Source organism: Aequorivita aquimaris, from assembly GCF_001573155.1.
GTDB lineage: Bacteria > Bacteroidota > Bacteroidia > Flavobacteriales > Flavobacteriaceae > Aequorivita > Aequorivita aquimaris.
On sequence record NZ_JRWG01000005.1, the window covers coordinates 1 to 115,343 of the forward strand.

Here is a 115,343-nt window from a genome sequence, read left to right on the forward strand (position 1 = left end):
GGGGGGGGGGGATAGATTATTTCTTGCACAAGAAAGTTTAATTTGTTGTACAAGGAAGTTCCATTGGCTGTACAAGAAACGGATGGTGCTTGTACAAGAAAAAATTATATTCAATTTAAGTAGCTTCTTATGTTTACGGAAATATTTCACTCAAAAGGACTAATTACGAGTATATTATACACCGGCTAAATGTTGATAACTCATGATTAACAATTGAAGATTACTTCGTATTTTTATCACGCAGTCAAGGTGATTGCCACCGCAAGGTGTGTTTACGTTCTTTGAGGTGATTGTTTAATTTAAATTTTTGGTATTATGCAAAAATTTAAGCCTGTACAAAGGCACAATCCGTTGGACCCCCAGGCGCCCAATAAGTTCTACGCTAACCCGGTTTATCTGGGCACGATGAACTTAAAGGAACTTTCTGATGAAGTTGCAGCAAAAAGCTCGCTTACACGAGGTGACTGTTACAATGTAATCCAGAATTTCCTTAGTTCCATGCAAACTGCGCTGAACAAAGGCTATATAGTCAAGTTGGACGATCTGGGTTCGTTTCGCACTACCCTGAGCAGCTCAGGGGTGGAGACGGCAGAAGAACTGTCATCGGCAAACATCAAAAAAGCGCGTATCCGCTTTTCGCCCGGTGATGAACTCAAAGGTATGCTTGTAAACATGAAGTTTGCAAAAAAAATAGGATAAGCAGGCACTTACCCTATTCTGAATACCTTGTGAGTATTTTAGCAGACCCTCACGACCCATTTTGGGGTAGTGGGGGTTTTTTGTTTTGTACTTCAAATGTAAAACTTTTATAAGTATATGCCTATATTTTTGTGTTAAATGTGGAAGGGATATATAGAACTGCTTTAAGTTGGCGGACACAGTAGTATCTAAAAACTAGATTAAAAGGCGAAATTATTTTATGAGCGGTCATTTGGCGAATAATAAAAAACGTAGTATCTAATTTTGGTTTTTCATTTTATTGATGTCTTAAATTAATATGATGGGCTATACCCCACCGATTGGAAAAACATAATATTTAATATTAATCAGAGATAGGTGGATCGGTATTTTTCAGGTTATTTAACCTACTTTCTTCTATTTCAGGAATAATTCGGTTGAGCAGTGAAAGCTCTTTGCTAAGATAAACCATTCTTTTAAAATCAAATTTAAGACTGGCCTTGAGCTTTTCTCTTTTCCTTCTATTACGTAATGAAATAAGCTCATCAAGGTTTTCTAGATTTATATTGGCGTAGGTAACTTTAAGATTTCGCTCTAATTGGTCAAAGTATGCTGTAGAAGCATACGCAATCCGTTGCTTTTTTCTTTCTTCCCTATCATGTAGTAAAAAGGCGGTAGGAACTACTCCTATTTTATACCCGTGATATCGAACTCGTTGACAGTAATTATCATCTTCACCATAATGAAAAAATAGGGGGTCGAAGCCACCTACTGTTTTTAATATTTCTTTGGACAAAAGCCAGCCGGCGGCATTTACGAAAGGAACTGCATACACTTGTCTTTTGTGTTTATTTAAGACAAAATCTGAATAAAAATCTTCATTTGCATTATAGTTGACGTAGTTGGAAAAATTCTGATCCAACTTATTGCCTTGACCATTGAGATGGATAGGACTTAAGATTCCATAGTCTGGATTATCTTTACGTACTGATATAAGCCTTTCTATGCAATCTTCCTGTAAATAGGCATCCTGATTAAGCAAAAAAACATATTCTGCACCCTGATTTAAAGCATAGCTTATTCCTAGATTGTTGGCCTGACCGAAGCCGAGGTTTGTAGTCTGCTGTAACAGTGTAGCGTCAGGATAATGGGATTCTATAAAAGAAACGGTTTCGTCAGAAGAATGATTATCAACCACCACGACAGGATAGTTTTTACTACTAGCTAAGCATTTTTCGAGCCAAGTCATGCCGTTGTAGGTAACGATAATGATATGCGTGTTAGTCATTTATGATGGATTCAAGATTAGATTGCACCATTTGTTTTTGATTCTCTAATTTTTCTTGATTAAAATTTGTTTTGAAATTATGTAATAACCTCTGAACCTCGGAAACATATACATCGTCAAAATCCAAGCTCTCAAAGGACTCGCTTATCCAAGTTTTCATATAAGACTCTAATTTTGGCACTTCTTTGTTTAAGCCAATTGCTGGGGTTAAAAAACTCATTGCCGTTATCGCTCCGTGTAAACTTGTTCCAAGGTAGAGATTTGAATTTGCTATTAAATACATTATTTCAAAAATGTTTTTAGGCATAACAAAATCAAAGTGAGGTTTTAATTTTTTTAGCCTTTGAAGTATCTTGTGATCTTCATGTCCTGGAGCTAAACCAATTGGACATAAGACAACTTTATTTTGTAATTCTTTCGACAACTGCTCTATACGATCTGCAAATTTGATTAAGTTTTTAGGCCCTTTATTTATTCCTAATTGAAGAAAAATATACGCATCAAACTCTAAATCATCTCCAACATATTGCTGTAAATTTTTCTTAGGATAAAAATCCGAAATTAAAATTGCACTGTCGGGTATTACACGGGCCTTTAATTCAGGGCAATTTGAAAAATAACTTAAGGATCGATTATCTCTCACAGAAATTGATTGCGCCGATAACATTCGGCTATATGCCTCATTCTGCATTTTATTGTTTTTGGTTAAAAGATAACCTCCCCCTACACTACTGTAATACACACGCAATGCTGGCAAATTAAAGTCTGACGCTTTAAATGAAAAAGGAAAATAAACTTGATTTAACGATAACCATCGATTGGCGAACCCAATTTTATTCTCTAGCTTTCTAAGCTTCTTAAACTGCATTAAATAGTTGAATACTGGATTAATAAAAGCATATAGTGTCGTCCAATTGGCAAACAATACTTCTCCGCCCCCCACTATTACTTTATCCCCTGCTTCAATTTCAGCTTCCAACGCTCTAAATGACTTGGTTTTGAAAGCACCAAAATGAGCATAATTACTTTTTATAATCCCGTAGTTTTCAAACACATAATCGCTATCAATACGCTTCAAAACCTCCTGAAACACCAGAGGGAATAAAAAATCGCCATAATTAATTCTATCCGAAGCCGATAAAAATCTTATTTTTTTTAGTTCCATTCAAATTCACAGTAAAATCCTTTATTCCAAGAAGGCACTATACCCGTTTCATAATAATCGCCTTTTTCCGACTTTATCCAAATTCCTTGGACAATATGATCCATGAGTTCACTATTGCGTCGCAAATAAAAATTAAAATAGTAATGTCCATTGGTCAATGGCCATTTCGGAATGCTCAGTTGTGCAATAATCTTACTCTTAGTAGAAATATAAGGTTGATCAAGTACTTCGGTAGAACAATGAAATTGTTGTTCGTCATCTTGAGAATATACACCTGCTCCAACATGTATAGGAGCGGTATTATTTAAGTTTGCAATACTAAATTCAATCAGAATATTTTCTCCTGATAATGCAGTATCAATTATTTCATTCATGCTGTTACACACTCGAATATTTTCGATGAAAATATCGTTGCTTAACTTTTTTCTATTTTCAGAATTAAATTGAAATCTAATGTTTTGATTTCTAATGTAGAAATTGATGGCTTCATCCGTATCACCCTCAAAAACTGTTTTCCCGTGTTCCAACACAATGGCCCGCGTACAAAGATTTTTCACCGCCGCCATATTATGACTCACAAACAACACCGTTCTCCCATCACCTTGGCTAATATCCTGCATTTTGCCCACGGCTTTTTTTTGGAATTCGGCATCGCCCACGGCGAGCACTTCATCCACCACCAAAATATCCGGCTCCAAATGTGCAGCCACAGCAAAAGCCAAGCGAACAGTCATTCCGCTACTGTAACGCTTAACCGGAGTATCAATATACATTTCACAGCCGGAGAATTGAATTATTTCATCCAGCTTTGCGGTTATTTCGGCGCGTGTCATTCCCAGAATGGCTCCGTTTAAATAAATATTTTCACGTCCCGTAAGCTCGGGATGAAAACCCGTCCCCACTTCCAACAAACTGGCAATCCTTCCCTTTGTTTTAATGATCCCGGTGGTGGGGCTAGTAACGCGCGAAAGTATTTTGAGCAAAGTAGATTTCCCCGCCCCGTTTTTACCGATAATCCCGAGTACTTCCCCTTCCCGCACTTCAAAATTAATATCGCGCAGTGCCCAAACATATTCTTCAGTGGCCTTACTGCTGCGGTCATTCACTGCCCCCACTTTTAAATAAGGATCTTCCTTACCACGTATCTTGTGCCAAAAACGATTAAGGTCATGGGAAAGCGTTCCCGTGCCCACGTTGCCGAGGCGGTACTGTTTACTTATATTTTCGGCTTTTAGTATTATCATTTAATTAATGGTTAATCGCAAATGGCATTCAACAAAATGGCTTCCTAAGTACTATAAAATTCTCAAACGGTATCAATAAAACTTTTTTCGGTTCTATTAAATATGGCCAATCCAATCAGAAAAGTCACGATGCTTATTATAAAAGTATAAATAAATCCGCTCCAACTGAAAGTGCCTGTATTTAGAACCATATATCTAAATCCTTCAATTATCTGGGAAAGGGGGTTATAACTTACAAAATCGGCGACAGTCGCTGGCAGCTTTTTTCTCGCCTCGGAAAGCGGATAAGGCACGGCAGAAACGTACATTAATAAAGAAACCGCAAAACCCACCAAGACATTTAAATCTCGATACTTGGTGGTCATGGAACTGATGGTCATACCAAGGCCCAGCCCCATCAAAGCCATCATTACAATATATACCGGAAAAAGAAGTAAATGCAAGTTTGGACTTAACTGAAACCCCTGTAATAAATAATAACAATAAAAAATAATAAATATCAATAACTGGATTCCAAATTTCATCAGGTTGCTAATGGTAACCGACATGGGCATAATGACCCTTGGAAAATACACCTTTCCAAAAATTCCTGCATTGCTCCTAAATGTATTGGAAGTTCCCGTGAAACAGGCCGTAAAGTAATTCCAGGCGGTAATCCCGGCAAGGTTAAAAAGAAATGGAGGTACACTACCCGTACTAATACTTCCCAAATTGTTGAACACCAAGGTAAAGATAACCGAAGTAAAAAGAGGCTGGATAAAATACCACAAAGGTCCAAGTATAGTCTGCTTATAGACTGTTGTTATATCCCGTTTTACAAAAAGTATAAGCAGGTCGCGGTAGCGCCACACTTCCTTTAGGTTAAGATCAAAAGCTTTCTTTTCAGACGAAATCTCGTAAAGCCAGGTATCGTTTTCTCGGGGAGTCAATTGTTAGGGTTTTGTTTGGGGGGCTAATATAGGGATTTTGGGGGAGTTGGGATTTGTTAATTTGTTAATTTGTTTATTCGGGATTTGTTGATTGGGGATTCGGGATTCGTTGATTTGGGATTCGTTGATTCGGGATTTGGGGTTTGTTAATTTGTTAATTCGGGATTCGGGATTCGTTGATTCGGGATTTGGGGTTTGGGATTTGGGGTTTCTTGTTTTTTGTTTCTGGTTTCAGGTTTCAGGTTCCAAGTTTCAGGTTTCAGGTTCCAGGTTTCAGATTTCAGGTTTCAGGTTTCAAGTTTCAGGTTTCAGGTTCCAAGTTTCAGGTTTCAGATTTTAGGTTCCAAGTTTCAGGTTCCAAGTTTCAGGTTTCAGGTTCCAAGTTTCAGGTTTCAGGTTTCAGGTTTCAGGTTTCAGGTTTCAGGTGGTTGGTGGTGGGTGATAGATTCGAGGCTTGAGGTATGAGGTATGAGGTGTAAGGTTTTCGTATTTCTACTTTCGTATTTTAAGTTTGGTTTAGTGGTTTATAGTTTATTGTTTCGGGTTTTCTTGAATCTTGAATCTTGAATCTATCCCCCTTTAGGGGGCAGGGGGACTGCTTTTGGGGTTAGGGGTTACAAGTTTCAAGTTTCAGGTTACAGGTTTTTAAACTATATCCTGGGAATCTTAAAACTAAGTATATTCCCCCTTTAGGGGGCGGGGGGACTGCTCAAGTTCGTTGATATTTAAATTTTTTATGAAATTGGGGATTTGGGTTTATCTGCGATTTCGTTTTCGAAATTGTTTGGGGATTTGGATTTCGAAAGCACACGGGATATGATTTCGAGTTCAAAAATTAGCTCCCTTCCGTGGGAAATTCCCAATTGTTTCCAGAATTTAGCAGGATATTTGTTTTATAATCCTTATCGGCCCATTTATGTGGCGCGGTAGGTTTGTGGAATAATATATGAAATGCACTGGGATAGTGCTTCCATTTATTGAACATATACTCTCAAAGTAAATAGGTATCTGTAGAATAAACATCAGAAAAATGAAAAAACTAAAATACATATTTGGAATAATACTTCTTATATTGGTAATATCGCTTGGTTTTGGCTTTGTATGGCAAGATTCCAAAGAAAAAAAATTCACCAACGGGAACTATACTGTTGAAGCCGAGTGGAAATTGCCCGAAGAGCTCAATGAAATAAGTGGCATTGCCTGGCTTTCGGAAAATGAGATAGCTGCGGTCCAGGATGAGGAGGGTGTAATCTTTATCTATGACTTAACACAGAAAAAAATTATAAATAAAATAGACTTCGCCGGAGCCGGGGATTACGAAGGGATAGCTTTGCGAGACAAGGATGCCTATGTATTGCGCAGCGATGGTCTTATTTATGAAGTGCTAAACTTCCGGGAAGCGACACCTACAATAAATACTTTCCAGACAGATTTTTCGGAGGATAACAATATAGAAACGCTAGCATTTGATAAGAAAAATAATTCCTTGATCGTAGTGCCGAAGGATAGGGACAAAGCTGATGCGTATAAGGGGTTATATTCTATTTCCCTAGATTCAAAAGTCATGCAGCCTGAGCCTGATATTACAATTAAAATGAATGATGGGGCATTTAAAGACCTTCAGAAGAAAAAAGTCTATAAAACCTTTAATCCATCAGATCTTGCCATACATCCGAAAACTGGCGAGTATTTTGTACTGGAAGGAAAAAATCCAAGCTTATTGATTCTGGATAAGGCCGGTACCATTAAAAAATTATACGAACTGGACGAAGCGAAATTCGCCCAACCCGAAGGTATTACTTTTAGCCCTGATGGAATACTCTATATATCCAATGAGGCAGGTGATGCTGAAGCCAACATTTTACGGGTGCGGTTTCACTAATGCATATGCGTAGCTACATTACCTGCATCCGTGTCCATCCTGAACGAATTGGAAAATAGCCCAGCGTTTTGCTTGTGAAAGTAACACCTATATTTTTTGTTTATTCCTTTTCTTCTGAAAGATCAGCTGTAAAAGGTGCGGCATTTTTTCTTTTGATGTTGCTTCTTATCACGGGCTTAACATCTTTCGTTTCCAACTGGATAGCCTCAACTTTTAAAGGCCCTGGACCTTCTGGTAAGCGGAGACCCACATGTTTTGAAATGATATTTCCATTAGCATCTTTGGAATCGGCTCTATTAGCCACGATTTGCCAGGAAAAGGAAACATTACTTGTTCCTCCCTGTAACTCTTTTACTGTAAAACCATCACTGGATTTATCGGTAACATACACACCCTTACAATCACCCTCTAGAGTGACATAAACTTTTAGTGGATGTTGATCATCGATATGCAACGAATGTCTTAATATAGGATCTATACGAATTCTTGCTACTCCATTTGTAAGCTTGCCAACACCATAATCCTGAAAAACAATTTCCGGTGATTCTGGGGCAAACATGATTCTTGGGTTATTATTATGATCGTTAATTAATGTAGAAACAGTACCAGGCCCAATAATTTTATAATCCGTACCAGTAGTTCCGTTGGATCCTGTATTGTATCTCAAACCCACGTATGAATAACTGGGTGGGGTGCCAGAGGCATTTTCATTCCCCCCACTGAAATAACCGCCAAAATAACTATCTGCGACGGGTAGATTGGGCACTCCTCCAGGTCCAGAGGCAGCTATATCATCAAAACCGGCTAAAATTGCAGTTGCCCTATTGCCATTTGTAGCCGAATTGGTAGTAGGATCATTATCTGAATCCAAAATAAACTCCCCGCCATGGTTCCCTCTATTTCCATTTGCAATGCTCCCTAATCCAGCATATCCGAAAATTCCTAAAACACTTCCCGAGCCTGCCAAGCCGGAGCCGTTAGGAGAAACCGCAATAGAAGCATTGTTATTTCCCGAAGCAATCACTCCTGTTCCTGTAGCCGTTAAGGATCGTCCGTACATCCCTGTATTTCCCGAACCTGCCACACCAGATCCACCACCTAAATAATTTCCAAGAGCATTATTTCCAGATGCAAGTAGGCCAGTACCCGAGCTATTGCTATTGTGTGCTCTCATCCCCATACCTGTACTATTATCTACTATACCATAACTTCCGTAAAGTACTCCATCACCATAGGTTCCGAAAGAACCAGATCCATAGACTCCATATCTTGCGGCTATTGCCACCATGCCATCATATCCTATACTTTCAGCAAAGACTCCCACCCCATTAGCGCCAGAAGCATAAGCATTAATTGCATATTCATTATCAGCTCCATGTACGGTAAATCTATCGAACGCATATAATGGATTACCATTGAATGATGCTTGCGATGCGGAAAAACCAAGCGTGTTTGCCGATATACGATACATTCCTAAGTCTGTATCTGTCTGCCACGAATAAGTGGGCCGGGCCGCTGAACCGTTTTCAAAAGCGCGTAATCTACCTCTATTGGCAGCATTACCACTTGAAATTTCAAATTTATCTGAATTATAGGTTCTAAATCTCAACGCCATATCGTCAGTAGTGCCTAAAAAATTAGTGTTCGCGACTGTCCCAGCATTTCCAGCTCTAGACCAGTCATCACTTGGAGCATCCGCAGCAAGGCGTACCCATTGCGAGCCGTTGTTATAGTAATAGCCGGGGGTGACATCGCCAGCGGTGTTTTTGTTATACACAACCATCCCTTGTACATGGGCCGTCATTGGCGCAAAACTGGATGTATTTACAAGGTTTACCCTCGGCAGTAACAAACCTTTTGTGGTTGTAGTGGCATCTCCAATTTCAAGAAGTGCATCGTTATTTGGATTAGTATTTCCAATACCAACTTGGGCAAAAGAATTAAATGAAAGAAATAAAAATAGGCAGCAAATACTAAATGCACATGCTTGGGGAAATGACCAATTTTTCATAAAAAAATCTTTTTAGATTAAAACGAAATTATTATGATAAGGGGCGTAACAATAATATTGAAGGCTTTGTAAAAATGCAAATTTTGTGCGCTATACTTAAGGTATGGGGCATTTGGCGGAAAAATTGGCAGAATATCCGTTAAGATGTTTTCAAATTTCGATAAACGCTTTTTTTGTGTAGGAAACTATTGACACCGAAAGCCTTATCGCATAGAGCTGTTAAAACTTTAACATTTCAAAATTGCCAATTTGAAGCGAAATTCTTCTGGAATTTGAAAAAAGGGGTGTCCTTTAACGATATATTTTTCTACTTATCCATTTTAGATATGAACCAATAAAAGCAATGAAGTTTCGTAAAACTTCCATCTCTATTGATTGGATTCTGGAGAAATAATTCCGGGGTTGAAATGCGGTTCTAAAACTGTTCCCAGGTAAGCTGGAGGCCCTGCTTTACGGAAAACAATGGGTTATATTCCAAAAGTTTTCTCGCCTTGTCTATATTCGCCAAAGAATCGCGCACATCGCCCTTGCGGGGCGGACCATAGGTAGCCGTAATATCGATTCCTGAGATGGATTTAAGGTTTTCCCAAAGCGTATTTAAACTTATCCTTTCGCCATAGGCCACATTAAAGACCTCATTAACCGCCTCCTCTTTTGCGAAAAAAGCACGCACATTTGCCTGCACTGCGTTTTGCACGAAGGTAAAATCGCGTGTCTGTTCGCCATCACCATTTATAGTGGGCGACTTCTTATCTTTTAGCGCCTGCATAAACAGGGGAATGACCGCCGCATAAGCCCCCGTAGGACTCTGGTTGGGGCCAAACACGTTGAAATAACGCAATCCGATGGTTTCGGTACCATAGGTCTTATGGAACACATCGGCATAAAGTTCGTTTACCAGTTTGGTAACCGCATAAGGCGAAAGGGGTTTACCTATGGTATCTTCTACTTTTGGAAGGTTTTTGCTATCGCCGTAGGTAGAACTGGAGGCGGCGTACACCATACGTTTTACGGTGTCGCTTTTTTTTTGTGCCACGAGCATATTTAAAAAACCCGTAACGTTCACTTCATTTGAAGTAAGGGGATCATTAATGGAGCGTGGCACAGAACCCAAGGCGGCTTGATGCGACACATAATCCATACCCTCCATCGCATTTTTGCAGGTTTCCAAATCGCGAATATCGCCTTCCAGAAATTCAAAGCTCGGATTATTTTGAAATGCTTCAAGATTCTTCATAAAACCTGTAGCTAGATTATCCAGCACACGAACTTTTTTGGCATTGTTTTCCAATAAATAAGCCACAAGATTTGAGCCTATAAAGCCTGCGCCGCCAGTTATTAGGAAAGTATGTTTTGAGAGGTCTGTGGTATGGTATTTTGGAGTTTGCAAAGCGTTAATTGTTAATTATGGATTTATCTTTTAACCACAGAGGACACTGAGTTTTTCACAAATGTCACAAATATTTTCGTAGTGTCCCTTTGTGCCTTCTTTGTGTTCTTTGTGGTTTACTTTTTATGGAATTCGTAAAATTTTATTTATTAATACAAAAGTCGTCAACAAGCGCATAATTAGACAGCAGAAAACTGACAACCGAGAACCGAAAACTACAAACATCCATCGACCAATTTTTTTGGAAAAAACGATTTTACGTCGAACACTACCGACGGGGAGGCCCTGTGTTTTTCTACATTAAAATCTGAAAACTCCCTATGGCCTACTGCCAAAATAATAGCTTCATAATTTTTCTTTAGCTGTCCTTCCTCGCTTAATAAACGCAGTCCAAACTCATTGGATACTTCGGTTGCTTTTGCCCACGGATCATAAACATCTATATTGAGGTTGTATTTACGCAACTCTTCTATAACATCTATCACTTTACTGTTACGTATATCGGGGCAGTTTTCCTTAAAGGTAATACCCATAACGAGTACATGGCCGCCTTTAACCTTACATTCCCTTTGGATCATTAATTTAACCACCTCTTGGGCCACATAATTGCCCATCCCGTCGTTCATACGTCTTCCTGCCAAAATAATCTCGGGATTGTAACCTTCCTCCTGTGCTTTCTGTGCCAAGTAATATGGGTCTACGCCTATACAATGGCCACCTACCAGTCCAGGTGTAAACTTTAAAAAGTTCCATTTGGTGCCCGCAGCCTCCAAAACATCCTGGGTATCTATATCCAACAATCGGAATATTTTTGAAAGTTCATTTACAAAGGCAATGTTGATATCGCGCTGTGAATTTTCAATTACCTTAGCGGCCTCAGCCACTTTTATGGACGGTGCCAAATGGGTTCCAGCTGTTATTATTGAAGCATACAATTCATCAATATATTTGGCAGCTTCGAGAGTAGAACCCGATGTAACTTTTAAAATTTTGGTAACCGTATGCTGCTTATCGCCCGGGTTGATTCTTTCTGGGGAATATCCTGCGTAGAAATCTTTATTAAATTTAAGATTTGAGTATTCTTCTAGAATAGGAACACAAATATCCTCGGTAACTCCGGGATAAACTGTGGATTCATAAATAACCACATCGCCTTTTTTCAAAAGTTTCCCAACAGTTTCACTGGCTTTTTGAAGCGGTGTCAATACTGGTTGGTTGTACTTATTGGTTGGTGTAGGCACTGTAACGATAAAAACCTTAGCCTCAACCATTTTAGAAGCATCGTCCGTAACAATAAGACCAGTAGCTTCGGATTGTATTAAGGCTTTATTTAAATCTTCGGAAGAAAGTTCCAAAGTAGTGTCAACTCCTTGCTGTAATTGCTCGATACGTTCAGAATTGATATCGAAACCGATCACTTTATATTTTTCAGCGAAAGCGGCGGCAAGCGGCAAGCCAACATAGCCTAAGCCGATTATTGCGATTGTGGGGTTTTGTTTCATGCTGTAAATGCTATGATGCTAATTTTAAAAGATTTTTTTCGACTATCGGCATCTTTGGTCGGCAAAATTAAGGGTTTTAGCGGAAAGTACAACTGTAAATGTAGAAAACATCCCTCCCCCGCCTCCCTTCGAAGGGAGGGGCTAGATTTGGAAATAACTTATGTTTTGTTATACGCATCAAAAGTCCCCCTTACAAGAAAGAGAGTTCCTCACTAAAGAACATCCCTCCCAACCTCCCTTCAAAGGGAGGGGCCGTTTTCGGAAATGAATTATGTTTTGTTATAAATATGAAAAGTTCCCCATACAAGAAAAAGAGTTCCTCTCTAAAGAACATCCCTCCCAACCTCCCTTCAAAGGGAGGGGCCGTTTTCGGAAATGAATTATGTTTTGTTATAAATATGAAAAGTTCCCCATACAAGAAAAAGAGTTCCTCTCTAAAGAACATCCCTCCCAACCTCCCTTCAAAGGGAGGGGCCGTTTTCGGAAATGAATTATGTTTTGTTATACGCATCAAAAGTCCCCCTTTGAAGGGGGATTTAGGGGGATGTCAATCAGAATTTTAATTAAAAAGAAGGTTCTACTCAAAAAAACATCCCTCCCCCGCCTCCCTTCGAAGGGAGGGGCTAGATTTGGAAATAACTTATGTTTTATTTAAGCATCAAAAGTCCCCCTTCGAAGGGGGATTTAGGGGGATGTCAATCAGAATTTTAATTAAAAAGAAGGTTCTACTCGAAAAAACATCCCTCCCCCGCCTCCCTTCGAAGGGAGGGGCTAGTTTCGGAATGACCTACGTTTTGTTATAAATATCAAAAGTCCCCCTTTGAAGGGGGATTTAGGGGGATGTTTTTAACTGTTTTCTCTTATATAACTCTTTATGATCTTAATTACACTTTCAGTATTGTTTAGAATCTCATTATTCGTAAATCTTAAAAAGTGAAGTCCCTGCGCCTCCATTTTACCTTGTCGTTCTGCATCCTCAAGAAAATTATGTTCGTGGATATTCCCATCGACTTCTATAACCAGACCAATTTCATGGCAATAAAAATCTACAATAAAATTTAAAATTGGAACCTGTCTATGGAATTCTAGACCTAAGGATTTTTTTCTAATACCCTCCCATAACAATTTTTCAGCAGGAGTCATATTTTTACGAAGTTCCCTAGCCATCGCTTTCAGATGTTTATTATATGGAAGTATTTTGTTAGCCATGTAATAAATATAGTAAAAACATCCCTCCCCGCCTCCCTTCGAAGGGAGGGGGTAGATTTGGACTTAATTTAGGTATTATCGTCAAAAAAAAGCCCCCCTATTGGGAAGAGGGGGGTTGGGGGAAATGTTATTTTCGTCTAAAAATCCTTTTTGCTCTATCCCAAACTGTAGGTGGTTTTATGTGTTCGTGATATCCGTTGCCGTAATTGCCATAGGTACCGTAGCCGTAACCATAGCCGTACCCATAGCCGTAACCATAACCGTAGCCTTTTCCTGCTTTTTCAACATAGCCATTCAAGACAATGCTAATATGTTTAACTTCGCCGGTCTTGTATTTTTCGTTAACAAAAGTGAACATATTTTTATGTGTATAATTGAAACGGGCCATATAAAGCGTGGCGTCAACGTGTTTCATAAGTTCCAACGAATCGGAAACAAGACCCAATGGCGGGGAGTCCAGAATAATATAATCATAGCGCTCCTTGAGAGCATCAATCAAATTATCCAATTTTTCACTGATCAATAATTCGGAGGGGTTTGGGGGTATTGGTCCAGAAGGGATTACATCCAAATGCGCTATTTCGGTTTTTTGAATTACGGTGTCAATATCTGCTTCATCTATGAGAAAATTCACTACTCCCACATCATTGTTGATATTGAAATCTCCAAAAATCTTAGGCTTTCTAAGGTCAAGCCCCACCAAAACCGTATTTTTTTCACTTAGTGCAAATACCGAAGCAAGGTTTATCGAGCAAAACGTTTTTCCCTCCCCACTGACGGAACTAGTTACCAAAACTGTTTTGGCTCCTTTTATGCCCTGCTTTTTATATATGAACTGCAAGCTTGACCGCAGTGCCCTAAACGCTTCGGCCATAGCCGATTTTGGCTTGGTAAGAACTACCAAGTTGCTGTCAATTGGACTTTTCCCTATAATGCCCAAAAGCGGAATGGAAGTAATCCGTTCCAGATCCTTTACGTTGCTTATTTTGGTATCAAAGAATACGCGTAAGAATACAAAGACCAAGGGAAAGAATAATCCAAGTAGGCCGGCCATCATATAGTTTAACTGGGTATTAGGGCCAATTTGTCCGCCACCTGTATCCTTTGCGGAATCTATCACCATCACATCACTTACATTGGCAGCCTTTACTAGGCCTGCTTCACTGCGTTTGGCCAAAAACAGGTTGTAGGTGCCTTGGCTCAGATTATAGCGGCGCTCAATGTTCAATAGATCCTGTTGCTCCTTTGGAAGTTTTCGTATCTCTCCTTCATATCTCCCAATATCGCGGTTGATGGAAGTAAGTTCCTGGTTTTTTAAGCTTTTTGAGGAACGAATATTTTCCAGCAATACAGTTTTGACTGCATCAATCTGACGGTCAATATCATTAAAAATTGGGGCGCCTTCCTTAAAGGAATACTGAAGCTTGTTACGCTCTTCCGCAAGGGCAACGATCTTTCCTACCCCTGATACTACACTAGCTTCTGAAATACCTGCTACTGAGGGCGCGGGTACATCTCTATAATCGGAACGGTTTATAAGATAATCCTGAAGTGTGTTATAATAATTAAGTTCACGGTTTACGGATTCTTTTCGCAAATCCAATTCATTCAATTTAGCATTTATCTCAGAGCCTTCGCTCTCCAGATTAAAGATGGCATTTTTGTTTTTGAATTGGTTAAGCTCATCTTCCACAGTAGAAAGTTCGGCTGATTTTATGGCAAGGCTGCTATCAATAAATTTAATGGTTTTTGTGGCGAACAAGTTTTTGCGCTCCAGCATGTCTTCGCTTAACACTTCAACCGAAGTATTTAAGTAATCGACCAACTGTGCCTTGTTATTGCCCGTAAGCCTCATTCTAAGCACGGAGGAACCTTTACTTTCTGGATCTACGCGTACCCCGAGATACCTCTTTACAATACCATCGTAATTTCGGAATACAATGTAATATGGGGTTCCCGGTTTCGAAATCACCTCGGGGTTGGGCATTAAAACCCCGTTAAAAAAAGGAAGGCGTATGGGTTCGCCAATTTTGAAATTCTGTGAAAACTCGCCAGCATCCACAAACCTCGAGCTTCTTTCTTTAGTGCTGTAATTTTGAAGATTGATGTTTCCTGCTTCCTCAAAGGCTACACTTAGGTTAAAATTTACCGAATCCTTAAAAACAATCTTGATTTGTTTATTCAGCATTTGTGATTTGGTAGTATCTACTTCCACAAAGAAGGGAGTCTGCTTATAGGCATTTACCTGCTGATATTTTCCATCGCGCAGATAATCCATATAATATTGCAAACGCTCCACCACCTTTTCGTTATGGGATCGGGATTGCAGGGTGATAACGGCTGTATTCACCTTATCCGTAGTACCTCCCCAATTAAAGGTTAGACTGGTATTGGAAGTAAAAAAGGGGTTTTGGTCGTCCTTAATGGAAACCATATTTTCCATTTGGTAAATAGGTAGTTTACGGACGTTGATATAATAAGCTATGGAAAAAGCAATAATCAGAGAAACCAAAAACAGTGGCCAATGGTGCACAAGCCTAAATAGAAAACCTTTAAAATCAAAGGTGGTATGGGTTTCGTTTATTTCGAATTCCTCGCTCATATTTTTTATAATCGGGTAAACAACAAAATGGTCGTAACCAAAGCCGTTGTAATGGAAATGATAGTTGTGAATGATTGCAGTCCAGTGGTACCCGTACCCAACGATTTTTGCGGCAGTGGGTTAATCAAAATTAGGTCGTTCGGTTTTACGTAATAATACGGCGAATTCATTGCATCAAGTTTTGTAAGGTCTATGTGGTGTACCTTCTGCCCTGCCGGATATTGGCGGATAATTACTACATCGGTCCTATCGCCCGTAAGGGTGATATCGCCACTGTTGGCGATGGCTTCCATAATGCTTACTTGGTCGCGATAGATAATTTTTGACCCAGGGCTGCCTATTTCACCATTGATAGTGTAACGAATACCCGCCAATTTTACAGTAACAAAAACATTTGCCTCGGCCTTAAAATAATCCCTTAACAGAATTTCCTCCAAGCGTTCGCGGACCTCATCAACAGTATATCCCAAAACGTTCATCTCGCCTAAACTCGGAATGCGGATATTACCGTGGTCGTCCACCACAAAACCGTCGTAATACAGTCTTTCCTCACCTGTAGCGTTGGGATTGGCATCGCTTATCGGATTAAAGATACCAACTGTTTCCTGGTCCAAAGCCTTTACCCGGATACTCAAGAGATCATTTATTTGAAGTCTATAGGGTTCCTGTCTTTTTCGCAAAAGTGCCAAAGTATCGGTACTACTGGTGTTTTCCTGCAAATAGGTAAGCTGTTTTGTTGTTACACAGGAAGTAGCGCACAGAGCGAAAATTAAAAATAGCAATACATACGTAAGCTTCATAAAAGATAGGGTTGTTAACGGACAAATATAAAGTAACGCATTTAATAATGAAACATTTTTTCAGAAAGGAACATTTTCAGAAAATTGTTGTTGAAATTAAATGTCCAACAGCATTAAATCAAACTATAACCCCTGTAAGCTATTAAACGCGGAGTTCTATTTCTTAGAAATAAAAAACTTATTTTTGAAGAGTTTACTATAATAATCATACCGATGAAATATTCCGTATCAATTACCATAGACAAACCCGTGGATGAGGTTATTGCTCTTTTTGACAATGTTGACAATATGAAAAAGTGGATGGAAGGCCTTGAAAGTATTGAACATATAAGCGGAACGCCCGGGGAAGTAGGCGCAAAATCGCGAATGGAATTCAAGATGGGAAAGCGGGAAATTGAAATGATAGAAACCATAACCGCCAAAAATCTACCCGAAGAATTTACAACAACCTATGAGGCCAAAGGGGTTTTCAATATTGTAAAAAACAGTTTTGAACCATTGCCAGACAATAAAACCAAGTATAGCACCGAACAGGAATTTCAGTTTAAGGGCTTTATGAAATTGATTGGTCTGTTGATGCCCGGCGCTTTTAAAAAGCAATCGATGAAATATTTAAAGGATTTTAAAACCTTTGTGGAAAGCCAATAATTAGTGAGTATGGGCAAAGAAAAGTTGATTAAAAGATTGCGTTGGTACTACCCTTTGGAGAAGTTCCACGCTTTTTTCACATTTCCATTGTTAGCCATCTATTTTTTAACACTACATCCCTTTTTAAAAAGTATCTGGTTTCTGTATGGCATACTGGTGTGTATTTTTATTCTTTATCAAGGCCAAAAGTATTGGCAGCTCAAGTTATGGCAGATGGAAGGGAAGCCGTTTTCACAAGTGAAAAATTTAAAATTCTTTAAAAAGGCAAAACGCATTAATTTCCTTTTGATAATGGGCATGCCTGTTATTTTAGTTGTCCAGTTATTAATTGTGAACTGGAATGAGTCTGATATGGATATTGTATTGTGGTCTTTTGCGGCAAACCTTTTCGCCGTTTTGGAGTACATAAATTACTATCACAAGCAATTAATGGTTGATAACACTTCAGATTTAGCATATATTCTTCGGAATAAAAGGTTGAAAACCGCCAGTTTGGCGAAGGATTTAAAGGAGAATCGTTTTTAAAAATTGTTATCCAACAAATTCTTCATTCCCTGTCAATCATTAAACATTTGCAGTACTTTTGCCGAAAATATAAACCGTGAACTACCTTTCAGTAGAAAATATCTCAAAGTCCTTCGGGATGCGGGTTTTGTTTGAAAATATTTCCTTTGGAATAAACGAAGGGCAAAAAATAGGTTTCGTAGCCAAAAACGGCACCGGAAAAACTTCGCTGTTGAATATCATTGCCGGAAACGACAAGGCCGATACCGGAAATGTCGTATTCCGAAAAGGCTTAAAAATTGCGTATCTACCTCAAGAACCGGATTTGGATCCGAAATTAACGGTAGAACAAACCATTTTTTCTTCAGACAATCCCATTCTAAAAATAATCGAGAATTACGAGCACGCAATCGAAAACCCTGACGATTCCGAAGCATACCAAAAAGCCTTTGACGCTATGGATGCGCATCACGCTTGGGATTTTGAGACTCGCTATAAACAGATTCTTTTTAAACTGAAACTTGAAGACTTGCACGCCAAAGTGGGCAACCTCAGTGGCGGGCAGAAAAAACGTCTCGCCTTGGCCAATGCGTTGCTCACAACCCCAGATTTGCTGATCATGGACGAGCCCACCAACCACTTAGACTTGGAAATGATAGAATGGCTGGAAAATCTATTTGCCAAGGAAAATTTCACGCTGTTTATGGTTACGCACGACCGTTATTTTTTGGAGCGGGTTTGTAATGAAATTGTGGAATTGGACGAAGGTACGCTTTACAGCTATAAGGGCAATTACAGCTATTACCTCGAAAAGCGTGAGGCTAGAATAGAAAACGAAGCCACCGAAACGGGAAAGGCGAAGCAACTTTTCAAAAAAGAATTGGAGTGGATGCGCCGCCAACCTAAGGCACGGACCACAAAAAGCAAAAGCCGGATTGACGATTTCCACGAAATAAAAGCACGCGCCAGCAAACGTCGCAACGACCACCAAGTGCAACTGGAACTGAATATGGAGCGCATGGGCACCAAGGTGGTGGAGCTTCACAACGTTTCAAAATCGTTTGGCGATAAAAAAATGCTGGAGAAGTTTGAATACAATTTCAACCGTGGTGAACGTGTAGGGATTATCGGGAAAAACGGAACCGGGAAATCTACTTTTTTAAATATTCTCACAGGAGCATTAAAACCCGATTCGGGGAAAGTAGTTGTGGGCGAAACTGTGCAATTTGGTTACTATACCCAAGCCGGGATCAACATAAAGGAAGGCCAAAAAGTAATTGATGTGATCCGCGAATACGGCGATTATATTCCGTTGAAAAAGGGAAGGCAGATTTCTGCCTCACAGCTTTTGGAACGTTTTCTTTTCGACCCAAAAAAACAATATGATTTTGTGGAAAAACTGAGCGGGGGTGAACGTAAACGCCTTTATTTATGCACGGTTTTAATCAAAAATCCCAACTTTTTGATACTCGATGAGCCTACCAACGATCTGGATATTATAACCTTAAATGTTTTGGAAAGTTTTCTTTTGGATTTTCCAGGCTGCCTTTTGGTAGTTAGCCACGACCGGTATTTTATGGATAAAATTGTGGACCATCTTTTTGTTTTCAGAGGAAATGCCGAGGTTGAGGATTTCCCCGGAAATTATACAGATTTTAGAGTTTACGAAGACAGTAATATACAGGAAAAACGCGAGGCCAGCGAAGCAGCACCAAAGGTTAAAAAAGACTGGAAGCAGGATAGTACTCCTGCAAAACTGAGCTATAACGAGCAGAAGGAATATCAAAAACTGGAAAAGGAAATAGCCAATCTGGAAAAGGAGCGCGAAGAACTTCAAAATAAATTTGCCACGGAAAACTGGGACGGCGAAGAGATTGATAAGCAATCCATAAAACTACAGGAGATTATAGATACCATTGAAGCAAAGGAAGAACGTTGGTTTGAGCTTTCGGCGAAAATGGAGGGATAATTTATTGTTTATTGTTATTATTTATTGAAAGCTCTGCGTTCTCTGAGCCTCTGCGGTGCTATTTCACCGCAAAAGCGCAAAGAGAAGAAAAGAATTATATTTGAATTATGCTTCTACACTTAACACTTAACACTTAACGCTTACCACTTAACGCTTAACGCCTAACCATTAAATTCCCCCTGTGATCCACCAATCAAAAAGCTACATAAAATTCATCCGCCTTTCCAAAAACCGGCACGGCGTGCATTCGCCATTTGTATATGATTTGGTGACGAAGTGTTTTAATGACAAAAAAATATACCCCGAATACGAAATTCTGAAATCGCACCGAAAAGCCTTGCGAAGTGATTCTTCAATGGTAGAAATGAAAGATTTTGGCCAAGGCTCAAGGGTGTTTAAAGGCAATGCCCGCAAGGTTTCCGCAGTGGTAAAAAATGCCGGGATGAAAAAGAAACGGCAAAAACTGCTCTTCCGTTTGTCGAAATATTTTAAAAGTGAAACTGTTTTGGAATTGGGCACCTCTCTGGGTTTGGGAACGGTGGCCCTATCGCTTTCCAATGAGTTTTCCGCAATCCAGACAGTGGAAGGTTGCCCAAATACCTTGCAAAAAGCGCAGGAATATTTTGAGAAATTCAACCTGCACAATATTCAGATACACCAAGAGCTTTTTAGTGAATTTTTAGAAAATACTTCAACACAATTTAATTTGATTTTTATTGACGGCGATCATAATGGCGAGCGAACATTGGGTTATTTCAATTCACTTTTAAATAAGGTACACAACGATTCCCTAATTATTTTTGACGATATTTATTGGAGCAAGGATATGACCGTTGCTTGGCAAAAAATAATTGCAAACGAAAAAGTAACGGTAAGCATCGATACTTTTCAATGGGGATTGGTTTTTTTCAGAAAAGAGCAACCGAAACAGCATTTTGTGATAAGGATTTGATGAATGGATACTATGGTTACTGTGGTTACTGTAGATTCTATTGTTTATTGAATATTTTGTAACACTACGTTTATCTTTGCGTCTTACAAGCGATGATTAATTTAAAAAAAGTCCTCCTTTGGAGGATTTAGGGGGCTTATGAGTTTAGTAATTAAAATCCGAAATATCACGAGAGACTTTCCACTTGGGAATGAAGTGGTTAAAGTTTTAAAGGGAATAGATCTGGACATTGAGCGCGGCGAATACGTAGCGCTGATGGGGCCTTCCGGCTCGGGAAAATCTACATTGATGAATCTTTTGGGATGTTTGGATACGCCCACTTCCGGTAGTTATGAGCTAAACGGAAAGGACGTGAGCAATATGAGCGATGACGAATTGGCGGAAATAAGAAATAAGGAAATAGGGTTTGTATTTCAAACCTTTAACCTGTTGCCACGTACTACTGCGCTTGAAAATGTGGCGCTACCGATGGTTTATGCAGGTGCCTCAAAAAGCGAACGCACCGAACGCGCCAAAGAAGTTTTAACAAATGTGGGACTAGCTGACCGAATGGACCATAAACCCAACCAACTTTCCGGTGGGCAGCGCCAACGGGTAGCAGTAGGAAGAGCTTTGGTAAATAAGCCTTCCATCATTTTGGCAGATGAGCCTACGGGGAATTTGGATTCAAAGACCTCGAAAGAAATAATGAATCTTTTTAATGAAATACACAAGGCTGGCAATACAGTGATTCTCGTTACCCACGAAGAGGATATTGCTGAAAATGCCCACAGAATTATTCGATTGCGGGATGGAATTGTGGAAAGTGATACTAAAAAAGTCGCGGTTGACAGTCGCAGTTGACAGTCGCAGTTTTCAGTAAAAATGTTTTAAAAGTGAATTCGTTAATTCGTATCATTATATTTCAATCGTAAATCGTAAATCTGCAATCGTAAATTTCTTGAATATGGAACTTTCGAACCCCATTGTTTTAATAATTGGCGGAATCCTGCTGCTAGCAATTCTCTATTTTTGGAACAAACGCAATGCTTCAAGCCAAAAGGCGCGTCGTAATAGAAATTTCCGCAGTAGCTATTACGAGCGGAAAAAGGAACGGGAGAAGGACAATAATCAGTAAATCAGTACGCAGTAATTAGCATGCTCGTGATTTATTGTGTGCCCAGATTTTGAATTTTTCGTTTGTCAATTCTTATATTTTTTTCTTTGGGACTTTGCGGCTTTACGAGCATTTTAAAACAGTTATTCGTAAATTTGCAAAAACCTCATACCTCACCCCCTAAAACCTCAAACCTAAATGAAAATATATACTAAAACCGGCGATACAGGCACCACTGCCCTTTTCGGCGGTACACGTGTTCCCAAGCACAACATCCGGATTGAAAGTTATGGCACCGTTGATGAACTAAACTCCTATTTGGGCTTGGTGCGCACCCAGGAAATTGACCCGCGCAGCAAAGAAATTTTGACACACATACAAGATAGATTATTTACACTAGGAGCCATTTTAGCGACAGACCCCGCAAAGGCCACGCTGAAAAGTGGAAAGGAACGGCTGAATATTCCAAAAATAACCGAGGAGAATATAACCCTCTTGGAAAATGAAATGGACCGAATGAACGATGCCCTGCCACCCATGACACATTTCATTTTGCCCGGCGGAAATACTACGGTGTCATATTGTCACATTGCCCGGACGGTCTGCCGCCGAGCCGAACGCCGCGCCACACTACTAAATGAAAATGAACCCATTGACGAAATGGTCCTTAAGTATTTAAACCGACTATCTGACTACCTATTTGTGCTGGCACGGAAGTTGTCTAAAGACACCAACGCTGAAGAGACACAATGGATACCTAAGAAGTTGTGAGTTGTCCTTTGTGAAAAATGACAAAACATATTGATTTTTAATATTTTCGCTAAATAACTTAGCTACAAACTAATTTTCAAATAACTCACAATCAATTAGTTAAAAACGTTCTTTAAAATAGTGCAGAAATAATTTGGATTTTTCTTGACTTTTTAATCTAAAAAATTACTTTTGCAGAAAATTAAAACCTAAAGTGCTATGTACTGGACATTAGAATTGGCATCCTATTTAAGCGATGCGCCCTGGCCCGCAACCAAAGACGAATTGATTGATTACGCGATCAGGACCGGTGCTCCACTGGAAGTAGTGGAAAACCTTCAGGCTATTGAAGACGAGGGAGACTCCTACGACTCTATTGAAGAGATTTGGGCAGACTACCCGACCGACGATGATTATCTTTGGAACGAAGATGAATATTAATCCCAAGATTTTGGGAAACAATTAAAAAATAATATAAAAAGTCTCTTTTAAGGGGCTTTTTTTTATTTAAAAAGTATTGAAAAAGAAAACCACCAATACACGAATTGTATAAATAATTATTCGTGTACCTGCCTGCCGGCAGGCAGGTTCGTGGTAAGAAAACATAAATAGTTCTTCGAGTTCCTATTGCTGAAAGGAAGCTTACGTTTCCAATGCTGCTCGAACGGACAAAAATTATAAATTGACAAAATAGTGCTGCCCGGCAACACTTCAAAATAAATTTACATCATGGGAATATTAGATAACGTATTAAAAGTTTTTGTAGGCGATAAATCAAAAAAAGACATCAGCCAAATACAGCCACTTGTAAATGAAATAAAAAAACACGAAGCAGCCATAGAAAAACTCTCCCACGATGAACTGCGGGCAAAGTCAGATTTTTTCAGAAAAGAAATAAAAGCAGCACAAAAAGATGTTCAGGACCAAATTGACAGCCTTGAAAAACAATCTGAGGAAGAGCAGGACATCAACAAAAAAGAAGAATACTACAACCAGATAGACAAACTAAAGGATGATCGCTACGAAATTGAAAAAGCGACCCTTACTAAAATACTTCCCGAAGCTTTTGCCGTGATGAAAGAAACCGCAAAACGCTTTAAAGACAACGAAACCATTACCGTTACGGCGAGTCCTTTTGACCGGGAAATTTCTGCAGACAAAGACTATGTAACCCTTGAAGATGACAAAGCCATTTGGAAAAACTCTTGGGATGCCGCCGGAAAACCCATTACTTGGGATATGGTGCACTACGATGTTCAGTTAATTGGTGGTGTGGCACTTCACCAAGGGAAAGTAGCCGAAATGCAAACGGGTGAAGGTAAAACCTTGGTTGCTACACTACCCATGTACTTAAACGCCCTTGCCGGAAACGGCGTTCACCTTGTAACCGTGAATGATTATCTTGCAAAGCGTGACAGCGCGTGGATGGCTCCCTTGTTTGAATTCCACGGAATGACAGTAGATTGTATTGACAACCACCGCCCCAATTCCGCAGCACGAAGAAAAGCCTATCTCTCTGATATAACTTATGGAACCAATAACGAATTTGGTTTTGATTATCTGCGTGATAATATGGCGCATTCGCCAGACGATCTTGTACAGCGTCCGCACCACTATGCCATTGTAGATGAGGTGGATTCGGTATTGATTGACGATGCCCGTACCCCGCTTATCATTTCTGGGCCCGTGCCCGAAGGCGACCGTCACGAATTCAACGAGCTAAAGCCAAAAATCAGCAATATTGTTGACGTTCAGAAAAAATACTTGACCGGCGTTTTGGCCGAAGCCAAAAGGCTTATAAAGGAAGGTGATGAAAAAGAAGGTGGCTTCCAATTGCTACGCGTTTATCGCGGGTTGCCAAAGAATAAGGCACTTATAAAATTTCTTTCGGAAGAAGGAGTAAAACAAATTCTCCAAAAAACCGAAAACCACTACATGAGCGACAACAACCGCGAAATGCCAAAGGTTGATGCCGAGCTCTACTTTGTTATAGATGAAAAGAACAATCAGATAGAACTTACCGATAAAGGTGTGGATTATCTTTCGGGCGAAGGCGATCCCGATTTCTTCGTAATGCCAGAAATTGGAACCGAAATAGCCAAGATTGAAAGCAAAGGACTTTCAAAAGAAGAAGAAGTTGCCGAAAAAGAAGAGCTTTTCCGTGATTTTTCGGTAAAAAGTGAACGTATTCACACGATGAACCAACTCTTGAAAGCCTATACGCTTTTTGAAAAGGACGACCAATATGTGGTGATGGACAACAAGGTTTTGATCGTGGATGAGCAAACGGGCCGTATTATGGACGGTCGCCGTTACAGCGACGGACTTCACCAAGCTATTGAGGCTAAGGAGGATGTGAAGATTGAGGCCATGACCCAAACCTTCGCGACCATTACGCTTCAGAATTACTTCAGAATGTACCGCAAACTCTCAGGGATGACGGGTACAGCGGTTACAGAGGCTGGCGAACTTTGGGAAATCTACAAACTTGATGTGGTAGAAATTCCTACCAACCGCCCCATTGCCCGCCATGACCGTGAGGATAAAATTTACAAAACCAAACGTGAAAAATACAATGCCGTTGCGGAAGAGGTTACGGCGCTTTCAAAAGCTGGAAGACCTGTTTTGATCGGTACTACTTCGGTGGAAATTTCAGAATTGTTGAGCCGTATGTTGAGTATTCGCAATATTCCGCACAACGTTTTGAATGCAAAACTCCATAAGCGAGAGGCCGACATAGTTGCCGAAGCAGGAAAGAGTGGTATAGTTACCATTGCTACCAACATGGCCGGTCGTGGTACGGATATTAAACTGAGTAAAGAAGTAAAAGAAGCTGGCGGACTTGCGATTGTAGGTACCGAAAGGCACGATAGCCGTCGTGTGGACAGACAGTTGCGCGGACGTAGTGGTCGTCAAGGAGATCCAGGAAGCTCGCAGTTTTATGTTTCCTTGGAAGACAACCTGATGCGTCTTTTCGGAAGTGAGCGAATTGCTAAGATGATGGACCGTATGGGCTTGAAGGAAGGCGAGGTTATTCAGCACAGTATGATTTCAAAATCCATTGAACGCGCGCAGAAAAAGGTGGAAGAAAACAACTTTGGAATCCGTAAACGTTTGCTGGAATATGATGATGTAATGAACGCCCAACGGGAGGTGGTTTACAAACGTAGATACCACGCATTGTTTGGCGATAGACTTCGTGTGGATATTGCAAATATGATTTACGACACTGCCGAAGTAATTGCCGAGAGCAACAAAATGGCGCAGGATTATAAGAATTTTGAATTTGAATTAATTCGTTTCTTCTCCATGAGCTCCCCTATTTCCGAAAAGGAATTTGAGAAAATGGATGCCCGCGAAATTGCCGGAAAAATATACAAAGCGGCCTATGTTCACTATCAGGATAAAATGGCCCGTAACGCCGAAATGGCTTTCCCGGTTATCAAAAATGTTTATGAAACCCAAAAGGATAAATACAAACGAATCTTGGTTCCATTTACAGATGGTGTAAAAACGCTGAACGTGGCTACCGATCTTGAAAGAGCATACGAAACCGAAGGAAAGCAATTGGTGAATGATTTTGAGAAAAATATCACCCTTGCAATTATTGACGATTCGTGGAAAACGCATCTTCGTAAAATGGACGAGTTGAAACAATCCGTACAGCTGGCGGTCCATGAGCAGAAAGATCCTTTGCTTATCTATAAATTTGAGGCTTTTGAACTCTTTAAAGCGATGATTGAAAAGGTAAACAAAGATGTTATTTCGTTCCTTTTTAAAGGAGAGCTTCCACAGGAAAACCAGCAACAAATACAGGAAGCACGCGAGGTAAAAAGAAAAGAAAACCTTAGTGAGCAAAAAGACGAAATTCCAAATATGGACGAGCGAGCTGCACAGTCACGCGCCGCTGGAAACACACAACCCCAGCGCCAACAAGTAACAGAAACCATTACTCGTGAGCGCCCTAAAATAAACCGCAACGATAAAGTTACTATTAAGCACGTGATGAGCGGTGAAAACAAAACCTTGAAATTCAAGCAGGCCATTCCCTTGCTTGATAAGGGTGATTGGGTTTTGGTTGATGAGTAAGATGAAAGTTTAGATTTTAAACATTTTTAAAATATTGAAATAAATCCCGAAGCAAATACTTCGGGATTTTTTATTGATTAAAAAGATAAAGATCATTTAATTTGCTATTTCCATTATTTTGTTTCATTTTAGCAAAACCATAACTCCCCAATTAGAAGTATAATTTAAACTTTTAATGTTATGAAACAAAGTACCCCCCCCCACCGAAGAATAGTGTTTTTACTATTTTTTATGATTACCTGCGCTGCCACGGCACAAACTTTTATGGATAACGTACGTGCCGAGATCCAAACCAAAATCCAACATTTAAATCAAAACGATGTTCCTACACGCATACTTTATGACAGGACGCTACCCCATTCAAATCTTTTAGGTTATGGCACCCCTTCCGGTTTCGCACCTTTAGTGCCTAGTGTGCCAAACAGTAGTGCCGGACATTATTTTTTGGCAATGGAGGATCTTTATAGGATTGGTTTTCAAGCGGTAGCACTTTGGTCTTCCATTATATGAACAAAAATTTTGATTCGGTCATTGATTTCCGGTTCACAGTAACTAATGAGTGCGGCAACCCACAATATACCCCGGTACGGTTCATTATTGTGGAGGACGGGGGACGGCCACAACCTTTTGAGAATTTTGTGATCTATCCCGTTCCTGCAAAGGATATGATTACCATTACCAATACTCAAAGTGAATCTCCCGTAAATGGTGCTGTACTATATGATATGTTTGGACAGGAAAAAACAGCAAGCCAAACCGTGAGCAACAATTCTATAATTTTGGACGTTGGTAATATAACTGAAGGTATTTATATCTTAAAGATTACAGGGAATAATGGAATCGAGGTTACAAAACACATAAGTATAAAAAGATAATTTTAAAAATATAAAAAAATGAAGAAAATGATAATATTAAAAGTGTTTGTAATATTCGCTTTGATGACAACGGGTTGCAATAAAGACGATGATAACAAGGAGGAGCAGGGCTGTGTAAAAGAAGAGAATGTTTTTGAGGCACAGTTTGATGATGAGACTATTGAACCGCATTATGCCCAAGGCGGAGGATTTGGTTTGTATACATTAAATTTTCAGCGATGTCCCTCCAATGATAACAATTGGAATTTATCAGTTAACACTGATGCTAACAGAAGTTTATTTATCTATCTAATAGGTGTAAATTCTACAGGAAATTATATTCTTACTTCTGGTGATCCAAACCATGTTGCAATACAATGTTTTGAATCTAACTCAATATATATTTTGGATGAAACGACATATACCTATTCGTTTATTAGTTCCTCCAATGGAACCATTGAAATTACGGAGTACGACAGTGGGTATGGAATACTCGTGGGCACTTTTAGCGCTGAAATGGTAAGTACTGCCGATCCTACTGTAAAGAAAACTATAACCGGAGCGTTCAATCTTAATAAATCTACCTTGGATAATACGCAAAGACCTTGTTGGCTTTAATAGGTAGTAAAAATTAAAAATCCCGAAGCAAATGTTTCGGGATTTTTTTAGGATGAATGTCTTAAACCTTTGCAGGTACCCAAATCTCTTTTTGTTTAAATATCAGTTATTTATAAAGATAAAATTAAGAAAATCAGGAAGTTTTTCATAATTTTAGATTTCAAAATCAACATTATGAAAAAAGCACTATTTACATTAGTATGTTTATCGCTAGTATTTATTTCCTGTAACGATAACACAAAAGAAAAAATGGTAACGGAAGACACTACCGTAGTGGCAGACACAACTGCTACTGAAGAACCCGAAATGATAGAAGAACCTATGGATTCTATCGCGATGCAAAAAGCTTGGGAGGCCTATATGACCCCTGGCGAGCCACATAAAATGATGACCGAAGAAGTAGGCAAATGGAACAACGAAATGACTTTCTGGATGGGGCCAGAGGAAGAAAAAGCCACCTCAACTGCCGATATAAAAATGATCATGGGCGGTCGCTATCAAGTGGGTAACTATTCAGGTAAAATGATGGGAATGGACTTTGAGGGCCAATCTACACTTGCCTATGACAATGCCAGCGACGAATATATATCTACCTGGATAGACAATATGGGTACCGGATTGGGCGTACTACGCGGAACGTACGACGAAGCAACAAAAGCCACTACACTAAACGGCACTATGGTTGATCCCATGACCGGCAAAGACAAGCAGGTACGCGAGGTATATACTATAGTGGATGAGAACACCCGCCGAATGGAAATGTACGAAATCGGGGCTGATGGCAAGGAAGTAAAAACCATGGAAATCTTGATGAAAAGAGCGTAATTTTTAATTCCAAACAATTATTTTCAAATCCCGAGCTAAGTTTCTCGGGATTTTTTATTGGGAAAATGGAGTATCTTTAAACTCAAAAATAAGACTACTATGAAAAAGATTTTCATCGAGTTTAAATGGGCAGTCATTTTCACCATCACCATGCTTTCGTGGATGTTACTTGAAAAAACGCTTGGTTGGCACGAAGAGCAGATTGCGGACCATCAGTGGCTCACCATGCTTTTTGCACCCTTTGCCATTCTAATGTACTTGTTGGAAATGCGCGAAAAAAGAAGAAGGGTTTACGGCGGAAAAATGACTTGGCTACAAGGCTTTATTTCTGGAATTATTCTCAGCGTTTTTGTTGCATTGCTTTCGCCATTGGCACAATACATTACCCACAATTATATTACACCCCAGTACTTCAATAATGTGATAGAATATTCCGTGACCAATGACTTGATGACGCGTGAAAAAGCCAATGAATATTTCAACATAAACAGCTATATGTGGCAATCTGCTATTGGGGCTTTTGGTTTTGGGGTAATTACAGCTGCAGTGGTTGCAATCTTTGTGAGAAAAAAGTAATTTAAATAGTGGAAATTTGATTTTTAAAAACTATTTAAAATAATTGCTATACCAGTATTTAACAAAACTTTTGTTGTCAATATGATTCGAAAAATGAATGGCGTTTTTCGATAAAGGTATGCCAAAATATAATTATTGATGACTTAAAAATTGTAAAGCAATAAGCAGATTCCTTTTTTTACTGTAGCTGCAAGCCCTTTTCATTTGGAAAGTAATTTCAAATCATACACGACTATTGAAGTGAAACATTACTGTACGTAGAATTTATAGTGATGGTTTTGTTAGAACCATTATTTTGATTAAACCCTTTCACTACTACCCTATCAGCACTTTTGGATTCTTTAAGCTGAAGTGATTTAGGATACTTCAAGGTAGATTTTTTACCCGTAAAGTAAAACGAAAATGAACCTGTAGGCACTTTCACTTTTGCATCGGTATTCTCTAAACGTATATCAAGCGTTTCAAAGCCGTCAGAGACTTTATCAATTTTTAAGTTCCCAAAAGATCCCGACAGGAATGCCTGATTGGATACGTTACCAATACGTACGTCGCTGGAATTCGCTTGAAGGTTTATGTTCTGAACATTATCAATTTTACAATTATCTACATATTTTACATTCAAGCCGCCTTGTTTCCATACATTCACTATAACCGGGGCATAAGATGCATTGATGAGGGTTTGCCCCCCATCAATGCTATTTGCCGTAAATGGCGTGTAATTTAAGTTGGCTTTTATATTATTGGCGTCTGCCATTTTCAGGTCGCCGTGGCGTACATTAACCTCCGTTTTGCTATTCTTGGGAAGACGGATTATAATGGTTTTCTTAACATTGGTATTATTCCCAGTACTGCTGCGATTTCCCTGAATAACGATAGCGGTGCCATTGGGGCTTTTGGTAACTGTTTTGGTGTAATTGCCTCCTTCATTTTCATATTTCTTTTCAATTTCGTTTGCCCAAGCTTCCATTCTTTTACCGTATTCTTCACCCCAGACTTCCATTCGTTTTCCAAAATCTTCGCCCCAGGCTTCCATTCTTTTTCCATAGGCTTCGCCTATGCTGTCTGCTCGTTTTTCATCCCAGGCTTCCTCAAAACGTTTGCCCCATTCCTCCATTCGTTTTTCAAAATCCTTTCCAAACTTTTTGTCCATTTGAGCTTCAAACTTTTTCATATAACCCTCTTCGTCTTTTTGAAACTCTTCATAGTCAAACTGAATGTCGCCTATATTTTCCAATAAATCTTCAGGTAGTGGCGGCACATTTATATTTTGCATCATAGGCATAACCATATTTTCCATTAACGGACCAATAAAGTCAAGATTAGGCATATCGTTTATTGCAAAGGGTTGGCTTCCGGAATTGGAGGTTACATTTATTTTCTTACTGTTTCCAGTTACTTCCAAATCCCAATTTTTCATCAGTTGTTCCTTCTGACTGTCAGAAAGGTTATCTCCTTCAATAAAAGCCTCAACTTCTACCTTGTTTTTGTTCCAGGTTTCAAATACCACATTTGTAAAAGATGTATTTACGGAGACCTCTACATTGTCGGACACATTGAAACTCTCCACATATTTTTTTTGTGAATAGCCAAAGGTGGTAACCAGTGTTAGTACAATAAGGGTACTAAGTTTGTATAGTTTTAAATTCTTCATTGTTTTGATTTTTAAGTTCTTTTAATTTGTTTTTAAGTTTGAACAGCAAATCCAAACGAAGTTTCAAATTGTCAATCAATGCGGTTACGGTGGCTTCGGTGGGGCCTACCCTGCCCAGTTCGGCATTCAGCGCGGTGTATTCCCTATCCAGTTCGGCAAGCCGCTGCATATAGCCGTCTACCAAGTCTTTATTTTCATCGGTTATCTTAAGTGAAGCCAATTGTACATTTATCCCCGCCATATAATATTCCTCCACTTTTTTTAGGTCTGGCGAAATATCCGCAAGTGTGAGTTTGGGGGCATCAGTGTTATCTCCAGTTTCAGAAGTGTTATCCACAACAGTGTTATTTGAATCGATGATGGCATTGTTTTTTGACAATTGCTGATATCCAAAAAAGCTTATTGCCAAAAGCACCACTACCATTGCAGCTATCTTAAGCCAGGGGATGGAAGTGTTTTTCTCTTCAGAAATATTCTCTGAAAAAGCCTTGTCCAGCTTGGCTTCAAAGCGAGACTGATGCCCTTCCCTAAGTTTAGGAGTTTTGGGGTCATCATAATTTTCAAACATTTTTTTAATATCCTGTGCCATAGCGCGAGTGTTTAAGTGTTTCTTTCAATTTTGTTTTTCCCCGGTGCAGATAGGTTCTCGAGGCGTTTTCAGAAATCTGCAGTATCTCTGAAATTTCCTGATGGTCATATCCCTCAATCAAAAACAACTTTACGGTTGCCCTATAATTTTCCGGTAGCTCCTCAATGGCTGAAAGCACTTCGGAAATAGATATTTCATCAGAAATAGACCAATCCGATTCGTCTTCCACCATTGTAAAGACTTCTTCGTTTAAAGATTGCAATTCCAACTTTCTGGACTTTAAGGTGTCCAAACAGGTATTTATCACAATCCGTTTTAGCCAAGCCCCAAAAGTGACGTCTCCTTTAAACTGGCTTAACTTTTTGAAAGCTTTAATAAAAGCTTCCTGCATCGCGTCTTCCGCGGCCGCGGTGTCCTTTAAATACCTATGGGCTATTACAAACATGCCTTCGCAATATTTGTCATAAAGCGCCATTTGCGCCTTTCTATTGCATTGTTTGCATTGCTCGATAAGTAGTGAATCGGACAAACTTGATGGTTTTTTTTGGTTGCTGTTCCCTTAAAGGACGACAAAAGATAAACGATGTTGCAGATTTTGACTTTTTTTTCTTGAAATTTTTCTCCAAAACAGTGTCAAACCAGGCTGTTAAACTTACGGAGCCACAGCAAAACAATTTGCGGGAACCATTTAAATTTTTGTATCTTATTCGCAAATACACTTTGTAATTTTACCGAAATTTTACTCCCCGATAATTTTTGGCATACATTATGTCTAAATATTTGAGAATTAGCTTATAAATTACTGTTAACTATTCATAAAAAAGTGTTTAGATTTTAGAAAGCAGTTATTTTTTATGCTAAATTTGATAAAATCATCAACCTATGAAAAAGAAATACGCAGATTTTGACAAATTGAACCGCTTGCTCGTGGCCTGTTTTGAGGCCGAGAAGCTGTACTACAATGCCGCGCAGGATGCCCAAACTACAGATTTGAAGCGGTTTTTAAACTATATGGCAGTGGAGCGAAACCGAATGAGCCACGATATTTCAAACGAGCTTCACTCACGCGACATAGAACCTCTAAAGCAGGATTCTGAAAAAGGAAACCTGGACCGTACCTGGCAGGAAATCAAGGACGCCTTGGAATATTTTGATGCCGATGCCATTGTGAAGTCCTGCATAAGCCGGGACCGTAATAATATTAAAAGATATGACGAGCTTTTGGAGCGCAGGGAACTGCCGGATACTATTTTGGAATTACTCGAAAAGCAAAAGTATCAATTGGAATGGTATATAAAACAAGCGGCACAGCAGACCAAGAAAAGCCCCTTTGTGGAAACCCCAAAAGAAGAAAAAAAAGAAGAGCCCAGTAAGGAAAATGACGGGGGAAAAGTGATAAATTTAAAGGCAATGTAAAAAAGTAAAGCCCCGAAATTTCGGGGCTTTTTTTTTATAGTTTAATGACTATTCGTCAAGCAGGAGATTAAGGGTTACGGTAATATTATCCCGCGTAGCTCGGGAATAAGGGCAAACCTCGTGAGCCTTATTTACAAGGTCTTCACCTGTCTTAACATCTACCCCCGGCAGATAGCAGTCCAAGGTAGCGCGCAGTTGCAGATCGCCGTCCTTGGTCTTTCCTATTTCAATATTTGCGGTTACGCTCATATCGTCGCCCAATTTTATTTTTTTGCTTTCGGCAACCATTTGTACCGCGCCCCCAAAACAGGCGGCATAAGCGCTGCCAAAAAGTTGCTCTGGGTTGGTTCCCTTTCCGCCGTCACCGCCTAGACCCTTTGGTACAGAAAGTTCCATATCAATTTTACCGTCATCGGTAGTTACGTGACCTTTTCTTCCACCCACAGCGGTTGACGAAGCTTCATATAAGATTTTCATTTTTTTCTGAGTTTTAAAATTATTAAATTTCAAGATACTACCTAAAACCCGTTTCTAAAAGAACATATTCATAAAATTGTCCTAAATTCACACTGTGGCAGAAAACAAAAAAAATAAAAGCGCATTGGCTGAACGGGAAGGTGTCCCTCAACCCACAACCCTAAACCTAAAAGTGGTAGAAGGCCTGAAAAAATTCAGGAAAAAAACTCCTTCCGTGGAAAGCCTACTCAAAGGCATTCTAAATCAAGACCAGGGCGCATTGAGCCAAGCCATAACCCTTATTGAAAGTACGGCATTAAAACACCAACAGCAGGCCAAACAAATTATTGAGGGTTGTCTTCCCCACGCCAATAAATCTATTCGCGTAGGTATAACAGGCGTTCCCGGCGTAGGGAAAAGCACATTTATTGAAAGCTTCGGAAAGCTACTGATTTCCAAAGGAAAAAAAGTGGCCGTACTCACCGTAGATCCCAGCAGTAGCATTAGTGGTGGCAGTATTCTTGGCGACAAAACCCGAATGGAGGAATTGGTAAAAGAGCCCAATGCCTTTATCCGCCCCTCCGCCAGCGGCGATACCTTGGGCGGCGTTGCCCGAAAAACCCGAGAAACCATCATCCTCTGCGAAGCCGCAGGTTTTGATGTAATCCTGATTGAAACCGTGGGCGTGGGCCAAAGTGAGACCGCAGTCCATTCTATGACAGATTTCTTCCTGTTGCTAAAACTTGCCGGTGCCGGCGATGAACTGCAGGGCATAAAACGCGGCATTATGGAAATGGCAGATTCCATTGTTATCAACAAGGCCGATGGCGACAATTTGAAGGCTGCAAAGATGGCGAAAAACGAATTTAACCGCGCCTTGCACCTTTATCCGGCAAAGGAAAGTGGATGGGCACCAAAAACACTTTTGTGCAGCGCCCTTAAAAATGAAGGTATTGCTGAAATCTGGGAAGTGGTTTCAAATTATTTTGAAACTGTAAAAGGCAACGGCTATTTTCAGTATAAGAGAAAAGAGCAAAATAAATTCTGGCTGATGCAGACCATTGAAAGCCGATTAAAAAGTGAGTTTTACGCAAATCCTTCTGTAAAAGTAGAATTGGAAAAACAGCTGAAAGCAATAGATGAAAATAAAACCACACCTTTTGCGGCGGCGGAAATACTCTTAAACCTGAAATAGTTTAGTTAAAAATTATTTTTAAACCATTCGGTCTGTGCTTCCAATCCCGCTTTTAAAGTAGTCTGTGGGTTATAGTTCAATAATTTTCTGGCCTTGTCTATGTTCGCCTTGGTTCGCGATTGATCGCCGGCGCGGGGCGGTTTCCTTTCGGTTGCAATTTTTGTTTTGAGTATTTCTTCAACCGTTGCAATGCCTTGTGCCGTGGTGCTTTCGGTTTCGGTGCCGAGGTTGAAAATTTCTCCGTTGCAAATTTTTTCCTTTCCAAAAACACTTACAATACCGTCCACTATATCTTGCACATACGTGAAACTGCGCAAATGCTTTTCGCTGCCCTCAAAAAGTGGGAAGACTTTGTTGTTCAAACCGCAATCTATCAGTCGGGTATAAAGTTTGTCAGGCCTTTCGCGCGGGCCATACACGGAAAAGAGCCGAAAGGACGTGCCCTGCAATTTCTTTTCGCGGGTTTTTGCAAGTACCAATTGCTCTGCGGCGAGCTTGGTAACGCCGTACCACGAAGCAGGTTTTGGTGGAACGCTTTCAGGGAAAGTCGCCTCCAAACCGTAAATTGAAGAAGTGGCAATGTTTACAAAAAATGGTCGCTTCTGAAGCTTTTCAGCAAACTCAAGCAAACGCTGCGTGGCCAAAATATTATTGCTGAAATAATCCTCAAAAGTAGATTTATCCGAGATTCCGGGATGGGCGGCAAAGTGGAAAATATAGTCGAAGCCGTTTGTAAGTTTTGCGGCCAAATTATCCGTTCGCAAATCCAAATTATATACTTCAATGTTTTTTTCGGACAGCGCCTTTGCGTTCAGCTTCTTCAGCCCAAGATCGTAATAGGGCGAAAAATTATCGATGCCGATTACCTCGTAACCCAGTTTCTTCAATCTTTCCGCAGTGTGGGAGCCGATGAAACCAGCCGCGCCCGTAACAAGTACTTTCATAAAATCTGTTTCAGTTGCAAAAATAGCATCTTTTTTAAGCAATCACTTTTATTATTATGAATTATCCGAAATACACACATAAACTTTTAAACCTGTAAACTTCTAAACTAAAAAAATTACTTTTGCAGAAACCTTTTCAAAAACCTCAATGTACGAATTCACCATAATTGTACCCGTTTACAACGAAGAAGAAAACCTGCAACGGGTGGAAAAGGAACTATTAGCCTACACACAAATTGCTACCAAAAAAACTTCTATCCTTTTTGTAAACGATGGTTCAAAGGACAACAGCCAAGCGTTGATTGAAGACATCTGCAACCGAAACCAAGCTTTTCATTTCATTTCTTTTAAGGAAAATCGTGGCCTCAGCGCTGCCATAAAAGCGGGTTTTGATTATGCTGAAAGTCCGTTGGTGGGTTATATTGACAGCGATTTGCAAACCGACCCGAAAGATTTCAACCTGTTGCTGGAACACATTGGCGAATACGATTTGGTAACGGGCGTCCGCGCCGACAGAAAGGACAAGTTTGTGAAAAATATGTCGTCCAAAATTGCAAACGGCATTCGTCGCGCCTTTACCCACGACGGCATGGACGATACGGGCTGCCCGTTGAAAGTGATAAAGACCGATTACGCCAAACGCATCCCAATGTTTAAAGGGCTTCACCGGTTTCTGCCTGCGATGATTCTTTTGCAAAACGGCAAAATAGTGCAGATTCCCGTAAAACATTTTCCACGTATGGCTGGTACGGCCAAGTTTGGGCTTTGGAACCGATTGATAGGTCCCTTGATGGACTGTTTCGCCTATCTTTGGATGAAGAAAAAATACATCAACTACGAGATTAAAAGCAAGGGATGAGCAACTGGATTGTGTACAGCATCGGCTTTTTGGCACAAATCCTTTTCAGCGGAAGGTTGATCGTGCAATGGATCCTTTCCGAAAAAAGCAAACGCATCATCACGCCTTCCACATTTTGGAAACTGAGTCTGCTCGCTTCATTTCTGCTTTTTGTGTATGGGCATTTACGCGACGATTTCGCTATTATGCTCGGGCAGGCACTTACGTATTATATATACATTCGAAATCTTCAATTGCAGGGCGAATGGCAGAAATCGCCAAAATGGCTGCGCGTTTTCCTGTTTATTTTTCCAATTTTGATAGTTGTTTACGCTTACAACAATGGCGAATACGATATAGACAAACTTTTCAGAAACGACGCCATCCCGCTGTGGCTCTTGCTTTTGGGCATAATTTCACAAATACTTTTTACATTGCGGTTTGTCTATCAATGGATCGTTTCCGAAAAAACGAAAACCTCGCAATTGCCCGTGGGCTTTTGGCGGATGAGCGTTTTGGGAGCTTCGCTGATTTTAACCTATGCCATTTTCAGAAAAGACCCCGTGCTTTTTGTGGGCCATATAGCAGGTTTGATTATTTATGTGAGAAATATTTTTATTTGGAAAAAACAGGCACGTTATGAAATTTGAAAGAAACTATCTGCTACTTCTTTTGCTCACCTGCGCCGCTATTTTCTTCGTGAATTTAAACTCGCTGCCGGTAAACATTATGGAAGCGCGAAATTTTATCACTGCCCGCGAAATGCTGAACGATGGCCATTGGCTGCTCACAACCATCAACGGCGAACCGCGTTACCAAAAACCCCCGCTTCCCACTTGGCTTACTGCTTTTTCGGCAGCAATCTTTGGAATAAAAAGCATTTGGGCACTGCGGCTGCCAGCGGCGATTATGACGCTTTTTCTCGTGCTGTTTTCCTATAAACTCGCCAAAAAACTTACTTCGGAAAAGTTATATGCTTTTATAAGTTCGCTGATAATGGCGACCTCCTTTTACATCGTTGCCTCCGCCCGCGATGGGCAGTGGGATATCTACACCCACGGGTTTATGGCAATCTGTATCTATCTGCTTTACTTATTTTTCACAAAAGAAACCCACAAATACCGAAACGCAATTCTCGCAGGACTTTTCTTTGGCTGTTCGTTTTTAAGCAAAGGGCCCGTTTCGCTCTACGCCCTGCTCCTTCCCTTTTTGATTTCCTTTGGGATTGTTTACAAATACAGGAATTTCAGAAAGCGATGGGTTCCGTTGCTAGTTTTTTTGGTGGTTTCCACGGTGGTTTCGGGGTGGTGGCATTGGTACACGATGACCTTTGATCCGGCGGCGGCGGAAATTACCAAAAAAGAAACCACCAACTGGATAAGCTACGAAATAAAACCGTTTTATTATTACTGGAGCTTTTTCACCCAAAGCGGGGTTTGGACCATTCCCGCATTTATAGCCCTGCTCTACCCCTATTTAAAAAATCGTGTTTTCAATAAAAAGGCATATCTGTTTACCTTTCTTTGGACGATGCTTTCGGTGATTTTACTTTCCCTGATTCCCGAGAAAAAGTCGCGCTATCTCTTGCCAGTTTTGATTCCGATGGCCCTAAATACGGGTTTTTATATCGAATATCTCTTCCGAAGATTTAAAGAGTTGAAAGATAAACGCGAAACGATTCCGGTGTATTTCAACTTCGGTTTAATAGGTTTTATAGGAATTGCCTTTCCCATTGGCGGCTATATTTTTCTGAAAGATGGACTTGCAGGAAATTGGGTTTGGTTCGTGCTGCTTTCCCTCGCTTTGTTTTCCATCGGAATTTTTATGTTCCGAAATCTTTTCCGAAGAAAAATTGCAACCGTTTTTTATTTAACCATTGCTTTTATTGTTGCCGTAATTTGGTTCGGCCTACCGCTGAGCAAGGCCATAACCATAAACCCAGATTACAAACCGTTTTCTGAATTGCATAATTTTGAAGAAAAAGAGAACATAAAAATCTACGAATTTTCAGGAATGACGCCCGAACTTATTTGGGATTACGGCGAAAAGATGGAAATGCTAAATAAAGACGGCGAATTTATTACCCCTGTCGAAGACCGTTTTGGCGTATTGGTTTCGGAGGAAAGTTTAGAGCATTTTAAGGAAGTTTACCCCAACTTCAAAAGAGAGCATATTGCGCGTTACGATATGAATCCGAAGGGACCGGACAGCCGCACGCATAAAACGAGACTATATCGGGAATTGTTTATTGTTTCTAAGAAGTGATGCTCTCAAACCTAACAGGTTTTGAAAACCTGTTAGGTTTTTTGTGTTTTAAACTTCCGCTGCCCCCACTTCTGTATAAGATAAAACAACCAACCCGTCAACCCACCAAAGGCCATTCCCGAAATTACATCCAATGGATAGTGAACGCCAAGATAAATTCGGCTATAGCCCGTAATCACTGCCCAAAGCAATAAAAGAAAAGGCAGATATTTATACCATTTCTGAAGGCTCAACCCAAGAAAAACGGCTGCGGCCATGGAGCTTGCAGCGTGGGCGGAAAAATAACCAAACCTACCGCAACCATCCGCAACGTAACGCATTAAGGGTTGCAGTTCTTCCACTTTGCACGGTCTTGGGCGCTTTATTCCGTATTTAAAAAGGCTGGCAATTTGGTCGGTGGCCGTAATCATTAATGCAACGCAAACTATGATTACCAAAGTGCCTTTCCAGCCGTAATGTTTAAAGACCAAATACAGAAGAAATGCGTACAACGGAATTGACGACCATTTTTCAGTAACAAACCGCCAAAAGCCGTCCCAAGAAGTGTTTCCGAGATTGTTTAGAAAAAGGAAGAGTTCGGTGTCGTATTTTAGGAGTTCGTCGAGCATTATTCTGTAGTTCTAAAAGTCAATAAAATTCTCACCACGAATACACGAATTATTATGTTAAAACATTCGTGTATTCGTGGTTATTTAAATTTAATCCTCATCATACCGCGCAATCTCCCGATCGTAAAAATCGTTTGCACCCTGTATTAAATTTTCGGCCTCCGTCTCCAGTTCCTTTTGGTCCTGCGCATCAAAATCTTCCAGCCATTCCACCTCATCGTTTTCCAAATTAATTATGAAACGCGGAAATTCAGTATGTATTACGAAAATCGCAGTGGGATAATCGCTGTTGTCGCCGAGAAGGTATTTTGGGAAATCCATTTTTTTGATTTATTGTTTATTGTTTATTGTTTATTGTTTATTGTTAGTGGATGTTGAAAACTGAAAATCAAATCCTTCAAAAAGCACCCGTCATCCAGCATCCCTCATCCAGCACCAAGCCGTATCAATTTCTTCGAAAGATAATTAAATCTGATGAATAACATAATGCCGCTTGCCGAAAGCCCTGCCAGCAACCCGATCCAAATGCCCATACTTTCCAAGGAAGTTTCCATACTTAGGTAATACGAAATTGGAAACCCAATAATCCAATAGGCAACAAAGGTGATGACCGTTGGAATCTTTACATCCTGCATTCCCCGAAGGGCTCCAAGTGCCACCACTTGTAAGGCATCAGTAAACTGAAAGATGGCTGCAATAATCAACAACTGGGCGGCAATGGCAACCACTTCGTGATTGTCGGCAAAGTCGGTCACGCTGTTATAATCGAGGAATATTTTCGGCAATTCGCCATTAAATAGAATAAAGAAAATTGCAAATACCAATGCCAATATGGATGTCAGCAATACAATTGAAATTGCAACACGACGCAATTCCCGAAAGTTTTTCAAGCCTTTTTGGTTGCCCACGCGTATCATCGCCGCCACGCTAAAGCCCATCGCCACCATAAAGGTCATCGAGGCAAGATTGAGCGCAATTTGGTTTGCCGCTTGCGGGTTCTTTCCCAAGATTCCCGAAAGCCACACCGCCGAAGTAAAAATACCCACTTCAAAAAACATCTGCATGGCCGAGGGAAAGCCGAGGTTCAGCAGTTTTTTCAACATTGCTTTGCTGAGGGTAAAGATTTTTATATTCGTAACAAAATAGCGCGATTTTTCTTTTCGGCTTAAGAGATACCACAGATAGCCCACCATTACCACGCGGGATACCAACGTACCGATGGCAGCACCGACCACCCCCAGTTCGGGCGCGCCAAACTTTCCGAAGATGAACATATAGTTGAGCAGCACATTCACCAAATTCGCCACAATAGTTGCATACATAGGGAAACGCGTCATGGACATACCATCACTAAACTGCTTAAACCCCTGAAAAATAATCAAGGGTACCAAGGATGCGGCGACCAAGGTAAGATAAGGCATTGCCAAATCGACCACTTCTGGCGGTTGTTTCATCACATACATCAACGGTTTGGCGAGCATTACCGACGCAAAAAGCGCCAACCCCAGGACGATACATAAAAACAGCCCGTGCTTAAAGGAAGATTTTCCCCTTTCGCGATTTCCTTCGCCATCGGCCTCCGCTACCAATGGTGTGATTGCCGTGGAAAAACCAACGCCCAAACTCATGGCCACAAACATAAAGCTGTTTCCCAGTGAAACAGCGGCCAGCTCGGCACTGCCCAACTGCCCCACCATAATATTGTCCACCAGCGCAACCACTTGGTGGCCCAACATGCCCAAAATTACGGGAGTTGCCAGTTTAGTGTTATACTTAAATTCCTTTGTGTAGTCGGAAAGGGCCAAGTCGGAAAAAATTTTGCGCAAAGATAGTAGTTGTGTTTTTTAGAATAGCTTTGTATTTCATTAAAAAAGTTAAGAGTTAAAAGTTAGGCGTTATTGGTTTCAACTCATAACTCTTAACCCATACTCTTAACGTAAACCTTGAGAATGCCCAGACCCCAACTAAAATCCATTACCGAAAAAGAAAAGAAGACCAGCGTCAAGGATTCCTTTAAAGCGCTAAAGACCATCCCGCGGTTTTTTAGGGAAATCTATCGCAGCAGCCCGAAATTGTTTCTGCTGAATACTTTTGCCAGGCTCATAAATGCCTTCACGCCCGTGGTAATACTGTGGGTTGGGAAAATGATTATTGATGAAATCATCCTACAGGTTTCCCTGGAAAATCAAGACTTCACACAACTCTGGAACCTTGTAATCATCGAGTTTTGCGTGGCGGTCCTTTCCGACCTTTTGGGAAGGTTGATAAACCTGACCGACGGCCTTTTGGGCGACCTCTATTCCAATATGTCTTCCGAAAAAATAATCCGCAAGACCGCCGAGCTCACCATTGCCCAACTGGAAGACCCAGAATTTTACGACAAACTGGAACGCGCCCGTACCCAAACCAACAGTCGGGTAGATTTAATGAGCAACGCCCTGGGCCAAGCCGAAAGCCTTATCTCGATGATATCCCTCATTGCGGGCTTGATATATTTTGAACCTATTTTAATACTCATCCTCATCCTCAGTATCATTCCCTCGTTTATCAACGAGGCCAAGTTCAGCAGTACGCGCTATTCGTTGGCACGCAGTTGGACCGCCGAACGCCGCGAACTGGATTACCTGCGCTTCATCGGCGCCAACAACCAAACCGCCAAGGAAATAAAACTCTTCGGTCTGACCGATTTTATTGCGGAACGCTTTAAAAAACTTTCGAACGACTATTACCTCATCAACAAAAAGCTGTCGCTCAAGCAGAGTCTTTACGGCTCGCTGTTCAACATTCTCGGCGTGCTCAGCTATTACGGCGCCTATGTGTATATTATTCTGCGGGTGCTTACTGGCGTTATTACCATTGGGGAACTTACCTTCCTTTCCGGTTCGTTTAACAGGCTGCGCAACAACCTGCAGGGCTTCTTTTCGCGCTTTACCCGCATTTCCGAAAGCGCGCTGTACTTGCAGGACTACTTCGACTTTATCGATTTGACTATTGAGCAAAATGCCGAAACTAAAACGCCTATGCCCAAAACCATTAAAGAAGGGTTTCAGGTGAACAATCTACACTTTGCCTACCCCGGCAGCGAGGGCGAAGTGTTGAAAGGCGTTACCTTTTCCCTAAAGGCAGGTGAAAAAATGGCTTTCGTGGGCCAAAACGGCGCAGGCAAGACCACGCTTATTAAACTCTTCCTCCGTTTTTATGAACCCACCCAAGGCGAAATCCTTTTGGACGGCATCAATATAAACAAGTTTGATGTGGACGAATACCGAAAACGTTTTGGCGTGATCTTTCAGGACTTTTTTAAATATGAATTCACCCTGCGCGAAAACATAGCCGTGGGCAATATAGACCAAGTGCAGAACGACGAAGTAATACACTACGCTGCCAGCAAAAGCCTCGCGGAACAAGTAGTGACCGAAATGAAGGACGGCCTAGAACAACGCCTGGGCAGAAGGTTTTACAAAGGCACCGAACTTAGCGGCGGGCAGTGGCAAAAAGTGGCCCTGGCCCGCGCCTATATGAAGGATGCCGATGTTATGGTGCTGGACGAACCCACCAGCGCGCTGGATGCCCAAGCAGAGTTTGATGTTTTTGAACGCTTTATCGCCCTTACCAAAGGCAAGACCAGCATTATTATTAGCCACCGTTTTAGCACCGTGCGTATGGCAGACCGTATTTTGGTTTTGCAGGACGGCCGTGTGCTGGAACTAGGCACCCACCAAGAGTTGATGGCAAACCCAAAACTGTATGCCGAGTTGTTTAAGTTGCAGGCGGCGGGGTATCGGTAAGTTAGTCAGAAAAGAATATATTTGATAAATTTTAATTATTTATGAAACAATTATTCACATCATTATTTAGCAATACCGAAGAAAAAATTAAAAATCCTTTTATTGGAGCGTTTATGACTTCCTGGGTTGTATTTAATTGGAAGCCTATTTTTTTACTAATATTTTCTAAATCTACTGTTGAGAATAAAATTTTATTTATTGAAAAAAATTATACTGATATCTGGTTTATTTTTATATATCCTTTATTGGCGGCTTTATTTTATGTACTCGTTTTACCGTATTTAGGTTTATTATTTGATGAAATCTTGAAATATTCGATTATTAAAAGAAATAATAAACTTATAAAAAATCAAAAACAATCTATAGAAAATCAAAAAGAATTGGCAATAGAAGAAATTAAATTAGAAGAAGCAAAAACCGAATTTAGGGAAAGAAATACACATAATAAGCTAGTTGAAAAATTACAAAAGGAAATTGAAAATTTACAAAATCAAATTTTACAAGAGAAGGAGAAGAATCTACAAGCCGTTAATGAATTTAAAAAGCAATTATCTGAGAGAAATGAAATTAGTAATCAAGAGAATAAAGATTTACAGATTATGTATAATGAAATAAGATCTGATGTTAATAAACTAAATAAGATTATACACAATAAAAATATGGAAATCCAAAACCTTCAATCTGTAATTAATTCTGGAAATTTCAATTCAAGTTTAAAATCATTAATAACATTTGACAATGGTATGGAAATAGAAGAGCGAATAATAAATAATAAGAAAGTTTATTATAACCCAGAAAACAATACTTTTTATGATGAAAGAGATGTTCAGAATTTAATGAAGAATCACAGTTATACCAGCTCAAGTAATAAACCTTAAATTTATCATCAATATTATGTACGAAAAAGATGAATATTATAAAGCCTTGCAAGAATCAATAGATATGTTATCTATTGATGATGATGCTAATTATGAAAAATTTAAACTACTAAAGGGAATATGCTCTGGATTGTTAAATGAGATAGAAATATTATCTAGTGAGATTGAAAATATTTCTGTTTTGAATAGAGAAATTGTTGAAACCTTGAAAAATATATCTTCCAGATAAACCCCGCTACCGCACGTTTGCAACGTGTGCCCGCAACAGTGAGAAAATAATGATCCTACTAAACGCCACTCCTAACGGTCCAATTATAGACCCAAGATTTTTAAGCACTATTGATGTTCCATTTATTCTATTTGCTATCGTTCTGCTTGTAATCATGTATTTTAAAGTTCGGAAGGAAAAACGAAAGACTAGCTAGAACACATTTCAAACACAAGTATAAAACTTCGATAGAAATTATATTCAATCTTGAAAAAATTAATAATAACAATTTTCATTTTTCTAAATATTTCATCTTGTGTTTTTGCGCAGTTTGAAAAAGCAGATCTCTTGGGAAGTTGGACTAATACCCATACCGAAATGAAGGATGGGAGTAAACTAATACCTGTTTACCCAGATTACATAGCACATTTCGAAATAATTTTTTTTAATCAAGAATATGAAATTGATTATTACCCTGCTCAAAAAAAGGAAAATTCTAGAATTCCTTACAAATTAAAAAACAACAAAGTTGATGTCAATAACAACTTTGAATATCAAATTGAGAAATTAACTAATGACAGCCTAATAATTGTAGAGCAAATGCCTTGGTTGGCAGACGACCAACTCAAAAGATTTTATTTAGTAAGAAAAGAGAAAATTCAAGCAATTGAAAAATCAAAACAACAAGGCAATCATTTAATCGCAAACCCTTATTTAACCCCCATATTTGATGGAAATATAGACTTCTATTTAAATAAAGGATTAAACAAGAAACAAACAAACCTTAAACTTATAGGAAAGTTAGTCATCCTGCCGAATGAAAAGCGCTTAGCTGTAGAAATAAACTATCGGGACAATAAAGATCTATTTCAGGAACAAATAATTACTAAATTACTTGAAAAATCCTTTAAGAAATGGAATCTAAAAGGGTTTGAAGATTATTCCAATATAACCATTGATTTTGTAATAATAATGGAAAAAACAAAGACATATCGAGGGTTGAAAATAGGTCTTAATACAAATTCATTTACACAACTACTTGGAATGTATGGACTGACTTACAAACAACAATTTGACGGAAACAAACTTTTTAATTTAGGCTTAGAAAGCTTTCAGGCTGGCAATTATGAAAATGCCATAAATTATTTCACAAAATCATTTGAATTAAATCATACGAAGGTAGAAGCGCTCTATAATCGCGCTGCAACATATTTATTACTTGAAAAATATGATGAAGCCTGTTTGGATTGGAAAAAATTAAAAGATTTAGGACAAAAAGAGGGTGAAAAGTTGTTTAATGAAAACTGTAATAATTAAAAAAACTACTCTTCTCCTAACGCGCCCCAGCTAGCACACGTTTGCAACGTCTGCCCGCAACAGTGAGAACACAACCAAAAACCCCTCTGGCGCGCTTTTGCAAAGCGTGCTCATCTAATTGGAGCATTGGCAATGCGAACTTTCCCAATTACAGAACATAGATTACTAAAAGTACAATAAACATTACCAATTACAACTCCCTCAAAGCCAATTGTAACTCCCTCAAAGCCAATTGCAACTCCCGCAAAGCCATTTGCAACTCCCGCAAAGCCAATTACAACTCCCTCAAAGCCAATTGCAACTCCCTCAAAGCCAATTGCAACTCCCGCAAAGCCAATTGCAACTCCCGCAAAGCCATTTGCAACTCCCGCAAAGCCAATTGCAAATCCGTTAAAACCAATTGCCCCACTATCGCGAGCGTTCTGCTTATAGTATTGAAGAATAAACCTACCAAACACCAAACATATTTATCAACTATATTCCATACTTTTAACCCATCTAAAGCAACAACAATCACACTTCTTTCGCTAAATGAAACCATATAAATCGCTTAAAGCCACCGTTCTCTTTCTCGCTATCACAACACTCCTATCCTGCAACAACGACGAAAAAAATAACAATGCAGAATCAACCAAAAGCTTACTTGGCGTATGGCAACGCAGCGACTTTAGCGCGGAATATGACTATAAACTGTATTTTAATACCGAAGGCAACGGCTACAGTACCGAATACATAGCCCAGCCAGACGGCACCGCAATCTCAAACCTTCGGCCCTTTAGCTGGAGCAGCAGCGAAGCCACCCTTACCCTAGATTATGACGACGGCGCTACCAATGCCACCCCCTTTACCATAAACGCCGCCGGACAATTGGTGGCGTCGGGTATAAGCAATTTACCTTTTAACAAATTATAGTTTTACAGGCTTTAAAAATAGTAGCGCCATAGCCAGAATTGCTTAATCGAGCTTCTCCCTCAATAATTTACTAAAACGTTCCCAATGGCTGGCATATGCCACATGAAGGCCCCTTAAATAGTGCAGATTTTATTCGGAGGACTCTAGAATTTTTAAATGGTGATTGGAATAGACAAGACTAAAAAAAACCAGACAACCTGAATATTACCTATCAATTAATTGTCTACATTTAGCATACCTCTACAATCTCGTATAGCATTGTATGAAAGCAATTGTACCACTTCGCGCAAAGCGCAAAAAACCTTCCTTTTTCTTTGTAATGGCCATTGTCGCTATGCTGGCAGTTTTTATAGGTTTTTCAAAAACATTTTTTATTCCAGTAGGCGAAGGAACTTTTACAGCCCCTTGGCCCGTACACCTGCATGGCGTTTTTGCCTTTTTGTGGATTATTCTATTTCTGGTACAAAGTAGTTTGATTCAGTTCAAAAAATATTATTTCCACCAAATACTCGGTATGCTTGGCATTTTTGTAGCCGCAGGCGTATTTATAACCATGGTGCCCGTGGGGCTTTTCGCTGTTAAAAAGGAGTTGGGTTTAGGTTTGGGTCCTACTGCCTATTCGGGATTTGTTGGCGTACTCACTTCGGGACTTATGTTTTTCAGTTTGGTGGTCGCGGGCATTTATAATAGAAAAAAACCGAACTTGCATAAACGCCTTATGCTTCTTGCTACAATTGTAGTGCTGTGGCCTGCGTGGTTTCGGTTCCGCCACTTCTTTCCCAATATTCCTAATCCTGAAATTTGGTTTGCTGTAGTGCTAGCAGATAGCCTCATAATTGTGGCTTGGATTTGGGACAAGTTGAGAAACGGAAAGGTACACCCTATTCTATTATATATTGGTTTGTTTATCATACTTGAACATACTTTTGAGGTTTTGGCATTTGATAGTGCCCTGTGGAGAAAGTTAGCGATTTGGTTTTACGCTATTTTTACGTGAGAGGTAATAATTTTCCACTACCATAAGTTGTCAACACGTTACAAAACTCTTAAATCATCTTTAAAAAAATCAATTTAATGTAACTTGCCGCCCTATAAAAAAGTGAAAAATATGCAAGACGCCCAAATGCACAATTATATAAAAGACGTATTAAATAATATGCCTTCAGACTGGCTAAACCTCACCACCCACAGGCTTGATATTTATGATGAAAGCTTGGCAAAAACGCAGTTTCTTCAGCAATTCGAAACCCTTTACAATGAAAATAATGCCGAAACTGCATCCCTAAAACAATTGCCCACCGCCTACGATTATATCCGCTTGGGGCATCCGCTTTCAAGTGTATTGGAATGGGCGATTGCGAAGGCAAACAATCTAAAACCCGGGAACGTCATCAGTTTTGCCTCAAAAACGGCGCCTATCCTGGCAATCCTTCGGAAGAATTTATTGGCAGAAAAGAACACCCAAATTCTTTATACTGATGCCCTGCCCTCGTTTTTCGATGCTGAAATAATTGGAAATGTATATGGGTATAATTTTGAATTGAAACAGCTTGATTCCCCTTCAGCCATTCCCAAGTTTGAAGGCACAACCGTTTTCATTTCACAAAAAGATGAAATTGGAAAGCTAGACCTCAACCCCAACGTAGATTTTCTCATAAATCTTTACGGCACCCTCGGAAGCATTATAACGGTAAATGGCGAAAGAAACGAAGCTTATATTTCCGAAATACAGCACGTTCGCAGAAGGGAAACCATCGCCATGACGCCCGCCAATTGCCTTGTGGCCCTTAAGGCGCTGGTTGAGAAAACGTCCATTACCGAACCCAAAAGCAATGTTGCGGAAGATAAAAAGAGCGTTCTAAACTCCATAAAGGAAATTACCGGCTCCCCCACAGCTGCACTCGTTGGTTCCAGCGGACTCTCTATTCAGTACGCAATTATGATGGGCCTCATCCACGATGCGCAGGAAAAACACAAAGGGAAAGCCATCAAATTTATTGTCCCTCCAAATTGTTACGGCGGCACAAACGATCAGGCAAGACGTGTGGCAGCTTGCCTTGATAATGTTGAAATAGTAGATTTATTGGTTGATGGCGATAATGAAATGGTGCAAAGTATCGATAGCGTGTTAACTAAAATTGCCCACGAAGATGCCGTTCCTTACATCATTGCTGAAATCCCAACCAATCCCAGAGTTGAAGTCCCGGATCTGCAAGAATTGAAAGCTGTTTTAAGCAAAGAGCGCAAAACCGCAACGGGTGAAACTGCTATAGACCCTGTTTTTATTTTGGATCAAACCTTTTGCCCCAACTATCACTTCTTGGGCGAAGGGGAAATACTTTCAACGGTGCGGGCCATTTCGTATGCCAGTGGTTCAAAATTCCCAAGTGGCGGAAAATGCACGGCAGGTTATGTGGTAGGAAATACAAAAACGGCAGCCTTGATGGAAAAAATAGAGTTGCATCTAACCCTCTGCGATAACGAGGCTAAAGCGCTTCAATATGAAATTCTGGCAAAGCAATTGCCTTCCATGAACAAACGGATTATTGATGCTTATTACAATACGCGTGAGTTTGTAAACTTCATCCACGAAACCTTACCGGAAGCAAAGATCAATTTTGTTTCAGAAAGTTTAGCTGCCCAAGGCTTTACCCCTTCTGTGTTTTCATTGGACCTTCCAACAAAGGGAAATACTGCTGAAGAAAAGGAAACCTACAAAAGAGCGTTGAATTTGAAGCTAATCAATTTAATGATTACAAAAATTCCTGATGAATGTAAGTTCTGCGTGAGCTATGGCCAGTTAAAAGGAAGTTACTGGACCATCCCTGCAACCTCAACCCAAGGGACAACCAAGGAAGGCGACAAGGATTATATTGTTCGTGTATCACTTTCAGGAAATATGGACCTTGACCTTCATAAAAAAGTGTTTCTGGAATTTGTTGAAAACATCTAGGGAAGCCGTAAGATGTTGAGGGCAAAACTTGGCAATAGCCCTTTATAATTAGCAAGCCACACCTTAAACGCCTGACTACTTGTGTTTTGGTAGCTGTTTTTTTGTATATTCGAGTATGAAAACGCTGCCATAAGTTCTCCTCTGCTTTGGCCATATATTTTTATATTATGAAAAATTGGCTTGAAAAAGGTATAAATTATTGGGTTGTAGGCTGGGTAGTCATTTCCTTGCTTTTAATAATCATCAGTGCTGCCTTTCGCATCAATAGTTATATAGAAACTCCACAACACGGGCATTTTGACAATTTTGAAGCAGTAAACGCACTTATCTTCAGCCCTGAAAATTCTGGGAAAATAATTTATTATCACGCCTTTTTCATTTTTGATATTATATGGGCAGCGCTCTTGTTGAGTATTATCGGCTATCTGATCCGCGATTTGTTTAAGGACAAATTCATTAATTGGGATCGGCTTAAAATTCTTATTACCATACAGCAGGCGTTTTTGTTCTTTGCCGCATTAGCACTGCTTGCAGATGTTTTGGAGGGCTTTGGTTACGAATTTAAATCGGTACGGGACTTTATTAGTTTAAAATACATCACTCCTGTAAAAGTTTCGCTTTATGCAGTTTGTTTCATGTTCTTGATGTATTGGTTTCTTAAAACCGTCTTTTTACCACACATCAAAACTTTGATTCGGTTTATACAGACTGCTTTATTGAGCATCCTTTTCATCATCATTATTTATGTAATGGTAACGTTTATGGAGCAAGGCGGCACGCTGATAGTTGACCTTTTTTATAGGCCCGTAAATATTGTGATTCTCTTCTTTTTGCTCAGTTTTTTGGCGCTGGTGCTTTCACACTTTCCAGTGTATAATGATATTTGGCTTTACGGGAACAGAGATTGTGTGAGCCTTGAAATGCCTAAAGACAAAAAGGGTTGGTTGGGCCTTAATATTATATATTTTGACACCAGTAAGGCCAAGCCAGGTTCAAGTGTTACTTTTGATAATGAAGCTGTTAAAAACCTTCGGCGCAGTTTGGGAGTCCTCATTTACATAGCGATGTTCCAAATATTCCTGTTGATGATTCCCCGTTATTTTGGAGTGAATTTTAATGCGTCATACATTTCGGCTTTCTTGCTTCTCATTACATTAATCGTTTATAATTATTGGGGAAAGCGTTATAACAAATGGAAAAAAAACCTAAAAGAAGGCGATGAAGCAACCAAAAAGGAAACCGTTTTATTTATTCTTAAATATGTAAGCAGGTTTCCTCGCTATTATCTGGCTTGTATAATTATGGTTCTTATAACCGCTATTCTCGTAGCCATCTTTAAATGGGACCGCATTCCCTTCACTGCGTTTCTTATCACTTTGGGTTGCCAAATGTATCTCTATGTATATTTCAAAATATGCCGAACCTATTTTAAATACGTATTTTTTTCGAAAGAACTTCACACCGAAAAAAAGGAAATGTTCAATGAAGATATCTTGAAACTCTTTGACAAATATGGCAATGTTGAAAGCCAAAAACTTCCTAAGTATTTGAAGTTTTTCGGGAAGTTAAGCGATAACGTGTTTTATTTAAATTTTATGAGGTACAGCGGAATATTCTCCTTGATTTGCCTCATTCTTGCCAATAGCTTTTTTGCGATTGCCAGTTGGTTCAGCCCCTTGGTTATTATTTGTCTCTATATTATTGTTATTTATTCAATCCTCATCATTCTCTTCAAGCATCTATTGTATTATCATAGATTGGAAGAACCGAAGGAAGTAGATGGAATAAAGGATAAAAAGAAAAAAAGTGGCCCAAAGAATTTTTATAAATATTGGTTGCCACTGCTGATTATCTTTTTGTTTTCCGGAGCCATCTATATGACTTCCTTTGAAAATGACCTTCACGAACTCACTGAAGTCAAAACCCTTAATCCTATGGGTTTTGAGGAGTTCATGAGAAATGAAACCAGCAATTCCTTTAAAAAAGACAATTACTTTTTTGTGGGTTCCTATGGCGGGGGACTAAAGGCCAATCTGTGGAATTTATTATTGTTTAACCAATTGGATTCCTTAAGTCAAGGTGAATTTTTTGACCGCAGCATTGTGCTTTCCGGTGTTTCCGGTGGTGCGGTGGGCATAGGCAATTATGCTGCCCTGCGCAATTATCACGCCCAGAACGAAAACTTGGATGATGAAATATTTAAAATAGGAAAATCCAATGTATTATCAAATGAACTCACTTACCTCTTGGGGCGCGATATGATTCGGGAATACTTACCGTTCATCAATTTTCACGGCAAGGATCGCTCCTACAAAAGTATGAAGCTGCACGCCAAAAACACAGGCATGCCCATGGATGACTTCCAAAACCTAAGTTATCTAGATTTATGGCGCAATCTTTATAAAAAACGAGAAGGTAAATTCCCTGCGCTTATAATGAATTCCACCTCAGTGGCTGGAAGGCAGGGTGTTGTTTCAACGGTTCAGTTTCCTGACAGTACTTTTGCGGGAGCCGATAATCTTTCAATATTCAAGAATGGTCCTGACTCTGTAGCGCTCACTTATTTTGGTGCAGTATCAACCACCAATCGTTTTCCGCTGTTCAGCCCTACGGCTAAAATCCGTCAAAAAGGAAATTATCTGGATGGCGGCTATTTTGAAAACAGTGGGATGCTCAGCGCATTGGAAGTATATGACGCAATTGAACGCGAAGCGGAATTTAAACAAAAAGTGCAACCTATCTTTATAAATATCATCAATTCTGGCGATTTCTATATTAGGCAAAAGTTGTTTCTGTGGAAATTTTCTTCAAAAACCGTTAAGGAATCAGGAGAATTTGCTTCCATAATTGAAACCGTTACTTCCATTGATAAACTTCCAGGATATATTTATGAGAAAATAAAAAATCGCGGATTTGCAGTTGTTCCTTTAATGATGCCACATAAAATGACCTATGAAAAAGTACGCGCTATTCTAAAAGCAGATGTGGACAACCCATTGGCGCTTATGGACAGCATCCAAAAAAACAATGAAGCCATTGATAAAGCCCTCAAGGATTATAAGGACTATGAATTTGAAAAATGGGGAGTTGTAGAGCCTCCCTTGGCACGTTTGCTGAGCGAACCCGCTGTGCAATACCAAAAGGCTATGGTCTATAAGCATCCAGAAGTTCAAGAAACCTTAGAGCTTATCCTCGATTTCATAAAAACCGATACTGTGGTTACCAATATAAACCAATATAAAGTGCGACGACCTGTCTCAAAAAACATGGGTGAAAAAATAATTAAAAATGATTCGCTTTAGTTTGTTAAGTATCTTAGTAATTGTTGTTAAATAAAGTAGCAATTCTTACCTGCTGCCTATCTTGCTAGTCTTTTAAAAGTATTTATTTACAGACCTAAAAAAAGTAAGTGTAAATTCTTATAAAAAAATGAAAAACGAAAGAATCTATAAAATGTCCTTCGCGAGTGTTTATCCTCACTATGTAACCAAAGCAGAAAAAAAGGGACGCACCGCAGAAGAAGTAGATACCATAATCCAGTGGCTAACTGGTTATGACCAAAAAGGATTAAAAAAACAGTTAGACACCAAAGTTACCTTTGAAACCTTTTTTGACGAAGCCCCACAATTAAACCCCAACGTTTCAAAAATAACAGGTGTAATTTGTGGCTACCGAGTAGAGGAAATAGAAGAGCCGCTAATGCAAAAAATTCGTTATCTGGATAAGCTGGTGGACGAACTGGCAAAAGGCAAGGCAATGGAAAAGATTTTAAGGAAATAGCTTAGCAATTAGCAAAATTCTAAAAATCCAACAACTTACTTCCGTTTTCTAAAAATATAACTCATCCACACCGGGTCGTTATCTTCAGAAACTACAGACTGCCTGTCCAAAAACTCCCAGTCGTGGGAATTCATATAATTCAGTAAGGTAGAAGTTTCCTCGATATCCTCTATTTCATCAATAGAAATATTTTGCCCAATCAGCGAAGTCTGCTCCTCCACTTTTATACGTTTTACCTTTCCGCGGTTGTTCGCTTTTTGAACTACAATTACTTCAAGAAAATCGTATTTGGTAATCTCCTGCGAATGTCCTTCCAAGGTAAATAGAAAGAATAAGGCAATTATGGAAAGTGTTTTAAATATTCTCATTGTTCTCAAATTTTATGGGAAAGTACAATTATAATTTTTTGCAACAAAAAGCAATAAGGTACACATTAAAAAAATCACTAAAATTCTTTTAACTTTGAAACTTAAGCTTTAAACCTCAAAAAATGCAATCCAAAGCCACTACGCCAGACCAATACATTGCCGAACTGCCCGAGGACCGAAAGGAAATAATGCAGAAGCTACGCGAAACAGTAAAGAAAAACCTTCCGAAAGGTTTCGAGGAAACCATGCAGTACGGGATGTTGGGCTATGTAGTTCCGCACAGCATTTACCCTGATGGCTATCATTGCAATCCGAAAGACGCGCTTCCGTTTATGGCGTTGGCATCGCAGAAAAACCACATAGGTTTTTACCATATGGGCATTTATAACGATCCAGATTTGATGAAATGGTTTACGGAAGAATACCCCAAACACGCCAGTAATAAGCTGGATATGGGCAAGAGTTGCATCCGCTTTAAAAACCCTAAAAACATTCCGTTTGAATTGTTGGGAGAACTAACTACAAAAGTTTCCGTTGATGAACGGATTGCGAAATATGAAAGTGTTATAAAACGGTAGTCATCAAAACAACCAGCATTGTACAGCATTTCAAAAACACTCCAGATTTAAAAGTGAATTCGGAGAAATATCCATTTAAAAATTTCGTCTTTTCAGCTGAAAACATAGACAAGAGCAACTTTATCTTTCCGAAGGATTCAGTACTGGGCCTACAAGCGGAAGCTTGTTTTGAAGCCTATTTAAAGCAATCAAAAAACTTTGAATTGCTTGCTGCAAACCTTCAAATTCATGGTGAAAAGCAAACCTTGGGTGAATTGGATTATATAGTTCGAAATCTTCAAACTGATGAAGTGCTTCATATTGAATTGGCGTGTAAGTTTTATTTGTACGATGAAAACGCAGGTGAGTCAGAAGAGCAAAAATGGATTGGCCCAAACCGAAAGGACAGTCTGTATGAAAAACTGGAAAAGGTAAAACACAAACAATTTCCGTTACTCCAAACTTCCGAAACCTCAAACTTGCTGGCATCCTTGGAAATCCCAAAACCTACTTCACAGGAATTATGTTTAAAAGCTTTTCTATTTCTTCCAAAGGAATTAAGTGCTGAAACATTTCCAAAGCATATAAAAGAGTGCATCGTGGGCCATTACCTTAAACCAGAAGATTTAGTTGAAAACGTAGATGTACACTATGCAATTCCTTCCAAAAAAGAATGGCTATTGCCCATAAACTTAATTACCCAATGGTATTCTTTTTCAGAAATAAAACCATTGATAGACGCTCAATTAAGGTTGAAAAAATCTCCGTTAATCTATAGAAAAACGCCCCATAAGCTGGAGCGGTTCTTTGTGGTGTGGTGGTAATTATAATTAACTGCTTACTGCAACTGAATACTGAACACTCTACTCGGTTCCGTATTTATCGAATAAATATACCAAGCTTGCCATAGTGGCAGCCCCCAGTTCCAGTTCGCGTTTGTTAACGGCATCAAAGGTATCGTTGGCCGCGTGGTGATAGTCAAAATACCGCTGGCTATCGGGCCGCAGCCCTGCAAGCACGTTGATATTTCCCTTTAATGGACCGATATCGGCACCGCCATATCCTTTTTCAAAATAGTGAATCAAATAAGGCTTAAACAAACCTTCCCAAGACTGCACTTTTTGGAAATTTGCGGCATCGGTATCAAATGTAAACCCTCGCGGCGTAAACCCGCCGGCATCGCTTTCCAAGGCAAAACGATGGGTTTCGTTCTTTCTTTTCGCTTCTTCAGCATATTTCTTTCCACCGCGCAGGCCGTTTTCCTCATTCATAAAAAGCACCACGCGAATGGTGTGGTTTGGCCTATAACCCACTTTTTTGAAAAGGCGCAATACTTCCATACTCTGCACGCAGCCGGCACCGTCATCGTGAGCGCCATCGGCGAGGTCCCAACTGTCCAAATGGCCACCTACCACCATATATTCATTGGGTTTGGTGCTGCCCGTAATTTCCCCGATTACATTATAGGATTGCACATCGTCAAAAGTCTTGCAATTCTGTTTGAAGTAAAACAACAGATTGGGCTGCAATTTCAGGAGACTGCTTAAATATTCGGCTCCGTTGGTGCTAATTGCCGCGGCCGGTATGCGTTGGTTTACGGGAGTATCGCCATAGCTCATCGCGCCCGTATGTGGAAAATCGTCCATTCTCAAGCTCAGCGAGCGGACAATAACCCCCACGGCGCCAAACTTGGCCGCTTCGGCAGCGCCGGAATAGCGTTGGTCCACGCAGCCGCCGTAGGCTTCAAAAGTTTGTATTAATTCGGGCTGCATCGGTCTGTTATAGAAAACAATTTTTCCCTCCAGCTTTTCCCTTCCCAAGGCAGCCAATTCCTCCAGACCTTTTACCTCAACAACTTCCGCCTTTATTCCCAAATTTGGCGTAGGCACGGAACCTCCCAAGGCGCAGATGTTCGTTATGGTTTTATCTCCGGTAGGCGATTCTATATAGGCGTATTCCTTAAAGCCGCGCGTCCATTTCGGGACCATCACGGGTTGAAGCCACACTTTGTCCAAACCGAGTTCCTTCAGTTCTGCCTCGGTATATTTTACCGCAAGTTCAGCTTCATAGGAACCCGAGAGCCTGCCACCTATTTCATTGGAAAGATAATCCAGCCAATCGTACGCCTTCCCATCGGTTAGAGCGGTGGTGTACAATTTTTTCAGCATAACGGAATCCTGAACGGCGTTCTGCGAAATACTTACGGAAGAAATGAATAATGTGAAAAGTAATGTGGGGAGGAGCGAAATTTTCATTTATAAAATTTTATGGGAATCAATTCTTTGTTGCACTAAAGGGATGCTAAATTAATCATTTTTAAGCCGTTCGCGGTATTCCGAAATCTTGGCCTTTATTTCATCATCCAGTTCCGGTTCTTTTATGTCTTTGTATTTTTTTAGTTCCTGCAGCATAATTTCGGCCACGATTACCCGCGAGGTTTCCTTGTCATCCGCAGGAATAATGTACCAAGGCGCGTGCGGCTTTGAGGTGCGGTTGATGGCTTCCTCATAACATTTTCTGTAATCTTCCCAAAGTTCCCTTTCATCCAAATCTCCCGGAGAGAATTTCCAGTTTTTTTCGGGTTTGTCCAGCCTGCGGAGTTGGCGGTGCTTTTGTTCATCTTTGGAAAGGTTTAAAAAGAATTTGAAAATAATGGTCCCGTTCTGCTGAATGGTCTTTTCAAAATCGTTTATCTGCTGAAAACGCCTGTCCCAAAAAGCTTCGTCAATATCATCCAAACTATTTACATCGGGCAAATTTTCACCGAGAATATATTCGGGATGCACACGCGTTACCAAAACATTTTCATAGTGCGTTCTGTTAAAAACCCCAAACTTTCCGCGTTCGGGCAAGGCCACATAGTGTCGCCAAAGATAATCGTGTCTTTTTTCAAGCGCGGTGGGCGTTTTAAAACTGTGCACCACCACCCCACGGGCGTTGAAATCCTTAAACACTTCGCGAATAAGGCTGTCCTTGCCTGCCGTATCCATACCCTGCAGACAAACCAACACGGCATATTTTCCGTGGGCGTAAAGCGTATCCTGGAGCTTGCCCAATTTTTTACGGGTGTCCTCCAAATGGTCTTCCAACTCTTTTTCGGAAGCGTCCAAATCCCAATCGTTTTTAGTGCCGTCCAGTTTAATGGGCCCAGTAACTTTAAAGTCTTCGATTTTTACGTCTTTCATGCTTTTAGATTCTATGGATACTATTGGTTCTGTTGTTTCTTTGGTTGCTGTTGATTTTTTGAAAAAATGTGGAACTATATTTAACCGTTTAAACTTTTAAACCCATAAACTTATTTACTCGCAAAGAGTTTTACATCTTCCTCGCTTATTTCCTTTCCGCCCAAAATAATTAGGCGTTCCACTACATTTCGCAATTCGCGGATATTTCCTGTCCAGTCGTATTCCTGCAATAGCTTTATTGCTTTTGAAGAGAATTTCTTCTTTGCCGTACCGTGTTCGGAACTGATTTTTTCGGAAAAATAATCTACCAACAGCGGTATGTCCTCCCTCCTATCATTCAATGACGGAACCTTGATGAGTATCACAGCCAAACGATGATAAAGGTCTTCGCGAAAATTGCCTTCCTCTATCTCCTTCTTTAAATTTTTATTGGTGGCGGTTATCACCCGCACATCTACCTTTATATCTTTATCGCTGCCCACGCGCTGCACCTTGTTTTCCTGTAAGGCACGCAGTACCTTGGCTTGCGCGGAAAGGCTCATATCGCCCACTTCGTCCAAGAAAATGGTGCCTCCATTTGCAGCCTCAAATTTTCCGGCCCGGTCTTTATTTGCCGAGGTAAACGCACCTTTCACATGGCCGAAAAGCTCGCTCTCAATCAATTCACTTGGGATTGCGGCACAGTTCACCTCAATCATCGGGCCGTTGCTGCGCTCACTTTTTTGATGGAGCCAATGTGCCACGAGTTCTTTTCCGGTTCCATTTGGGCCCGTTATTAAAACGCGAGCTTCGGTGGGCGCCACTTTCTCAATCATATCCTTAATCTGAACAATGGCAGGCGATTCCCCGACCATTTCATAATTTTTGGAAACCTTCTTTTTAAGGCGGGTGTTTTCCACTACCAGTTCCTTTCGGTCGAGAGCGATGCGTACCGTATTTAGCAAACGGTTTAAATCCGGCGGTTTAGAAATATAGTCGAATGCGCCCAACTTCATCGTATTTACGGCGGTTTCAAGATCTCCGTGGCCGGAAATCATAACCATCGGTATTTCGGGTTTTATTTTCTTTACGGCTTCCAAGACCTCCACGCCGTCCATTTTGGGCATTTTTATATCGCAAAGCACCAAATCGAAATCTTCCTTTTTGAGGATTTCCATTCCGGCAAGGCCATCTTCGGCCTCAAAAACCTCGTAACCCTGGTTTTCTTCGGAAAGGATCTTCACCAAAACTCTTCGTATTGCTGCTTCGTCTTCTATTATTAGTATTCTTGCCATTAATATTTAAATTTGAATCCTGCCCTAAAATAAGGGGAATTTTCCGTATTTATCTTATAGATTTTTTTTCCATCGCCATCTTCCAACCTAAAGTCATTGTAAACCGAATGCGCTGCATAGCCGTAAAAAAGGAGGTGGTCTGTAAAGAAATGTTCGTAGCCCAATCCAACAAGACCAATTGTCATCTGGATACTTTCCGCCAGTTTTGCTTCTGAATTTTGATCGGAAATAGGAACAAAATTCTGCTGTATGTTGGCATACACATTATCTAACGTTAAAAAGGCCTGGAGTGCGTCTTTGTGGGTATCATTTAAATAATGGCGCACATTTGTTTTCGGCACACCCAAGGTATAGGTCCAATTGGGATGGAACTCTTTGTAATAATTCAGAATGGGCAATGGGTACCATCTACCAGGTGTAGTTGAATAGGTAAGACCTGCAATAAAACGATATGGCTTTTTGCCTTCTTCAGGATTTTTCTTTTTATCCTTTATGGCGTAAGCTCCCACTTCATAAATAAAGTCATCGCTTACCAAACTGCCTTCAAAGTCACTTTGAATTTTTACGCCTCCCTTGACCCCAAAGCGCCAATCATCGTTTTGTTTCCAAACATAACCTAGATAGGCGTCCATTTGTTGGGTGGAGGTTACTATGTTATCATTAAAAGCAAATACATCTTCCGTATCCTCAATATTTACATCTACATATCTATATTCCAGCCCCACAACAAATATCTTTTTCCTTTCTTTATCCAAAGGAATTGGTACTTGTACTAAGGCGCGATAGCGATTGATTGAGTTGTCTGATTTTGAAAAAGGCAATGCTAGATATTCTACTCGTGCCAAATCTGTAGTTTGGGCCGATATACCAAAAGCAAATAGCAAAATGCAGACGGTTATAAATGATTTTCTTTTCATAATTTTTCTTTTTTAATATTTCCGAATGCATAGCAACATTCGTAATACTTTCTGTTAATATTTAAGCCACTTAAAAATTTCCTTATAAGTAGGCTTCTTTCCATACATTAAGATACCTACCCTATAAATTTTGGCCGCAAACCAAACCATAGCAATAAAGCTTGCGAACAGGATAAGTACAGAAATAATCTGTTGCCAAAGTGGCACCCCAAAAGGAATACGCATGAGCATTACCACGGGCGAAGTAAAGGGAATGTATGAAAAAACTTGTGAAACCGTTCCGTGCGGATTATCAATAACAGTGAAAAAACCTACATAGACTGCCAGTATTAAAGGCATTAATATAGGCATCATAAATTGTTGGGTATCGGTCTCACTATCAACTGCGGCACCCACCGAAGCGTATAGGGAGGCGTAAAGCAAGTAACCGCCAACAAAAAAGAGGATGAACATAATTATCAAATTGGTAATGGGGAGATTATTGATCTCCATCATAACATCCTGCAAAATCTGCTGCGTGCCACCGTTGACACTATTATCCAAAACTTGTTGGGATGGTGTAGCTGAAGCGGGATCAATTCCGAAAATAGAGGTTACAACGGTCATTAAAACCAGAATAAGCACCACCCAGACTACAAACTGTGTAATTCCGGCAAGCGTGGTTCCGAAGATTTTTCCAAGAAGCAGTAACCTCGGTTTTACTGATGAAATAATAACTTCAATCACACGGCTGGTTTTTTCTTCGATTACGCTGCGCATAATCATATTACCATAAATAATGATAAACATGAACAATAGATACCCTGCAAGACCTCCAAAGATTAATTTTAAACCGGAGCCCAGTTTTGATGTTTCTTTCCCTTTAAAAGTTTCTTGATTGGCACTTATATTTATGTGAAGATTTTTAATGGTTTCTGAATCAATTCCTGCTTCCTTAAGTTTTAGCGTGTTTACTTTATTCTCGAGTAAATCATTTATATCGCCCATCAAGGAAAGCGAGGGGGAATCTTCGGAATAAAAAGTTATTTCTTTTGAAAGATCCTCAAGTCTGTCAATTTTCGGAATATACAACAAACCGTAAACCTCCTCTTTTTCAGCTTCTTCCTTTGCATTCTGTAGTGTAGTTTCGCCCAAGAGCTTATACTGCAAATGCGGAGAGCTGTTGAATTCATCCTTAAATAGACCGCTTTCGTCCAAAACCGAAATCTTGCGAACCGTATCGTTATTTAGGCTGGACAAATAGGCGACTAATGCAAAGATACCCACAAAAATAAGTGGGCTTAAAAAAGTCATAATAATGAACGACTTGTTGCGTACCTTGGTGAGGTATTCCCTTTTTATGATGAGCGGTAGATGATTCATTTCTGGGTTAGTTTTTTTGGATGGTTTCAATAAAAATATCGCTGGCAGAAGGTACAACCTCAACAAAATGGGTGAGTTGCCCCAAGGAAGTCAAGTAACTTACAAAGTCATTAGACGATACCGAATCCGGTATTCTTACCTTGTATTGCAGCTCGTTATTTATACTTTTAAAGGTTGCCGGCGAAATTTCAAATTTATCCTTTAGCATCGCAGTGGTTGAGGCGTGGTCCTGGGTGATTAAACCAATTTCAAAAGTGTTGTTTTTATATTGGCGCTTAATATCAATCAATTTACCATCGAGTATTTTATTCGATTTGTGAATCAAAGCAATATGGTCGCACATTTCCTCAACAGATTCCATACGGTGGGTGGAGAAAATGACGGTGGCACCCTCGTCCCGCAGCTTTAGAATTTCATCTTTTATGAGATTGGCATTTATGGGATCAAAGCCGCTGAAAGGTTCGTCAAAAATCAACAGTTTTGGTTTGTGGAGAACCGTTACCACAAATTGGATTTTCTGTGCCATTCCCTTTGATAGTTCCTGTATTTTTTTATCCCACCAATCGCCGATTTCCAAACGGTCAAACCAATATTTCAGCCGTTCCTTGGCTTCCTGTTTTGAAAGTCCCTTAAGCTGGGCCAGATATAGGGCTTGTTCCCCAACTTTCATAGATTTATAGAGGCCGCGCTCTTCGGGCAAATAGCCAATGTACTTTATATGGTGGGGTTGGAGCGGCTCCCCATCCAGAATAACCGAACCGGTATCGGGCATGGTAATTTGGTTTATGATTCTGATCAAGGTTGTTTTTCCGGCACCATTGGGGCCCAATAGTCCAAATATGCTTCCTTTCTCTACCTCTATGGATGCGTTGTTGAGCGCTTTATAACCCCCATAGGTTTTGGAAACATTGTTGACCACTAAAAGTTTTTCCATGAATTTAATTTGAAGAATGTAAATATATTGATTTGACCGTGAAGCATTATAACTATTAAGAGTATTTTAAGTGAATGGCACGACTATTACAATTGTTAATAGTGGTAAAATAAACCTTATAAAAGCAAAACCCACCCAAAAACGAAATTCTTGGGTGGGAAAAAAATTGCTATGAAAAAGAAAAATTATCACTTCTAAGATGAAGCGACTTTTCAAATATATATAAAAATATTTATTTAACGTTTATTTAAGAGAACATATCTTTCACTTTTTCAAAAAATGATTTGTCCTCCTTTTCGGGTTTTGGCTGAAAATGTTCGTCATTATTCATTTTTTCGAAAAACTCCCGTTGCTCTTTTGATAAAGATTTTGGAGTCCAAACATTGACATGTACAAGCAAATCTCCTGTTCCGTAACCATTTATACTTGGAATGCCTTTATTTCGAAGTCTCAAAATTTTTCCGCTCTGTGCTCCACTGTCAATTTTGATACGTACTTTTCCTGTAACGGTCTCAATTTCTTTGGAGGTTCCCAAGGCGGCTTCAGAAAAGCTTATGTATAGATCATAATGTAGATTGTCTCCTTCACGTTGCAATGTTTCGTGGGGCTTCTCTTCAATCGCAACCAATAGATCGCCTGCAATTCCATTGCCCGGCGCGTCATTTCCTTTTCCGGATACTTTCAGTTGCATACCATCTACTACACCTGCTGGAATTTTGATAGAAACTGTTTCTTCAGTAATCAGCATGCCTTCGGCATCTGCATTTGCGGGTTTTGAATCTACAATCTGGCCCAAGCCTCCGCAAGAACTACAGGTAGCCGAAGTTTGCATACGGCCCAAAATAGTATTTTGAATGCGCGTAACCTGCCCCTGGCCGTTACAGGTGGAACAGGTTTTATAAGTAGTTCCCTTGGCTAATTTTTTCCGCTTAACCTTTATTTTCTTCTCAACGCCGTTGGCAATTTCTTCTAAAGTTAGTTGCACGCGAATACGCAGGTTGCTTCCTTTAACGGTTCTGCGGCCACCGCCACCAAAACCGCCCCCGAAACCACCGCCAAAGGCACCGCCAAAAATATCTCCAAACTGGCTGAAAATATCTTCCATGTTCATGCCACCGCCGCCGAAGCCGCCGCCTTCAAAGGCACGATGCCCAAACTGGTCATAACGCGAACGTTTATTTGGGTCGCTAAGGACTTCATAAGCTTCGGCAGATTTTTTAAACATTGCCTCTGCTTCGTGATCGCCTGGGTTTTTATCGGGATGGTATTGTAGCGCTTTTTTTCGATATGCCTTTTTAATTTCGGCAGCCGTGGCACTTTTTGATATTCCTAAAATTTCGTAATAATCTTCCTTCATATTATTGTCCTATAACCACTTTTGGGTAGCGGATTATCTTGTCGCCCAAAGTATATCCTTTTTCCACTACATCTATAATTTTGCCTTTCAGTTTATCTTCGGGTGCTGGAATTTGGGTAATTGCTTCGTGCGAATCTGCATCAAATGCATCACCCGGTTTTACATCCATTAAATGAAGTCCCTTAGATTTAAGGGTCTCACGCAGTTTGTTATGAATAAGCTCCACACCCTTGTGAAGACTGTCGTCCTCACTTTTTTCTATTTCTTTCAAGGCACGCTCAAAGTCGTCCAAAACTGGCAATAAAGAACCAATTACATCGGCACCTGCAGTTTTAAACATATCTACCCGTTCACGGGCAGTACGTTTTTTGAAATTTTCAAACTCTGCAAAAAGACGAAGATAGCGATCCTTTTCACGCTGAAATTCTTCCTGCAATTCGGCAAGTGCATCGGTTACTTTTTCCTCAGCGGCTTCTTGTTCACTTATATCCGTTTCGTCAAAACCTACTTCTTCTTCATATTCGGTTTCTTTCATTTTATCTTTTTTGCCCATAATAGCGTTTCTTTCAATTTTTTCTGAAGGGAGCAAAAGTACTGCCATTTGTTTTAAAATGTCAAAATGTCACAGCATTTTAATTTAATATAACTTTAAGAAAATTCATTTTGTTTAAGCATATTTTTGCCAATCAAAACAAAAACCAATATTTATGAAATCTACATTTTTGAAAATAACGTTGATGGCTTTTATCACTGTAGGAGCCTTCTCATGCAAAAACAATGAAAAAGAAGCAGAAACAACAGTAGAAGAAGCTTCCGAAGCCACTGAAATGGCTACAGAATATACAGTAGACACTGCTGCTTCTACTATTATGTGGGAGGGTGCTAAGCCCACTGGAAAGCACCACGGAACAATAAAACTTTCTTCAGGAACGGTTCATTTAAACAATGGAAATATTGAGGCCGGAGAGTTTGTAATTGATATGAACAGCATTACTAATGAAGATCTGGAAGGTGATGACAAAGCTAATCTAGAGGCTCACTTAAAAGGAACTGTTGAAGGCAAGGAAGGTGATTTCTTTAATGTAAAAGAATATCCAACCGCTAAATTTGAAATGACAGGCATCGAAAATAACGTGGTTAAAGGAAATTTGACCATTAAAGACAAAACCAATGCTATTGAATTTCCTGCAACTGTAACTATGGAAGGAGATAAAATGATGCTCAAGAGTGAGACTTTTGAAATAGACAGAACTAAGTGGGATGTTAACTACGGTTCAAAATCTATATTCCCAAATTTGGGCGATAAGTTTATAAACGACGCTATGAAAATTACCGTTTCATTGGTTGCCAATAAAGCTTAATCCAGAAGAATTTTTTTATAAACTGAAGAGAGGCAAAACTGCCTCTCTTTTTATTTACAGTAAATCCTGTAAGGCGTTTTCCAAATTATAATACTTAAAAGGATAACCAAGTTTCTCAACTTTTTGGGAACTCACCAACTGCCCTTCCAAAACCAAGACAGACATTTCGCCCAATAACAATTTGATTGCAAAATCTGGAATGTTTGGCATCCAGAGCGGACTGTCCAGCTTTGATGCAATCATCTTGGTCATTTTTTTATTTTGAACAGGGTTTGGTGCCACTGCATTATATTTTCCTTCCAGCTGGTTCGTTAGAAGAAAAAGATAAATTCCTGCAATATCTTCAAGATGGATCCAGGATATCCACTGTTCTCCGCTACCTAAGGGTGCGCCCACTCCAAGTTTTATTGGTTTTACCAATTTTGGCAAAGCCCCGTCATTTTTTGCCAAAACCACTCCTGTGCGTACTTTGCTCACTTCCATTCCCATATTTTTAAATTGGGCAGCGGCAGCCTCCCAAGCCACTACTACTTCGCCCAAAAAGGTATCATCAACCTCTTCATTTTCCTCAGTATATAGCTTAGTCTTTGAGTTTGGATAGATACTGATACCACTTGCAGAGATAAAATGTACAATATTGTGATCTATTTTTAGAAGCGTATCGCGTAGCAGATTGATAGATTCTAATCTACTTTCAAGAATAATCTTTTTATATTTTTTGGTCCACCGTTCAGAAATAGTGGCTCCAACCAAATTAATTATTGCCGTTGCACCATCAAAAGCCTGAAAATCAATCTCACCTTTTTGAGGATTCCAATAGAACCCTTTATAATTCTCGGTGTTTTCAATTTTTTCACGACTGGTTGTGAGGTAGTTAACGGCAATTCCGGCAGCATGACATTGACGAACAATTTCACTACCTATAAGGCCTGTAGCACCTGTTATCAACACTTTTCTACTCATAATTTTAAATTTAGAAATTCAAATGAGAATAGCAAAGGGTGTTAACGGAAGATTGTGAATTGTTTGTTTTAAATTGGTTAATCTACCCCCTTTTGGCAAAGTCAAAGTATAATGAATTTAAATTTTTGTGCCTCTCAACATTTCCTTTTTCCCCGGAGGTCCAGAAAGACGCTCCACTTCAAAACCAACGGTTTGCATGGCGCGACGGGCATTGCCATTTGCCGCATAAGTAACCAAAGCGCCGTTCGGGTTTAGTGCCGTGTACATTTTTTTAAAAATTTCCTCGGTCCAGAGTTCTGGCTGAACTCGGATTCCGAAAGCATCAAAATAGATAAGGTTGAAGGAATTTTCAGAATTTATTTCAGAAAAGAATTTCTGCTGTTTAGTAAGTTGGAAATTTTCAGAGATGCTGCTTATTTGCTCCCAAGGGGAATGGTGCATTGTTAAAAATATTTTTTCCGATGCATTTAAAAGCGAAGTATAATTAAGCTTAACAATCTCGCCTATCTCCAAGGGATATGCCTCAACACCGGTATAATGGACCTTAAACGGATTTTTTTCAGTTTCCAAAAAAGTTAGGAGTGCGTTCAGACCGGTCCCGAAACCGATTTCGAGAATTGAAACTTCTGTTTCCTTATTTTTAGAAAACCAATGATAAAGCCCTTCCTTTATAAAAACGTGAAGGGCTTCGGCTATTGCACCATGCTTAGAGTGATATTGCTCGTCCCACTCTGGAATATGCAAGGTGTAAGAGCCGTCGCCCGTTTTAAACAAAGTTCTCTTCAAAAAATTATTGTTTTTCCTCTTCGGGAATTAATACGCCGTGTGCCTCAAAAGCAAGTGTGCGCTTTGGCTCGGTGATGGCTGCAATTTCCTCTGGAGTGGCGCCTCCGTCTTCGGCGTAGTGACGTTGGTCTTCAACGCTCATTTCTTCAACATAAGCTTTTCCTTCAGCAATGATGCTCTTACCAGCAATATCTTTTGGCATAAAGAAGCCATAATCCTTAAAACGTACCATAGCCTCGTTCTCTCCCATATCAACTTTCATCCAGCAACCTTTCTTTTGGCACACTTCCTTCACTTGCGTAGTAAATTTTACGTTTATGGTGTCGCCAGCCTTTAAACCGTTATACTTTTCGATTATTTCTGATTTAGTCAAAACATCTTCATCGGTAATTTTATCGCCAAAAGTTTGATAGTTAACCGCTATTTCTTCCGTTTCAAGCACTGGTGTATCTTCAGTTTTTTCGTTTTTACAGCTAATTAAAACTGCCATTATTGAAAATAAAAATAGAATTTTTTTCATTTTGAAGTATTTAATAAATTATTGATTGGTAATGCGTTGCAATTTTAATGATTTTTTGAATTTTATATGGCCTAAATTTTACCTATTTTTACAAAATAAATAATTCTTTTTCATGAATTCTTCCACCACCCAAAAAATTGACATACAAAAAGTTTCAACTTCCAGAATAGGAGATGTAGATTTTGACAACCTTACTTTCGGAAGCACTTTTAGCGACCATATGTTTGAATGTGATTATAAGGATGGAGAATGGCAGAACCCTACTATTAAACCTTATGGACCTTTAACCATTTCACCTGCGGCAAAGGTTTTTCATTACGGTCAGGCAGTTTTTGAAGGAATGAAAGCCTTTAAGGATGAAGATGGTAAAGTGTGGCTTTTTAGACCTGAAGAAAATTTTAATAGAATAAACAGGTCATCTAAAAGAATGGCCATACCAGAATTTCCCAAAGATATATTCTTTGAGGCATTGACAACTCTGGTAAAAATGGATAAGGATTGGGTTAAGCCCGGCCTAGGGAATTCATTGTACATACGCCCTTTTGTAATGGCAACCCAAGTGGGGGTTTCGGCTTCCCCATCTACAGAATATAAGTTTATGATTTTGATGTCGCCCGCCCAAGCATATTATACGGGAGATGTTAAGGTTGTAATCGCTGAGCATTACAGCCGTTCGGCAAATGGCGGAGTGGGTGCTGCAAAAGCAGCCGGAAATTATGGCGCGCAATTTTTTCCAACAAATTTGGCACGAGAGAAAGGTTTTCAGCAAGTAATCTGGACAGATGCCAGTGACCATAAATATTTAGAGGAGGCAGGAACGATGAATGTATTTTTTCGTGTGAATGATACGCTCCTTACCGCTCCAATAAGCGACCGGATTTTAGACGGTGTTACCCGCAAAAGCGTAATAGCTATTGCAAAAAGAGACAATATTAACGTTGAAGAAAGACCTGTTTTGGTTTCAGAAATTGTGGAAGCCGCAAAGAACGGAAGTCTAAAGGAAATTTTTGGCGCGGGAACAGCTGCGGTTATAAGCCCTGTAAGCGCCTTTAGCTATAAAGAAACTGTTTATGAACTTGAAATGCAAAAGAATGGTTTTGCAACCCGCTTCAAAAATGAGTTAATGAATATACAGTACAACAGAAGCGAAGATCCCTTTGGCTGGAGATTTGAGGTTGTATAACAGTTTCTGACAGTACATTTTAAAAAATCCAAAACCTTCTCGTTTTGGATTTTTTTATTTATCAAGTATAGCTCGAATGTCAGGTTTAAAGTAATTGGGCCCCTTTAAAACTTTACCGTCCTCACGATATATTGGCTTACCATCATTGCCAAGCTTGCTCATATTGCTTCGCTGTATTTCATTAAATACTTCTTCAATTTTGTGTTGCATTCCGTGTTCAATAATGGTTCCGCACAAAATATAGAGCATATCACCTAGCGCATCTGCCACCTCAACCAAATCATTGCTATTTGCCGCTTCAAGATATTCTTCGTTTTCCTCACGCATAAGTTCATAGCGTAAAAGATTTTTCTTTATTCCTAGATCGGCAGTGGGAGATTCCTTCATACCCAATCCAAATGCATTGTGAAATTCGGACACTGCGGCTATTTTATTCTTCATATTATAATTTATAAGGTGTAAATTTGCCCCGTAAAACTACACATTTATGTTTACTACCGGCCAATTTGTTTTTGCTGTTTTATTTTTTATTGTCTTCGTCATTATTATGGTTTACAGCTATCGTGGCGACAAAAAACTTCATAAAAAACAGTATAAGGGCAGTCTCTGGATTTTAGTGGGTTTTATTGCTTTTATTGTATTTCTTCTACTCGTAAAGACGTATTTAAAAAATTAATTTTTCTCTCTGGCTGAAAAATATTTTACTGTTTATCCCTTTCCTGTATAATTTTTCTTAATCATTTTTAGGTACCGTTTCGATAAAAATACCCTAAAGTAGGTATTTTTCAAAAACTCTTCCCGTCTTAATTTTGTCTCAGACAATCTAAACCTTGACTAACCCAAAACCTTTCAATTGAACTAATTGAATTAGCGAATTGAATTTCTATGAAAAAACCTACAGGTGCATTGTGAGTGAGGAAATATAATAATTTTTCTCTTTGAGGAGGGAGGAAGATTGAAATTAACAGATCGATGCACTATGGTTTTTTTTAAATACAGCACTAATTTCAAATATTCAAAATACATTCAACTAGAAAAGTAACCTAAAAACCAAATTAAAATATGATCAAATTAAAACTAGTTTTTCCGTTTTTATTAGCTTTTTCAATTTTTTTTATAAGCTGTGAAAAAGAAGAATCTGAACCGGAGCCAGAACCAATAGAAGTAAACGAAACTTCTATAATACCTTCTTCCACTTTTGGAAGAACCAACAATTATTTGGGGTGTATAGAAATTTCTAGCAGAATTACTAATATTAAAGTTTGGGATCACGGAACGGTTGATGATGATATTGTTTCTATAATAGCCAATGGCAATACTATTATTGATGAACAGACACTCAGAGGTCCATCAGACCCAATTAGTGTAGATTACGATTTTGGATACAATGGGTTTAATTATGTAACACTCTATGCACATAATCTAGGGAATATTCCACCAAATACCTGTACCATATCTATAAATGGCGTGGAATTTATTCTAGAAGCAAATCTGGACGCCAATGGTTCTATTGATGTAATTGTGGGTGGATACGGAGTAGATTGTAGCAATGCAGGTAGTGGCGGCGGAACCGGTGGAGGTGGCGGCGGAACCGGCGGTGGCGGAAGCGGTAAAGGAGATGTTAAATTCTGGACCAACCAAGATTATGGTTGTGGGCCAATAACCGTTAATCTTAGCGGTGTTGGAACCAGCACTATAACTGGTTATTACTACGCCGGGACACCAGATTGCATTAATGATGGTTATGGAGGAAACTTTAATGACCTACCCGAAGGCACTTATAATTATACGGCAAGCTGCCAAGGTTATAATTGGGATGGTTCCATTACAATTACAGAAGACTCCTGTTTACGTTTTCAACTTACGTTATAAGTGTTGATTTGAATTGTTCAAAACTAAAAAGCTCTTCGCATAGACGAAGAGCTTTTTTTTTGCTTTAAAAATACCTTTAGTTTACAGCAGGCAAATTGCTGTAATTCTTAGAATAGAAGAACATTTGCTCTGCAAAATTATTTGGTTGCTCAATAGTAAAACTCTCTATTTCACCATTACCGTCCATTTTTGGCACAAGCACAGGATTTACAAATCCGCTGTAAGGTGCAGAAGTGAATTGCTTATTGCGCTCCAAAATTTCCTCGTGAAGTTTTTGGTCCACCTTTACGCCGTAAGTTTCAACTAAATTTTCCACGGCGGCATAATCCCCCTCACTTTTGATGCGCTGTGTTTCGCGAAGCAATTGCCCGAAAAGGTCGTGCAGTTTGTCATAATCATTGATGTTGAAATAGGTTTTTCCGTCGCGGGTAATTTTTTCGATTACGTTATCAGCCTTTCCTTTCTCATAAACCCAAGCAGATACCCACTGGCGATTGCGCATGTGTGCTTCTTCTACATCATCACCTAAATTCAAACGAATCAACTGTGTCATTAAACCATTACGGATGTAACCGTCATACGCTGCCATTCCCACTTTTTTCCAGTCGTCAACCAAGCCAAGCTCCTGTAATTTTGGATTGTACAAATAGTAAAGGCCCACCAAATCGGCACGTCCTTCTTCCAAAGTAGAGGCATAGTTTTTCAAGGTTTCCTTGGTTTCGCCAACGCCAGGATTTAATTGTCCAGAAGCGTGACCAATTACTTCGTGAAGCGCGGTGTGGAGTTTATCGGCTTTCTGTCCGTATTTTTCTTCCAGCTCCAATTCTTCTTCATCGTGCACAAATTCCTTTAATCTGCCCGTGCTTCCTGCGTTGTTATAGGCTTCGATAATATTTCCGAGGGAAACGGACTTACTGCCTACTTCGGCACGAATCCAGTTTGCGTTTGGAAGGTTTACCCCAATTGGCGTACTTGGGGAAGCATCACCTGCCTCACCTGCAACATTTACCACTTTATAGGTTACACCAACCACGTTTTTCTTTTTGTGTTCGTCCATCAATGGCGAATTATCCTCAAACCACTGTGCGTTTTCAGAAAGTACGGCCATTTTTTCAGACATATCAAAATCCTTTATTTGAACGATGGTTTCATACGAACCTCTGTAGCCCAACGGATCGTTATAAACCTCTATAAAGCTGTTTATATAGTCTATGTTTCCTTCGGTGGCGGCGGTCCAAGCTACGTTGTAGTCGTCCCAAGTTTGAAGATCTCCCGTTTTGTAGTATTCAATCAAAAGACCGATGGCATCGCCTTGGGCCTTGTTTTCGGCTACTCCCTGTGCCTTTTCAAGCCAACCAATAATTTTGTCAATCGCTGGGCCGTAAAGTCCGCCAGATTTGTAAACCAACTCCTTAAGCTCGCCATTTTCCTTCACCAATTTAGAATTCAACCCAAAAGACAATGGTTTTTTAGGATTCGGAGATTTCTTTTTCGCATAGAAACTTTCCACATCTTTATTGGTTACGTTTGGCCCATAAAAGTTTACCGCGCTTTCCGCAACATTATCCACGCCTTTTGCCTGGTTTACTTTTTTGGAATCTTTATCGTTAAAGATTACTTCAAACGCCTCGCCTTCCAAAGTTGTGTTTGTGTCGGTTAAAAGTTGCTTTAAGTATTCCGAAGAAAATTCAGGCTTCAATTTGTCGTTTGAATAATGGTGGTGAATACCGTTGCTGAACCAAACCCTTTTTAAATAGGTTTCAAAATTCTTCCAATCTTCGGTAGTTTTATCGCCTTTATAGTTTTCATACACATTTTCCAGCGCCTTTCTGATGGTTAGATTATGGCGGTAGTTTTGGTCCCACATAATATCCCGCCCTTCCAGACCGGCCTGGGTAAGGTAATAGACTAATTTTTGTTCCTTTAGGGTAAGCTGGTCCCAACCCGGGATTTGGTAACGCAATATCTTTACGTCCCCGAAAGATTCCACATTATAGTCAAACTCGGTGGATTCGACAGTTTCCAATTGGGCCACATCTTTTTCCGGCTGGTTGTCCTTGCACGAAAAAAAGAGCAAACCGCTCATTGCCATCGCAATAAAAAAGGTCTTCTTCATTTTAAAAAATTTTAGATTTCCGCAAATGTACTAAAATATTGTTCGTGATAGCCAAGGGGCTAAATTCTACAGATTCCAAAGCCTTTCCTTTTCAGAAGCGTCAATGAATTTTCACTATCTTAGCAACACCAATCAATACCCCACGACCAAATGAAAATTTTAAAATACTTATTTTTTCTTCTTCTCATTATTATTATAGGCAGTGCCATCTACTTTGGAACCAAGGAAGGAAGCTATGATATTCAGGATACCATGGTAATCAATGCGCCGCCGGAAGTGGTTTTCAATAAGGTAAACGATTACAAAAGCTGGGAAGAATGGGGACCGTGGAAAAAAGAGGATTCCACAATAACCTTCACCTATGCCGAAAAAACTGTGGGCGAAGGAGCGTCCTATTCCTGGGAGGGCGAAATGAGCGGCTCTATGACCACGACAAAAGTGATTCCCAACAAAGAAATAGAACAAGACCTTACACTGAGTACTCCCGGTGGGGAAAGACATCCAAAAGTATATTGGAAATTTGAGGAAGTGGACGGCGGAACCAAGGTGACGTGGGGAATGAAGGGCGAACATACGCTGATTGACAAAGCCTATTATTCATTGAGCGGCATGGACTTTGATGCCGAAATGCACAAGATGAACAAAGCATGTTTGGAAGGAATTGCTGAAGAAGTAGCCGAAGATATGAAGCAGTATTCCATAAATGTGGATGGCGTTACCCAATATGGCGGTGGCTATTATATGTACACAACATCGGTTGCGAAAATGGGCGAATTGGGTGAAAAAATGGAGCCGATGATGAATGTGGTCATGGATTTTATAAAAAACAACAATCTGAATATGGCGGGCAAGCCTTTTGCTCTTTACAATGAAATAGACAGCGCCAACAATACCGTTATTTTCTCAACCGGCGTTCCCGTAAAGGAAAGAGTGATTACCCCAGAGGGCAGCCCCGTAGTTTGCGGTTTTATGGAACCCGTTTCAGCAGTAAAAATTTCTTTGAAAGGAAATTATAAACACCTTCCGGAAGCATATACCAAAGGCAGACAATATATGGAGGAGAATGACCTTCAAGCAGACCCCAATGGAAAAATGTTTGAGGTTTACATAACAGACCCCGAAGAAACGCCCAATCCGGCAAACTGGTTGACCGAGATTTACATCCCAATAATTACCGCCCCCGAACCTGTTCAAGAAGGTATTTAAAATGAAACATCGCGCGCTATAAAGAAATTGCAATAAAAAAATATGTTCCCTTTAGCCACGAAAAAACAATTTTTATAGAAAAATGAAACAATTGGCACTGGTTTTTTTAGGCGGTGGCTTGGGAAGCGTCCTGCGGTATTTCTTTTCAAAGTTTTTGAACAATCCCGAAACCGGCATTCCGTTTGGAACCTTTGCGGCAAATATTTTGGGAAGTTTGCTGATTGGAATAATTTTGGGACTGGCCTTGAAAAACGAAACGCTCTCCCAAAATACTGTCCTGTTTTTGGCCACGGGCTTTTGCGGTGGGTTTACCACTTTTTCAACCTTTGCCTATGAAAACCATCTCTTTTTAAGAAGCGGCGACTTTATGTCTTTTGCCTTTTATACCATCGCCAGCTTTGTAGTGGGTTTCGCAATGGTTTTTTTCGGAATGTGGCTGGTGAAGTATTTTTAATGCTTCCCAAAATCTTTCACTCCGGCTTCAATTCGAATTAAAAGGTCGTTCTCCTTCGGCGGAATGGGGCACGAAAAACGAGGGCTGTACGCACAGTAAGGATTGTATGCCTTGTTGAAATCTATAATGATGGTATCGCCTACCGGAATGCGCTGGTCCAAAAACCTGCCACCGCCGTAGGAACCGTCGCCGCTGGTTAAATCGGTAAAGGGCAAAAATAAATAATCTTCGTAGCCAGGTTCATCGTACGGCTGGGTGCTTTTAAAAAGATTCAACACAAAATCCTTTCCTTCCAAAGAAAAATGGGCTTCGCCATACTTAACATATTCGGGCCTGCGGGAAGTGGTTGTGGGCATCAGGAACGGTTTTTCATCTAGGGTACGCACAAATTTTGCCTTCACAATATATTTTTCATCAATAGGATAAAATTCCAATCCTTTAAAGTTTTTGAAATCCTTGGGCTCCAAAATGGTAGTTTCAGGGTTGCTGAATTCTTCGTTCAGTTCCAGCTGCGCCGCCCTGCTTTCGGAAACTGTGGCCCCATTCTGGGCACCAACCCCGAGACAGCACAGTAAAAAGAGAATACTAATTGGGTACTTCATAATTTGTTTTCAGTAAAAGTAGAAAAGAATTCTAAACTTCATAAATATTTCTATTTTTGGGCAAATAAAAATTTTATGAAATTTCAAGTTTTACTCTTCACTTTTTTTATTTGTTTTGGCACACAATTTTTAGTTGCACAACATATTAGACTCGATAAAAAAGAAATGGCTTTTTTGGCATCTCAGGAAAAAATAAACGTTGTCTTTACTTACCACGACCTTCATTTCAATGCCGATAATTTTACCGAAGCAGAATTTTTGGATTATATAAAGAAAAAAATAGAAGGGAAATTAAACACTGAAGAAGCCTTGGATTGGGAACAAAAGCATCTTGCCGCCAAAGATTCTGTATATCCAAGGATATTTGTTGCTTCATTAAATAACCGCATCAAAAATTATGACCACCCCGTTGAATTTGTTTGGAATGATCCATCAATAAAATACACAATGAAAGTGCAAACAGATTGGATGTATTTTGGATATGATGCCGGAATAGCAAAACAGCCAGCCAAAGCAAATCTTAAAATCTATTTTTTTGAAACCTCAAATCCGGAAACCATTATTTCGCAAATTGACGTTGAAAGAGCCGAAGGTTTTGATGTTGTCGGAAGTTTATCTTTTTATAAAACTGGCACAACCACCTCTTTTGGCCCCTCGGGTAATTGGCTGGAAGAGTTTTTGAAAGCCAACGAAGATTACCCAAAACCAAGCCTTATAAGAATGGGAAATATGTATGATAAAGCCGCTGCTAGGTTCGGGATGACTTTAAAAAGAGTTTTGGATTAAAATAAAAAAATAATTTGCCAAAAAATATTTTTCACTACATTTGAAAATCAATTCCATTAAAAATGACAAATAGAACATACACCTGCCGCAAAAACCAGGTCATTTCACACCAGAAGTGCCGGCGATGTATGTATTGACTATATTACAATAGGTTTATACTATATAAAAACGTCCCGGCCAAAACCGGGACGTTTTACTTTTATGATACCAACCAAAGATGAAAAAAATTTATTCCAATTATTTAGCAAACTTTCGGGGACTCTCCCGGGAGATTTGGCTATTGTCCTTGGTTACGTTCATTAACCGCGCGGGGGCAATGGTAATTCCGTTTCTATCCTTATATCTCATAAATGTTGAAGGGTTCGATCTGCCACAAGTGGGTTGGATTATGTCGTGCTTTGGGCTGGGCTCCTTGGTGGGCACCTATATTGGCGGTAGATTAACAGATTCTATCGGGTTTTATAAAACCCTTCTTTCCAGTCTCTTTTTGGGTGGGGTGGGGTTTATACTTCTTCAATATATCAATACATTTTACGGATTCTGCATAGGTATATTTTTATTGACTTTGATGGCAGATGCAGGACGGCCCGCAATTTTTGTAGCAGCAGACGCATACTCTAAGCCCGGAAATATAACCCGGGGCATAGCACTGATTCGCTTGGCAATAAATCTTGGCTTTTCAATAGGGCCGTTAGTTGGAGGATTGATTATTGCCCACATCAACTATACGGCACTCTTCTGGATTGATGGGCTTACCTGCATGCTTGCTTCCTTCGGAGTATTTCTACTTTTGAAACCGAAAAAACTAAAAAGTACTGACGAAAAACCCATTATTGTAAAAGAGGGCCGACCTCCTTATTTCAATAAATATTTTCTGGTTTTTTTCTTTATCATGATTGCCTACAGTTTAGCGTTTGTCCAATATTTTTCGGTAATGCCAGTGTTTTATGAAAAGGTGCATTTCCTCACCGAAGACGTTATCGGGTGGCTATTATTTATAAATGGTGCCACGATTGTAATTTTTGAAATGCCGCTGATTGCCTGGCTCGACCGAAAGAAAATCTCAAAAACGATGGCCACCTTTTGGGGAATCTTCTTTTTAGGGTTGAGTTTTCTGGTACTAAATATGACCGATTGGGCAGGAATTTTGGTAGTTGCCATGCTTTTGATGACACTTGGCGAAATGATCGGGTTTCCATTCTCAAACGCGCTTGCATTGGAAATGTCGCCCAAAGGAAGAAAGGGAAGTTATATGGCGTTATACAGTATGAGCTTCAGCTTTGCGCACTTGATTGGGCACAATGGCGGGATGAATTTGGTAGATAATTTTGGTTATTTTAATACTTGGATATTTTTCTCGGCATTTCTGCTGTTGATAGCCGGATTAACCATTTGGCTCTACTTTTTACTGAAAAAATCGCAAACGGGAAATATTTAAATTGCCTTATACTTGGGGTTTCTTTTTGGCGCGACGCTGTTTACGCGAAACAATAACCGCATCCAAACACGAAATCATCAGGCCGATCCCCGCAAATAAACATATCAATCTAACTACTGTCGCTCCCGGAAATTCCAGGCCTGTAAACCCCAAAAGCGCCGAAATGACGGTAACTACTAAAAAATGGAAAGTATAATTTTTCATAATATTTTAAATTGGAAAGAATCTTGAGCGAAGATACCATACGGGCGGCACAAGAATTCTTAAAATGAATCCAATTATAACATATTTAACACTGCATAGTTACTTCAATGGCTTTATTTCATTGTTTTTAACCACGTGCGAAAGAACAATCTGTGTTTTGGTTTCGCCATACACTATCAGTTGATCGATAAATGCTTCCAAATGTTTTTGGTTTTTTAATACTACTTCCATTACAATATTCTCATTGCCGGTAATTCGGTAACAATTTAACACCTCATCATAGGTTTTTACAATTTCAAGGAAGGGTTTTAATTTCCCCATAAAGGCGCGCAATGTGATTATGGCCTTAAATTGATAGCCCGCCTCAAAAGGTGAAACGACCGTATAATAGCCATTGATAATACCCGAGTCCTCCATTTTTTTTATCCGTTCCGAAACTGCGGGTGAACTTATACCGACCTTTCTTCCTATTTCGGTATTGGGTTGCCTCGCATTTTTTTGAAGACAATTGAGTATTTTCCAATTTAAAGAATCGATGCTCATGTTAAAGTTATTTTGAAAATTTAAATAATAATTAAAGCAAATATAAAGTTTTACTTTAATATCGATTGTACAAAGTGAGGTGTAGTAAGTAAATTTGGTTCACTCTAAAATATAGTTAAGTACAACAATGGCACCGCAAGCTTTCAGAAATAATTCGCACTCTGCAATTTATAATAAAGCACTTGAGATTTTCTCTCTTTCAAGAAATATTGCTACCTATATTGGTCACGATTTGGCACACTTACAAAGAAACGGGCAGGAGGACCCAGGTATTTATTTTACAGGAGATATTGTGCAACAATCCATATCCCTGGGCCCTCAAATTTTGAAAGCAGAAAGCGGGAAATTTTCAGAAGAAAAACACAAATATGCTGCTTCAGTGATGCGGCTTTCCAATCTGCTTTATAAAAATTGTGAACGTCTGGAAAGAGTAAATAGCAACGGAAAGGATTTTCTACCCTTGTTGCGAAAAGAATTAAAAAGATTTAGAAAGCTCCAACACACCTGGAGGCTGACACTTTAGCCGATAGTTTTCGTCATTGCATCATTTTCATTTCGTATTTTCGTGGAACAGCTTTGCAATATATATGTTTGAAGACGACGATAATCCCGATCCCCGCGAAAGGTTTGAACGGACCAAAAAATTGCCCATATATAAGAAGGCCGAGGAAATTTCGGAATTGGTCCGGCATTTGGTAAAATCTGTTGAAAAAACCGATTTAAAATTCAAGCGAAAGGGTGAAAAGCAGCTACTGAACCACAGCCTTGCCTACTTAATGGAAAATTCCTTGATAATCCCCGCCAAGATAATGGGTGCCGAGGCCGTGGAACAATACGATCTTAAAATGGAAAATGCCGCCATAATTAGAAAAGCGGCGCGAGAGCTTGTTACCGACACTCATGGAATAGAGATGACAGGCTTTAAGGATACTGAGTATCTGGACCTACTGCGAAAGGAAGTGGATGAATTGCGCATTCTTTTTGCTGAATGGGTAAAAACGTTCGATCCCTGGGATTATATTATTGACCGCTGGGGGCTGTTCAATCCGCCCGGCATAAATTATGACGACCACGATCCCGATGACGACATTCCTTTTGACCCAAATAATTTCCCCGAAGAGTTTTTTGACGATGACTACGAGGAAGACAGTTTTGACGAAGATATGGATGACGAAGAGGATTAGCCCGAAAACGTTATCGAATTAACCGCGGGTCAAAATCCAAAGTTCCTTTCTTAATAATCTTTATGTTCCCGATATCTTTGTGATGTGGGTTTATCAAAATATTATGCTCCAGTTCCAAAATGGCCGATGGCACGCGTAGCGCCAAGCTCTCGTGCCGCTTGAGCCAAAAGGACCCCAACATCTGCACTTGTTTTGCGGCTTCTTCAGAGCTCCATTTCGGCTTAATGAAATCCAAGGATTGAATTGGTTTTATAAATTTATCTAAAATTTCCACTTCCAGAAAAGAATAGCCCACGGGCAATTTTGCAAATTCAACGTGCACGATAATTTCCAACAAGCTCAAGGAAAGATTCTGGGAAAAATAAACTACGGGATCACCGACCAAGTTCCACCTACCACCGTATAGTCTGGCGCCCTCGCCAGAAAGATCGTCAATATATTCGGTTTTGGAGATTCTAAAAATTCGCACAATTAAGAAGGAATACCATGGGCAATGCGACCAAGTACATTTTTTACATATTGAATTCCAAACCTCGTGTCGAGAAAGTCTAAGGGTTGCTGCCCTTTAAAAATATAGGGTCTAGAATGGAGCCAATTTCTAAAATCTTCGAGTGTTTCAAAAACGTCTATGCCTTCTGAGACCATTTCGGCTATCTCAAAAAGCTGTTCGGAAGCCGAAACCCCCAAGAGGTCATCATCTGCCTTGCGCTGTAATGTGCGGTGCGAAATGTGCAGCAAATCACTAAGCCGATCCATGGAAATACCCAATACTTCGCATATAGAATAAACCACGCTCTTGGGCAGACCCTTCCGGGTAACGGTAATAAGGTCAATATCGCTATTTACGGCCTGGCCCACCTGCCCCACGCCTCCTAAAACACCTACTATTCTGTCAAAAGGGTTGTCGAGCAAATAGAAAACCTCTGGTTCTTTCACCAAATTTACATCGGAAGGGTTTTGGTACCTTTTCATAATAACGACATTTGACACAAAGATATGTATTTTTGTCGTGTTTAAAAAACTTTCCGCTACATATTTCGCCTATATTGACCTCCTACTTCAAATAAGGACTCCGTAATCTGGCCCAAAGAGCAGACTTTAGTGGCTTCCATTAACTGTTCAAACATATTTTCGTTATGAATGGCGGCCGATTTCACTTTTTCAATTTTCTCATTTGCAATATCGGCATACATTTTATGAAGATTTTTCAATGTTTCAATCTGAACCTGCTTCTCTTCCTCGGTTGCACGAATCACTTCCGCAGGAAGCACGGTTGGCGAACCTTTGCTGCTTAAGAACGTATTCACCCCAATTATTGGGAAGTCGCCATTGTGCTTCAAAGTTTCATAATACAGGCTTTCCTCCTGAATCTTACTGCGCTGGTACATAGTTTCCATAGCGCCCAAAACGCCCCCGCGTTCCGTAATACTATCAAATTCCTTTAGAACAGCCTCTTCAACCAAATCGGTAAGTTCTTCAATAATGAAAGATCCTTGAATTGGGTTCTCGTTCTTGGCCAACCCGAGCTCCTTGTTAATGATAAGTTGAATTGCCATTGCACGGCGAACGCTCTCCTCGGTGGGGGTTGTAATCGCTTCGTCATACGCATTTGTATGAAGGGAATTGCAATTGTCATAAATAGCATATAAAGCCTGAAGAGTAGTCCGAATATCGTTGAAATCAATTTCCTGCGCGTGGAGCGAGCGCCCGGAAGTTTGAATGTGATATTTCAACATTTGTGCACGCGGGTTTGCGCCATATTTTTTCTTTAAGGCCTTTGCCCAAATTTTTCGTGCCACCCGGCCAATTACGGCATATTCCGGATCAATTCCGTTGCTGAAAAAGAATGAGAGGTTCGGGCCAAATTCATTGATGTCCATTCCTCTGCTCAAATAATATTCCACGTAGGTAAAACCGTTAGCGAGGGTAAATGCCAATTGGGTTATAGGGTTTGCGCCAGCCTCTGCAATGTGATAGCCGCTAATGGATACCGAGTAAAAATTTCGAACTTTTTTCTCGATAAAATATTCCTGCACATCGCCCATTAAGCGCAGTGCGAATTCAGTTGAAAAAATACAGGTATTCTGGGCTTGGTCTTCCTTTAAAATATCTGCCTGGACCGTGCCGCGAACCTGCTGTAAGGTTTCGTATTTAATCTTGTTATAGACTTCAGCATCCAAAACTTGATCGCCGGTAACACCGAGTAGCATAAGGCCCAAGCCATTATTGCCTTCGGGTAACTGACCGTGGTATTTGGGACGGGCAATATTCTTTTTCTTATAAATAGCTGAAATTTTCCTTTCTACTTCTTCCTCCAAACCATTTTCTGAAATGTACTTCTCACAATTCTGGTCAATGGCCGCATTCATAAAGAAGCCAAGAAGCATTGGTGCAGGCCCATTGATAGTCATACTAACCGAAGTCATTGGATGGCTTAAATCAAACCCGGAGTAAAGTTTTTTGGCATCATCCAAACAGCAGACGGAAACCCCTGCGTTACCTATTTTACCATAGATATCGGGACGAAGATCTGGATCATTTCCATATAAAGTTACACTATCAAATGCCGTGGAGAGTCTTTTGGCCGGCAGCCCCATACTCACATAATGGAAACGACGGTTGGTACGCTCCGGTCCACCCTCGCCGGCAAACATGCGGGCTGGATCCTCCCCCGTTCTCTTAAAGGGATAAAGTCCGGAAGTGTATGGAAATTCGCCCGGCACATTTTCCTGAAGGGTCCATTTTAGAATATCGCCCCAAGCCTGATATTTTGGCAGGGCAACTTTTGGAATCTGTGTGTGCGAAAGTGATTCGGTATGGGTCTTTATATTTATTTCCTTGTCGCGGACCTTAAAACTATAGATTGGATTTTTATACTTATTTACTTTTTCGTCCCAACCTGTTATTATTTCCCAATTGTAGGGATCTAAATTTAATTTTTCACGATCAAATTCAGCGAGCAACAGTTTTAATAGGTCTTTGTTTTTTTCTGAATTGACAATGGTTTCCGAAACAATTCCCGCCTTGTCCAATTCAGGTTTTTTACCTGAAATAGTTTCAATAGTTTTAAAAATTCCATAAAGTCTTTGGGCAACTTCGGTCTGTTCCGAAGCCTTTTTATCGTACGCCCTATTGTTTTCTGAAATTTCCGAAAGATATCGTGTGCGTGAGGGAGGAATCACAAACACTTTTTCGTCCATTTCCTCCGTAATCTTAAAATCACTTTTTAAATCTGTATCGGTTTTTTCGGCAAGTTGCTGCATTACGGCCTTGTAGAGCTTGTTCATTCCCGGATCGTTGAACTGGGACGCAATGGTGCCATAAACCGGGAGATCATCTTGTGAGGCATCCCATAATTGATGGTTGCGCACGTATTGTTTTTTTACATCGCGCAGGGCATCCAGCGAACCACGTTTATCAAATTTGTTTATTGCGACCAAATCGGCAAAATCGAGCATATCAATCTTTTCAAGTTGGGTGGCCGCACCAAATTCCGGCGTCATAACATATAAGGAAACATCACTGTGCTCAATAATTTCAGTATCACTCTGTCCAATTCCCGACGTTTCCAGAATAATAAGATCATACTCTGCAGCTTTTAGAACTTGGATGGCCTCGGTTACATATTTGGAAAGCGCAAGATTGCTTTGGCGTGTTGCCAAACTGCGCATATAAACCCGCGGGGAATTGATGGCATTCATACGAATTCGGTCACCCAACAATGCCCCGCCAGTTTTTCTTTTAGAAGGATCCACGGAAATTATTCCGATAGTTTTCTCCGGAAAATCAATTAAGAATCTTCGCACCAATTCATCGACGAGTGAAGATTTTCCAGCACCTCCGGTGCCGGTAATCCCTAAAACCGGAGTAGCTGCATTTTTATTTTTTACATGAATTTTGTCAAGTGTTTCCTTTGCAACCTCGGGAAAGTTTTCGGCCGCGGAAATTATTCTCGCAATTGCGCCAAATTCCTTCTTCTCCATATTTTTGAGCTCTCCATTCAATTTATCGCCTATGGGAAAATCAGATTGTTCTACCAAATCGTTTATCATTCCCTGTAATCCCATCTTACGGCCGTCATCTGGGGCGTAGATGCGTGTAATTCCATAATCCATCAATTCTTTTATCTCTGACGGCAGGATAACTCCGCCGCCGCCGCCAAAAATTTTTATATGTCCCGCTCCTTTTTCCTGCAAAAGATCATACATATATTTAAAGTATTCGTTGTGTCCTCCTTGATAGGAAGTCAAGGCTATTGCATTGGCATCTTCCTGAATGGCAGTATTTACAACCTCATCCACACTTCTATCATGGCCCAAGTGAATCACCTCTACGCCCGTAGATTGTATGATACGTCGCATAATGTTTATAGCCGCGTCGTGGCCATCAAATAATGATGCCGCTGTAACTATTCGAACTTTATATTTTGGTTTATAGGGAGTTACTTGTTCCATGTTTGTTTTTTCATTAATTATGAATTGCAAATTTAGTTAAAACGCAACGAACATAACGTATTGGAAGACTACACATATCATAAAAAAAACTAAAATGGGTTGCAATATTTCAATATTTTTGTATATTGCAGCATCAATATTAAACAATTAAAAACTTAAACATTATGAAAAAAATTTACTTATTGGCTTTTGCTATAGGAGCTTTTACATTTAGTGCTAATGCACAAATAATTGATGACGACATGGAAGGGTACTCGCCAGGTCCAGTACATGAAGACCATTGGTCTAGCTGGAGTGGTGCTGCAGGCCCTGAAGATTTGGTTATAAGTACTGACCAAGCATTTTCTCCTTCTCAGTCTGGTTATATCGGCGATGACGGTGTACAAGATGCCATGCTTTTGCTAGGAAACCAGACTTCGGGACAGTATATACTTTCATGGTATATGTATATTCCTGGTGGAAAAACTGGATACTATAATATCCAAGAAGATGAAGACACAGGTGCTTCAGGTGGAATTTGGGGTATTAACGTTCATTTTAACCTAGACAACTTAGCTCCTGGAACTGGATATGTTGTAGATGATGCGAACCCAGCAAATATTGTTTCAACTTTTAGCTACCCTGAAAACTTTTGGTTCCAAATTACTCACGAAATTGACTTAGATACTGACACCGTAGTAATGTATATCGATGGTAGTGAAATCTACAGTGGAGATTTTTATACTTCTGGTGGTAACCTAGGAGGTGTTGATTTCTTCTCTATTGATGCAAACAACCAGTATTACATTGACGATGTTTTCTTTGACACTGACAGTGCTGGATTAGAAGATTTTGCTGCTGATTCTTTCAGAGTATATCCAAACCCAGTTAAAGACGTATTGACTATTAGCACTAAAACTGCTGTGGATAACGTAACTATTTACGATGTATTAGGTAAAGCGGTTCTTACCGTAAATCCTGATGCTATTTCTCCAAAAGTAGATATGAGTGGTTTAGCTTCTGGTGCTTACTTGGTTCAAGTAACTATTGGAAACGCTACAAAAACAGTAAAAGTTCTTAAATAAGAATTTTTAAAAACTCTTTTTAAAGAAAAAAGCCCTTCAATATTGAAGGGCTTTTTTATATTTGAAATCTATATAATTCTAAAACTATGTTACTTAAAAAAATCTTTCTTTTCTGTTCAATTTTTCTTTTACTTTCTTGTGCTGAACTTCAACAAGTTGTCAACACAATTCCTACCGAAACAGGTATCGGAATGGACTCAACGACAATAGCTAATGGATTAAGACAAGCATTGGACAAGGGTATTGACAAACAAGTAACCAAACTTACCCAAAAAGATGGTTTTTATAAAAATCAACTGGTAAAAATAATGCTGCCATCTGAATTACAGAAAGTGGATCAGGGCTTAAGAGATATAGGCCTAGGGAGTTTAGCAGATGAGGGCATTAAAGCCTTGAACAGAGCCGCCGAAGATGCCGTAAAAGAAGCTACTCCTATATTTGTATCCGCTGTAAAAGAAATAACTTTTGCAGATGCAAAAAACATTTTATTGGGTCCCGATAATGCAGCTACCAATTATTTGGAACAAAGAACAACCTCAGCGCTCTATTCAAAATTTAACCCTGTGATTAAGCAGTCTTTTTCAAAAGTAGGTGCAGACCAGATTTGGACAAACATAATTACGAAATATAATTCCATTCCTTTCGTAACCAAAGTAAACCCAGACCTAACAGATTATGTTACCACTGAAGCGCTACAAGGCGTTTATAAAATGATAAGCGTAGAAGAGAAGGATATCCGCAATAATATTTCAGCAAGGACCACTACTTTACTTCAACAGGTTTTTGCCCTACAGGATTAAAAAAAGATATTTTTAATCAAATATAATTTATAAAATCATTAACCTCTTGTTAATAACACTTTACAAATACTAAGGCTATTTTTGTTGTGTACAAAGGTTTAGTTATGTATAATTGGTTTAGAAAAAAATCCAGAATTGAACAATTAAAAGAAAGATACAGACTTTTAATGAAACGCTCATTTGAACTTTCTTCAAAAGATCCCGAAAAAAGTGAAAAAGCACATCAACAAGCAGATAGAATTTTTCAAGAAATACAATATTTATCTTTTAGGAAAGCAGATAAATAATTATTGGCTAATGTAATTCTTTAAAATATTCAAAAGCCTTTATAAGTCGCGATCCATACCAGCTAAAAAACTCCCCATCTACTAATTTAACTTCAGAATTAAGTTCCTCTGCTAAAACATTCGCATCTACTTTTTTAAAGGGATAAGGTTCTGTAGAAAGAAGTACCAATTCTGCAGTCTTTATCAATTCAATACTTACTTCCGGATAGCGGGAATTTTTTTTTATAATGATATTTTCAAAATTATTAATTTGTAATAATTCATCAATAAAAGTGTTCTTTCCTACAGCCATATACGGATTTTTCCAAATTAAGTAAAGCACTTTTTTTGACGGGAAATCTCTTACATACTCCTTAAACCCTTCCAATTTTAATTTAATATTTGCTGTAATTTCCAAAGCCCTACCATCAACCTCAAAAATTTTCCCCAACTGAAGTATCATCTCAATACTTTCTGAAATCGTAGTAATATCACTCACCCAAACCGGAGCAACGTTTTCCAACTGAAGTACTATTTCTTCGCTGTTTTCTTCTTTGTTGCAAATGATAATATCTGGTTTAAGTGATTTTATTTTTTCAAAATCAACCTGCTTGGTTCCACCAACAATCGTTTTCTCCTTTCGCAAATCTTTGGGATGGACACAGAATTTGGTAACACCAACTATATTTTTGCGCAAGCCAAGAGCTACCAACAATTCGGTTTGGGAAGGCACCAACGAAATAATTCGCGATGGGGTGTGGGTAAAAGTTACAGTTCTATTTAATTGATCAACGAACTCCATCTAGAATGGCTTTCATGTCAAGCTGCATGTTCTTTGCTTCCTGAGCCGCAGCTTTGGCAAAATCAGTATCTTTTGAAGCATAAATAATTCCACGTGAAGAATTCACTAGCAAGCCAACATTCTCAGTCAATCCATATTTGCAGACTTCTTTCAAGCTTCCGCCCTGTGCCCCTACGCCGGGAACTAATAAAAAACTGTGCGGAATAATTTTACGAATGTCAGCAAAGAACTCAGCCTTCGTTGCGCCTACCACATACATCAGGTTTTCACTATTGCGCCATTTCTTTGAGGTTTTTAAAACCTGTTTGTACAACTCTTTTTCACCAACGAGTTTGGTTTGAAAGTCGAAAGCGCCTTCATTGGACGTCAATGCAAGCATAATAGTGTGCTTATTCTCAAAAGCGAGAAAAGGCTCTACGGAATCCTTTCCCATATAAGGAGCAACAGTAACCGAATCAAAACCAAGATCCTCAAAAAAAGCTTTTGCGTAACGGCTGGAAGTATTGCCAATATCTCCTCGCTTCGCATCGGCAATGGTAAAAATTTCAGGATAGTTTTCGTTTAAATAGTTTATGGTTTTCTCCAACGACCTCCAGCCTTTCAAACCATACGCCTCATAAAATGCGGTATTCGGTTTATAGGCAACCGCATATTGGTGGGTAGCGTCAATTATGGCTTTATTGAATGAAAAAATAGGATCTTCCTCTTTTAAAAGAAATTCAGGAACTTTTTCAAGGTCAACATCAAGCCCAACGCAAAGAAACGATTGCTTTTTTTTTATTTCTGAAATCAAATTCGCTGTAGTCATAATCTATTATTGCAGAAGAAAAATATTTAAAAAGTTTCGCCTGTTTCCTTCAATTTTTCGGTATTGCTAACCAATTGCAGCTCGTCAATTATTTCCTGAATGTCACCGTTCATAATATTTCCGAGGTTATATAATGTAAGGTTAATTCTATGATCGGTCACACGTCCTTGTGGATAGTTATAGGTTCTAATCTTGGCGCTACGGTCACCACTGGTCACCATTGATCCTCGTTTCAGAGCATCTTCAGCCTGCTTTTTGGCCAGTTCAAGATCATACAATCTGGAACGTAAAACCCTAAAGGCTTTCTCTTTATTTTTATGCTGCGATTTCTGGTCTTGGCACTGTGCTACAATTCCCGTGGGCACATGCGTTAATCGCACCGCAGAATAGGTAGTGTTAACAGATTGTCCTCCAGGTCCTGAAGAACAAAAGAAATCAATACGCACATCTTTGGGATTTACTTCTATATCAAATTCCTCCGCTTCCGGAAAAACCATCACCGTTGCTGCACTTGTATGTACCCGACCCTGCGTTTCCGTTTGCGGCACACGCTGCACACGGTGTACACCCGCTTCGAACTTAAGCGTTCCGTAAACATCTTCCCCTTCTATTTCAAACTGTACTTCCTTAAAACCGCCGCTGGTGCCCTCGTTAAAATCTATCACATTGGTCTTCCAGCCTTTTCCCTCGCAGTATTTGGTGTACATTCTGAAAAGATCGCCTGCAAAAATACTCGCCTCATCACCACCTGTTCCAGCTCTTATCTCCATCACGGCATTTTTGGCATCTTCGGGGTCTTTCGGCACCAAAAGAAATTTGATCTCTTCTTCTAGCTTAGGCAAGCGTGTTTTTGCTTCTTCCAGTTGTAGCTTCGCCATTTCCACCATTTCGGCATCGCTACCATCGGCAATTATTTCTTCTGCTTCGTTTATATTGTCAGTAAGTTCCAAAAATTCGGCTCGCTTATCCATCAAAATTCGCAGATCCTTATATTCCTTATTTAACTGAATGTACCGCTTTTGATCGCTGATTACATCGGGTTGTATTATGAGGTCGCTCACCTCGTCAAAACGTTGTTTTATTATTTGAAGCCTGTCTAACATATAGATTTTATAATGGGTGCAAATTTACAATTTTTTAAGGGAATGGAAGCGATTGTAAATGGGTTCAATCTTTAAAAAAATTTGAGGAGCGACAGTTTTTAAAACCTTTTGGTTTTTAAATCGAAAAAAGAAAAATGCACCAACGTATAGAGGCTACCCACAAATAAAATTCTCGCCACATACACAAAAGCGATGCTATACCCTAAGTCGTAGTAGGCAATACCCCTGAATATTTCGGCAAAAATGATCAAAAACACCAAAAGCATAAAGCTCATGGACAGCTTAGAATTAAAATAATGATTGTAGAAAAGTGCCAAAAAAGCCAATAAAATTCCACAAAAAGCACTCAATATCATAAAGAGGTATTGCGTATAGTTTAAAATCATATCCTTCATCAATTCAATCAACTGAATGAACAAATAACCATTCACCAACATCATCAATACAAAAAGAAGGGTAAACTTTTTAGTTAGATTTTTCAAATTAATCTTTGGAATAATATACCAAAGCAGCATCAAAAACGCCAAAAAGTTCAATATCATAGAAATACTTGCCATGGTACCGTTTTCATACCAAATGGTTGTAATGCTGGAAGCCCCGTAAAAGAAAAGAAACCCCACCAACCACTTTTGAATATGCTTTCCGTGTGCAATAAATAGATAAACCAGGGCGGTATAACAAATGATACCACGCAGTAAACGAAACAAAAAATAATTGTGTAATAAGTGAACAATAACGCTTAAAAGGACAAAAAAAACAGCCAGAAAACCTAGCCCTATTTTGTAGTTTTTGAAAAAAAGTTTCTCAGACATTCGCTATTAATGATATGAGAATAAAACGTAACCAACTCAAAATCATTTGCGAATATAATTGAAAATATTAATATACAAATTCTCCCATAGTAGATTTAATAGTAAGCTGTTTGGAAGAAGCGGCTTCTACCCTGCCCACAACCTGTGCATCTACATTAAAAGATTTTGAAATTTCAATAATGCTTTCAGCAATAGTTTCGGGAACGTAAAGCTCCATCCGGTGTCCCATGTTGAATACTTGGTACATTTCTTTCCAATCTGTCCCACTTTCAGCCTGAATAAGTTTAAACAGTGGTGGAATTTCAAATAGATTATCCTTTATAATATGAAGATTTTCCACAAAGTGAAGAATCTTCGTCTGCGCGCCCCCACTGCAGTGCACCATTCCTTGAATTTCCCCATTACTGAATTGTGAAAGAATTTTTTTAATGATAGGCGCATAGGTACGTGTGGGTGAAAGCACCAACTTACCAGCGTTTAAAGGACTGTCCGCAACTGAATCATCCAATCTTTTTGATCCCGAATAAACAAGTTCCTCAGGAACTGATGAATCAAATGTCTCTGGATATTTTTTTGCCAAATAGTTTTCAAAAACATCGTGTCTAGCGGAAGTCAAACCGTTACTACCCATACCACCATTGTATTCCTTTTCATAAGTAGCTTGTCCAAAAGAAGCAAGCCCCACGATCACATTGCCCGGTTTAATATTCGCATTGTCAACAACCGCACTGCGTTTCATTCGTGCCGTAACTGTGGAATCTACTATTATGGTACGTACCAAGTCACCCACATCTGCCGTCTCTCCACCCGTTGAATGAATGGTAACGCCGTATTGTCTCATTTCAGAAATCAATTCTTCGGTACCGTTTATAATTGCTGAAATGACTTCACCGGGAATTAAATTTTTATTTCTACCAATGGTTGAGGAAAGCATAATATTATCAACGGCGCCTACGCAAAGAAGATCGTCTATATTCATAATAAGTGCATCTTGCGCAATTCCTTTCCATACCGAAAGATCGCCAGTTTCTTTCCAATAAGAATATGCAAGTGATGATTTTGTACCGGCCCCATCGGCGTGCATGATCAGGCAATAATCTGCATCGCCAGTTAGATAATCTGGAACAATCTTGCAGAATGCCTTCGGAAAAAGACCTTTATCCACGTTTTTGATGGCGTTGTGCACATCCTCCTTAGCTGCTGAAACGCCACGTTGCGCATATCGTTTTGAAATATCTTTGCTCATTGCGAAATATTAAGGCACAAAAGTACGGATTAATAAAAAGCCCACAAAGGTGGGCTTTCAAGGTTTTTAATATTTTATAATATTATTCCCAATCGGGCATAAATGCTTCGGTGAACAGTAATTGATCCTCCTGGTTATCATCAAAAATATAGGAAAAAATTGCTGGAGTGGCTCCAAAGTTGTTTCGCTTTCGTGTAAAAATCACTGCCCCTTCCGAAGGTGAAAATTTCACATCAAGATCATTCTCTCCTTCAAGAACATCTGTATCTAAAGGCACCAAAGGATCGGTACTGCCTATAGGATGTAGAAAGATACGGCTCTGAAATATTCTATAAGAATTGTTTTCCGATCCGCTTATATCCCAAGTGAATAATACCTTATCTGCATTTGCAGAAATATCAATACCTCCCGCTGCACCATTCACGTTTTCCAAAATTATATTTTCTTCGGTCTGGGTAGATAGTCTTGCTGTATAAATACGAATATTATAACCACTAGAGTTGTTTGTCTTCAACATTACCAAATCATCGTCAAATTGAGGTACTGCAACTTCGGAAATAAAAGCGCCATCGGTCGTTGTGTATTCTAACTTAAAGCCACTTCCATCGGAATTTATGGAATATAATTTATCGAAATGTGGATAATAGATTTTACTGTCATTCTGTGCCCAGGTGAATTCCAATTCCTCAGTACGGAAACCCGCTATAGGTTTTTGCGATGTAATTTGAGTAATACCAGTTCCGTTAAAATTCATTGTAAAAATATGTGTGTTTCCCCCAGAATTCCTTAAAAAGGCTATTTTATTTAGAATATTACTTTTTTTGGGTCTAAAACTGTTTACGTTTTCACTGGTTAACTGAAGAACGTTAAAGTCTGGTTCTTGAGAAGTTCCCGAGGTAGGATCTTCAGCCCCAGAATAGATCACTAAATTATCATTGTTTTTCCTTACAAAAACAAATGGATTATCCGGAAAGGTTATTGTCTTAAATTCACTTATTATAGAACTTACGGGATCGTTGGTATCATCGGTAACTGTAACTTGCCAGAAATATTTTGTGGCCAATTGCAAATTGCTAACCGTAAACGTTGTATCCTGACCAACTTCAAAAACCTGTATTTCGTCGGTACTTCCGTTTCTTAAGTCCAATTTATAGGAAAGCTCATCATTTTCAGGATCGGATGCTTCCCATATAAACTGTACTTGTAAAGGTTGCTCTACTGCGCCATCTTCAGGTGTTACGAGATTTGGCACCGACGGCGGATTATTATCTGAATTGGCAAGCTTCAATTCAAAGGACACGGCAGCCGTTTTTCCTTCTTGAACTGTTGTAGATTCAAAGCCAGCTGCATAACCAGCTAACTCAGCTTGTACGGAATAATCATCGACTTTAACATCTACCAATCGGAATCTTCCCACTGAATCCGTAAAAACCGTAGTTGACGCCGGGTTGGTCGTAATTTTTACATTTTCAAGTGCCTCACCAGTAATCTTGTCTGTAACCTTTCCTGAAATATTACCGGTAAGGACAACATCTATAGTATCTTCACTACATCCAAAGTTGATTAGGAAGAAACTTGCAAAAACTAAGAATATATATTTTTTCATCTTATCTATTTTGAATTATAGTTTAAAGTAATAATTGAGGCCCACTCCAAAATTATAATAAAAGTCGTTTCTTTTTCCTTGGACTGCCTTTTCCAGTTTATCGGTAAAAACCAAATTGTGTTCTCCAAAAACTTTTATTCCAAATTTTTTGGAAATAAAATATTCCAGACCTACACCGTATTGAACTTTAAAAAAAGGCTCGCCAGTGTCAAAAGCATTGTCATTTCTAGGATCCAAAAGCGCAATTATTACCCCAGAACCTGCATAAATAAAGGGAGTAAATTTATCATTAGGCAATAAAGCAAACTCGCCATTTAAATCTGCACTCGCAAACACATTTCTATACTGCCGTCCATTATCAATCCTGAAAGCAGAAGCTTTCAGGTTTGCATTAAAATAGCGGCCAAAATGTTTTTTATATTCCAATCGGGCTAAAAATCCAAGTTCCTGCGTGCTATAGTCATTGTCGGGCAGATTGCCTCCCAGGGAAATTGACAGTGCATTTTTGGCTTCCCGTCCCACTTGCAATCGATCAAAAAGTAAAGTTGATTCATCTTTTTCCTTTTCCGCAATATAGTCTGCCACCAATTGGTCATTTACTTCTTTTCCTCCTTGAGTACTCCAGAATTGTTTCTGAATACCCTCAATAATCAAATCGTGAACCGCCTTTTCAATGGCATCTTTCATAGCTAATTGCACGGGTTCATTTTGAGTTACTCCTGTTTCTGCTTCAAGTAATCTTTGAAATTTTACGAAACGAAAAAAACTTGCATCGATGGCTTGGGAAAGAATCGTTTTTGAAACATATACAGTCTTTAAAATTTCGCCATTGCTGGTGGAAACAGCTCGTAAATAAACAGTTATTCTATCTTGTCTATATTTTGCAGAGCCTCCCAGCCCAAAATAACGAGCACCCATTCCACCTGTAATGATGTTTGTATCGTAGGAAATTATACCCCCCTCAAGCAACAGACCCGCATATAAAAGGGGTGGTAGCGGAGGTTCATTTGGATTTAAATTTTTTATGTATTCCTGTTTGGTATTCCGAATAATATTACGTTCGGTGGAAAGATTACTCAAATTTTCTCGCTCAATGGGTATAAACCAACCTGAATCCTCCAAGGCTTTGATAAGCATGGTCGTCCCCCCTTGAGAAACAGCGGTACTAAATGTACTTCCATTTTCTACCGCCTTATACTGTCCAGTCTGATCGCTAAAATTATAAACTGCAACTTCCAAAGGCTGGGCCGCCGCGGGTAAATCTAACAAAGTGGAGGTAGATTTTGAAAACTCTCCAGTCCTGGCCGCCTCTTGAAACATTGGCTGATTAAAATAGGCACCACAGGACGACAACATTAAAACTCCCAATAGGGAAAGTGATTTTAAAAAGATTTTCATGAATGTATTTTAATTTGGGACAATTACTTGAGTTTCCTCGCCAGTTGATGTGTCTAATATATTTATGACTACTCCTTCATCAGATTGAAATATCTCAAGATTTAGAGTGCCGTAGGTAAAAGTTCCCTCTTCGTCAAGGTTTAGGCCGTTAATATTCTGTTGCAATAATATGCGAGAGATTTGGCTTAACAATTGTCTATTTAAATTATCGCCAAATTGTCCAAGCTCAGATTGCTGATCTCTTTGATTTGCAGGAGCGGTAAGTTTATTTTGAGAAGTGGCAGAACTTAATAACCAGTTATAATTAAATGTATCACCCCCAAATGCAGGATTTAAAGGTTCATATGTAAATTGTTGCGCAAACCCAAGAGTTCCAAAAAATAATAAAACAGTAGAAAAAATTAGTTTAAATAGGTTCATATCAATATCGAGTTAGGGTATTGTCTTTTTGCTTTTGTAATTGTTGAAGGTACGCAATACAACGATCTAATGCGGCAATAGCCATGCTTTGTAAAAATGATTTTTTAGGTTGCGAAAAAAATTGCCATATTAATTTATCATCTATTTTTACTGATATTCTAGTACTTCGCATTCTTCCTGGTACTTCTTCTATTAGGATATTTTTCTTTGTTTGCATGCCACGGTTAAAATATTCGGAATAAAAATACTTGTAAAAATCACGCCCCGCCTTTGTGAGAGTATTTTCCACTACCAATCCATCCATGACATAACCATCTTGCGGAGCTGCTTGATCCTGACTCGCTGCAGTTTTTGGATTCAATACATCCTCATTTACAATTCTCTGATAGCCATTTTCGTATATTAATTCTATGCGATCTTGACCCACAGGCTTATCATCTTTATCATAAAGCACCAACACTAAAACTATCTTATCGTCAACACTATAATTTACGGATACTGTGGACAATACTTTCTTTTCATTAGCTTTTAGAAAGAAGCGATCAGTCTGATTATTTCTTGATGTATTATTATTATCATCAGTGCTATATACGCTAAAATCATATCTTAAATTTATATCTGTTGGCGTAAGATTTTCAGCAGTTGCGGCAAAAGTGAAAAATTCACTTTCTTTCTTAATATAAATTTTAGCTACATAATCTTTGTTATAAAATTGTGCATTTATCTCTGTAGTTATGCAGAGCATAATTACCAAGAATAAAAAATTTCTCAATGTATTTTTAAATGTAAAAACTTTCATTTAATAAAAACTTCTAACAATAATTGTTGGAGAAGCTTCTGTTTGTCTAAACTTTATTGATTTGGTCAATTCGTTAACGCCATCACGTTCAAAGTTAAGATAGTCTCCTTCCTGAATCAAATCTAAAGAAATATCCGCATTTGGATTATTTACAAAATCTTTAATTCTGTTGTTGTTTCCATTCTGCACGAGATCTGTCACCGCAGAATTAGCAATATAATTTAGGTTTGTGTCATTATAATTACCATTTTGAAGAAGATTGATTTCACTGGCGTTTGTTTGGGTTATAATTCGTGTAGTATTAAAATCTCCTATTTGACGCACATATACTGAATTACCTTCAATAAGTGCATTTTTTGGATTTGGCACTGAAATGATCCCTAAATTAGTCAAAATCTGAGGAGTTACATTATCTGCATTAATTACTTTTTCATCCCCATTTGTATTATCTCCCTCCCCTTTATAAGTTTGGCCCCAAACAACTGGCATTAATAAAATTGAAGCTAAGATACCAAATACTATATTTTTTGTTTTTTTCATAATCAGCAATGTATATGTTTTTCAATAAAATCGTATTTAGTATATCAATACCCAAATAGTTTTTAGAATATTCAAAAACCTTGTGTTAAAGATATTAATTTTATTGGAAAAGGAGGGCAAAAATTCGCCCTCCTTTATTTATTAGTAATATGTATTTACAAAAGTTGGGCTTAGCAACCTGGACATACATCATCAATAACTAATCCTGGAGTGCCATAATTTCCAGTGTGAGTATCCATATCAGGGAAATCACAAATGATGCCTGGATCTGTTCCATTAGGATTTAGTTGAAGAACGTTTACAGAATTACCTCCATTAGGCATACCATCTGTAAGGTTTTGTTGAACTGAATAGCTGTGACCACCATCTTGTACAACTAAAATACCATTATCCATTCCTCTTTGTGCAGTTTGAACATAATTATCGTCACCTAATTGATGAGTATTTACTTGATTACACTCACCTCTTTGAGTTGACATAGCTATGTTATCATTACCATCCTGGAATTGATATGCTTTATGAGTATTACCGTTTTGAGCTATACCAGCTTGGTTACCATTTCCTGTTTGATCTTGCCAAGCAGAGTTACCACTTCCATTAGGATTACCAAATAAATTCTGGATTACATAAGCAGCGTTATCATCGCCTGTTTGATTTTGCTCAGAATAGTTACTACCATTAGTTGCATCACCATTTTGATAAAGTTCAGCATTGTTTCCAACACCTAGTTGATTTTGGAATGCTCTACCATCAGTAGATCCAGGATTGTATGAACCATTTTGGATATCGTCTATAGAAGTAAGACGACCAAAATAAATTGAAGTTGTTAAGTCACTAGCGATGGTACCGTCTCCTTGAGAAATAAAAGCTTCGTTTTGTGCAGCAGCGGCCCCCCCGGTATTTTCTTGAGTTTGCTGAGCCTCATTTCCATCGCCTATTTGAGCTATAAGAGCAGAGTTATTGCCATCATTACCTCTTTTTTGATCTTGGAAAGCTTTGTTCTCATCTCCTTGTTGCCAGATTTCTGATTGATGCCCACCAGTTAAGTTTGCACCCGCATTTTGCTTACTAAAAGCCATGTTACCATCACCAACTTGGTTAATTAAAGCGGAACTACCGTCAAAAGTTTGCAAGGTTTTAGCAACGTTATTATCACCATCTTGATTTACTTCTGCCATATTATCTTGCGCTTGCTCATTAGTACCTTGACGGATCCAAGCAAAGTTATTACTGCTTCCGTCATCATTCATACCCTGATTTGTAAGTGCTTCATTATAATCCCCTTGTTGGTCAGTAATGGACTTATTCTCAGATCCCATTTGATGCACTTCAGCATCATTTCTTACACCACTAGTAGTTTGAATTGCACCAACTTGTGTAATAAGAGCTAAATTACCTCCGATTCCTGAACCATTTCCTTGATAAGTAGAGGCCGATTGACTCGTACCTACTTGAAGAACTTGTACGCGGTTATTATCGCCAGTTTGTGTAGATTGCCCAGTGTTTGCATTGGGATCTACAGATAAATTTGTAATGGTTTCAGCACCAGTGGGAGCTGTAGGAGTTTCCACTCCACCTCTCTGCGCAAAGGCAAAACCACAAAACATTAACGCCGCAGCGCCTAAAATTACTTTTTTCATAATTAAAAGATTTAAAGATTAATATTTGGTTAAAAAAATATTCAGTTTTTGACAAGGAATTACTTCCTTGCATAAAAATAAACCATCATTAAATGATTTATATAATTATTAAAGGGGATATGTTTTAAAATGTATTTAAAACACATTTTAGAACTAAGGGATACTTTAAAAATGAATCAATATGATTTAAAACCAAAAGATTCTTTTACTAAGGGGATAGATTTGTTATTTTAACAATTTTGAGGAGATGGGTTTGTGATATTGCTACCACTTAACCACAACCCAAAGATGCAATAAAAAATATTAATACACAACTAAGTAACAGCCAGTTGCACTAAAAAGGGGGATTTCCCCCTTTTGAAAAAGGGTTTTCCCTCACACCAATTCCAAATTTATCAGACAAAAAACTTAAAATTATCGATGAACTGCAAAAAATGGGAATTTAACAGATAATGTTAATTTTTTGTTAAAAATTTATTTCTTCATTTTTGGGCAGAAGTTTTTTCACTTAAATCACAAAAGATAAATTACCTACTCAAAAGGAAACTTTCCTTAGCTGTTTTCTAAAACACTTGTCTTCAATTAAATACCTTAATATACGGAGTCAAAAAAGGAATAGGCCATAACTCTTACATAAAAATCCTTTTGTCAAAAATTATTCTAAAAGCAAAAAGTGCGGAACGCTTAGTGACAGCGCTCCACACTCTTTTAAATTGCAGAAATTCATTTCTACTGTTTATGCAGTTATTAGTTTTGGGTTACCGTAGAGGTATTCATATTACCCAATTGGTTAACGGTACTCATATTGCTCATGCCGGTTTGACCAACAGTACTCATATTGCTATTACCGTTTTGCATAACATCACTGATGTTTAGATCTCCCATTTGTGAGACATCCGATGTATTTGTAGCGCCTAGCTGATTTACTTCTGCTGTATTCCAATCACCTTCTTGCAAGATTTTGGAATGATTAGTAATTCCTCCACTTTGTTCGCTGGTAGCTATGTTATCATCACCAAGCTGATATGTATCTGATTTTTGCATATTTTCTGCCCCCTGTATCTGGATTGAACTATTTCTGTTACCCTCTTGTTCTAAAGTAGCTCGAGATTGACTCGCTTGTTGAGATTCTCCATAGTTATTGTTTCCTGCTTGTCTGAAATAACTTGTACCCGCACGACCTGTTTGATTTTGTACACTCTCATTCATATCGCCAATCTGATCAACAAAGGCTGCATTGGAACTGCTCCAAGCATGTGCCAAAAGATTGGTTTGAGTTATAGTTGCCTTATTTGAATTTCCTAATTGTCCAATACCTGCACTACCAGAACCAGATGTTACGCCTGTATAACCAACTTGCGTAATAGTTCCTATGTTATTATCACCCGTTTGTGTGATTCCTTTTGCCATCATTGTGCCTGATGCTCCAGGAGTTCTCCAAACACCATATTTGGTAATATCATTTTTAAATCTATTCCCTTCCGAGCTCATGGTAGCCTTATTGTCGTTTCCTAACTGATTTACAATCCCTGTATTATCATTTCCATTTTGATCAACATTTGATTCGTTTCTACTTCCCACCTGCTGCACATCACTATTATTGCGGTTTAATTTCTGACTAACAATCGAAATGTTTTCTGTACCATTTTGATTAACAACAGAGACATGGTCATTTCCATTTTGATCTACATCTGAAGAATTATAATTTCCACCATTTTGTCTCACGTTACTGCTATTATCATCTCCTTCCTGCGAAACTTCACTGTCGTTTCCAGTTCTAGCCTGTGCTACTAAACTACCATTATCATTTCCGGTTTGAATTGTCTTACTCTGGTTATAAGACCCATATTGTGAAACTCCTGCACCGTTTCTATCTCCAGTTTGAGTTATTGTCGATTCGTGATTATCACCATTTTGATTAGTGTTGGTATGATTTCTAAAACCAGTTTGGTTTACTTCAGAATTACTGTCAATCCCATTGCTTTGTACAAGATTAGCAGTGTTTGAATCTCCATCCTGTGCAACTGTGGAGGTGTGAAGGCTTCCGGATTGACTTACAGAAGAGTTGTTTTCATTCCCAATTTGGTTTCCAGTACTTTGGTTTTGGTCACCATCTTGAAGAATATCGCTAATGTTATCATTTCCATCCTGCGAAACACCCGAAGTATTATTGTCGCCAGTTTGTCTTACTTTACTATCATTTCGATCACCCAATTGTGATACGGTAGATCCGTTGAATTCACCTACAAGCGTATTGGAATCCCATTGCTCTACTACAGATTTGTTACTATTTCCATCTTGTGAAACATCACTTGTGTTGTCTCGCCCGGTTCTGCTTACAGTTCCGTTACTGCTAATCTGACCTTGGCTAACCCTAGAAGAGTTATTATTGCCACCTTGCTGAAGAACTACACTTGTATTGCGCTCATCTACTTGGCCCACTTTGGAATTATTGTTTCTGCCAATAGAAGTTACGGTACTGGCATTGTCATCTCCACGCTGCTCAACAATAGAGTTGTGGATGGTACCGGACTGTGTAACGGTAGCGGCATTTCTATTTCCTGTAGAAATAACTTCGCTGTCATTGCCACCTCCGCTCTGTACAATCTGGGCATCATTGCTATTACCATCTTGATTTACATCGCTTACATTTGATTGTGCGAACATAAGTGTTCCACACATAAGTGCTGCTGCACTGAATACTACTTTTTTCATAAAGGTTTAAAATTTAAATTTGAGTTAATATTTAGATTCAATAAAATTCATAATACTGCACAGTCCGTTCCTTAAAAGACATACGTATCCCTTGAGAATTGTGCTAATTTTTTTAAAATTTTAGAAATAGACTTTTGATTGAAAAGTCTCTATCGGCGTTGGGGAGATACCGATCAAATAATGATTAAAAAAACAGAGTTTATACCGCTCCGATTTTTATTTTTTCAAATGTAGAAACTCTAATTCATTAAAAAAAACGAACCCCTGAACCTTAAAAATATAAGGCAGAAAACTGTAAGAAAGCGCTTTCAAGGTAAGAAGGTGTTAAGAGTTTCAAATACACAAAAAGACCGTCCAAAAACATTCGAACGGTCTTTAATTTTGAAAAGTTAAATAAAAGTTAATTTTTATTTCGTGAAAAGAAGCTCTCTATACTTGGTTAATGGCCATAGCTCGTCATCCACAAGCAATTCCAACTTATCACAGTGATAACGAATGACTTGGAAAAACGATTTCACCTCATCGCAATAGGCAAAAGCTTTTTTCTCGGCATTTTCAATTTTATTCGCTTTTTTTCGCGACTCTATCATATCTGTAATCCCTTTGTTAATCTTCGCAATATGTTCACTTATCTGTTCAATCAGCTGCATCTGCTCGCCGGCGAATTTTTTAAAATCTGTCCCGTATATATTTTTGAGTCCTTGTACGTTCTCTATCAAAATATTTTGATAACGGATGGCAGTGGGTATAACGTGGTTTCGAGCAATATCACCTAAAATGCGGCCTTCAATTTGAATTCGCATTGCATAATCTTCCATTTCTATTTCATATCGGGCCTCGAGCTCCACTTTGCTCATTATTCCCAATTCTTCAAAAAGTGCAATTGTCTTTTTTGAAACCTTCGCTTTTAGTGCATTGGGAGTAGTTTTGTGGTTGCTCAAACCGCGTTTTTCAGCTTCCTTTTCCCAGGCTTCTCCGTAACCATCACCTTCAAAGCGAATTCTTTTTGAATCCTTGATATATTCCTTTAATACATTGAAGATGGCATCATCCTTCTTCATCTTTTTATCCTTAATTAGAGCATCTACTTCCTTTTTAAAGTCAATAAGTTGTTTTGCCACAATAGCGTTAAGGACGGTCATCGGGTTGGCACAGTTAGCTGTAGAACCAACGGCACGGAACTCAAACTTATTTCCCGTGAACGCAAAGGGTGAGGTTCGGTTTCGGTCTGTGTTGTCCAAAAGAATCTCCGGGATTTTCCCTACAACGTTCAATTTAAGGTCTGTTTTTTCTTGAGGCGAAAGTTTACCACTAGTTACCTTTTCCAGTTCATCCAAAACTTCAGTCAGTTGCGAACCGATAAATGCCGAAATAATTGCAGGTGGCGCCTCATTCGCTCCCAAGCGGTGATCGTTGCCCGCACTGGCTATGGAAGCACGCAATAACTCCTCGTGTTCATTAACGGCTTTAAGTGTGTTGATAAAGAATGTAAGGAACTGAAGATTTTTCATTGGGGTACTGCCAGGCCCCAGAAGATTGACGCCAGTGTTGGTAGCTAACGACCAATTGTTATGCTTTCCACTTCCGTTTACATTGGCAAACGGTTTTTCGTGAAACAAGACCTTGAAATTATGCTTGTCGGCAATTTTATTCATCAAGTCCATTAATAAGGAGTTGTGGTCCACTGCCAAGTTGGTTTCCTCAAAAATAGGTGCCAATTCAAATTGATTTGGGGCTACTTCATTATGACGGGTTTTCACGGGAATACCCAAAAGCATACACTCGGTTTCCAAATGGCGCATAAAATTCAATACACGAGCCGGGATGGAGCCGAAGTAATGATCGTCCAACTGCTGTCCCTTTGCTGATGAATGGCCCAACAAAGTTCTTCCCGCCAAAGAAATATCCGGACGGCTCAAAGCCAATGCACTATCTACCAAAAAATATTCCTGCTCCCAGCCAAGTGTAGCATTTACCTTGACAACGTTTTTATCAAAATATTTAGCCACAGCAGTTGCCGCGACATCTACAACCTGCAGGGCGCGTAGCAATGGCGTTTTAAAATCTAAAGCCTCGCCAGTGTACGCCACAAATACCGTTGGGATACATAATGTAGTGCCGTAAATGAAGGCAGGCGAAGTGGGATCCCAAGCTGTATATCCACGGGCTTCAAAAGTATTTCTGATGCCGCCGTGGGGAAAACTTGAGGCATCCGGCTCTTGCTGTACTAACTGCCCGCCACCAAATTTTTCAATTGCATGACCATTTTCCATCGTCTCAAAAAATGCATCGTGTTTTTCAGCGGTCGCACCTGTTAGCGGTTGAAACCAATGGGTGTAATGCGTGGCACCTTTGGCAATGGCCCATTCCTTCATACCCGTAGAGATATGATCAGCTATGTGGCGTTCAATCTTGGAGCCGTTCTCGATGGCGTCCATAACACTTTTAAAGGAGTCTTTGGTAAGATACTGCCGCATGGCAGCTTCATTAAAAACGTTTTTCCCGAAGATATCGGAACGTCTATCGGGTTCGGTAACTGGAACGGGCACTCGGTTAAAAGTTTCCTTGATGGCATGAAATCGTAAAGTGGACATATTTGGATTTTAGAGTTTGACTTGGCAAAAATAGAAAAAACACATACGCACCCCCTAAATTTTATTAATTATTTACACAAAACTGTCAATATAATTATAAACACCCATAGTTTTTAGGGGTCAATTACGTTTTATTCATATTAAGGAATATGATATTTGTATCCTTGAATTCACAAAACCCATTATGTTTCTTTCATACTTTGTCCTTATACATATAAATTTATCAAAATTTATTATTCAACCCGTATAGCTATTTCAGGACGGGTCACCTAAAACTCCTCCCCACGGATACTCCATAGCAAAGCCATAGCAAAGCCATAGCAAAGTCATTAAAACGTAGGAAAACAGCCCTTTTTTCCTACAAAATAAAATCTATCCGAAAATATAAATGAAATGAGTGGTAAAAGAACCCCTTTAGATAGCGCTTCAACTAACAATACAACACCAAATGAAATATTTAAATGGCAAAACCATTCCTATATTTCCAAAAAATACTTCCGGCTTAAGAAATAATGGTCATCGAAATAAAAATTCCATACGCCAGGACTAATACAATTCCTCTTTTACGGCCTAGTTGAAATGATTGGGGAAGAAATGCCAAGGGAAGCAATACCGCGGCAAAGCCAATCATCCAAAAAATATCATTGGTAAGCACCTCGTTGCTTTTAACGGCTATGGGCTGAATTATGGCGGTAATACCCAATACGGATGATATATTAAAGATATTTGAACCAATAAGATTTCCCAAAGAAATAGCTTTTTCCTTTTTTAGGGCGGCAATCACAGACGCTGCAAGTTCAGGAATGCTCGTGCCCACCGCAATCATGGTTACGGCTATTACACGCTCACTAACACCGAAATTTTCTGCCAAGGAAACGGCCCCACCTACCAAAAACTCACTTCCGGCATAAAGAGCGACGCCTCCTATCAATAACCAAAGAATTATTTTAAAATTGGAAGCCTTTGACAAGCCCTCGTCTATACCTTCGTCAACAGGCTGTGTTCCTCTTTGTTTTTTGGCTCTTCGTATCAAAATCCATAAATAGACAAAAAGCATAAGCAAAAGCGCAATCCCCTCGGATCGGGAAATCTGCATGCCGCTTTTCAAAATAAAGTACAGCGCCACGGAAAGAATCATCATCACCGGCCAATTCAATTTATAGAAATCCTTATCTATGGCCAGTGGCGAGATAATCGCCGTGATCCCCAATACCAACCCAATGTTCGCAATATTTGAACCCAGCACATTTCCTAAGGCAATATCAGAAAAACCATTAAGCGCGGCCTGCAGGCTCACTAAAAGTTCTGGGGCAGAAGTTGCAAATGAAACCACCGTGAGCCCAATCACCATTTTTGAAAGGTGAAGTTTAAAGGAAAGTGCCACTGAAGAACGGACCAAAAATTCACCGCCAACCACTAATAATACCAATCCAAAAAATACTAAGAGATAATCCATAGAATATAGTAAAGGCTGCGAAGATACTAAATGCAAAAAAGAATTTGTTGTATATTTGTTGCTATCCCCCAAAATTTTACTGTGCCCCACGGTTCCCATTTTCTTTTACATGGCACATTCTTTAATTTAGATATACTTATGAAAACACATATCAAAAAAGTGATTCAAAATCTTTCAATCTTTTCTATTTTGGCATTATCCTGTTTCGCTTTTCCATCTTTTGGTCATAATACCGAACCGCGAAATATTCAGAATAAGCTAATTCCAGGGAAACAGCTTACGCTGGTAATTACGAAAATGACAACGCTTGAGGAACTACAGAATATTAAGGAGCAGATGGAGGCCAACGGATTGGGGTTTGATTATTCTAACGTGGTTTATAATGACAAAAACGAAATTATCGCCATAACCATTCGGTATAAGGACGGTAATAACAACTCAGGAAATTATAGCGTGAGCAGCGAGCATCCCATCAATGATATTGTAATAGTTTCTGAAGGAAGCCGGATTTCCATTAAAAGCGCGGGAAGCTCCAATCAGGCTTTTATTAGCCAAGGAAGTGGAAAACGGGATTTGGACGATTCTAATAAAAATTATAATGACCAACGCCGCGCCATGGAAGAAAGAAGAGCACAAATGAAAAAGGAAATGGAGGAAAGACGGGCCGAAATGAAAATGCGCATGCAAAACCGAAGGGATAGCCTGAACAAGGCAAATGGAGCAATAACCAAAAGTACCATGGACTTTAAAGGCTCTCCAAACGTAATAACCAAAAACACTACCGATTTAGAGCTATTGGAGCTTCAAAAGAGCTACGATGCTGCGGATATTTCATTCAAGTACAATAATCTGGAGCGAAATGATAAGAACGAAATAACACATATTTCCATTACAATCGACAACAGAAACGGCTCTGTTTCTACTTCAACTTTTGGCAATGGAAAGGAAGGCATAAAAAACATCACGTTGGCGGTAGATAAACAGTACACAATTATGAAAAGCGCCGAATAGGTTTTAACATCACTTTAAAAACTTTTTATCGATAAATGCCTACATTCATATTCAATTTAAATAAATATGAAGAAGAAATTTTTCAAATTCCTTTCAAAAGTTAATAGCAAGCTGCTTCCAAGCTTCACAAAAAAGGGCGTGGAACTGGAAAAGGCCTCAAAACTTCAAATGGCAATATTCGCCTATAAATTGTGGGTCACAAAAAACGCTTTGGACTAATATTTTAAAAGTGATTTTACGGGATGACTTCTTAATTTTTTAATTCCATTTAAAAATTCAAGTTCGAGCAGAAAATTGCATTGTACAATTTCTCCACCCAACTGTTCAATTAAATTACAAGCAGCCCGTGCCGTTCCCCCGGTTGCCAGAACATCGTCGTGCAAAAGCACACGCTCCCCTTTTTTAATTGCGTCTTCATGAATTTCGAGGGCATCAAGACCATATTCTAATTGATATGGTTCTTTTAAGGTTTTATAGGGAAGCTTTCCTGGTTTTCTGATAGGCACAAATCCCGCATTGAGTTTTTGGGCTAAAAGGGTTCCGAAGAAAAACCCACGGGACTCAATAGCCGCAACTTTGTCAATTTCTTGATCATCTATTAATACCAATAGTTGTTGAACACAATGTTCAACCGCATCACTGTTTGCAAGTAATGGCGTTATGTCCTTAAAATTAACTCCAGACTTTGGAAAATTTTCAATATTTCGAATATATTCAGATAAATTCATTTTTTATAGCATTAATTTGTCTTGCAATTTAAAAAGAAATATATTTGCACCCGCTTAAAGCAAAATATATTACGGCCTCGTGGCGCAACTGAATAGCGCATCTGATTACGGCTCAGAAGGTTCCAGGTTTGAATCCTGGCGAGGTCACAAGTAAAAAAAACCACGTTTTTGAAGACGTGGTTTTTTTATGGCTTAATTTTTACAAAAACTTCAGAATTTTTAAGTATTTTGGTTTCCATAAAATCATCAGAATGACTAAAATCGTAAAAGACTCCGACAACGAAAAAGAAAGAGACTATATTCTTCAGGACAATAAAAAAACCCGCTTTGGCGCAGGTTTTATTATTACTGTATTGATTATTTTAATAATAGCGGTAATCGTTTCAGGCTTGTATTTTGAATGGTTTTAAATTATTTCTGCGCTCAATCCCGCTTCCAACAGCATCGTACAGCGCGGTTTTAATTCGTTAAATTCTCCTGTTTTCACGGTACATTTTCCTTTATAATGCACAATAATCGAGCATTGCTCGGCCTGTTCTGGAGTATGTTCGCAAGCGAAAATTAGGCTGTTAATAACGTGATCAAACGTGTTTACATCATCATTGTAAAGCACAATTTCATTGAGATTGCTCTCCTTTTCTGCAACCTCTACCTCTTCTTGGATTTTTTCTCTGGTACTCATACTATCGTTTGTAAAATTCCTAAAACAAATGAAATTTACTAAATTTTAAACTTAGCCGCAACCCATTTGTTTTTCTCCTTGTTTTCAACGAAGGTAAAACCCAGATTATTGCAAGCATCTTTAATAATCGGCAAATCTTCATTATAAAATCCGCTTAGGTAAAGTTCCCCGCCCGTATCCAAACATTTGCGATACGTTTCCATATCATTCAAAAGAATATTTCGGTTGATGTTGGCTATAACCACATCATATTTTCTTTCGTTCAGCAGCGAGGCATCGCCCAAAAACACTGAAATATTTTTGCAATCGTTTCTTTGAATATTTTCCAAAGAGTTCTCAAAACACCACTCGTCAATATCAATGGCATCCAGTTTTGAAGCGCCGCGCATTTCTGCCAAAATTGCCAAAACCGCCGTGCCGCAGCCCATATCGAGTACCGTTTTCCCCTTAAAATCGTTTTCCAAAATAAACTGGAGCATCATAAAGGTAGTTTCGTGATGGCCCGTTCCGAAGGACATTTTTGGCTCGATTACTATTTCGTATTCAAAATTTTTATTTGGGTGAAATGGCGCGCGAACGGTACATTTTCCGTCAACTTCAATGGGGTCGAAGTTTTTTTCCCATTCAGAATTCCAGTTGATTTGTTCTATTTCTGAAAAGGTATGTTCTATTTCGAATTCCTCAGAATTTAAAATATGAATGTCATCCAAAATATTTTGGCTCCATTCTTCCTTTTGGATGTAAGCCGTAACGCCTTCCTCCGTTTCAACAAAACTTTCAAAACCGGCGTATCCCAATTCGGCAATCAGGATTTCGGTTCCTGATTGGAGCGGGCTCACTTTAAAATCATAACCGATATAAATTTGCGACATTAAAATGAATTTACAATTTTCATAAAACTCTCAACCTTTAGCGAAGCTCCGCCAATAAGGCCTCCGTCAACGTCATCTTGCCCAAAGATTTCAGAAGCATTGTCCGGTTTTACACTTCCTCCGTAAAGAATTGAAACCTCATCGGCTATTGCTTTTGAATAATTTTCCGCAATGGCCTCTCTTATGAATTTGTGCATTTCCTGAGCCTGTTCGGGACTTGCGGTTTCACCAGTTCCTATTGCCCAAACGGGTTCGTAAGCAATAATAATATTTTCCCAAGCTTCGTCAGCAATATGGAAAAGACCCTCGGAAAGTTGCGTTTTTATCAATTCGAAATAGTTTCCTTTTTTTCGGTCGTCCAATTCCTCACCGATACAGAAAATAATGGTCATTTCATTTTCGAGCGCCGTATTCACTTTTTCGGCCAGTATGGCGCTGTCTTCATTAAAATATGCACGCCGCTCGCTGTGGCCCAAAATAACTGTACTTGCCCCTACACTTTTCAGCATTTTTGCGGAAATTTCACCCGTAAAAGCGCCTTCATTGCTCTGGTGCATATTCTGTGCGGCAAGCGCTACGGGATGCTCGCGCAAAGACCGGAAGGTATGGTTCAAATTTGTAAACGGCGGCGCTATCATAACTACCACGTCTTCCGGAAATACCTGCTTTTTCAATTCTACCAAAAACATTTCGGTTTCGGCCAAATCGTTGTTCATTTTCCAATTTCCAGCTACTATTTTTTTTCTCATAGTCATGCCCGCGAAGGCGGGTATCTTTTTAATATTAGTTATTCAGTTCTTTTAAAAGATTTTCATCATTAGTCTCAATGGCTTTGTAAAGGCTGATTTTGCCTTCGGCATTCACAACCATATATCTGGGAATCCAGTCCAAATCTATGGAAGAACAAAAATCGCCCTTCCACCCTGCGGGGATAAAGTAGTTTTCGCCCACAACGCCGTATTTTTCAATGCCGTGTTTCCAGCTTTCGATTTCCTTGTCCAAGGAAAGGAAAAGAAAAACAACTTCCGGGTTTTCCTCCCGCAGCTTTTGCACCTTCGGCATCCCGACGATACAGTCCTTGCACCAACTGGCCCAAATGTCTATAAATACGGTTTTCCCTTTGTACTGTTGAAGTATTTCTGAAAAGCTTATTTCCACATTATTTTCAGAAAGAAACTTTTCGTTCAACGCAGCTTCGGAAAAGGATTTTTGCTGGGCTTGTGCAAAAGTTATAAATAATAGGAAGATGATTATAGATTTCATTATTTTGGGTTTTTAATGTCGTTAATAATGATAATGGTTTTGTTCGTGAATTCCCCCTTTGGGGGTTAGGGGGCTTGCCGACTGATTTTCGGGTCCAGCCAACCATAAATTATATCCACAAAAATATTGATTATAATGAACAATGTGGCTATTACGATTACAGCTCCCATAATTACGGGCAAATCGAGCGTGTTCAGCGCGTTGACGATTTCCTTTCCCAAGCCGTTCCATCCGAAAATGTATTCTACGAAAACCGCGCCCGCAAGCATGCTGGCAAACCAACCCGAAATGGCCGTAACAACCGGATTCAGCGAATTTTTAAGTGCATGTTTTTTTATAATTTGATAAAAGGTAAGTCCCTTCGCTTTTGCGGTGCGAATGTAATCCTGGTTCAAAACCTCGAGCAATGAATTGCGCATCAACTGACTCACAACGGCCAACGGCCGGATGCCCAAAACAATGGCCGGAAGTATCAAATTTTTCCATTGAATGTATTTGCCGTTCCCAAAATCGTCAACTTCGTACAGGCTTCCGGTCATATTCAAATTTGTGTATTCGTGCAGTAAAAAACCGAAAATCCACGCAAAGATAATCGCACTGAAAAACGAGGGAACGCTCATCCCCAGAGTGCTTACCAATTGAATTGCTTTATCGATAAACCCATCCTTAAAAAGCACGGAAATAATTCCGAGGAAAACCCCGATCAACATTGCTATAACAATTGCTGAAACCGCAAGAATAAATGTATTCGGAAGTGTTTCAGAAATAACTTCACTTACCTCCTTTCCATTCTTTTGAAAGGATTCACGTAAATAGGGTGTTTTTAAAACCACGTTTGTATTTCCGACAGAGAATAATTTTGCCGCATTGTATTTCCCTTCGGAAAGAAAGGTGTAATCCTCCGGATTTTTACTGTGGAAGGAAATGGGCGATAAATCATTCAAATACCGTACATATTGCACCGAAACAGGTTGGTCAAAACCGTATTTCTTTTTTACAACGGCAAGTTGTTCCGCGGTTTCGTTTTGGCCGAGCATCATGCGAGCGGGATCGCCGGGAAGGATTGTGAAGAGCAGAAAAATTACGGTCACAACCCCAAACAACGTTAGCAACGCATAACCCAATTTTTGAAGTATGTAACCCGTCACTTATTATTGTTTTATTTGTTCTATGGTGCGAGGCTCATATACAAAGTCGTCGCCAAAAAGAATTTTGGCATATTCCTCAACAGTTTCTTCAAAACCTGCTTCTTTTCTTCTTTGGTTTACGGTTTCGGGGTTTTCAATGGGCCATATAAATGAGCCGCGTGCATCATCGTACGTCATTCCCTGTGTGCCGTATATTTGTGGTTTCCCTTCCATCATCAAATAGCGGTCTTCCATCATTGCGGCGGAAGTTTTGGGTATTTCGCCAGCTTCAGCAGCTTTCTTTACCAATGGTAAATAAAGTGGAATTTTATCTGGGTTGTGTTGCAGCACATTCCACGCAACAAGACTTGATTCTTCACCAACTACAGATTTGCCCGGATAGCCTTTTTGAATAAAATATTTTTCAATAAAAACCATATTTACACTATCCAAAACACTTTGCATTTGCGAAAGATCCCCACTATATTCAGCTTCGGAAAGCCCCATACTTTCACCCAATTTCTTTCTTTCTTCCAAAGATTTTGTCTGCATCAGCGTGCGGTATTTTTGATCCAGCACTGCAATGCTGTCCAAACGTTGTTTCAAGGAAAGATCCAACTTTGGCTTTGCGTTTTCGACTACTGGAAGTTGCAATTTTTGGGCATCGTTCCAGTGAAGCTTTTGTTTTATGGTTCCGTTGTCAAGTTCCAAAATTCCCGGATTGCTGCGCACAATGGTTTTCAACGTGGTTTCATCACAGAAGTAAAATTTGAAATTCAACTTATATTTTTCCGTCAAAGCTTCGGTCATTTCCTGCGATGATGCCGAAAGGCCAATCACGCTATAACCATTTTTTAAGGCTTTATCGGTAATTTCTTTTATAGGAAGGTAACCGTCTTTTTCGGTATTACTCAAGCTATAAGCAATCACAACCACCAGATTTTCTTCATTTAAAAATTGTTCGGTGTAATCCTCACCATCCCTTTCCATCGTAAAATCGTGGATTGGCGGGGTGTAGCCCTCCTGTATCATTTCGGTTTCAGTACTTATCAATTCGCCATCAACCTGTGGGTATTCGCCGTTTGTAGTGATTACTTTTTCTTCACCATTAATGTTGAATTTCCACTTATATTCATAAATAGGACCCGGCGCACCTTCGGGAACTGTCATTCCTTCTTTAATATTCGCGCCAATTTTATACGGACGGAAATCGATTATCGGTAAATGCAACAAAACATAATAGGTGATTCCGAGACAGAAAACGAAGGATGCAAAAATGAGGATGCTGCGTATTCCTTTTGTGAAAAACGGCTGAATATATTTTCTTCCCACAAAAAGAATCAAAATCAAAATTAGGAGCACGATATCTTTTGTGAAAGATTCCCAAGGCGTGAGTTTTATGGCATCGCCAAAGCAGCCGCAATCGGTCACCTTGTTGAAATATGCCGAATAAAATGTAAGAAATGTGAAAAACACGATCATTAGCAACAAGGCCCAAAGTGTGAATTTTTTGAGGTAACCCAATAGTAATGCCACGCCCAGCAGCACTTCAAAAATGACGACAAATATTGCAATCAGCAAAGCATACGGCACCAGAAACCCAAGATCCAAAACTTCGGGAGCGAAATAATCCTTCAGCTTAAATGAAAAACCAACGGGGTCGTTCAGCTTTATCAATCCGCTGATTATAAAAAGTACTCCAACAATTATTCGTGATATTCCTACTAAGTATTTCATATATTTTAAATTCTAATCATTTTTAAAAATTCCAAATTTCAAGTACCTCCCGAAGTTTCGGGACCAAGCAAATTCCAAATTCCAAGTACCAAATTCCAAGGGGCTACTCAAACTTTTTAATTATTGCGGAAAGTATTTTTCTAAGTTCTTCCGATTCATTTATTAATTTGTCCATTTCCCCCATTTCAGGATTACCATTTTATAATAACCGCAACCAATAACGTGATTCCTTTGCTTCTTTTCTTGCTATTTTCAGACGGAAAACAAAATCTTTTTCACCTAAATTTTCATTTGCTTCAATATAATTGGCTCCAATTGAACCCGAGGATTTTATTAATTGCTTTCCATCTTCAACGTTAGCTGTGGAAAACTTTAAAGAACTCATCATTTTACGACAATCATTGGCAAATTGAAAAGTTCTTTCCTCTAAATCATATTTTGAATCCATTTTTATGGTTATAATATTTTCAAAATTCCAAATATGTGCTTTTGGAATTTGGATTTTTTTTATTTGGAATTTTAATTACGCGAATTTTGCGCTGTTTCCTCTAAATGAATCAGCGCAAAAACCGCATAATTTATCATATCCTGATAATTGGCATCAATCCCTTCCGAAACTAGGGTTTTGCCGCTATTGTTTTCAATTTGCTTAACGCGCAGTAATTTCTGAAGAATCAAATCCGTCAACGAACTTACCCGCATATCGCGCCACGCCTCGCCGTAATCGTGGTTTTTGTCCATCATCAACTGCTTGGTTTTCGCAACCTGCTCATCATAAAGCTGTGTGGCTTCTTCCAAGGACAGGTCGGGCTGCTCCACCACGCCTTTATCAAGTTGGATAAGCGCCATTATGGAATAATTTACAATCCCAATAAACTCGCTGGTTTCGTCCTCTTCAATTTTTCGCTCCGCATTTTGCTGCAAACCACGGATGCGCTGTGCCTTTATAAAAATTTGGTCGGTAAGGGACGGAAGCCTGAGAATGCGCCATGCACTTCCGTAATCGTGCATTTTCTTGATAAACAGCTCCCTGCATTGTTCAATCTGGTCGTTGTATTGATTTGAAGTATCCGCCATTAGTGATTTGTAAGATTTTGCGTAAATTTCGCTTAAATAGTTCAAAGTTCAAAGTTGAACGCTCAAAGTTATTTGCCAATCGGCACATTGACTAAAAATTTTTGAATTTTGAATGATTAAAAATTTAAAAAATTGCAGACCCTTAATTGCCGCGGCACCCTTATAGACCTTTCCATTCCAAAAGTAATGGGTATTATTAACGTAACGCCCGATTCGTTTTATGACGGCGGGAAAACGTTTTCAGAAAAGGAAATTTTAAAGCAGGCCGAAAAAATGCTTTCCGAAGGTGCTACATTCTTGGATGTTGGCGGTTACAGCACTCGGCCGGGCGCTGAGGAAATTTCAGATGCCGAAGAAATTAGAAGGGCTGTTGACGCCGTTGAATGTATTCTGAAAAGATTTCCCGAAACATTGATTTCCGTAGATACGTTCCGAAACGAGATTGCAAAAAAAACCGTGGAAGCCGGAGCAGCGATTGTGAATGATGTCTCCGGCGGAACTTTGGACGCCGAAATGTACAATATCGTTGAAAAGTTGAAAGTGCCGTACATTTTGATGCACATGCGCGGAACGCCAAAAACGATGGCAAAACTTACCGATTATAAAAATGTAACCATTGAAGTTTTAAAAGATTTAGCCGAAAAAATCGCGCTCGCCCGTGCATCGGGCATCAACGATATTATTGCCGACCCCGGTTTTGGCTTTGCCAAAACCCGCGAACAAAGTTTTCAGCTTTTGAATAATCTGGAACTTTTTCAAAATCTAAACGTTCCAATTTTAGCAGGTATTTCAAGAAAATCTATGATTTATAAAACCTTGGAAACTTCCGCGGAAAATGCTTTAAACGGCACCACTTCGCTCAACACCATCGCGCTTTTAAAAGGAGCAAAGATTCTTCGAGTACACGATGTAAAGGAAGCGGTTGAATGTGTGAAATTAAGGGGTGAGGTTTGTGGGATGAGGTATGAGCGATAGAATTAACCCAAAAAAACAATTGCATCAATAGAAACAACAGTTTCAAAAGAATCAATTTTTAAACTACTTTTACAAAAAAACGCACACCCTTGGATTTTCTCGACATTCGGATTATAGATATTGTGGACATTGTGCTGGTGGCATTCCTGCTGTATTACCTCTATAATTTGGTGAAAGGCACCGTTGCCATCAATATTTTGGTGGGTATTATCATTGTTTACGCCATTTACGTAGTTACCCAACTTTTGGAAATGGAGCTTTTGAGCAAAATTCTCGGCGGTTTTTTGGGGGTCGGTATGTTTGCTTTAGTGGTGGTTTTTCAGCCGGAAATACGAAAATTTCTGTTGATGTTGGGCTCTACCAATTTCAACGCACGGCGAAGATTTCTTAAACAGTTTAAATTTTCAGGAAATGACTCTACTCTCAAAACAAATTTAGACGGAATTATTGCAGCTTGCAAAAAGATGTCAGCTTCGCACACCGGAGCGTTAATCGTTCTCCAGCGCAACAATAGCCTCGATTTTGTAAAAAACACGGGCGATGAAATGAACCTAGAAGTTAACCAGCCCATTATTGAAAGCATCTTTTTTAAGAACAGCCCGTTGCACGATGGCGCTATGATTATTGAAGAAAATAGAATTACGGCAACCCGGGTTATTCTGCCCGTTTCAAATGACAAAAAAATACCGTTGCGCTTTGGACTTCGGCACCGCGCAGCCGTTGGTATTACTGAAAAAACCGATGCCGTGTGTTTGGTTGTTTCCGAAGAAAACGGTCAGATTTCATATTTAAAGGATGGCGATTTTGTACTTTTTGAAGATACAGAAGAGCTTATGAAGATTTTAAAAAAGGATTTAAGCTAAATACATGAATTGTAAGAATTGCGGAAAATCACTTTCAGAAATAGATAAATTCTGTAGTGAATGTGGAGCACAAGTGGTTAATCAAAGATTGACCTTAAAATATCTTTTTACAGAATTCTACCAAGTATTTTTTAGTATTGATTCCAATAGACCACTACTTACTTTTATTGATCTTTTTAAGAAGCCTGAAGTTGTTATTGGCGGATATATCAATGGAACACGAAAAAAGTATATAAACGCCTTTGGTTATTTTACCATTGCCGTTACCATTAGCAGTTTGTTTTATTTTATAGCATTCAGATTCTATCCTGATTTGTTTGATGGCACTTTTGATTTTTCTCAAAATAATGATGCACAAAAAGAATTTGGAAAAAAATTACAGTCATCAGTTTTTGATTATCAAAACTTATTGTTTTTTGCAGCCATACCTCTTTTGGCGTTTTTGTCGTGGATTGTTTTTTATAGAAATAAGTATAATTATGCCGAACATTTAATAATAAATCTATATACCTATTCACAAGGTTCCATTGTTGCGATAATATTGTACATATTAACTATATGGAATAAACAATTATTCAATTTTATAGCAATCGGCGTTCTTTTTGTTCAAATACTTATATATGCTTATGTACTGAAAAGATTGTATCAACTGACGTTTCTCCAATTAATAAAAAAAACATTGTTGTTTATCGTTATCCTAATACCATTATACTTAATTGTAATCGTCATTACACTTTTTATACTATATCTATTAGGCGATTTGAACGGATTTATTGATGCAGAAAAAGGAAATGAAGCCATTGGTTATATAGCTTCCTCTGCCATAAACTGTACTTCATAAAGATTTTTATAGAGACCGTTTTCCAATTTCAACAATTCTTTATGCGTGCCTTCCTCCACGATTTTACCGGCGTCCATCACTATAATTTTATCGGCTTTTTTGATAGTTGCCAATCGGTGCGCAATTACAATGGAGGTTCGGCCTTTTGTAATTTTATCTGTAGCTGTTTGAATCAATTCCTCGGAATACGTATCTACGGAAGAAGTAGCCTCGTCCAAAACCAAAATGCTGGGCTTGCTAACATAGGCGCGTAAAAATGAAATGAGCTGCCGCTGCCCCGAGGAAAGCATGCTGCCGCGTTCCTTCACATTATAATGATAGCCATCGGGTAGCGATTGTATGAATTTATGGACACCTATTTCCTTTGCCGCCGCTATTACTTCTTCTTCAGAAATGTTTGGGTTGTTCAGCGTAATATTGTTCAAAATTGAATCGGCAAAGAGGAATACATCCTGCAAAACCACAGCTATCTGCCCCCGAAGTGACGCCAGTTTATAATCCTTTAAAGAAATACCGTCAATCAAAATATCGCCGCTGTTTATTTCGTAAAAACGATTCAAAAGATTGATAATCGTACTTTTTCCGGCTCCGGTAGCACCTACTATGGCAACCGTTTCACCGGGATTTGCCTTAAAGGAAATTCCCTTTATTACTTCTTCACCTTCATTATATCCAAATTGTACATTTTTGAATTCAATCTCTCCCTTGGTGCTGGTATAATCAACCATTCCAGTATCAGCGATGTGCGATTTGGTATCGAGAATTCCAAAGACGCGGTTCGCGGCCACCATCCCCATTTGAAGGGTGTTGAACTTATCGGCAATCTGCCGCAGCGGTCTGAAAAGCATTTCGGCATATTGAATAAAAGCAGTAATTATACCCAATGTAACAAAGCCCCCGCCAATCACATTCAAGCCTCCGTACCAAACTAACAATCCTGTGGCCACAGCTCCAGCGGTTTCAGCAATAGGGAAGAAAATAGAGTTGTACCAAACGGTTTTTATCCAAGCCTTTCGGTGATCTTTGTTTATTTCCCGAAAACGCTCATATTCGGTTTTTTCCCGGGTAAAAATCTGAACTATTTTCATCCCCG

General features: G+C 39.3%; 116 protein-coding genes and 1 tRNA gene (1 of these 117 running past the window's edge). 54 read left to right on the forward strand and 63 right to left on the reverse strand.

Annotated elements, in window-relative coordinates:
- Positions 1-315 precede the first annotated feature (315 nt).
- Positions 316-699, forward strand: a complete 384-nt coding sequence (locus LS48_RS08855; protein ID WP_062622139.1) for an HU family DNA-binding protein — start codon at positions 316-318, stop codon at positions 697-699.
- Positions 700-1,042: 343 nt separating this feature from the next.
- Here the strand turns inward: LS48_RS08855 and LS48_RS08860 are convergent, their stop codons facing one another.
- The 4 genes from LS48_RS08860 to LS48_RS08875 all read right to left on the reverse strand — a co-directional run bounded on the left by LS48_RS08860 (position 1,043) and on the right by LS48_RS08875 (position 5,304).
- Positions 1,043-1,966 (reverse strand): glycosyltransferase family 2 protein, encoded by a 924-nt coding sequence (locus tag LS48_RS08860; RefSeq protein ID WP_062622142.1) that lies wholly within the window; start codon positions 1,964-1,966, stop codon positions 1,043-1,045.
- The gene (locus tag LS48_RS08865; RefSeq protein WP_062622145.1) at positions 1,959-3,131 is read right to left on the reverse strand and encodes a polysaccharide pyruvyl transferase family protein; all 1,173 of its coding nucleotides are present in this window, start codon (positions 3,129-3,131) and stop codon (positions 1,959-1,961) included. The genes LS48_RS08860 and LS48_RS08865 overlap by 8 nt, the downstream gene beginning before the upstream one ends.
- Positions 3,122-4,375, reverse strand: coding sequence for an ABC transporter ATP-binding protein (locus LS48_RS08870; protein ID WP_062622148.1), 1,254 nt, complete (start codon positions 4,373-4,375; stop codon positions 3,122-3,124). Before LS48_RS08870 ends, LS48_RS08865 begins: the two co-directional genes overlap by 10 nt.
- Positions 4,376-4,437: 62 nt before the next feature.
- Complete coding sequence (locus tag LS48_RS08875; protein WP_062622150.1) at positions 4,438-5,304, reverse strand: ABC transporter permease; 867 nt, start codon at positions 5,302-5,304, stop codon at positions 4,438-4,440.
- 212 nt (positions 5,305-5,516) lie between these two features.
- Here LS48_RS08875 and LS48_RS15695 point away from each other — a divergent pair, with 212 nt between their 5' ends.
- Positions 5,517-5,762, forward strand: coding sequence for a hypothetical protein (locus LS48_RS15695; RefSeq protein WP_369038053.1), 246 nt, complete (start codon positions 5,517-5,519; stop codon positions 5,760-5,762).
- Between the two features lie 572 nt (positions 5,763-6,334).
- On the forward strand, positions 6,335-7,186 hold the full coding sequence (locus LS48_RS08885; protein WP_062622153.1) for an SdiA-regulated domain-containing protein: 852 nt from the start codon (positions 6,335-6,337) through the stop codon (positions 7,184-7,186).
- Between the two features lie 100 nt (positions 7,187-7,286).
- Here the strand turns inward: LS48_RS08885 and LS48_RS08890 are convergent, their stop codons facing one another.
- The 6 genes from LS48_RS08890 to LS48_RS08920 all read right to left on the reverse strand — a co-directional run bounded on the left by LS48_RS08890 (position 7,287) and on the right by LS48_RS08920 (position 16,700).
- The gene (locus tag LS48_RS08890) at positions 7,287-9,197 is read right to left on the reverse strand and encodes a phage tail-like protein (RefSeq protein ID WP_062622154.1); all 1,911 of its coding nucleotides are present in this window, start codon (positions 9,195-9,197) and stop codon (positions 7,287-7,289) included.
- Between the two features lie 415 nt (positions 9,198-9,612).
- Positions 9,613-10,587 (reverse strand): SDR family oxidoreductase, encoded by a 975-nt coding sequence (locus LS48_RS08895; protein WP_062622155.1) that lies wholly within the window; start codon positions 10,585-10,587, stop codon positions 9,613-9,615.
- Between the two features lie 215 nt (positions 10,588-10,802).
- Positions 10,803-12,089 carry a nucleotide sugar dehydrogenase gene (locus LS48_RS08900; protein ID WP_117590222.1) on the reverse strand — a complete coding sequence of 429 codons (1,287 nt, stop codon included), beginning with the start codon at positions 12,087-12,089 and terminating at the stop codon, positions 10,803-10,805.
- Positions 12,090-12,935: 846 nt separating this feature from the next.
- The gene (locus LS48_RS08910; protein ID WP_062622162.1) at positions 12,936-13,298 is read right to left on the reverse strand and encodes an endonuclease domain-containing protein; all 363 of its coding nucleotides are present in this window, start codon (positions 13,296-13,298) and stop codon (positions 12,936-12,938) included.
- A gap of 127 nt (positions 13,299-13,425) precedes the next feature.
- The gene (locus tag LS48_RS08915; RefSeq protein WP_062622163.1) at positions 13,426-15,900 is read right to left on the reverse strand and encodes a GumC family protein; all 2,475 of its coding nucleotides are present in this window, start codon (positions 15,898-15,900) and stop codon (positions 13,426-13,428) included.
- Positions 15,901-15,905: 5 nt separating this feature from the next.
- Positions 15,906-16,700: a polysaccharide biosynthesis/export family protein gene (locus LS48_RS08920; RefSeq protein WP_062622165.1), complete on the reverse strand. Its 795-nt coding sequence runs from the start codon at positions 16,698-16,700 to the stop codon at positions 15,906-15,908.
- A gap of 213 nt (positions 16,701-16,913) precedes the next feature.
- Here LS48_RS08920 and LS48_RS08925 point away from each other — a divergent pair, with 213 nt between their 5' ends.
- The 14 genes from LS48_RS08925 (at position 16,914) to LS48_RS08985 (ending at position 29,581) form a co-directional block, all read left to right on the forward strand.
- Positions 16,914-17,348 carry an SRPBCC family protein gene (locus LS48_RS08925; protein ID WP_062622167.1) on the forward strand — a complete coding sequence of 145 codons (435 nt, stop codon included), beginning with the start codon at positions 16,914-16,916 and terminating at the stop codon, positions 17,346-17,348.
- 9 nt (positions 17,349-17,357) lie between these two features.
- Positions 17,358-17,873 carry a hypothetical protein gene (locus LS48_RS08930; RefSeq protein WP_062622169.1) on the forward strand — a complete coding sequence of 172 codons (516 nt, stop codon included), beginning with the start codon at positions 17,358-17,360 and terminating at the stop codon, positions 17,871-17,873.
- A 76-nt stretch (positions 17,874-17,949) separates the two neighbouring features.
- Positions 17,950-19,821: an ABC-F family ATP-binding cassette domain-containing protein gene (locus LS48_RS08935; protein WP_062622170.1), complete on the forward strand. Its 1,872-nt coding sequence runs from the start codon at positions 17,950-17,952 to the stop codon at positions 19,819-19,821.
- Between the two features lie 181 nt (positions 19,822-20,002).
- Positions 20,003-20,773: an O-methyltransferase gene (locus LS48_RS08940; RefSeq protein WP_062622171.1), complete on the forward strand. Its 771-nt coding sequence runs from the start codon at positions 20,003-20,005 to the stop codon at positions 20,771-20,773.
- Between the two features lie 138 nt (positions 20,774-20,911).
- The gene (locus LS48_RS08945; RefSeq protein WP_062622172.1) at positions 20,912-21,616 is read left to right on the forward strand and encodes an ABC transporter ATP-binding protein; all 705 of its coding nucleotides are present in this window, start codon (positions 20,912-20,914) and stop codon (positions 21,614-21,616) included.
- A 103-nt stretch (positions 21,617-21,719) separates the two neighbouring features.
- Positions 21,720-21,890, forward strand: coding sequence for a hypothetical protein (locus LS48_RS15325; protein WP_157881728.1), 171 nt, complete (start codon positions 21,720-21,722; stop codon positions 21,888-21,890).
- 177 nt (positions 21,891-22,067) lie between these two features.
- Entirely contained in the window at positions 22,068-22,640 is a 573-nt protein-coding gene (locus LS48_RS08950; RefSeq protein WP_062622173.1) for a cob(I)yrinic acid a,c-diamide adenosyltransferase, read from the forward strand.
- A 198-nt stretch (positions 22,641-22,838) separates the two neighbouring features.
- Positions 22,839-23,060: a DUF2795 domain-containing protein gene (locus LS48_RS08955; RefSeq protein WP_014782927.1), complete on the forward strand. Its 222-nt coding sequence runs from the start codon at positions 22,839-22,841 to the stop codon at positions 23,058-23,060.
- A 288-nt stretch (positions 23,061-23,348) separates the two neighbouring features.
- The gene (gene secA / locus LS48_RS08960; RefSeq protein ID WP_062622175.1) at positions 23,349-26,708 is read left to right on the forward strand and encodes a preprotein translocase subunit SecA; all 3,360 of its coding nucleotides are present in this window, start codon (positions 23,349-23,351) and stop codon (positions 26,706-26,708) included.
- 180 nt (positions 26,709-26,888) lie between these two features.
- Positions 26,889-27,218 (forward strand): hypothetical protein, encoded by a 330-nt coding sequence (locus LS48_RS08965; RefSeq protein WP_062622177.1) that lies wholly within the window; start codon positions 26,889-26,891, stop codon positions 27,216-27,218.
- Entirely contained in the window at positions 27,215-27,583 is a 369-nt protein-coding gene (locus LS48_RS08970; protein WP_062622179.1) for a T9SS type A sorting domain-containing protein, read from the forward strand. Before LS48_RS08965 ends, LS48_RS08970 begins: the two co-directional genes overlap by 4 nt.
- A 42-nt stretch (positions 27,584-27,625) precedes the next feature.
- On the forward strand, positions 27,626-28,180 hold the full coding sequence (locus LS48_RS08975; protein WP_131807714.1) for a hypothetical protein: 555 nt from the start codon (positions 27,626-27,628) through the stop codon (positions 28,178-28,180).
- Positions 28,181-28,354: 174 nt separating this feature from the next.
- Positions 28,355-29,005 carry a DUF1579 domain-containing protein gene (locus LS48_RS08980; RefSeq protein ID WP_062622184.1) on the forward strand — a complete coding sequence of 217 codons (651 nt, stop codon included), beginning with the start codon at positions 28,355-28,357 and terminating at the stop codon, positions 29,003-29,005.
- A gap of 99 nt (positions 29,006-29,104) precedes the next feature.
- Entirely contained in the window at positions 29,105-29,581 is a 477-nt protein-coding gene (locus LS48_RS08985) for a DUF4199 domain-containing protein (protein ID WP_062622186.1), read from the forward strand.
- A 232-nt stretch (positions 29,582-29,813) separates the two neighbouring features.
- On the opposite strand, the gene LS48_RS08990 is transcribed toward LS48_RS08985, so the two are convergent.
- Genes LS48_RS08990 through LS48_RS09000 form a run of 3 tightly spaced genes read right to left on the reverse strand, consistent with a single transcriptional unit; the run spans position 29,814 to position 32,350 of the window.
- On the reverse strand, positions 29,814-31,232 hold the full coding sequence (locus LS48_RS08990; RefSeq protein WP_062622189.1) for a YggN family protein: 1,419 nt from the start codon (positions 31,230-31,232) through the stop codon (positions 29,814-29,816).
- Entirely contained in the window at positions 31,204-31,821 is a 618-nt protein-coding gene (locus LS48_RS08995) for a hypothetical protein (protein ID WP_062622191.1), read from the reverse strand. Before LS48_RS08995 ends, LS48_RS08990 begins: the two co-directional genes overlap by 29 nt.
- The gene (locus tag LS48_RS09000; protein WP_076692450.1) at positions 31,805-32,350 is read right to left on the reverse strand and encodes an RNA polymerase sigma factor; all 546 of its coding nucleotides are present in this window, start codon (positions 32,348-32,350) and stop codon (positions 31,805-31,807) included. Before LS48_RS09000 ends, LS48_RS08995 begins: the two co-directional genes overlap by 17 nt.
- 353 nt (positions 32,351-32,703) lie before the next feature.
- Between LS48_RS09000 and LS48_RS09010 the strand changes: the two genes are divergently transcribed.
- The gene (locus LS48_RS09010; RefSeq protein WP_062622195.1) at positions 32,704-33,237 is read left to right on the forward strand and encodes a DUF2383 domain-containing protein; all 534 of its coding nucleotides are present in this window, start codon (positions 32,704-32,706) and stop codon (positions 33,235-33,237) included.
- Between the two features lie 48 nt (positions 33,238-33,285).
- Here the strand turns inward: LS48_RS09010 and LS48_RS09015 are convergent, their stop codons facing one another.
- Positions 33,286-33,714: an organic hydroperoxide resistance protein gene (locus tag LS48_RS09015; protein WP_062622196.1), complete on the reverse strand. Its 429-nt coding sequence runs from the start codon at positions 33,712-33,714 to the stop codon at positions 33,286-33,288.
- 94 nt (positions 33,715-33,808) lie between these two features.
- On the opposite strand from LS48_RS09015, the gene meaB reads away from it, so the two are divergent.
- On the forward strand, positions 33,809-34,888 hold the full coding sequence (meaB, locus tag LS48_RS09020; protein WP_062622197.1) for a methylmalonyl Co-A mutase-associated GTPase MeaB: 1,080 nt from the start codon (positions 33,809-33,811) through the stop codon (positions 34,886-34,888).
- A 5-nt stretch (positions 34,889-34,893) separates the two neighbouring features.
- Here meaB and LS48_RS09025 read toward each other — a convergent pair whose 3' ends face one another.
- Complete coding sequence (locus LS48_RS09025) at positions 34,894-35,832, reverse strand: NAD-dependent epimerase/dehydratase family protein (protein ID WP_062622416.1); 939 nt, start codon at positions 35,830-35,832, stop codon at positions 34,894-34,896.
- 148 nt (positions 35,833-35,980) lie between these two features.
- Between LS48_RS09025 and LS48_RS09030 the strand changes: the two genes are divergently transcribed.
- From LS48_RS09030 to LS48_RS09040, 3 genes are read left to right on the forward strand one after another with little or no spacing between them, the layout of a single operon-like run.
- A complete protein-coding gene (locus LS48_RS09030) occupies positions 35,981-36,691 on the forward strand; it encodes a glycosyltransferase family 2 protein (RefSeq protein WP_062622198.1) in 711 nt (236 codons plus the stop codon).
- The gene (locus tag LS48_RS09035; protein ID WP_062622199.1) at positions 36,688-37,320 is read left to right on the forward strand and encodes a lipid-A-disaccharide synthase N-terminal domain-containing protein; all 633 of its coding nucleotides are present in this window, start codon (positions 36,688-36,690) and stop codon (positions 37,318-37,320) included. Before LS48_RS09030 ends, LS48_RS09035 begins: the two co-directional genes overlap by 4 nt.
- On the forward strand, positions 37,310-38,935 hold the full coding sequence (locus tag LS48_RS09040; protein ID WP_062622200.1) for an ArnT family glycosyltransferase: 1,626 nt from the start codon (positions 37,310-37,312) through the stop codon (positions 38,933-38,935). Before LS48_RS09035 ends, LS48_RS09040 begins: the two co-directional genes overlap by 11 nt.
- A 32-nt stretch (positions 38,936-38,967) precedes the next feature.
- Here the strand turns inward: LS48_RS09040 and LS48_RS09045 are convergent, their stop codons facing one another.
- The 3 genes from LS48_RS09045 to LS48_RS09055 form a co-directional block, all read right to left on the reverse strand.
- Entirely contained in the window at positions 38,968-39,543 is a 576-nt protein-coding gene (locus LS48_RS09045) for a phosphatase PAP2 family protein (protein WP_062622201.1), read from the reverse strand.
- Positions 39,544-39,633: 90 nt separating this feature from the next.
- On the reverse strand, positions 39,634-39,864 hold the full coding sequence (locus LS48_RS09050) for a DUF8828 family protein (RefSeq protein ID WP_045080620.1): 231 nt from the start codon (positions 39,862-39,864) through the stop codon (positions 39,634-39,636).
- 104 nt (positions 39,865-39,968) lie between these two features.
- Positions 39,969-41,348: an MATE family efflux transporter gene (locus LS48_RS09055; RefSeq protein WP_062622417.1), complete on the reverse strand. Its 1,380-nt coding sequence runs from the start codon at positions 41,346-41,348 to the stop codon at positions 39,969-39,971.
- A 144-nt stretch (positions 41,349-41,492) separates the two neighbouring features.
- Here LS48_RS09055 and LS48_RS09060 point away from each other — a divergent pair, with 144 nt between their 5' ends.
- From LS48_RS09060 to LS48_RS09075, 5 genes are read left to right on the forward strand one after another with little or no spacing between them, the layout of a single operon-like run.
- A complete protein-coding gene (locus LS48_RS09060) occupies positions 41,493-43,331 on the forward strand; it encodes an ABC transporter ATP-binding protein (RefSeq protein WP_062622203.1) in 1,839 nt (612 codons plus the stop codon).
- Between the two features lie 41 nt (positions 43,332-43,372).
- On the forward strand, positions 43,373-44,209 hold the full coding sequence (locus LS48_RS09065; RefSeq protein WP_062622206.1) for a hypothetical protein: 837 nt from the start codon (positions 43,373-43,375) through the stop codon (positions 44,207-44,209).
- A 16-nt stretch (positions 44,210-44,225) separates the two neighbouring features.
- Complete coding sequence (locus LS48_RS09070; RefSeq protein WP_062622209.1) at positions 44,226-44,438, forward strand: hypothetical protein; 213 nt, start codon at positions 44,226-44,228, stop codon at positions 44,436-44,438.
- A 49-nt stretch (positions 44,439-44,487) separates the two neighbouring features.
- Positions 44,488-44,634, forward strand: coding sequence for a hypothetical protein (locus LS48_RS15530; protein WP_157881729.1), 147 nt, complete (start codon positions 44,488-44,490; stop codon positions 44,632-44,634).
- Between the two features lie 50 nt (positions 44,635-44,684).
- A complete protein-coding gene (locus LS48_RS09075; protein ID WP_062622211.1) occupies positions 44,685-45,734 on the forward strand; it encodes a tetratricopeptide repeat protein in 1,050 nt (349 codons plus the stop codon).
- Between the two features lie 110 nt (positions 45,735-45,844).
- Here LS48_RS09075 and LS48_RS15335 read toward each other — a convergent pair whose 3' ends face one another.
- Positions 45,845-46,192: a hypothetical protein gene (locus LS48_RS15335; RefSeq protein WP_157881730.1), complete on the reverse strand. Its 348-nt coding sequence runs from the start codon at positions 46,190-46,192 to the stop codon at positions 45,845-45,847.
- 73 nt (positions 46,193-46,265) lie between these two features.
- On the opposite strand from LS48_RS15335, the gene LS48_RS09085 reads away from it, so the two are divergent.
- From LS48_RS09085 to LS48_RS09105, 5 genes are all read left to right on the forward strand, one after another.
- Positions 46,266-46,646: a lipocalin family protein gene (locus LS48_RS09085; RefSeq protein ID WP_062622215.1), complete on the forward strand. Its 381-nt coding sequence runs from the start codon at positions 46,266-46,268 to the stop codon at positions 46,644-46,646.
- Between the two features lie 262 nt (positions 46,647-46,908).
- Positions 46,909-47,643, forward strand: a complete 735-nt coding sequence (locus LS48_RS09090) for a hypothetical protein (protein ID WP_062622218.1) — start codon at positions 46,909-46,911, stop codon at positions 47,641-47,643.
- 111 nt (positions 47,644-47,754) lie between these two features.
- On the forward strand, positions 47,755-49,599 hold the full coding sequence (locus LS48_RS09095) for a PLP-dependent aminotransferase family protein (RefSeq protein ID WP_062622418.1): 1,845 nt from the start codon (positions 47,755-47,757) through the stop codon (positions 49,597-49,599).
- A gap of 167 nt (positions 49,600-49,766) precedes the next feature.
- Positions 49,767-52,901, forward strand: a complete 3,135-nt coding sequence (locus tag LS48_RS09100; RefSeq protein WP_062622220.1) for a hypothetical protein — start codon at positions 49,767-49,769, stop codon at positions 52,899-52,901.
- 127 nt (positions 52,902-53,028) lie between these two features.
- Complete coding sequence (locus LS48_RS09105; RefSeq protein WP_062622222.1) at positions 53,029-53,379, forward strand: DUF2200 domain-containing protein; 351 nt, start codon at positions 53,029-53,031, stop codon at positions 53,377-53,379.
- A gap of 35 nt (positions 53,380-53,414) precedes the next feature.
- Here LS48_RS09105 and LS48_RS09110 read toward each other — a convergent pair whose 3' ends face one another.
- Positions 53,415-53,747 carry a hypothetical protein gene (locus LS48_RS09110; protein ID WP_062622224.1) on the reverse strand — a complete coding sequence of 111 codons (333 nt, stop codon included), beginning with the start codon at positions 53,745-53,747 and terminating at the stop codon, positions 53,415-53,417.
- Positions 53,748-53,869: 122 nt separating this feature from the next.
- Between LS48_RS09110 and LS48_RS09115 the strand changes: the two genes are divergently transcribed.
- Both LS48_RS09115 and LS48_RS09120 read left to right on the forward strand, forming a co-directional pair.
- Positions 53,870-54,325, forward strand: coding sequence for a DUF1801 domain-containing protein (locus LS48_RS09115; RefSeq protein WP_062622226.1), 456 nt, complete (start codon positions 53,870-53,872; stop codon positions 54,323-54,325).
- A gap of 53 nt (positions 54,326-54,378) precedes the next feature.
- A complete protein-coding gene (locus tag LS48_RS09120; RefSeq protein ID WP_062622228.1) occupies positions 54,379-55,128 on the forward strand; it encodes a DUF1853 family protein in 750 nt (249 codons plus the stop codon).
- Between the two features lie 39 nt (positions 55,129-55,167).
- Here LS48_RS09120 and LS48_RS09125 read toward each other — a convergent pair whose 3' ends face one another.
- The 8 genes from LS48_RS09125 to LS48_RS09160 form a co-directional block, all read right to left on the reverse strand.
- Entirely contained in the window at positions 55,168-56,559 is a 1,392-nt protein-coding gene (locus LS48_RS09125) for a M20/M25/M40 family metallo-hydrolase (RefSeq protein ID WP_062622230.1), read from the reverse strand.
- Between the two features lie 51 nt (positions 56,560-56,610).
- The gene (locus LS48_RS09130; protein WP_062622232.1) at positions 56,611-57,489 is read right to left on the reverse strand and encodes a PPK2 family polyphosphate kinase; all 879 of its coding nucleotides are present in this window, start codon (positions 57,487-57,489) and stop codon (positions 56,611-56,613) included.
- 110 nt (positions 57,490-57,599) lie between these two features.
- Entirely contained in the window at positions 57,600-58,763 is a 1,164-nt protein-coding gene (locus tag LS48_RS09135; RefSeq protein WP_045080628.1) for a sigma-54-dependent transcriptional regulator, read from the reverse strand.
- Positions 58,763-59,680 (reverse strand): DUF6268 family outer membrane beta-barrel protein, encoded by a 918-nt coding sequence (locus LS48_RS09140; protein ID WP_062622234.1) that lies wholly within the window; start codon positions 59,678-59,680, stop codon positions 58,763-58,765. The genes LS48_RS09135 and LS48_RS09140 overlap by 1 nt, the downstream gene beginning before the upstream one ends.
- Before the next feature lie 54 nt (positions 59,681-59,734).
- Complete coding sequence (locus tag LS48_RS09145; RefSeq protein WP_062622419.1) at positions 59,735-61,042, reverse strand: ABC transporter permease; 1,308 nt, start codon at positions 61,040-61,042, stop codon at positions 59,735-59,737.
- Between the two features lie 7 nt (positions 61,043-61,049).
- On the reverse strand, positions 61,050-61,976 hold the full coding sequence (locus LS48_RS09150) for an ABC transporter ATP-binding protein (RefSeq protein ID WP_062622236.1): 927 nt from the start codon (positions 61,974-61,976) through the stop codon (positions 61,050-61,052).
- 247 nt (positions 61,977-62,223) lie between these two features.
- Positions 62,224-63,333 carry a molecular chaperone DnaJ gene (gene dnaJ / locus LS48_RS09155; protein ID WP_062622239.1) on the reverse strand — a complete coding sequence of 370 codons (1,110 nt, stop codon included), beginning with the start codon at positions 63,331-63,333 and terminating at the stop codon, positions 62,224-62,226.
- A gap of 1 nt (position 63,334) precedes the next feature.
- Positions 63,335-63,934 carry a nucleotide exchange factor GrpE gene (locus LS48_RS09160; RefSeq protein ID WP_078056409.1) on the reverse strand — a complete coding sequence of 200 codons (600 nt, stop codon included), beginning with the start codon at positions 63,932-63,934 and terminating at the stop codon, positions 63,335-63,337.
- 106 nt (positions 63,935-64,040) lie between these two features.
- Here LS48_RS09160 and LS48_RS09165 point away from each other — a divergent pair, with 106 nt between their 5' ends.
- The gene (locus LS48_RS09165; RefSeq protein ID WP_062622241.1) at positions 64,041-64,694 is read left to right on the forward strand and encodes a YceI family protein; all 654 of its coding nucleotides are present in this window, start codon (positions 64,041-64,043) and stop codon (positions 64,692-64,694) included.
- A gap of 54 nt (positions 64,695-64,748) precedes the next feature.
- On the opposite strand, the gene LS48_RS09170 is transcribed toward LS48_RS09165, so the two are convergent.
- The 3 genes from LS48_RS09170 to LS48_RS09180 all read right to left on the reverse strand — a co-directional run bounded on the left by LS48_RS09170 (position 64,749) and on the right by LS48_RS09180 (position 66,963).
- Complete coding sequence (locus tag LS48_RS09170; protein ID WP_062622243.1) at positions 64,749-65,657, reverse strand: TIGR01777 family oxidoreductase; 909 nt, start codon at positions 65,655-65,657, stop codon at positions 64,749-64,751.
- 117 nt (positions 65,658-65,774) lie between these two features.
- Positions 65,775-66,443: a tRNA (5-methylaminomethyl-2-thiouridine)(34)-methyltransferase MnmC2 gene (mnmC2, locus tag LS48_RS09175; protein ID WP_062622245.1), complete on the reverse strand. Its 669-nt coding sequence runs from the start codon at positions 66,441-66,443 to the stop codon at positions 65,775-65,777.
- Between the two features lie 4 nt (positions 66,444-66,447).
- Positions 66,448-66,963 carry a DUF4920 domain-containing protein gene (locus tag LS48_RS09180; RefSeq protein WP_062622247.1) on the reverse strand — a complete coding sequence of 172 codons (516 nt, stop codon included), beginning with the start codon at positions 66,961-66,963 and terminating at the stop codon, positions 66,448-66,450.
- A 112-nt stretch (positions 66,964-67,075) separates the two neighbouring features.
- Between LS48_RS09180 and LS48_RS09185 the strand changes: the two genes are divergently transcribed.
- Complete coding sequence (locus LS48_RS09185) at positions 67,076-68,146, forward strand: branched-chain amino acid aminotransferase (RefSeq protein WP_062622249.1); 1,071 nt, start codon at positions 67,076-67,078, stop codon at positions 68,144-68,146.
- Between the two features lie 54 nt (positions 68,147-68,200).
- Here the strand turns inward: LS48_RS09185 and LS48_RS09190 are convergent, their stop codons facing one another.
- Positions 68,201-68,587: a pyrophosphohydrolase domain-containing protein gene (locus LS48_RS09190; protein WP_062622252.1), complete on the reverse strand. Its 387-nt coding sequence runs from the start codon at positions 68,585-68,587 to the stop codon at positions 68,201-68,203.
- A gap of 46 nt (positions 68,588-68,633) precedes the next feature.
- Between LS48_RS09190 and LS48_RS15440 the strand changes: the two genes are divergently transcribed.
- Positions 68,634-68,822, forward strand: coding sequence for a hypothetical protein (locus tag LS48_RS15440; RefSeq protein ID WP_062622254.1), 189 nt, complete (start codon positions 68,634-68,636; stop codon positions 68,820-68,822).
- Between the two features lie 386 nt (positions 68,823-69,208).
- The gene (locus LS48_RS09200) at positions 69,209-70,018 is read left to right on the forward strand and encodes a hypothetical protein (RefSeq protein WP_062622256.1); all 810 of its coding nucleotides are present in this window, start codon (positions 69,209-69,211) and stop codon (positions 70,016-70,018) included.
- A gap of 76 nt (positions 70,019-70,094) precedes the next feature.
- On the opposite strand, the gene LS48_RS09205 is transcribed toward LS48_RS09200, so the two are convergent.
- A complete protein-coding gene (locus LS48_RS09205; protein ID WP_062622258.1) occupies positions 70,095-72,134 on the reverse strand; it encodes a dipeptidyl-peptidase 3 family protein in 2,040 nt (679 codons plus the stop codon).
- 150 nt (positions 72,135-72,284) lie between these two features.
- Here LS48_RS09205 and LS48_RS09210 point away from each other — a divergent pair, with 150 nt between their 5' ends.
- Both LS48_RS09210 and crcB read left to right on the forward strand, forming a co-directional pair.
- On the forward strand, positions 72,285-73,340 hold the full coding sequence (locus tag LS48_RS09210) for an SRPBCC family protein (RefSeq protein WP_062622260.1): 1,056 nt from the start codon (positions 72,285-72,287) through the stop codon (positions 73,338-73,340).
- A gap of 82 nt (positions 73,341-73,422) precedes the next feature.
- The gene (gene crcB / locus LS48_RS09215; protein ID WP_062622262.1) at positions 73,423-73,794 is read left to right on the forward strand and encodes a fluoride efflux transporter CrcB; all 372 of its coding nucleotides are present in this window, start codon (positions 73,423-73,425) and stop codon (positions 73,792-73,794) included.
- Here crcB and LS48_RS09220 read toward each other — a convergent pair.
- The gene (locus LS48_RS09220; protein WP_062622264.1) at positions 73,791-74,396 is read right to left on the reverse strand and encodes a DUF1684 domain-containing protein; all 606 of its coding nucleotides are present in this window, start codon (positions 74,394-74,396) and stop codon (positions 73,791-73,793) included. The genes crcB and LS48_RS09220 overlap by 4 nt on opposite strands.
- Before the next feature lie 75 nt (positions 74,397-74,471).
- On the opposite strand from LS48_RS09220, the gene LS48_RS09225 reads away from it, so the two are divergent.
- Positions 74,472-75,182 (forward strand): hypothetical protein, encoded by a 711-nt coding sequence (locus tag LS48_RS09225; RefSeq protein WP_131807715.1) that lies wholly within the window; start codon positions 74,472-74,474, stop codon positions 75,180-75,182.
- Positions 75,183-75,399: 217 nt separating this feature from the next.
- Positions 75,400-76,620, forward strand: a complete 1,221-nt coding sequence (locus LS48_RS09230; RefSeq protein ID WP_045080644.1) for an MFS transporter — start codon at positions 75,400-75,402, stop codon at positions 76,618-76,620.
- A gap of 6 nt (positions 76,621-76,626) precedes the next feature.
- Here LS48_RS09230 and LS48_RS09235 read toward each other — a convergent pair whose 3' ends face one another.
- Positions 76,627-76,824 carry a hypothetical protein gene (locus LS48_RS09235; protein WP_062622269.1) on the reverse strand — a complete coding sequence of 66 codons (198 nt, stop codon included), beginning with the start codon at positions 76,822-76,824 and terminating at the stop codon, positions 76,627-76,629.
- Positions 76,825-76,923: 99 nt separating this feature from the next.
- Positions 76,924-77,367, reverse strand: a complete 444-nt coding sequence (locus tag LS48_RS09240; protein ID WP_045080646.1) for an Lrp/AsnC family transcriptional regulator — start codon at positions 77,365-77,367, stop codon at positions 76,924-76,926.
- Positions 77,368-77,494: 127 nt separating this feature from the next.
- Between LS48_RS09240 and LS48_RS09245 the strand changes: the two genes are divergently transcribed.
- Together LS48_RS09245 and LS48_RS09250 are read left to right on the forward strand one after the other, a co-directional pair.
- Entirely contained in the window at positions 77,495-77,890 is a 396-nt protein-coding gene (locus LS48_RS09245) for a hypothetical protein (protein WP_062622270.1), read from the forward strand.
- Positions 77,891-77,954: 64 nt separating this feature from the next.
- Positions 77,955-78,551, forward strand: a complete 597-nt coding sequence (locus LS48_RS09250) for a hypothetical protein (protein ID WP_062622271.1) — start codon at positions 77,955-77,957, stop codon at positions 78,549-78,551.
- 10 nt (positions 78,552-78,561) lie between these two features.
- Here the strand turns inward: LS48_RS09250 and LS48_RS09255 are convergent, their stop codons facing one another.
- The 3 genes from LS48_RS09255 to LS48_RS09265 are packed head-to-tail and all read right to left on the reverse strand — an operon-like array spanning position 78,562 to position 83,005.
- Entirely contained in the window at positions 78,562-79,020 is a 459-nt protein-coding gene (locus tag LS48_RS09255) for an RES family NAD+ phosphorylase (RefSeq protein WP_062622272.1), read from the reverse strand.
- A gap of 2 nt (positions 79,021-79,022) precedes the next feature.
- Positions 79,023-79,523: an Xre family toxin-antitoxin system antitoxin gene (locus LS48_RS09260; RefSeq protein ID WP_062622273.1), complete on the reverse strand. Its 501-nt coding sequence runs from the start codon at positions 79,521-79,523 to the stop codon at positions 79,023-79,025.
- Positions 79,524-79,579: 56 nt separating this feature from the next.
- Positions 79,580-83,005 (reverse strand): methylmalonyl-CoA mutase family protein, encoded by a 3,426-nt coding sequence (locus LS48_RS09265; protein WP_062622274.1) that lies wholly within the window; start codon positions 83,003-83,005, stop codon positions 79,580-79,582.
- A 164-nt stretch (positions 83,006-83,169) separates the two neighbouring features.
- Here LS48_RS09265 and LS48_RS09270 point away from each other — a divergent pair, with 164 nt between their 5' ends.
- The 3 genes from LS48_RS09270 (at position 83,170) to LS48_RS09280 (ending at position 85,156) form a co-directional block, all read left to right on the forward strand.
- A complete protein-coding gene (locus LS48_RS09270; protein ID WP_062622275.1) occupies positions 83,170-84,069 on the forward strand; it encodes a T9SS type A sorting domain-containing protein in 900 nt (299 codons plus the stop codon).
- An 86-nt stretch (positions 84,070-84,155) separates the two neighbouring features.
- Positions 84,156-84,869 (forward strand): DUF4197 domain-containing protein, encoded by a 714-nt coding sequence (locus tag LS48_RS09275; protein ID WP_062622276.1) that lies wholly within the window; start codon positions 84,156-84,158, stop codon positions 84,867-84,869.
- A gap of 86 nt (positions 84,870-84,955) precedes the next feature.
- Complete coding sequence (locus tag LS48_RS09280; protein WP_204376469.1) at positions 84,956-85,156, forward strand: Lacal_2735 family protein; 201 nt, start codon at positions 84,956-84,958, stop codon at positions 85,154-85,156.
- A 7-nt stretch (positions 85,157-85,163) separates the two neighbouring features.
- Here the strand turns inward: LS48_RS09280 and LS48_RS09285 are convergent, their stop codons facing one another.
- The 14 genes from LS48_RS09285 to LS48_RS09350 form a co-directional block, all read right to left on the reverse strand.
- A complete protein-coding gene (locus LS48_RS09285) occupies positions 85,164-85,937 on the reverse strand; it encodes an ABC transporter substrate-binding protein (RefSeq protein ID WP_062622278.1) in 774 nt (257 codons plus the stop codon).
- On the reverse strand, positions 85,924-86,745 hold the full coding sequence (gene pyrF / locus LS48_RS09290; RefSeq protein ID WP_062622279.1) for an orotidine-5'-phosphate decarboxylase: 822 nt from the start codon (positions 86,743-86,745) through the stop codon (positions 85,924-85,926). Before pyrF ends, LS48_RS09285 begins: the two co-directional genes overlap by 14 nt.
- Positions 86,746-86,771: 26 nt before the next feature.
- Positions 86,772-87,848, reverse strand: a complete 1,077-nt coding sequence (gene prfA, locus LS48_RS09295) for a peptide chain release factor 1 (protein ID WP_062622280.1) — start codon at positions 87,846-87,848, stop codon at positions 86,772-86,774.
- A 98-nt stretch (positions 87,849-87,946) separates the two neighbouring features.
- Positions 87,947-88,555: a hypothetical protein gene (locus LS48_RS09300; RefSeq protein ID WP_131807716.1), complete on the reverse strand. Its 609-nt coding sequence runs from the start codon at positions 88,553-88,555 to the stop codon at positions 87,947-87,949.
- A 172-nt stretch (positions 88,556-88,727) separates the two neighbouring features.
- Positions 88,728-89,906, reverse strand: coding sequence for an AIR synthase related protein (locus LS48_RS09305; protein ID WP_062622282.1), 1,179 nt, complete (start codon positions 89,904-89,906; stop codon positions 88,728-88,730).
- A gap of 82 nt (positions 89,907-89,988) precedes the next feature.
- Complete coding sequence (locus tag LS48_RS09310; RefSeq protein WP_062622283.1) at positions 89,989-91,512, reverse strand: carboxypeptidase regulatory-like domain-containing protein; 1,524 nt, start codon at positions 91,510-91,512, stop codon at positions 89,989-89,991.
- 15 nt (positions 91,513-91,527) lie between these two features.
- Positions 91,528-92,910 carry a CsgG/HfaB family protein gene (locus LS48_RS09315; RefSeq protein WP_062622284.1) on the reverse strand — a complete coding sequence of 461 codons (1,383 nt, stop codon included), beginning with the start codon at positions 92,908-92,910 and terminating at the stop codon, positions 91,528-91,530.
- Positions 92,911-92,919: 9 nt separating this feature from the next.
- Entirely contained in the window at positions 92,920-93,330 is a 411-nt protein-coding gene (locus LS48_RS09320) for a curli production assembly/transport component CsgF (RefSeq protein WP_062622285.1), read from the reverse strand.
- 1 nt (position 93,331) lies between these two features.
- Positions 93,332-94,129 (reverse strand): CsgE family curli-type amyloid fiber assembly protein, encoded by a 798-nt coding sequence (locus LS48_RS09325; protein ID WP_062622286.1) that lies wholly within the window; start codon positions 94,127-94,129, stop codon positions 93,332-93,334.
- Complete coding sequence (locus LS48_RS09330; protein ID WP_062622287.1) at positions 94,130-94,669, reverse strand: hypothetical protein; 540 nt, start codon at positions 94,667-94,669, stop codon at positions 94,130-94,132.
- A 170-nt stretch (positions 94,670-94,839) separates the two neighbouring features.
- Positions 94,840-96,309, reverse strand: coding sequence for a hypothetical protein (locus LS48_RS09335; RefSeq protein ID WP_062622288.1), 1,470 nt, complete (start codon positions 96,307-96,309; stop codon positions 94,840-94,842).
- A gap of 747 nt (positions 96,310-97,056) precedes the next feature.
- Entirely contained in the window at positions 97,057-99,024 is a 1,968-nt protein-coding gene (locus LS48_RS09340; protein ID WP_062622289.1) for a beta strand repeat-containing protein, read from the reverse strand.
- 407 nt (positions 99,025-99,431) lie between these two features.
- On the reverse strand, positions 99,432-101,618 hold the full coding sequence (locus tag LS48_RS09345; RefSeq protein WP_062622290.1) for a glutamine synthetase III family protein: 2,187 nt from the start codon (positions 101,616-101,618) through the stop codon (positions 99,432-99,434).
- Positions 101,619-102,120: 502 nt separating this feature from the next.
- Complete coding sequence (locus LS48_RS09350; RefSeq protein ID WP_062622421.1) at positions 102,121-103,074, reverse strand: calcium/sodium antiporter; 954 nt, start codon at positions 103,072-103,074, stop codon at positions 102,121-102,123.
- Positions 103,075-103,212: 138 nt separating this feature from the next.
- Between LS48_RS09350 and LS48_RS09355 the strand changes: the two genes are divergently transcribed.
- Positions 103,213-104,085, forward strand: coding sequence for a hypothetical protein (locus LS48_RS09355; protein ID WP_062622291.1), 873 nt, complete (start codon positions 103,213-103,215; stop codon positions 104,083-104,085).
- Between the two features lie 66 nt (positions 104,086-104,151).
- A complete protein-coding gene (locus tag LS48_RS09360; RefSeq protein WP_062622292.1) occupies positions 104,152-104,304 on the forward strand; it encodes a hypothetical protein in 153 nt (50 codons plus the stop codon).
- Here LS48_RS09360 and LS48_RS09365 read toward each other — a convergent pair.
- A complete protein-coding gene (locus tag LS48_RS09365; protein WP_062622293.1) occupies positions 104,301-104,813 on the reverse strand; it encodes an adenine phosphoribosyltransferase in 513 nt (170 codons plus the stop codon). The two genes, LS48_RS09360 and LS48_RS09365, sit on opposite strands and share 4 nt — an antisense overlap.
- Positions 104,814-104,886: 73 nt before the next feature.
- Between LS48_RS09365 and LS48_RS09370 the strand changes: the two genes are divergently transcribed.
- Positions 104,887-104,960, forward strand: a tRNA-Arg gene (locus LS48_RS09370).
- A gap of 104 nt (positions 104,961-105,064) precedes the next feature.
- Positions 105,065-105,223 (forward strand): hypothetical protein, encoded by a 159-nt coding sequence (locus LS48_RS15515; RefSeq protein WP_165586695.1) that lies wholly within the window; start codon positions 105,065-105,067, stop codon positions 105,221-105,223.
- Here LS48_RS15515 and LS48_RS09380 read toward each other — a convergent pair.
- The 8 genes from LS48_RS09380 to LS48_RS09415 form a co-directional block, all read right to left on the reverse strand.
- Positions 105,220-105,495 carry an ATP-dependent Clp protease adaptor ClpS gene (locus LS48_RS09380; RefSeq protein WP_045080671.1) on the reverse strand — a complete coding sequence of 92 codons (276 nt, stop codon included), beginning with the start codon at positions 105,493-105,495 and terminating at the stop codon, positions 105,220-105,222. The two genes, LS48_RS15515 and LS48_RS09380, sit on opposite strands and share 4 nt — an antisense overlap.
- A 38-nt stretch (positions 105,496-105,533) precedes the next feature.
- On the reverse strand, positions 105,534-106,367 hold the full coding sequence (prmA, locus tag LS48_RS09385; RefSeq protein WP_062622295.1) for a 50S ribosomal protein L11 methyltransferase: 834 nt from the start codon (positions 106,365-106,367) through the stop codon (positions 105,534-105,536).
- The gene (tpiA, locus tag LS48_RS09390; protein WP_062622296.1) at positions 106,367-107,116 is read right to left on the reverse strand and encodes a triose-phosphate isomerase; all 750 of its coding nucleotides are present in this window, start codon (positions 107,114-107,116) and stop codon (positions 106,367-106,369) included. The genes prmA and tpiA overlap by 1 nt, the downstream gene beginning before the upstream one ends.
- A 34-nt stretch (positions 107,117-107,150) precedes the next feature.
- Positions 107,151-107,630, reverse strand: a complete 480-nt coding sequence (locus tag LS48_RS09395; protein WP_062622297.1) for a TlpA family protein disulfide reductase — start codon at positions 107,628-107,630, stop codon at positions 107,151-107,153.
- A gap of 65 nt (positions 107,631-107,695) precedes the next feature.
- Positions 107,696-108,778, reverse strand: coding sequence for an ABC transporter permease (locus LS48_RS09400; protein WP_076692452.1), 1,083 nt, complete (start codon positions 108,776-108,778; stop codon positions 107,696-107,698).
- A gap of 3 nt (positions 108,779-108,781) precedes the next feature.
- The gene (locus LS48_RS09405) at positions 108,782-110,494 is read right to left on the reverse strand and encodes a BT_3928 family protein (RefSeq protein ID WP_062622298.1); all 1,713 of its coding nucleotides are present in this window, start codon (positions 110,492-110,494) and stop codon (positions 108,782-108,784) included.
- Positions 110,495-110,693: 199 nt separating this feature from the next.
- Positions 110,694-110,942, reverse strand: a complete 249-nt coding sequence (locus LS48_RS09410; protein ID WP_235811023.1) for a four helix bundle protein — start codon at positions 110,940-110,942, stop codon at positions 110,694-110,696.
- 71 nt (positions 110,943-111,013) lie between these two features.
- A complete protein-coding gene (locus LS48_RS09415) occupies positions 111,014-111,571 on the reverse strand; it encodes a DUF1599 domain-containing protein (RefSeq protein WP_062622423.1) in 558 nt (185 codons plus the stop codon).
- A 132-nt stretch (positions 111,572-111,703) separates the two neighbouring features.
- On the opposite strand from LS48_RS09415, the gene folP reads away from it, so the two are divergent.
- The 3 genes from folP to LS48_RS09430 all read left to right on the forward strand — a co-directional run bounded on the left by folP (position 111,704) and on the right by LS48_RS09430 (position 114,250).
- Positions 111,704-112,546: a dihydropteroate synthase gene (gene folP / locus LS48_RS09420; protein ID WP_078056411.1), complete on the forward strand. Its 843-nt coding sequence runs from the start codon at positions 111,704-111,706 to the stop codon at positions 112,544-112,546.
- Between the two features lie 89 nt (positions 112,547-112,635).
- Positions 112,636-113,409, forward strand: coding sequence for a diadenylate cyclase CdaA (gene cdaA, locus LS48_RS09425; protein ID WP_062622299.1), 774 nt, complete (start codon positions 112,636-112,638; stop codon positions 113,407-113,409).
- A 4-nt stretch (positions 113,410-113,413) separates the two neighbouring features.
- Complete coding sequence (locus LS48_RS09430; protein ID WP_062622300.1) at positions 113,414-114,250, forward strand: DUF3667 domain-containing protein; 837 nt, start codon at positions 113,414-113,416, stop codon at positions 114,248-114,250.
- Here LS48_RS09430 and LS48_RS09435 read toward each other — a convergent pair.
- Positions 114,214-115,343, reverse strand: partial view of an ABC transporter ATP-binding protein gene (locus tag LS48_RS09435; protein WP_062622301.1) — the 3' portion only. The gene runs 637 nt beyond the window's last position; 1,130 of the gene's 1,767 nt are visible here — the last part of the coding sequence; its start codon lies beyond the right edge, outside the window; the stop codon is at positions 114,214-114,216. The two genes, LS48_RS09430 and LS48_RS09435, sit on opposite strands and share 37 nt — an antisense overlap.

Bases quoted from the DNA above. Each gene is read 5' to 3' on its own strand.
- LS48_RS09405 (WP_062622298.1), bottom strand. From the start codon at position 110,494: ATGAAATACTTAGTAGGAATATCACGAATAATTGTTGGAGTACTTTTT.
- LS48_RS08985 (WP_062622186.1), top strand. From the start codon at position 29,105: ATGAAAAAGATTTTCATCGAGTTTAAATGGGCAGTCATTTTCACCATC.
- LS48_RS09185 (WP_062622249.1), top strand. From the start codon at position 67,076: ATGAATTCTTCCACCACCCAAAAAATTGACATACAAAAAGTTTCAACT.
- LS48_RS08950 (WP_062622173.1), top strand. From the start codon at position 22,068: ATGAAAATATATACTAAAACCGGCGATACAGGCACCACTGCCCTTTTC.
- LS48_RS09340 (WP_062622289.1), bottom strand. From the start codon at position 99,024: ATGAAAAAAGTAGTATTCAGTGCAGCAGCACTTATGTGTGGAACACTT.
- LS48_RS09100 (WP_062622220.1), top strand. From the start codon at position 49,767: ATGAAAAATTGGCTTGAAAAAGGTATAAATTATTGGGTTGTAGGCTGG.
- dnaJ (WP_062622239.1), bottom strand. From the start codon at position 63,333: ATGAAGGAAGATTATTACGAAATTTTAGGAATATCAAAAAGTGCCACG.
- crcB (WP_062622262.1), top strand. From the start codon at position 73,423: ATGAAACAATTGGCACTGGTTTTTTTAGGCGGTGGCTTGGGAAGCGTC.
- LS48_RS08870 (WP_062622148.1), bottom strand. From the start codon at position 4,375: ATGATAATACTAAAAGCCGAAAATATAAGTAAACAGTACCGCCTCGGC.
- LS48_RS08995 (WP_062622191.1), bottom strand. From the start codon at position 31,821: ATGGCACAGGATATTAAAAAAATGTTTGAAAATTATGATGACCCCAAA.
- LS48_RS09135 (WP_045080628.1), bottom strand. From the start codon at position 58,763: ATGGCAAGAATACTAATAATAGAAGACGAAGCAGCAATACGAAGAGTT.
- LS48_RS09320 (WP_062622285.1), bottom strand. From the start codon at position 93,330: ATGAACCTATTTAAACTAATTTTTTCTACTGTTTTATTATTTTTTGGA.
- LS48_RS09260 (WP_062622273.1), bottom strand. From the start codon at position 79,523: ATGAAAAGGTACCAAAACCCTTCCGATGTAAATTTGGTGAAAGAACCA.
- LS48_RS09065 (WP_062622206.1), top strand. From the start codon at position 43,373: ATGAAACAATTATTCACATCATTATTTAGCAATACCGAAGAAAAAATT.
- LS48_RS08970 (WP_062622179.1), top strand. From the start codon at position 27,215: ATGAACAAAAATTTTGATTCGGTCATTGATTTCCGGTTCACAGTAACT.
- LS48_RS08980 (WP_062622184.1), top strand. From the start codon at position 28,355: ATGAAAAAAGCACTATTTACATTAGTATGTTTATCGCTAGTATTTATT.
- LS48_RS09070 (WP_062622209.1), top strand. From the start codon at position 44,226: ATGTACGAAAAAGATGAATATTATAAAGCCTTGCAAGAATCAATAGAT.
- tpiA (WP_062622296.1), bottom strand. From the start codon at position 107,116: ATGAGAAAAAAAATAGTAGCTGGAAATTGGAAAATGAACAACGATTTG.
- LS48_RS09250 (WP_062622271.1), top strand. From the start codon at position 77,955: ATGTTTGAAGACGACGATAATCCCGATCCCCGCGAAAGGTTTGAACGG.
- LS48_RS09330 (WP_062622287.1), bottom strand. From the start codon at position 94,669: ATGAAAAAAACAAAAAATATAGTATTTGGTATCTTAGCTTCAATTTTA.
- pyrF (WP_062622279.1), bottom strand. From the start codon at position 86,745: ATGACTACAGCGAATTTGATTTCAGAAATAAAAAAAAAGCAATCGTTT.
- LS48_RS09180 (WP_062622247.1), bottom strand. From the start codon at position 66,963: ATGAAAAAAATTCTATTTTTATTTTCAATAATGGCAGTTTTAATTAGC.
- LS48_RS08900 (WP_117590222.1), bottom strand. From the start codon at position 12,089: ATGAAACAAAACCCCACAATCGCAATAATCGGCTTAGGCTATGTTGGC.
- LS48_RS08915 (WP_062622163.1), bottom strand. From the start codon at position 15,900: ATGAGCGAGGAATTCGAAATAAACGAAACCCATACCACCTTTGATTTT.
- LS48_RS09150 (WP_062622236.1), bottom strand. From the start codon at position 61,976: ATGGAAAAACTTTTAGTGGTCAACAATGTTTCCAAAACCTATGGGGGT.
- LS48_RS09380 (WP_045080671.1), bottom strand. From the start codon at position 105,495: ATGAGTACCAGAGAAAAAATCCAAGAAGAGGTAGAGGTTGCAGAAAAG.
- LS48_RS09315 (WP_062622284.1), bottom strand. From the start codon at position 92,910: ATGAAAATCTTTTTAAAATCACTTTCCCTATTGGGAGTTTTAATGTTG.
- secA (WP_062622175.1), top strand. From the start codon at position 23,349: ATGGGAATATTAGATAACGTATTAAAAGTTTTTGTAGGCGATAAATCA.
- LS48_RS08945 (WP_062622172.1), top strand. From the start codon at position 20,912: ATGAGTTTAGTAATTAAAATCCGAAATATCACGAGAGACTTTCCACTT.
- LS48_RS09035 (WP_062622199.1), top strand. From the start codon at position 36,688: ATGAGCAACTGGATTGTGTACAGCATCGGCTTTTTGGCACAAATCCTT.
- LS48_RS15325 (WP_157881728.1), top strand. From the start codon at position 21,720: ATGGAACTTTCGAACCCCATTGTTTTAATAATTGGCGGAATCCTGCTG.
- LS48_RS09170 (WP_062622243.1), bottom strand. From the start codon at position 65,657: ATGAGTAGAAAAGTGTTGATAACAGGTGCTACAGGCCTTATAGGTAGT.
- LS48_RS09115 (WP_062622226.1), top strand. From the start codon at position 53,870: ATGCAATCCAAAGCCACTACGCCAGACCAATACATTGCCGAACTGCCC.
- LS48_RS08885 (WP_062622153.1), top strand. From the start codon at position 6,335: ATGAAAAAACTAAAATACATATTTGGAATAATACTTCTTATATTGGTA.
- LS48_RS09230 (WP_045080644.1), top strand. From the start codon at position 75,400: ATGAAAAAAATTTATTCCAATTATTTAGCAAACTTTCGGGGACTCTCC.
- LS48_RS09145 (WP_062622419.1), bottom strand. From the start codon at position 61,042: ATGAATCATCTACCGCTCATCATAAAAAGGGAATACCTCACCAAGGTA.
- LS48_RS09325 (WP_062622286.1), bottom strand. From the start codon at position 94,129: ATGAAAGTTTTTACATTTAAAAATACATTGAGAAATTTTTTATTCTTG.
- LS48_RS09225 (WP_131807715.1), top strand. From the start codon at position 74,472: ATGAAATTTCAAGTTTTACTCTTCACTTTTTTTATTTGTTTTGGCACA.
- LS48_RS09050 (WP_045080620.1), bottom strand. From the start codon at position 39,864: ATGGATTTCCCAAAATACCTTCTCGGCGACAACAGCGATTATCCCACT.
- LS48_RS09205 (WP_062622258.1), bottom strand. From the start codon at position 72,134: ATGAAGAAGACCTTTTTTATTGCGATGGCAATGAGCGGTTTGCTCTTT.
- LS48_RS09245 (WP_062622270.1), top strand. From the start codon at position 77,495: ATGGCACCGCAAGCTTTCAGAAATAATTCGCACTCTGCAATTTATAAT.
- LS48_RS09095 (WP_062622418.1), top strand. From the start codon at position 47,755: ATGCAAGACGCCCAAATGCACAATTATATAAAAGACGTATTAAATAAT.
- LS48_RS09130 (WP_062622232.1), bottom strand. From the start codon at position 57,489: ATGAAAGACGTAAAAATCGAAGACTTTAAAGTTACTGGGCCCATTAAA.
- LS48_RS08910 (WP_062622162.1), bottom strand. From the start codon at position 13,298: ATGGCTAACAAAATACTTCCATATAATAAACATCTGAAAGCGATGGCT.
- LS48_RS09140 (WP_062622234.1), bottom strand. From the start codon at position 59,680: ATGAAAAGAAAATCATTTATAACCGTCTGCATTTTGCTATTTGCTTTT.
- LS48_RS09200 (WP_062622256.1), top strand. From the start codon at position 69,209: ATGATCAAATTAAAACTAGTTTTTCCGTTTTTATTAGCTTTTTCAATT.
- prmA (WP_062622295.1), bottom strand. From the start codon at position 106,367: ATGTCGCAAATTTATATCGGTTATGATTTTAAAGTGAGCCCGCTCCAA.
- prfA (WP_062622280.1), bottom strand. From the start codon at position 87,848: ATGTTAGACAGGCTTCAAATAATAAAACAACGTTTTGACGAGGTGAGC.
- LS48_RS09430 (WP_062622300.1), top strand. From the start codon at position 113,414: ATGAATTGTAAGAATTGCGGAAAATCACTTTCAGAAATAGATAAATTC.
- LS48_RS09335 (WP_062622288.1), bottom strand. From the start codon at position 96,309: ATGAAAAAAGTAATTTTAGGCGCTGCGGCGTTAATGTTTTGTGGTTTT.
- LS48_RS09190 (WP_062622252.1), bottom strand. From the start codon at position 68,587: ATGAAGAATAAAATAGCCGCAGTGTCCGAATTTCACAATGCATTTGGA.
- LS48_RS09275 (WP_062622276.1), top strand. From the start codon at position 84,156: ATGTTACTTAAAAAAATCTTTCTTTTCTGTTCAATTTTTCTTTTACTT.
- LS48_RS09265 (WP_062622274.1), bottom strand. From the start codon at position 83,005: ATGGAACAAGTAACTCCCTATAAACCAAAATATAAAGTTCGAATAGTT.
- LS48_RS09305 (WP_062622282.1), bottom strand. From the start codon at position 89,906: ATGAGCAAAGATATTTCAAAACGATATGCGCAACGTGGCGTTTCAGCA.
- LS48_RS08925 (WP_062622167.1), top strand. From the start codon at position 16,914: ATGAAATATTCCGTATCAATTACCATAGACAAACCCGTGGATGAGGTT.
- LS48_RS09395 (WP_062622297.1), bottom strand. From the start codon at position 107,630: ATGAAATCTATAATCATCTTCCTATTATTTATAACTTTTGCACAAGCC.
- LS48_RS09410 (WP_235811023.1), bottom strand. From the start codon at position 110,942: ATGGATTCAAAATATGATTTAGAGGAAAGAACTTTTCAATTTGCCAAT.
- LS48_RS09165 (WP_062622241.1), top strand. From the start codon at position 64,041: ATGAAATCTACATTTTTGAAAATAACGTTGATGGCTTTTATCACTGTA.
- LS48_RS09040 (WP_062622200.1), top strand. From the start codon at position 37,310: ATGAAATTTGAAAGAAACTATCTGCTACTTCTTTTGCTCACCTGCGCC.
- LS48_RS08930 (WP_062622169.1), top strand. From the start codon at position 17,358: ATGGGCAAAGAAAAGTTGATTAAAAGATTGCGTTGGTACTACCCTTTG.
- LS48_RS09045 (WP_062622201.1), bottom strand. From the start codon at position 39,543: ATGCTCGACGAACTCCTAAAATACGACACCGAACTCTTCCTTTTTCTA.
- LS48_RS09350 (WP_062622421.1), bottom strand. From the start codon at position 103,074: ATGGATTATCTCTTAGTATTTTTTGGATTGGTATTATTAGTGGTTGGC.
- LS48_RS08990 (WP_062622189.1), bottom strand. From the start codon at position 31,232: ATGAAGAATTTAAAACTATACAAACTTAGTACCCTTATTGTACTAACA.
- LS48_RS08890 (WP_062622154.1), bottom strand. From the start codon at position 9,197: ATGAAAAATTGGTCATTTCCCCAAGCATGTGCATTTAGTATTTGCTGC.
- LS48_RS09085 (WP_062622215.1), top strand. From the start codon at position 46,266: ATGAAACCATATAAATCGCTTAAAGCCACCGTTCTCTTTCTCGCTATC.
- LS48_RS08965 (WP_062622177.1), top strand. From the start codon at position 26,889: ATGAAACAAAGTACCCCCCCCCACCGAAGAATAGTGTTTTTACTATTT.
- LS48_RS15515 (WP_165586695.1), top strand. From the start codon at position 105,065: ATGACTAAAATCGTAAAAGACTCCGACAACGAAAAAGAAAGAGACTAT.
- LS48_RS08855 (WP_062622139.1), top strand. From the start codon at position 316: ATGCAAAAATTTAAGCCTGTACAAAGGCACAATCCGTTGGACCCCCAG.
- LS48_RS09270 (WP_062622275.1), top strand. From the start codon at position 83,170: ATGAAAAAAATTTACTTATTGGCTTTTGCTATAGGAGCTTTTACATTT.
- LS48_RS09235 (WP_062622269.1), bottom strand. From the start codon at position 76,824: ATGAAAAATTATACTTTCCATTTTTTAGTAGTTACCGTCATTTCGGCG.
- LS48_RS09015 (WP_062622196.1), bottom strand. From the start codon at position 33,714: ATGAAAATCTTATATGAAGCTTCGTCAACCGCTGTGGGTGGAAGAAAA.
- LS48_RS09345 (WP_062622290.1), bottom strand. From the start codon at position 101,618: ATGTCCACTTTACGATTTCATGCCATCAAGGAAACTTTTAACCGAGTG.
- LS48_RS09415 (WP_062622423.1), bottom strand. From the start codon at position 111,571: ATGGCGGATACTTCAAATCAATACAACGACCAGATTGAACAATGCAGG.
- LS48_RS08955 (WP_014782927.1), top strand. From the start codon at position 22,839: ATGTACTGGACATTAGAATTGGCATCCTATTTAAGCGATGCGCCCTGG.
- LS48_RS09160 (WP_078056409.1), bottom strand. From the start codon at position 63,934: ATGGCAGTACTTTTGCTCCCTTCAGAAAAAATTGAAAGAAACGCTATT.
- LS48_RS09285 (WP_062622278.1), bottom strand. From the start codon at position 85,937: ATGGAGTTCGTTGATCAATTAAATAGAACTGTAACTTTTACCCACACC.
- LS48_RS09355 (WP_062622291.1), top strand. From the start codon at position 103,213: ATGAAAACACATATCAAAAAAGTGATTCAAAATCTTTCAATCTTTTCT.
- LS48_RS09060 (WP_062622203.1), top strand. From the start codon at position 41,493: ATGCCCAGACCCCAACTAAAATCCATTACCGAAAAAGAAAAGAAGACC.
- LS48_RS09365 (WP_062622293.1), bottom strand. From the start codon at position 104,813: ATGAATTTATCTGAATATATTCGAAATATTGAAAATTTTCCAAAGTCT.
- LS48_RS09220 (WP_062622264.1), bottom strand. From the start codon at position 74,396: ATGAAGTACCCAATTAGTATTCTCTTTTTACTGTGCTGTCTCGGGGTT.
- LS48_RS09025 (WP_062622416.1), bottom strand. From the start codon at position 35,832: ATGAAAGTACTTGTTACGGGCGCGGCTGGTTTCATCGGCTCCCACACT.
- LS48_RS09030 (WP_062622198.1), top strand. From the start codon at position 35,981: ATGTACGAATTCACCATAATTGTACCCGTTTACAACGAAGAAGAAAAC.
- LS48_RS08865 (WP_062622145.1), bottom strand. From the start codon at position 3,131: ATGGAACTAAAAAAAATAAGATTTTTATCGGCTTCGGATAGAATTAAT.
- LS48_RS09010 (WP_062622195.1), top strand. From the start codon at position 32,704: ATGAAAAAGAAATACGCAGATTTTGACAAATTGAACCGCTTGCTCGTG.
- LS48_RS09210 (WP_062622260.1), top strand. From the start codon at position 72,285: ATGAAAATTTTAAAATACTTATTTTTTCTTCTTCTCATTATTATTATA.
- LS48_RS09360 (WP_062622292.1), top strand. From the start codon at position 104,152: ATGAAGAAGAAATTTTTCAAATTCCTTTCAAAAGTTAATAGCAAGCTG.
- LS48_RS15440 (WP_062622254.1), top strand. From the start codon at position 68,634: ATGTTTACTACCGGCCAATTTGTTTTTGCTGTTTTATTTTTTATTGTC.
- LS48_RS09310 (WP_062622283.1), bottom strand. From the start codon at position 91,512: ATGAAAAAATATATATTCTTAGTTTTTGCAAGTTTCTTCCTAATCAAC.
- LS48_RS09105 (WP_062622222.1), top strand. From the start codon at position 53,029: ATGAAAAACGAAAGAATCTATAAAATGTCCTTCGCGAGTGTTTATCCT.
- LS48_RS09240 (WP_045080646.1), bottom strand. From the start codon at position 77,367: ATGAGCATCGATTCTTTAAATTGGAAAATACTCAATTGTCTTCAAAAA.
- LS48_RS09125 (WP_062622230.1), bottom strand. From the start codon at position 56,559: ATGAAAATTTCGCTCCTCCCCACATTACTTTTCACATTATTCATTTCT.
- LS48_RS08860 (WP_062622142.1), bottom strand. From the start codon at position 1,966: ATGACTAACACGCATATCATTATCGTTACCTACAACGGCATGACTTGG.
- LS48_RS09110 (WP_062622224.1), bottom strand. From the start codon at position 53,747: ATGAGAATATTTAAAACACTTTCCATAATTGCCTTATTCTTTCTATTT.
- LS48_RS15530 (WP_157881729.1), top strand. From the start codon at position 44,488: ATGATCCTACTAAACGCCACTCCTAACGGTCCAATTATAGACCCAAGA.
- LS48_RS09090 (WP_062622218.1), top strand. From the start codon at position 46,909: ATGAAAGCAATTGTACCACTTCGCGCAAAGCGCAAAAAACCTTCCTTT.
- LS48_RS08920 (WP_062622165.1), bottom strand. From the start codon at position 16,700: ATGAAGCTTACGTATGTATTGCTATTTTTAATTTTCGCTCTGTGCGCT.